The sequence below is a fragment of the Bradyrhizobium sp. HKCCYLRH3073 genome (assembly GCF_051167995.1).
In the GTDB taxonomy this organism is placed as follows: Bacteria; Pseudomonadota; Alphaproteobacteria; order Rhizobiales; family Xanthobacteraceae; genus Bradyrhizobium.
The window spans coordinates 1-109,745 of sequence record NZ_JBNPUD010000015.1 but is presented as its reverse complement, the minus strand read 5'-3'; the positions used below and the strand labels follow the sequence as shown (position 1 = coordinate 109,745).

At 65.9% G+C, this 109,745-nt stretch carries 112 protein-coding genes, 1 tRNA gene, 1 other RNA gene, 2 pseudogenes and 1 riboswitch (1 of these 117 running past the window's edge); of the genes and pseudogenes, 63 read left to right on the top strand and 53 right to left on the bottom strand.

The features are described 5' to 3' along the window. Nucleotides 1-56, bottom strand: a transfer-messenger RNA (tmRNA) gene (gene ssrA / locus ACQR1X_RS27745); it reaches 299 nt to the left of the window's first position. 94 nt (nucleotides 57-150) lie between these two features. On the opposite strand from ssrA, the gene ACQR1X_RS27740 reads away from it, so the two are divergent. The 12 genes from ACQR1X_RS27740 to ACQR1X_RS27685 all read left to right on the top strand — a co-directional run bounded on the left by ACQR1X_RS27740 (nucleotide 151) and on the right by ACQR1X_RS27685 (nucleotide 11,038). Beyond that, nucleotides 151-747 carry a chromate transporter gene (locus ACQR1X_RS27740; protein WP_434894624.1) on the top strand — a complete coding sequence of 199 codons (597 nt, stop codon included), beginning with the start codon at nucleotides 151-153 and terminating at the stop codon, nucleotides 745-747. After that, entirely contained in the window at nucleotides 744-1,277 is a 534-nt protein-coding gene (locus ACQR1X_RS27735) for a chromate transporter (protein ID WP_315805596.1), read from the top strand. Before ACQR1X_RS27740 ends, ACQR1X_RS27735 begins: the two co-directional genes overlap by 4 nt. A 96-nt stretch (nucleotides 1,278-1,373) precedes the next feature. Further along, on the top strand, nucleotides 1,374-2,153 hold the full coding sequence (locus ACQR1X_RS27730; protein WP_315805549.1) for a tripartite tricarboxylate transporter TctB family protein: 780 nt from the start codon (nucleotides 1,374-1,376) through the stop codon (nucleotides 2,151-2,153). A gap of 7 nt (nucleotides 2,154-2,160) precedes the next feature. Then, nucleotides 2,161-3,675 (top strand): tripartite tricarboxylate transporter permease, encoded by a 1,515-nt coding sequence (locus ACQR1X_RS27725; RefSeq protein WP_315805550.1) that lies wholly within the window; start codon nucleotides 2,161-2,163, stop codon nucleotides 3,673-3,675. Nucleotides 3,676-3,944: 269 nt separating this feature from the next. Continuing rightward, nucleotides 3,945-4,739, top strand: coding sequence for a thymidylate synthase (locus ACQR1X_RS27720; protein WP_316183603.1), 795 nt, complete (start codon nucleotides 3,945-3,947; stop codon nucleotides 4,737-4,739). A 3-nt stretch (nucleotides 4,740-4,742) separates the two neighbouring features. Continuing rightward, on the top strand, nucleotides 4,743-5,228 hold the full coding sequence (locus tag ACQR1X_RS27715; protein WP_315805552.1) for a GNAT family N-acetyltransferase: 486 nt from the start codon (nucleotides 4,743-4,745) through the stop codon (nucleotides 5,226-5,228). Then, a complete protein-coding gene (locus ACQR1X_RS27710) occupies nucleotides 5,225-5,737 on the top strand; it encodes a dihydrofolate reductase (protein WP_315805553.1) in 513 nt (170 codons plus the stop codon). Before ACQR1X_RS27715 ends, ACQR1X_RS27710 begins: the two co-directional genes overlap by 4 nt. Nucleotides 5,738-5,987: 250 nt before the next feature. Then, on the top strand, nucleotides 5,988-7,115 hold the full coding sequence (gene hflK / locus ACQR1X_RS27705) for an FtsH protease activity modulator HflK (RefSeq protein WP_315805554.1): 1,128 nt from the start codon (nucleotides 5,988-5,990) through the stop codon (nucleotides 7,113-7,115). Further along, on the top strand, nucleotides 7,112-8,053 hold the full coding sequence (hflC, locus tag ACQR1X_RS27700; RefSeq protein ID WP_316183602.1) for a protease modulator HflC: 942 nt from the start codon (nucleotides 7,112-7,114) through the stop codon (nucleotides 8,051-8,053). The genes hflK and hflC overlap by 4 nt, the downstream gene beginning before the upstream one ends. Nucleotides 8,054-8,173: 120 nt before the next feature. Further along, on the top strand, nucleotides 8,174-8,380 hold the full coding sequence (locus ACQR1X_RS27695; RefSeq protein ID WP_315713359.1) for a DUF2065 domain-containing protein: 207 nt from the start codon (nucleotides 8,174-8,176) through the stop codon (nucleotides 8,378-8,380). Between the two features lie 230 nt (nucleotides 8,381-8,610). After that, the gene (locus ACQR1X_RS27690; protein ID WP_316183601.1) at nucleotides 8,611-10,113 is read left to right on the top strand and encodes a Do family serine endopeptidase; all 1,503 of its coding nucleotides are present in this window, start codon (nucleotides 8,611-8,613) and stop codon (nucleotides 10,111-10,113) included. Between the two features lie 646 nt (nucleotides 10,114-10,759). After that, the gene (locus tag ACQR1X_RS27685) at nucleotides 10,760-11,038 is read left to right on the top strand and encodes a hypothetical protein (RefSeq protein ID WP_434900023.1); all 279 of its coding nucleotides are present in this window, start codon (nucleotides 10,760-10,762) and stop codon (nucleotides 11,036-11,038) included. 280 nt (nucleotides 11,039-11,318) lie between these two features. On the opposite strand, the gene arsH is transcribed toward ACQR1X_RS27685, so the two are convergent. The 7 genes from arsH to ACQR1X_RS27650 form a co-directional block, all read right to left on the bottom strand. Beyond that, nucleotides 11,319-12,020: an arsenical resistance protein ArsH gene (arsH, locus tag ACQR1X_RS27680; protein ID WP_316183577.1), complete on the bottom strand. Its 702-nt coding sequence runs from the start codon at nucleotides 12,018-12,020 to the stop codon at nucleotides 11,319-11,321. 76 nt (nucleotides 12,021-12,096) lie between these two features. Beyond that, entirely contained in the window at nucleotides 12,097-12,609 is a 513-nt protein-coding gene (locus tag ACQR1X_RS27675; protein WP_316183573.1) for a GlcG/HbpS family heme-binding protein, read from the bottom strand. Next, nucleotides 12,594-12,830, bottom strand: a complete 237-nt coding sequence (locus tag ACQR1X_RS27670) for a thioredoxin family protein (protein ID WP_316183572.1) — start codon at nucleotides 12,828-12,830, stop codon at nucleotides 12,594-12,596. The genes ACQR1X_RS27675 and ACQR1X_RS27670 overlap by 16 nt, the downstream gene beginning before the upstream one ends. A gap of 16 nt (nucleotides 12,831-12,846) precedes the next feature. Further along, nucleotides 12,847-13,899: a permease gene (locus ACQR1X_RS27665; RefSeq protein WP_316183571.1), complete on the bottom strand. Its 1,053-nt coding sequence runs from the start codon at nucleotides 13,897-13,899 to the stop codon at nucleotides 12,847-12,849. Then, on the bottom strand, nucleotides 13,896-14,192 hold the full coding sequence (locus tag ACQR1X_RS27660; protein ID WP_316183570.1) for an ArsR/SmtB family transcription factor: 297 nt from the start codon (nucleotides 14,190-14,192) through the stop codon (nucleotides 13,896-13,898). Before ACQR1X_RS27660 ends, ACQR1X_RS27665 begins: the two co-directional genes overlap by 4 nt. Nucleotides 14,193-14,359: 167 nt before the next feature. Further along, a complete protein-coding gene (locus tag ACQR1X_RS27655) occupies nucleotides 14,360-14,890 on the bottom strand; it encodes a GNAT family N-acetyltransferase (protein WP_315805561.1) in 531 nt (176 codons plus the stop codon). 28 nt (nucleotides 14,891-14,918) lie between these two features. Further along, a complete protein-coding gene (locus tag ACQR1X_RS27650; RefSeq protein WP_315805562.1) occupies nucleotides 14,919-15,848 on the bottom strand; it encodes a LysR substrate-binding domain-containing protein in 930 nt (309 codons plus the stop codon). Between the two features lie 89 nt (nucleotides 15,849-15,937). On the opposite strand from ACQR1X_RS27650, the gene ACQR1X_RS27645 reads away from it, so the two are divergent. Next, nucleotides 15,938-17,359: an MFS transporter gene (locus ACQR1X_RS27645; protein ID WP_316183569.1), complete on the top strand. Its 1,422-nt coding sequence runs from the start codon at nucleotides 15,938-15,940 to the stop codon at nucleotides 17,357-17,359. Between the two features lie 20 nt (nucleotides 17,360-17,379). Here ACQR1X_RS27645 and ACQR1X_RS27640 read toward each other — a convergent pair whose 3' ends face one another. Continuing rightward, nucleotides 17,380-17,649: a hypothetical protein gene (locus tag ACQR1X_RS27640; protein WP_316217063.1), complete on the bottom strand. Its 270-nt coding sequence runs from the start codon at nucleotides 17,647-17,649 to the stop codon at nucleotides 17,380-17,382. 14 nt (nucleotides 17,650-17,663) lie between these two features. Between ACQR1X_RS27640 and ACQR1X_RS27635 the strand changes: the two genes are divergently transcribed. After that, entirely contained in the window at nucleotides 17,664-17,825 is a 162-nt protein-coding gene (locus tag ACQR1X_RS27635; protein ID WP_434883266.1) for a hypothetical protein, read from the top strand. A gap of 463 nt (nucleotides 17,826-18,288) precedes the next feature. Here the strand turns inward: ACQR1X_RS27635 and serB are convergent, their stop codons facing one another. Continuing rightward, entirely contained in the window at nucleotides 18,289-19,179 is an 891-nt protein-coding gene (gene serB / locus ACQR1X_RS27630; RefSeq protein ID WP_316239576.1) for a phosphoserine phosphatase SerB, read from the bottom strand. 3 nt (nucleotides 19,180-19,182) lie between these two features. On the opposite strand from serB, the gene miaA reads away from it, so the two are divergent. The 7 genes from miaA to ilvC all read left to right on the top strand — a co-directional run bounded on the left by miaA (nucleotide 19,183) and on the right by ilvC (nucleotide 26,979). Next, nucleotides 19,183-20,100, top strand: coding sequence for a tRNA (adenosine(37)-N6)-dimethylallyltransferase MiaA (gene miaA / locus ACQR1X_RS27625; RefSeq protein WP_316239577.1), 918 nt, complete (start codon nucleotides 19,183-19,185; stop codon nucleotides 20,098-20,100). Between the two features lie 443 nt (nucleotides 20,101-20,543). Further along, nucleotides 20,544-22,313 (top strand): acetolactate synthase 3 large subunit, encoded by a 1,770-nt coding sequence (locus tag ACQR1X_RS27620; RefSeq protein ID WP_316183566.1) that lies wholly within the window; start codon nucleotides 20,544-20,546, stop codon nucleotides 22,311-22,313. 266 nt (nucleotides 22,314-22,579) lie between these two features. Continuing rightward, a complete protein-coding gene (locus ACQR1X_RS27615; RefSeq protein ID WP_434900022.1) occupies nucleotides 22,580-23,563 on the top strand; it encodes a threonine dehydratase in 984 nt (327 codons plus the stop codon). 136 nt (nucleotides 23,564-23,699) lie between these two features. Then, entirely contained in the window at nucleotides 23,700-24,242 is a 543-nt protein-coding gene (gene ilvN, locus ACQR1X_RS27610; protein ID WP_315805569.1) for an acetolactate synthase small subunit, read from the top strand. A gap of 3 nt (nucleotides 24,243-24,245) precedes the next feature. Beyond that, a complete protein-coding gene (locus ACQR1X_RS27605) occupies nucleotides 24,246-24,935 on the top strand; it encodes a class I SAM-dependent methyltransferase (RefSeq protein ID WP_434839276.1) in 690 nt (229 codons plus the stop codon). Nucleotides 24,936-25,206: 271 nt separating this feature from the next. Beyond that, a complete protein-coding gene (locus ACQR1X_RS27600; protein WP_315805571.1) occupies nucleotides 25,207-25,809 on the top strand; it encodes a LysE family translocator in 603 nt (200 codons plus the stop codon). A 150-nt stretch (nucleotides 25,810-25,959) separates the two neighbouring features. Further along, entirely contained in the window at nucleotides 25,960-26,979 is a 1,020-nt protein-coding gene (gene ilvC / locus ACQR1X_RS27595; RefSeq protein WP_315713342.1) for a ketol-acid reductoisomerase, read from the top strand. A gap of 79 nt (nucleotides 26,980-27,058) precedes the next feature. Here the strand turns inward: ilvC and ACQR1X_RS27590 are convergent, their stop codons facing one another. The 3 genes from ACQR1X_RS27590 to ACQR1X_RS27580 all read right to left on the bottom strand — a co-directional run bounded on the left by ACQR1X_RS27590 (nucleotide 27,059) and on the right by ACQR1X_RS27580 (nucleotide 31,421). Continuing rightward, the gene (locus ACQR1X_RS27590; protein ID WP_434900021.1) at nucleotides 27,059-27,637 is read right to left on the bottom strand and encodes a hypothetical protein; all 579 of its coding nucleotides are present in this window, start codon (nucleotides 27,635-27,637) and stop codon (nucleotides 27,059-27,061) included. Between the two features lie 75 nt (nucleotides 27,638-27,712). Further along, nucleotides 27,713-29,788, bottom strand: coding sequence for a TonB-dependent receptor domain-containing protein (locus ACQR1X_RS27585; RefSeq protein WP_434880283.1), 2,076 nt, complete (start codon nucleotides 29,786-29,788; stop codon nucleotides 27,713-27,715). Nucleotides 29,789-29,884: 96 nt separating this feature from the next. Continuing rightward, nucleotides 29,885-30,102, bottom strand: a riboswitch (cobalamin riboswitch). Between the two features lie 206 nt (nucleotides 30,103-30,308). Continuing rightward, complete coding sequence (locus ACQR1X_RS27580) at nucleotides 30,309-31,421, bottom strand: DUF2336 domain-containing protein (protein WP_434900020.1); 1,113 nt, start codon at nucleotides 31,419-31,421, stop codon at nucleotides 30,309-30,311. Nucleotides 31,422-31,963: 542 nt separating this feature from the next. Between ACQR1X_RS27580 and ACQR1X_RS27575 the strand changes: the two genes are divergently transcribed. Beyond that, a complete protein-coding gene (locus ACQR1X_RS27575) occupies nucleotides 31,964-32,821 on the top strand; it encodes an SDR family NAD(P)-dependent oxidoreductase (protein WP_315805575.1) in 858 nt (285 codons plus the stop codon). Beyond that, entirely contained in the window at nucleotides 32,821-33,114 is a 294-nt protein-coding gene (locus tag ACQR1X_RS27570) for a hypothetical protein (protein WP_315805576.1), read from the top strand. Before ACQR1X_RS27575 ends, ACQR1X_RS27570 begins: the two co-directional genes overlap by 1 nt. Before the next feature lie 31 nt (nucleotides 33,115-33,145). On the opposite strand, the gene ACQR1X_RS27565 is transcribed toward ACQR1X_RS27570, so the two are convergent. Both ACQR1X_RS27565 and ACQR1X_RS27560 read right to left on the bottom strand, forming a co-directional pair. After that, the gene (locus ACQR1X_RS27565; protein ID WP_315805577.1) at nucleotides 33,146-33,787 is read right to left on the bottom strand and encodes a response regulator transcription factor; all 642 of its coding nucleotides are present in this window, start codon (nucleotides 33,785-33,787) and stop codon (nucleotides 33,146-33,148) included. Next, nucleotides 33,784-35,199 (bottom strand): HAMP domain-containing sensor histidine kinase, encoded by a 1,416-nt coding sequence (locus tag ACQR1X_RS27560; protein ID WP_434900039.1) that lies wholly within the window; start codon nucleotides 35,197-35,199, stop codon nucleotides 33,784-33,786. Before ACQR1X_RS27560 ends, ACQR1X_RS27565 begins: the two co-directional genes overlap by 4 nt. Nucleotides 35,200-35,388: 189 nt before the next feature. Here ACQR1X_RS27560 and ACQR1X_RS27555 point away from each other — a divergent pair, with 189 nt between their 5' ends. Together ACQR1X_RS27555 and ACQR1X_RS27550 are read left to right on the top strand one after the other, a co-directional pair. Beyond that, nucleotides 35,389-36,321: a DUF2380 domain-containing protein gene (locus ACQR1X_RS27555; RefSeq protein ID WP_434900019.1), complete on the top strand. Its 933-nt coding sequence runs from the start codon at nucleotides 35,389-35,391 to the stop codon at nucleotides 36,319-36,321. Nucleotides 36,322-36,520: 199 nt separating this feature from the next. Then, nucleotides 36,521-38,230 (top strand): sulfatase-like hydrolase/transferase, encoded by a 1,710-nt coding sequence (locus tag ACQR1X_RS27550; protein ID WP_434900018.1) that lies wholly within the window; start codon nucleotides 36,521-36,523, stop codon nucleotides 38,228-38,230. A 45-nt stretch (nucleotides 38,231-38,275) separates the two neighbouring features. Here the strand turns inward: ACQR1X_RS27550 and ACQR1X_RS27545 are convergent, their stop codons facing one another. From ACQR1X_RS27545 to ACQR1X_RS27530, 4 genes are all read right to left on the bottom strand, one after another. After that, nucleotides 38,276-39,499, bottom strand: a complete 1,224-nt coding sequence (locus ACQR1X_RS27545) for an ABC transporter substrate-binding protein (protein WP_434900017.1) — start codon at nucleotides 39,497-39,499, stop codon at nucleotides 38,276-38,278. A gap of 32 nt (nucleotides 39,500-39,531) precedes the next feature. After that, nucleotides 39,532-40,518: a Bug family tripartite tricarboxylate transporter substrate binding protein gene (locus ACQR1X_RS27540; protein WP_315805581.1), complete on the bottom strand. Its 987-nt coding sequence runs from the start codon at nucleotides 40,516-40,518 to the stop codon at nucleotides 39,532-39,534. 86 nt (nucleotides 40,519-40,604) lie between these two features. Beyond that, entirely contained in the window at nucleotides 40,605-41,801 is a 1,197-nt protein-coding gene (locus ACQR1X_RS27535; protein WP_434900016.1) for a CaiB/BaiF CoA transferase family protein, read from the bottom strand. Nucleotides 41,802-41,818: 17 nt separating this feature from the next. Beyond that, nucleotides 41,819-42,706, bottom strand: a complete 888-nt coding sequence (locus ACQR1X_RS27530; RefSeq protein ID WP_434900015.1) for an IclR family transcriptional regulator — start codon at nucleotides 42,704-42,706, stop codon at nucleotides 41,819-41,821. A gap of 186 nt (nucleotides 42,707-42,892) precedes the next feature. Here ACQR1X_RS27530 and ACQR1X_RS27525 point away from each other — a divergent pair, with 186 nt between their 5' ends. Beyond that, complete coding sequence (locus ACQR1X_RS27525; RefSeq protein ID WP_316183553.1) at nucleotides 42,893-43,288, top strand: rhodanese-like domain-containing protein; 396 nt, start codon at nucleotides 42,893-42,895, stop codon at nucleotides 43,286-43,288. A gap of 2 nt (nucleotides 43,289-43,290) precedes the next feature. Here ACQR1X_RS27525 and ACQR1X_RS27520 read toward each other — a convergent pair whose 3' ends face one another. The 6 genes from ACQR1X_RS27520 to ACQR1X_RS27495 form a co-directional block, all read right to left on the bottom strand. After that, entirely contained in the window at nucleotides 43,291-44,520 is a 1,230-nt protein-coding gene (locus ACQR1X_RS27520) for an MFS transporter (RefSeq protein WP_434880274.1), read from the bottom strand. Next, on the bottom strand, nucleotides 44,517-44,846 hold the full coding sequence (locus tag ACQR1X_RS27515) for a hypothetical protein (protein WP_315805586.1): 330 nt from the start codon (nucleotides 44,844-44,846) through the stop codon (nucleotides 44,517-44,519). The genes ACQR1X_RS27520 and ACQR1X_RS27515 overlap by 4 nt, the downstream gene beginning before the upstream one ends. Then, nucleotides 44,843-45,451, bottom strand: a complete 609-nt coding sequence (locus ACQR1X_RS27510; protein ID WP_434900014.1) for an isochorismatase family protein — start codon at nucleotides 45,449-45,451, stop codon at nucleotides 44,843-44,845. Before ACQR1X_RS27510 ends, ACQR1X_RS27515 begins: the two co-directional genes overlap by 4 nt. A gap of 50 nt (nucleotides 45,452-45,501) precedes the next feature. Next, nucleotides 45,502-45,957, bottom strand: coding sequence for a MarR family winged helix-turn-helix transcriptional regulator (locus ACQR1X_RS27505; RefSeq protein WP_316239592.1), 456 nt, complete (start codon nucleotides 45,955-45,957; stop codon nucleotides 45,502-45,504). 212 nt (nucleotides 45,958-46,169) lie between these two features. Continuing rightward, nucleotides 46,170-47,726, bottom strand: a complete 1,557-nt coding sequence (locus ACQR1X_RS27500; protein ID WP_434900013.1) for a glycine betaine ABC transporter substrate-binding protein — start codon at nucleotides 47,724-47,726, stop codon at nucleotides 46,170-46,172. Then, nucleotides 47,723-48,517, bottom strand: a complete 795-nt coding sequence (locus tag ACQR1X_RS27495) for an ATP-binding cassette domain-containing protein (RefSeq protein ID WP_315805590.1) — start codon at nucleotides 48,515-48,517, stop codon at nucleotides 47,723-47,725. The genes ACQR1X_RS27500 and ACQR1X_RS27495 overlap by 4 nt, the downstream gene beginning before the upstream one ends. A gap of 154 nt (nucleotides 48,518-48,671) precedes the next feature. On the opposite strand from ACQR1X_RS27495, the gene ACQR1X_RS27490 reads away from it, so the two are divergent. The 5 genes from ACQR1X_RS27490 to ACQR1X_RS27470 all read left to right on the top strand — a co-directional run bounded on the left by ACQR1X_RS27490 (nucleotide 48,672) and on the right by ACQR1X_RS27470 (nucleotide 53,351). Next, nucleotides 48,672-49,478: an ABC transporter ATP-binding protein gene (locus ACQR1X_RS27490; protein WP_315805599.1), complete on the top strand. Its 807-nt coding sequence runs from the start codon at nucleotides 48,672-48,674 to the stop codon at nucleotides 49,476-49,478. Nucleotides 49,479-49,693: 215 nt separating this feature from the next. Next, nucleotides 49,694-50,479, top strand: a complete 786-nt coding sequence (locus tag ACQR1X_RS27485) for an ABC transporter permease (protein WP_315805591.1) — start codon at nucleotides 49,694-49,696, stop codon at nucleotides 50,477-50,479. Nucleotides 50,480-50,700: 221 nt separating this feature from the next. After that, a complete protein-coding gene (locus tag ACQR1X_RS27480) occupies nucleotides 50,701-51,714 on the top strand; it encodes an ABC transporter substrate-binding protein (RefSeq protein WP_434874778.1) in 1,014 nt (337 codons plus the stop codon). A 3-nt stretch (nucleotides 51,715-51,717) separates the two neighbouring features. Beyond that, the gene (locus tag ACQR1X_RS27475) at nucleotides 51,718-52,434 is read left to right on the top strand and encodes an NUDIX hydrolase (protein WP_434900012.1); all 717 of its coding nucleotides are present in this window, start codon (nucleotides 51,718-51,720) and stop codon (nucleotides 52,432-52,434) included. Beyond that, nucleotides 52,431-53,351 carry a polyphosphate kinase 2 family protein gene (locus ACQR1X_RS27470; RefSeq protein ID WP_315805594.1) on the top strand — a complete coding sequence of 307 codons (921 nt, stop codon included), beginning with the start codon at nucleotides 52,431-52,433 and terminating at the stop codon, nucleotides 53,349-53,351. The genes ACQR1X_RS27475 and ACQR1X_RS27470 overlap by 4 nt, the downstream gene beginning before the upstream one ends. A 283-nt stretch (nucleotides 53,352-53,634) precedes the next feature. Here the strand turns inward: ACQR1X_RS27470 and ACQR1X_RS27465 are convergent, their stop codons facing one another. Together ACQR1X_RS27465 and ACQR1X_RS27460 are read right to left on the bottom strand one after the other, a co-directional pair. After that, entirely contained in the window at nucleotides 53,635-56,385 is a 2,751-nt protein-coding gene (locus tag ACQR1X_RS27465) for an EAL domain-containing protein (protein WP_316179847.1), read from the bottom strand. A 152-nt stretch (nucleotides 56,386-56,537) separates the two neighbouring features. After that, a complete protein-coding gene (locus ACQR1X_RS27460; RefSeq protein WP_434874869.1) occupies nucleotides 56,538-57,788 on the bottom strand; it encodes a FecR family protein in 1,251 nt (416 codons plus the stop codon). A gap of 127 nt (nucleotides 57,789-57,915) precedes the next feature. Here ACQR1X_RS27460 and ACQR1X_RS27455 point away from each other — a divergent pair, with 127 nt between their 5' ends. Then, complete coding sequence (locus tag ACQR1X_RS27455) at nucleotides 57,916-59,712, top strand: ShlB/FhaC/HecB family hemolysin secretion/activation protein (protein ID WP_434900011.1); 1,797 nt, start codon at nucleotides 57,916-57,918, stop codon at nucleotides 59,710-59,712. A 137-nt stretch (nucleotides 59,713-59,849) separates the two neighbouring features. On the opposite strand, the gene ACQR1X_RS27450 is transcribed toward ACQR1X_RS27455, so the two are convergent. Both ACQR1X_RS27450 and ACQR1X_RS27445 read right to left on the bottom strand, forming a co-directional pair. Next, nucleotides 59,850-60,032: a hypothetical protein gene (locus ACQR1X_RS27450; RefSeq protein WP_434900010.1), complete on the bottom strand. Its 183-nt coding sequence runs from the start codon at nucleotides 60,030-60,032 to the stop codon at nucleotides 59,850-59,852. A gap of 273 nt (nucleotides 60,033-60,305) precedes the next feature. Continuing rightward, nucleotides 60,306-61,553, bottom strand: a complete 1,248-nt coding sequence (locus tag ACQR1X_RS27445; RefSeq protein WP_434900009.1) for a multidrug effflux MFS transporter — start codon at nucleotides 61,551-61,553, stop codon at nucleotides 60,306-60,308. A gap of 205 nt (nucleotides 61,554-61,758) precedes the next feature. Between ACQR1X_RS27445 and ACQR1X_RS27440 the strand changes: the two genes are divergently transcribed. The 3 genes from ACQR1X_RS27440 to ACQR1X_RS27430 all read left to right on the top strand — a co-directional run bounded on the left by ACQR1X_RS27440 (nucleotide 61,759) and on the right by ACQR1X_RS27430 (nucleotide 63,246). Then, complete coding sequence (locus ACQR1X_RS27440; RefSeq protein ID WP_434900008.1) at nucleotides 61,759-62,079, top strand: hypothetical protein; 321 nt, start codon at nucleotides 61,759-61,761, stop codon at nucleotides 62,077-62,079. A gap of 1 nt (nucleotide 62,080) precedes the next feature. After that, entirely contained in the window at nucleotides 62,081-62,716 is a 636-nt protein-coding gene (locus ACQR1X_RS27435; protein ID WP_434900007.1) for a CAP domain-containing protein, read from the top strand. A gap of 170 nt (nucleotides 62,717-62,886) precedes the next feature. Then, a complete protein-coding gene (locus ACQR1X_RS27430) occupies nucleotides 62,887-63,246 on the top strand; it encodes a hypothetical protein (RefSeq protein ID WP_315803780.1) in 360 nt (119 codons plus the stop codon). 64 nt (nucleotides 63,247-63,310) lie between these two features. On the opposite strand, the gene ACQR1X_RS27425 is transcribed toward ACQR1X_RS27430, so the two are convergent. Beyond that, complete coding sequence (locus ACQR1X_RS27425) at nucleotides 63,311-64,036, bottom strand: Crp/Fnr family transcriptional regulator (protein ID WP_434848117.1); 726 nt, start codon at nucleotides 64,034-64,036, stop codon at nucleotides 63,311-63,313. A 122-nt stretch (nucleotides 64,037-64,158) separates the two neighbouring features. On the opposite strand from ACQR1X_RS27425, the gene ACQR1X_RS27420 reads away from it, so the two are divergent. Beyond that, nucleotides 64,159-64,395: a hypothetical protein gene (locus ACQR1X_RS27420; RefSeq protein ID WP_315803778.1), complete on the top strand. Its 237-nt coding sequence runs from the start codon at nucleotides 64,159-64,161 to the stop codon at nucleotides 64,393-64,395. 6 nt (nucleotides 64,396-64,401) lie between these two features. Here the strand turns inward: ACQR1X_RS27420 and ACQR1X_RS27415 are convergent, their stop codons facing one another. Next, complete coding sequence (locus tag ACQR1X_RS27415; protein ID WP_434900006.1) at nucleotides 64,402-64,989, bottom strand: TetR/AcrR family transcriptional regulator; 588 nt, start codon at nucleotides 64,987-64,989, stop codon at nucleotides 64,402-64,404. 199 nt (nucleotides 64,990-65,188) lie between these two features. On the opposite strand from ACQR1X_RS27415, the gene ACQR1X_RS27410 reads away from it, so the two are divergent. Beyond that, the gene (locus ACQR1X_RS27410; RefSeq protein WP_315803776.1) at nucleotides 65,189-65,479 is read left to right on the top strand and encodes a hypothetical protein; all 291 of its coding nucleotides are present in this window, start codon (nucleotides 65,189-65,191) and stop codon (nucleotides 65,477-65,479) included. A gap of 127 nt (nucleotides 65,480-65,606) precedes the next feature. Continuing rightward, entirely contained in the window at nucleotides 65,607-66,170 is a 564-nt protein-coding gene (locus ACQR1X_RS27405) for an HXXEE domain-containing protein (RefSeq protein ID WP_434900005.1), read from the top strand. 89 nt (nucleotides 66,171-66,259) lie between these two features. On the opposite strand, the gene ACQR1X_RS27400 is transcribed toward ACQR1X_RS27405, so the two are convergent. From ACQR1X_RS27400 to ACQR1X_RS27365, 8 genes and pseudogenes are all read right to left on the bottom strand, one after another. Further along, nucleotides 66,260-66,571, bottom strand: coding sequence for a hypothetical protein (locus tag ACQR1X_RS27400; RefSeq protein WP_434900004.1), 312 nt, complete (start codon nucleotides 66,569-66,571; stop codon nucleotides 66,260-66,262). 99 nt (nucleotides 66,572-66,670) lie between these two features. Next, nucleotides 66,671-67,270, bottom strand: coding sequence for a hypothetical protein (locus ACQR1X_RS27395; protein ID WP_434900003.1), 600 nt, complete (start codon nucleotides 67,268-67,270; stop codon nucleotides 66,671-66,673). A gap of 215 nt (nucleotides 67,271-67,485) precedes the next feature. Then, nucleotides 67,486-68,937 carry a sensor histidine kinase gene (locus ACQR1X_RS27390; RefSeq protein ID WP_434900002.1) on the bottom strand — a complete coding sequence of 484 codons (1,452 nt, stop codon included), beginning with the start codon at nucleotides 68,935-68,937 and terminating at the stop codon, nucleotides 67,486-67,488. Nucleotides 68,938-69,172: 235 nt separating this feature from the next. Further along, nucleotides 69,173-70,732, bottom strand: coding sequence for a serine hydrolase domain-containing protein (locus tag ACQR1X_RS27385; RefSeq protein ID WP_434900001.1), 1,560 nt, complete (start codon nucleotides 70,730-70,732; stop codon nucleotides 69,173-69,175). A gap of 117 nt (nucleotides 70,733-70,849) precedes the next feature. Then, nucleotides 70,850-71,144, bottom strand: a pseudogene (locus ACQR1X_RS27380) (type II toxin-antitoxin system RelE/ParE family toxin). Next, nucleotides 71,141-71,386, bottom strand: a complete 246-nt coding sequence (locus ACQR1X_RS27375; protein WP_315803771.1) for a CopG family ribbon-helix-helix protein — start codon at nucleotides 71,384-71,386, stop codon at nucleotides 71,141-71,143. The pseudogene ACQR1X_RS27380 and the gene ACQR1X_RS27375 overlap by 4 nt, the downstream one beginning before the upstream one ends. 98 nt (nucleotides 71,387-71,484) lie before the next feature. Next, entirely contained in the window at nucleotides 71,485-72,216 is a 732-nt protein-coding gene (locus ACQR1X_RS27370) for an alpha/beta fold hydrolase (protein WP_434900000.1), read from the bottom strand. Nucleotides 72,217-72,645: 429 nt separating this feature from the next. Next, a complete protein-coding gene (locus ACQR1X_RS27365) occupies nucleotides 72,646-73,620 on the bottom strand; it encodes an IS110 family transposase (RefSeq protein WP_316239658.1) in 975 nt (324 codons plus the stop codon). A gap of 903 nt (nucleotides 73,621-74,523) precedes the next feature. Here ACQR1X_RS27365 and ACQR1X_RS27360 point away from each other — a divergent pair. The 8 genes from ACQR1X_RS27360 to ACQR1X_RS27325 all read left to right on the top strand — a co-directional run bounded on the left by ACQR1X_RS27360 (nucleotide 74,524) and on the right by ACQR1X_RS27325 (nucleotide 82,078). Further along, on the top strand, nucleotides 74,524-74,649 hold the full coding sequence (locus ACQR1X_RS27360; RefSeq protein ID WP_315803769.1) for a hypothetical protein: 126 nt from the start codon (nucleotides 74,524-74,526) through the stop codon (nucleotides 74,647-74,649). A gap of 127 nt (nucleotides 74,650-74,776) precedes the next feature. Next, nucleotides 74,777-76,351 carry a 2-isopropylmalate synthase gene (locus ACQR1X_RS27355; RefSeq protein WP_316179867.1) on the top strand — a complete coding sequence of 525 codons (1,575 nt, stop codon included), beginning with the start codon at nucleotides 74,777-74,779 and terminating at the stop codon, nucleotides 76,349-76,351. 289 nt (nucleotides 76,352-76,640) lie between these two features. After that, on the top strand, nucleotides 76,641-77,657 hold the full coding sequence (locus ACQR1X_RS27350) for a TRAP transporter substrate-binding protein (protein ID WP_315803767.1): 1,017 nt from the start codon (nucleotides 76,641-76,643) through the stop codon (nucleotides 77,655-77,657). 121 nt (nucleotides 77,658-77,778) lie between these two features. Continuing rightward, nucleotides 77,779-78,345: a TRAP transporter small permease gene (locus ACQR1X_RS27345; RefSeq protein WP_315752772.1), complete on the top strand. Its 567-nt coding sequence runs from the start codon at nucleotides 77,779-77,781 to the stop codon at nucleotides 78,343-78,345. Continuing rightward, on the top strand, nucleotides 78,342-79,667 hold the full coding sequence (locus ACQR1X_RS27340; protein WP_315756319.1) for a TRAP transporter large permease: 1,326 nt from the start codon (nucleotides 78,342-78,344) through the stop codon (nucleotides 79,665-79,667). The genes ACQR1X_RS27345 and ACQR1X_RS27340 overlap by 4 nt, the downstream gene beginning before the upstream one ends. Nucleotides 79,668-79,816: 149 nt before the next feature. Next, nucleotides 79,817-80,416, top strand: coding sequence for a Spy/CpxP family protein refolding chaperone (locus tag ACQR1X_RS27335; protein ID WP_316217029.1), 600 nt, complete (start codon nucleotides 79,817-79,819; stop codon nucleotides 80,414-80,416). 165 nt (nucleotides 80,417-80,581) lie between these two features. Continuing rightward, a tRNA-Lys gene (locus ACQR1X_RS27330) sits at nucleotides 80,582-80,657 on the top strand. Between the two features lie 542 nt (nucleotides 80,658-81,199). Then, on the top strand, nucleotides 81,200-82,078 hold the full coding sequence (locus ACQR1X_RS27325) for a glycosyltransferase (protein WP_434872660.1): 879 nt from the start codon (nucleotides 81,200-81,202) through the stop codon (nucleotides 82,076-82,078). Between the two features lie 158 nt (nucleotides 82,079-82,236). Here ACQR1X_RS27325 and ACQR1X_RS27320 read toward each other — a convergent pair whose 3' ends face one another. Together ACQR1X_RS27320 and ACQR1X_RS27315 are read right to left on the bottom strand one after the other, a co-directional pair. After that, the gene (locus ACQR1X_RS27320; protein ID WP_434872659.1) at nucleotides 82,237-83,562 is read right to left on the bottom strand and encodes an ATP-binding protein; all 1,326 of its coding nucleotides are present in this window, start codon (nucleotides 83,560-83,562) and stop codon (nucleotides 82,237-82,239) included. Beyond that, entirely contained in the window at nucleotides 83,559-84,221 is a 663-nt protein-coding gene (locus ACQR1X_RS27315) for a response regulator (RefSeq protein WP_434899999.1), read from the bottom strand. Before ACQR1X_RS27315 ends, ACQR1X_RS27320 begins: the two co-directional genes overlap by 4 nt. 168 nt (nucleotides 84,222-84,389) lie before the next feature. Between ACQR1X_RS27315 and ACQR1X_RS27310 the strand changes: the two genes are divergently transcribed. The 4 genes from ACQR1X_RS27310 (at nucleotide 84,390) to ACQR1X_RS27295 (ending at nucleotide 88,712) form a co-directional block, all read left to right on the top strand. Then, nucleotides 84,390-84,794 (top strand): PepSY domain-containing protein, encoded by a 405-nt coding sequence (locus tag ACQR1X_RS27310; RefSeq protein ID WP_434899998.1) that lies wholly within the window; start codon nucleotides 84,390-84,392, stop codon nucleotides 84,792-84,794. A gap of 238 nt (nucleotides 84,795-85,032) precedes the next feature. After that, the gene (locus ACQR1X_RS27305) at nucleotides 85,033-85,503 is read left to right on the top strand and encodes a DUF2271 domain-containing protein (RefSeq protein WP_434899997.1); all 471 of its coding nucleotides are present in this window, start codon (nucleotides 85,033-85,035) and stop codon (nucleotides 85,501-85,503) included. Between the two features lie 16 nt (nucleotides 85,504-85,519). After that, complete coding sequence (locus ACQR1X_RS27300; protein WP_434899996.1) at nucleotides 85,520-87,724, top strand: PepSY domain-containing protein; 2,205 nt, start codon at nucleotides 85,520-85,522, stop codon at nucleotides 87,722-87,724. After that, nucleotides 87,705-88,712, top strand: a complete 1,008-nt coding sequence (locus tag ACQR1X_RS27295; protein WP_434899995.1) for an FAD:protein FMN transferase — start codon at nucleotides 87,705-87,707, stop codon at nucleotides 88,710-88,712. The genes ACQR1X_RS27300 and ACQR1X_RS27295 overlap by 20 nt, the downstream gene beginning before the upstream one ends. 159 nt (nucleotides 88,713-88,871) lie before the next feature. Here ACQR1X_RS27295 and ACQR1X_RS27290 read toward each other — a convergent pair whose 3' ends face one another. The 10 genes from ACQR1X_RS27290 to ACQR1X_RS27245 all read right to left on the bottom strand — a co-directional run bounded on the left by ACQR1X_RS27290 (nucleotide 88,872) and on the right by ACQR1X_RS27245 (nucleotide 96,536). Further along, nucleotides 88,872-89,723 (bottom strand): F0F1 ATP synthase subunit gamma, encoded by an 852-nt coding sequence (locus ACQR1X_RS27290; protein WP_316179881.1) that lies wholly within the window; start codon nucleotides 89,721-89,723, stop codon nucleotides 88,872-88,874. Nucleotides 89,724-89,726: 3 nt separating this feature from the next. Further along, nucleotides 89,727-91,259 (bottom strand): F0F1 ATP synthase subunit alpha, encoded by a 1,533-nt coding sequence (locus ACQR1X_RS27285; protein ID WP_434899994.1) that lies wholly within the window; start codon nucleotides 91,257-91,259, stop codon nucleotides 89,727-89,729. Further along, complete coding sequence (locus ACQR1X_RS27280; RefSeq protein WP_315803756.1) at nucleotides 91,256-91,972, bottom strand: ATP synthase F0 subunit B; 717 nt, start codon at nucleotides 91,970-91,972, stop codon at nucleotides 91,256-91,258. The genes ACQR1X_RS27285 and ACQR1X_RS27280 overlap by 4 nt, the downstream gene beginning before the upstream one ends. A gap of 27 nt (nucleotides 91,973-91,999) precedes the next feature. Then, nucleotides 92,000-92,245 carry a F0F1 ATP synthase subunit C gene (locus ACQR1X_RS27275; RefSeq protein ID WP_315803755.1) on the bottom strand — a complete coding sequence of 82 codons (246 nt, stop codon included), beginning with the start codon at nucleotides 92,243-92,245 and terminating at the stop codon, nucleotides 92,000-92,002. Next, a complete protein-coding gene (locus ACQR1X_RS27270; RefSeq protein WP_434900038.1) occupies nucleotides 92,242-92,928 on the bottom strand; it encodes a F0F1 ATP synthase subunit A in 687 nt (228 codons plus the stop codon). The genes ACQR1X_RS27275 and ACQR1X_RS27270 overlap by 4 nt, the downstream gene beginning before the upstream one ends. After that, on the bottom strand, nucleotides 92,928-93,218 hold the full coding sequence (locus tag ACQR1X_RS27265; protein WP_315803753.1) for an N-ATPase subunit AtpR: 291 nt from the start codon (nucleotides 93,216-93,218) through the stop codon (nucleotides 92,928-92,930). The genes ACQR1X_RS27270 and ACQR1X_RS27265 overlap by 1 nt, the downstream gene beginning before the upstream one ends. Next, on the bottom strand, nucleotides 93,215-93,511 hold the full coding sequence (locus tag ACQR1X_RS27260; RefSeq protein WP_316217026.1) for an AtpZ/AtpI family protein: 297 nt from the start codon (nucleotides 93,509-93,511) through the stop codon (nucleotides 93,215-93,217). Before ACQR1X_RS27260 ends, ACQR1X_RS27265 begins: the two co-directional genes overlap by 4 nt. Beyond that, nucleotides 93,511-93,933: a F0F1 ATP synthase subunit epsilon gene (locus tag ACQR1X_RS27255; protein ID WP_316179884.1), complete on the bottom strand. Its 423-nt coding sequence runs from the start codon at nucleotides 93,931-93,933 to the stop codon at nucleotides 93,511-93,513. Before ACQR1X_RS27255 ends, ACQR1X_RS27260 begins: the two co-directional genes overlap by 1 nt. Further along, nucleotides 93,930-95,357 carry a F0F1 ATP synthase subunit beta gene (gene atpD / locus ACQR1X_RS27250; RefSeq protein ID WP_434899993.1) on the bottom strand — a complete coding sequence of 476 codons (1,428 nt, stop codon included), beginning with the start codon at nucleotides 95,355-95,357 and terminating at the stop codon, nucleotides 93,930-93,932. The genes ACQR1X_RS27255 and atpD overlap by 4 nt, the downstream gene beginning before the upstream one ends. A 255-nt stretch (nucleotides 95,358-95,612) precedes the next feature. Beyond that, the gene (locus tag ACQR1X_RS27245) at nucleotides 95,613-96,536 is read right to left on the bottom strand and encodes a LysR substrate-binding domain-containing protein (protein ID WP_316179886.1); all 924 of its coding nucleotides are present in this window, start codon (nucleotides 96,534-96,536) and stop codon (nucleotides 95,613-95,615) included. Between the two features lie 221 nt (nucleotides 96,537-96,757). Between ACQR1X_RS27245 and ACQR1X_RS27240 the strand changes: the two genes are divergently transcribed. The 13 genes from ACQR1X_RS27240 to ACQR1X_RS27180 all read left to right on the top strand — a co-directional run bounded on the left by ACQR1X_RS27240 (nucleotide 96,758) and on the right by ACQR1X_RS27180 (nucleotide 108,430). Beyond that, on the top strand, nucleotides 96,758-97,789 hold the full coding sequence (locus ACQR1X_RS27240; protein WP_434894362.1) for an ABC transporter substrate-binding protein: 1,032 nt from the start codon (nucleotides 96,758-96,760) through the stop codon (nucleotides 97,787-97,789). 117 nt (nucleotides 97,790-97,906) lie between these two features. Then, on the top strand, nucleotides 97,907-98,950 hold the full coding sequence (locus ACQR1X_RS27235; protein WP_434899992.1) for an ABC transporter ATP-binding protein: 1,044 nt from the start codon (nucleotides 97,907-97,909) through the stop codon (nucleotides 98,948-98,950). After that, nucleotides 98,947-99,828 carry an ABC transporter permease gene (locus ACQR1X_RS27230; RefSeq protein WP_434891874.1) on the top strand — a complete coding sequence of 294 codons (882 nt, stop codon included), beginning with the start codon at nucleotides 98,947-98,949 and terminating at the stop codon, nucleotides 99,826-99,828. The genes ACQR1X_RS27235 and ACQR1X_RS27230 overlap by 4 nt, the downstream gene beginning before the upstream one ends. Next, the gene (locus ACQR1X_RS27225) at nucleotides 99,825-100,634 is read left to right on the top strand and encodes an ABC transporter permease (protein WP_315803746.1); all 810 of its coding nucleotides are present in this window, start codon (nucleotides 99,825-99,827) and stop codon (nucleotides 100,632-100,634) included. The genes ACQR1X_RS27230 and ACQR1X_RS27225 overlap by 4 nt, the downstream gene beginning before the upstream one ends. Before the next feature lie 8 nt (nucleotides 100,635-100,642). Then, nucleotides 100,643-101,782: an NAD(P)/FAD-dependent oxidoreductase gene (locus ACQR1X_RS27220; protein ID WP_315803745.1), complete on the top strand. Its 1,140-nt coding sequence runs from the start codon at nucleotides 100,643-100,645 to the stop codon at nucleotides 101,780-101,782. Nucleotides 101,783-101,815: 33 nt separating this feature from the next. Next, complete coding sequence (locus ACQR1X_RS27215; RefSeq protein ID WP_315803744.1) at nucleotides 101,816-102,112, top strand: (2Fe-2S)-binding protein; 297 nt, start codon at nucleotides 101,816-101,818, stop codon at nucleotides 102,110-102,112. Beyond that, a complete protein-coding gene (locus tag ACQR1X_RS27210) occupies nucleotides 102,109-103,515 on the top strand; it encodes an FAD-dependent oxidoreductase (protein WP_434899991.1) in 1,407 nt (468 codons plus the stop codon). The genes ACQR1X_RS27215 and ACQR1X_RS27210 overlap by 4 nt, the downstream gene beginning before the upstream one ends. Next, on the top strand, nucleotides 103,512-104,645 hold the full coding sequence (locus ACQR1X_RS27205; RefSeq protein ID WP_434899990.1) for an NAD(P)/FAD-dependent oxidoreductase: 1,134 nt from the start codon (nucleotides 103,512-103,514) through the stop codon (nucleotides 104,643-104,645). The genes ACQR1X_RS27210 and ACQR1X_RS27205 overlap by 4 nt, the downstream gene beginning before the upstream one ends. Nucleotides 104,646-104,652: 7 nt before the next feature. After that, complete coding sequence (locus ACQR1X_RS27200) at nucleotides 104,653-105,000, top strand: RidA family protein (RefSeq protein WP_434837931.1); 348 nt, start codon at nucleotides 104,653-104,655, stop codon at nucleotides 104,998-105,000. A gap of 126 nt (nucleotides 105,001-105,126) precedes the next feature. Further along, nucleotides 105,127-106,518, top strand: a complete 1,392-nt coding sequence (locus tag ACQR1X_RS27195; protein WP_434899989.1) for a M20/M25/M40 family metallo-hydrolase — start codon at nucleotides 105,127-105,129, stop codon at nucleotides 106,516-106,518. A 347-nt stretch (nucleotides 106,519-106,865) separates the two neighbouring features. Further along, entirely contained in the window at nucleotides 106,866-107,048 is a 183-nt protein-coding gene (locus tag ACQR1X_RS27190) for a hypothetical protein (RefSeq protein ID WP_434899988.1), read from the top strand. 375 nt (nucleotides 107,049-107,423) lie between these two features. Further along, the gene (locus ACQR1X_RS27185; RefSeq protein WP_410051426.1) at nucleotides 107,424-107,669 is read left to right on the top strand and encodes a fumarylacetoacetate hydrolase family protein; all 246 of its coding nucleotides are present in this window, start codon (nucleotides 107,424-107,426) and stop codon (nucleotides 107,667-107,669) included. Continuing rightward, entirely contained in the window at nucleotides 107,654-108,430 is a 777-nt protein-coding gene (locus tag ACQR1X_RS27180; protein WP_434899987.1) for a cyclase family protein, read from the top strand. The genes ACQR1X_RS27185 and ACQR1X_RS27180 overlap by 16 nt, the downstream gene beginning before the upstream one ends. A 20-nt stretch (nucleotides 108,431-108,450) precedes the next feature. On the opposite strand, the gene ACQR1X_RS27175 is transcribed toward ACQR1X_RS27180, so the two are convergent. Beyond that, complete coding sequence (locus ACQR1X_RS27175; protein WP_316239549.1) at nucleotides 108,451-109,062, bottom strand: SOUL family heme-binding protein; 612 nt, start codon at nucleotides 109,060-109,062, stop codon at nucleotides 108,451-108,453. 498 nt (nucleotides 109,063-109,560) lie between these two features. Next, nucleotides 109,561-109,745: pseudogene (locus ACQR1X_RS27170) on the bottom strand (hypothetical protein); the annotation flags it as partial.

Below are 109,745 nucleotides of genomic sequence, written 5' to 3'. Positions count from 1 at the left end.
ATAGCCGGCAAGCCGGCCTCCCCTATATAGGCCGCCGGCCGGCGGATGCACAGGGCCGAAACGCCGCGGCGCGCGACAAAAATGTGGGCGGCTGCCGGGAACCTCTGGTTCGACCTTGGCAGCCTGGTTTTCGTCCTCCTACAGTGCGGCATGCCTCCCGAAGTTGCGCAGGTTGCCTCTCCCGCGACCGACATCGCCAGACACCCGCCCAGCCTCCGCACGCTCTTCTTCGCATTCGCGAAAATGTCGTTGTCGGGCTTCGGCGGCGTGCTGGTGTTCGCGCGGCGTGCGATCGTCGATGAGCATCGCTGGATGACGGCGGAGGAGTTCAACGCGACCTTCGCGCTCTGTCATTTCCTGCCCGGACCGAACATCGTGAATTTCTCCGTGGTGTTCGGCGCGCGATTGCGCGGTGTCGCGGGCGGAATCGCTGCGTTTGCCGGCCTGCTCGGACCCCCGATGCTGCTGATCACCTCTCTCGGCGCCATTTACGGTCATTTTGGACAAGCCGACACGTGGCGACGGGCGCTTGCAGGCGTGTCCTGCGTGGCCGTTGGCCTGCTGGCGTCGGTGGTGTTTCGCATGATCTCGCCGCTCCTCAAGAAAAGCGACGTGGCGGGCGTTGTCGTCGTCGCTGGCGTGTTCGTGGCGATCGGGCTGGCGCGCCTGCCGCTTCAGGAGGTTCTGCTGGTGGCCGTGCCGCTCAGCCTTGCCGTCACCTATGCCAAGACGCGGTGGGCACGATGAGCGGGGACGACAATCCGTTGTTCCAGCTGTTCTGGACCTTTGCGTTGATCTCGCTGTTTGCGGTTGGCGGCGCCGTGGCGGCGATTCCCGAACTGCAACGTGTTGCAGTCGAGGCCCGCCACTGGATGACGGACAAACAGTTCGCCGACCTGTTCGCACTGTCGCAATTGTCGCCCGGGCCCAACGTTCTGATCGTCACGCTGATCGGCTATTCGGTCGCAGGCGTGGCAGGTGCGGCGGTCGCGACGATCGCGATGTGCGGTCCCACCGCCGTGCTCTCCTATTTCGTCAGCCGCTGGCTCTCGAATGCGCGGGATGCGCGCTGGCCCGCCATGCTGCAGGCGGCGCTGGTGCCGCTGTCGATCGGCTTGATGGCGGCGAGCGCATGGATTCTCGGTCAGGCTTCCGACCAGACGTGGCGGGCGTTCGCGCTGACGGTCCTTGCCGCACTCGTTGCATCTATGACGCGACTCAATCCGCTCTGGCTGCTCGCCGCAGGCGGCTGCCTTGGTTTCGCTGGCCTTCTCTAGGGAAAGCCGCTAGCAAAACAGAAGCGCGACCGGTTTGCTCCGGGCCGCCGAACGAAAACAGTGCCGGCCATCAAGGCCGATCGGGGAGGGCGAGGCATGGCCGAGACCACGGGCCAATTGTCGGGCGAAACGGCGGGCATGCCGGCCGCCCGCAGCGTGACCGCCGCATCGATCATTCTGGTCCTTGCCTTCGCGCCACAGATCATCGAGCTGCTGATTGCCTTGGCCGGTCTTGTCGGTCCACTATCCGGACGCGGTCCGCTACAGGTCATTGCGGCCCATGCGTCGGCCTTGTCGATGGCGATCCCGAGCCTGGCGCAGCAATATGCCGCAAGCGGCAAGACCTCGCTGTCTTCCGATGTTCTGCTGGCTCTCATCTACACCTATCCGCTGATCGCGGTCGCAGTGTTCACATTCATGGTCCGTCCGCGCGCGGCGCAGGACTATTTCGGCGGCGTCGTGCTGATGGCGATCGCGCTGTTCGCGTTGTGGGCCTCCAGCGATCTGCAGGGCATGCGCGGCTTCTCGTTCGGTGCCGGAACTGCGCCGCGGATGTTCGGTCTGCTGCTGCTAGGGCTCGGAGCCGCCGTGGCCGTGATCGGCGTCGTGAGTGAAGGCGCGCAGCTTGCGACCTATCACTGGCGCGGACCGCTGTTCGTCTCGCTCGCGATCCTGACCTTCGCCGTCTCCATTCGCCCGCTCGGACTCTTGATCACGGGGCTTGCAAGCTTCCTGATCGCGGCGATCGGCAGCCCGGAGACGCGCTGGCGCGAGGCCCTGATCGTCGGCATCTGCCTGACCGGCGGCTGCGCGCTGCTGTTCCCCTACGTGCTGGGGTTGCCGATGCCGCTGTTGCCGCGTTTCCTTTTGCAGTGAGGGCGTGATGGATCTGTTTGCAAATCTCGCCCACGGTTTCGTCGTCGCGTTGTCGCCAATCAATCTGCTGATGTGCCTGATCGGCGCGCTGGTCGGCACGCTGGTCGGGGTTCTCCCGGGCATCGGGACCATCGCCACGGTGGCGATGTTGCTGCCGATCACCTTCGGCCTGCCGCCGGTCGGCGCGCTGATCATGCTGGCCGGTATCTATTACGGCGCGCAGTATGGCGGCTCGACCACGTCGATCCTGGTCAACATTCCCGGCGAGGCGACGTCGGTGGTGACCGCGCTCGACGGCTTCCAGATGGCGAAGCAGGGCCGTGCCGGTCCGGCGCTGGCGATCGCCGCGATCGGCTCGTTCTTCGCCGGCTGCGTTGCCACCGTGCTGATTGCGATCCTCGGCGCGCCGTTGACCAAGCTCGCGCTGGCGTTCGGCCCGGCCGAGTATTTCTCGCTGATGGTGCTGGGCCTGATCTTCGCGGTCGTGCTTGCGAAGGGCTCGGTGCTGAAGGCGATCGCGATGATCGTGCTCGGCCTGCTGCTGTCGATGGTCGGCTCGGACATCGAGACCGGTGTTTCGCGCATGGCCTTCAACATTCCCGAACTCGCCGACGGCCTCGGCTTCGCCACCGTCGCGATGGGCGTGTTCGGCTTCGCCGAGATCATCCGCAATCTCGATGCCGGCGCGGAGATGGACCGCGACCTCGTGCAGAAGAAGATCACCGGCCTGATGCCGACCAGGAAGGATCTGAAAGACTCCACGCCGGCGATCCTGCGCGGCACGCTGCTCGGTTCGATCCTCGGCATCCTGCCGGGCGGAGGTGCGGTGATCGCCTCGTTCGCGGCCTATACGCTGGAGAAGAAACTCGCGCGAGATCCGTCGCGGTTCGGTCGCGGTGCGATCGAGGGCGTCGCGGCGCCGGAGAGCGCCAACAACGCGGCGGCGCAGACCTCCTTCATTCCGCTGCTGACGCTCGGCATTCCGCCGAATGCGGTGATGGCGCTGATGGTCGGCGCGATGACCATCCACGGCATCGTGCCGGGCCCCCAGGTGATGCAGAAGCAGCCTGATCTGGTCTGGGGCATGATCGCCTCGATGTGGATCGGCAATCTCATGCTGATCATCATCAACCTGCCGCTGGTCGGCATCTGGGTGCGGCTCTTGCGCGTGCCATACCGGCTGATGTTCCCGTCAATCGTGATCTTCTGCGCGATCGGCATCTATTCGGTGAACAACGCGCCGGTCGACGTGGTCCTGGCGGGCGCGTTCGGCCTCGTCGGCTACTGGCTGATCAAGCATGATTTCGAGCCGGCGCCGCTGCTGCTCGGCATGGTGCTGGGCCCGCTGATGGAGGAGAACCTGCGCCGGGCGCTGCTGATCTCGCGCGGCGACTGGTCGGTGTTCCTGACGCGGCCGCTGTCGGCCGTGCTGCTCGCGATCGCGGCGGGGCTGCTCGTGCTGGCGGTGCTGCCGACGCTGCGCCGCAAGCGCGATGAGGTCTTCGTGGAAAGCGAAGGCTGACCAGCGTCGGCGGACCGGACGCCGGAGGCGCTCGGGACCCTGGTCAAAGGCGAGATCGTCAAATGGTCCGCGGTCCTCAAGCCGGCGAGCTGGTACGGAACGGCCATGGATCGGGAGGAGGGCGGAACGTGCGGTCCCGCCCTTGTCAATTGCGGCTGCGGCCGACATTTTTCGGGGTATAATTGGCGACCGGGCCGAGTCGAGGCTAGGGCCGGGCGATCCCTGCCGTTACATTCGCCGCCTTCCGCGAAAGGCCGCCAGCGCGCACCATGCACCAGTATCACGACCTGCTCGAACGCATCCTGTCCGACGGCGCCGAGAAGCACGACCGCACCGGCACCGGCACGCTGTCGGTGTTCGGCCACCAGATGCGCTTCAACCTTGCGGCCGGCTTTCCGCTGGTGACCACCAAGCGGCTGCCGCTGAAGGCGATCGTGCATGAGCTCTTGTGGTTCCTCAAGGGCGACACGAACATCAAATATCTGCACGATCACGGCGTGACGATCTGGGACGAGTGGGCCGATGGCAATGGCGATCTCGGCCCCGTCTACGGCTATCAGTGGCGCTCGTGGCCGACGCCGGACGGCGGCCATATCGACCAGATCGGAGGCGTGATCGACATGATCAGGCGCAATCCGGATTCGCGCCGGCTGATCGTGACGGCCTGGAACCCGGCCGACGTCGAAAAGATGGCGCTGCCGCCGTGCCACTGCCTGTTCCAGTTCTATGTCGTGAACGGCAAATTGTCGTGCCAGCTCTACCAGCGCTCGGCCGACGTCTTTCTCGGCGTGCCCTTCAACATCGCATCCTATGCGCTGCTGACGATGATGGTGGCGCAGGTGACGGATTTGAAGCCCGGTGAATTCGTGCACTCCTTCGGCGACGTGCATCTCTATTCCAATCACATCGAGCAGGCCCGCCTGCAGCTCACCCGTGCGCCCCGTCCGCTGCCGACCATGACGCTCAATCCGGACGTCAAGGACATCTTCGGCTTCCACTACGAGGACTTCGCGCTCGCCGGCTACGATCCGCATCCGCATATCAAGGCCGAGGTCGCGGTCTGACGCATGCCGGTTTCGATCCGTAGCGCCGGGCCTGACGACATCGGAAGCGTATTCGCGCTGATCCGGGAGCTCGCCGACTACGAGAAGCTCTCGCACGAGGTCGGCGCGAGCGAGGCTGACATCGCCGCCGCGCTGTTCTGCGAGCATCCGACGCTGTTCTGCGATCTCGCCGAATGGAACGGCGCGGTGGCGGGCTTCGCGGTCTGGTTCGTCAACTTCTCGACGTTTGCCGGCAAGCCAGGGATCTATCTCGAAGACCTGTTCGTGCGGCCGGCGTTTCGCCGCAACGGCATCGGCCAGGCCTTGCTCGGCCATCTCGCGCGCACCTGCATCGAAAAGGGCTGGGCGCGGCTGCAATGGTCGGTGCTCGACTGGAATGCTCCTTCCATCACTTTCTACAAATCGCTCGGCGCCGAGCTCATGGACGAGTGGACGCTGTGCAAGGTGACCGGCGAGGCTCTGGCTCAGCTGGCGGAGAGGGCGCCGTGATCGAGATCGTGCTGATCGTCGCAGTCGCCGACAACGGCATCATCGGCGCCGCCGGTGCGATCCCGTGGCGGCAGAAGAGCGACATGCAGCGCTTCAAGGCGATGACCATGGGGCGCCCGATCGTGATGGGCCGCAAGACCTTCATCTCGTTTCCGCGCCGGCCGCTGCCGGGCCGCACCAACATCGTCGTCACCCGCAATGCCGAGTTTCGCGCTGATGGCGCGATCGTGACCCATACCGTCGATGAAGCGCTCGTCATCGCGCGTGGTGATGCGCTGCGGCGTTCAGCCGCGGAGATCGCGGTCATCGGAGGCACCGAGCTCTTTGCTGCAACGATGCCGATCGCCGACCGGCTGGAGATCACCGAGGTGCATGCGAGCCCGCCTGGCGATACCGTGTTTCCGGCGATCGACCCGGCCCGATGGGAGGAGGTGGCGCGGCAGCGCCATGCCTCGGGGCCTGACGATCAGGCCGAATTCTCCTACGTCACCTATCGCCGGCGGCGGTGAGCGTTTCGCCGGCGGGATCTGTGCGACGGCCCGTCCAAGACCATCCGTTAATGATGAAGTCGCGCAGTTTGGCCGCGTGGCGGAGCTGAGGCCGCGGCAAACCGGCGCTTCCGGCCCTGTTTACATTGACAAAACCCGGTTCGGGCTTAGCTGGAGCGCTACGTTGTAAGGGGCGGGGCCGTCCCTTATAACCCGGCGACCGTCGGGGCCGGCGTTGGTGTACACTCAGCCTCTCGGAGGAGATCGATCGATGGCGTGGAAGAATCAGGGCGGAGGCCCGTGGGGTCAGGGTCCGAAGGGGCCCTGGGGCTCGGGACCGCAACCGGTCGGTCCAAGGCCGCCCGACCTGGAAGATCTTCTGCGGCGCGGCCAGGACCGGCTGCAGCAGTTCGTGCCGGGCGGCGGCTTCGGCACCGCGGGCGTGCTCCTGATCGTGCTCGGCGCCATCATCATCTGGCTCGCCTCCGGCATCTACCGCGTGCAGTCCGAGGAGCTCGGCGTCGTGCTGCGCTTCGGCAAATATGTCCGCGATGAGCAGCCGGGCCTGCGCTATCACCTGCCTTATCCGATCGAGACCGTGCTGCTGCCCAAGGCGCTGCGCGTCAACTCGATCTCGATCGGCATCACCGCCAACGATGATCCCGGCCGGCGCGGCCGCAGCGGTCGCGATGTCCCCGAGGAAAGCCTGATGCTGACCGGCGACGAGAACATCGTCGACGTCGACGTCACCGTGCTCTGGCGCATCAAGCCGAAGGGCGCGGCCGACTTCCTGTTCAACATCCAGAACCCCGAGGGCACCGTGAAGGCGGTGGCCGAGAGCGCGATGCGCGAGGTGATCGGCCGCTCCAACATCCAGCCGATCCTCACCGGCGCCCGCACCGTGATCGAGCAGAACGTGCAGGAGCTGATGCAGAAGACGCTCGACAATTACGGCTCCGGCATCCAGATCACCCAGGTGCAGATGCAGAAGGTCGATCCGCCGGCCCAGGTGATCGAGGCGTTCCGCGACGTCCAGGCGGCGCGTGCCGACCTCGAGCGTCTCCAGAACGAAGCCCAGACCTACGCCAACAAGGTGGTGCCGGATGCGCGCGGTCGTGCCGCGCAGATCCTGCAGGTCGCCGAAGGCTACAAGGAGCAGGCGATCGCCGAGGCCAAGGGCCAGAGCGCGCGCTTCCTCAAGGTCTATGACGAGTACAAGAAGGCGCCCGACGTGACCCGCGAACGGATCTATCTCGAGACCATGGAGCGCGTGCTCGGTGGCTCGGAGAAGCTCGTGCTCGACTCTGGCGCCACCGGCGGCCCTGTGCCGCTGCTGCCGCTCGGCGATCTCTTGCCGCGCCGTCCGGCGCCGGCCGCTCAGCAGGGAGGCGTCCGATGAGGTCCCCCGTTGCAGGCATCGTCGCGCTCGTCGCCGTGCTCGTGCTCGTCGTCATCGGCTACAGCTCGCTGTTCACCGTGAACCAGACCGAGCAGGCGCTGGTGGTGCGGTTCGGCAAGCCGGTCGACGTCGTCACCGAGCCCGGCCTGAACTTCAAGGCACCGTTCATCGACAACGTGATCTCGATCGACAAGCGCATCCTCGACCTCGAGAACCCCTCGCAGGAGGTGATCGCGTTCGACCAGAAGCGGCTCGTGGTCGACGCCTTCGCGCGCTACAAGATCAAGAACGCGCTGCAGTTCTACCAGAGCGTCGGCTCGATCCAGACCGCCAACGTCCAGCTCGGCACGCTGCTGAACGCCGCGCTGCGCCGCGTGCTCGGCGAGGTCACCTTCACGCAAGTCGTGCGCGACGAGCGCGAGGCGCTGATGCGCAAGATCCGCGATCAGCTCGACAAGGAGGCCGACGCCTATGGCATCCAGGTGGTGGACGTCCGCATCCGCCGCGCCGACCTGCCGGAGGCCAACAGCCAGGCGGTGTACAACCGGATGAAGACCGAGCGGCAGCGTGAGGCCGAGGAGTTCCGGGCGCTCGGCGGCCAGAAGGCCCAGGAGATCAGGTCCAAGGCCGATCGCGAGGCGACCGTGATCGTCGCCGAGGCCAACTCGCAGGCGGAGCAGACCCGCGGCGCCGGCGATGCCGAACGCAACCGGCTGTTCGCCGAGGCCTACAGCAAGGACCGCGACTTCTTCGCCTTCTACCGCTCGATGACGGCGTATGAGAACGGCCTCAAGTCCGGCGACACCCGCTTCCTGCTGCGGCCCGATTCGGAGTTCTTCCGCTACTTCGCGAACCCCTCGGGGAAGCCGGCGGGGGAGACGCCGTCCACCGCCAGTAGCTCGACCGCGGCGGCCGCGGTGCCGGCGCCCAAGCCCTGATGCATCGGCCCCGATGACCAGGGCGGTTGATCCGGGTGAATAAGAGTTGACATGGACGGGGCGAAGCCGTTGCTTCGCCCCGTTACATATCAAGAAGATCGAACGGGAGGTCCGGGTCCGATGAGGTCCATTGCGTTTTCCGATTTCCTCATCGGATTAGGTATCCTGTTCGTGCTCGAAGGCCTGTTGTTCGCGGCCAGTCCGGAGTGGATGCGGCGGGCCATGAAGACCGCCATGACCACGCCCGACAACGTGCTGCGCGCGGTCGGCATCGGCTCGGCGGTGGCCGGTCTGGTCCTGATCTGGGTGATCCGGCGGCCGATCTGAGGTGTGCATCGCCGTCTGCCTGCGCGCCGCCGCACAGGAACGAGGTCCGGCCGCGGCAATGACCGTCAACCGCCCGGCCAACGCCATTGTGAGGCGATGGCTGCGCCATTTTGCCGTATTAGGTCGCCCTCAATGATGAATCTGCGGTCCGATCCGGCGTGCTTGCGTCCTCCGCCGGTTCCGGCGCACTGTAACGGTTGAATTTGCCGACTTTTCTGGAGATCCGCCCGATGACCGCGACCCCTGCTTTCAGCCGTCGACTGCGCCCGATCCTGACCGCGGCGGTTCTTGCCGCGGGCTGGGCGCTCGCGCCGGTCCCGGCCTCGGCGCGGGGGCCGGAGGGGATCGCCGATGTCGCCGAAAAGGTGATCGACGCCGTCGTCAACATCTCGACCTCGCAGACCGTCGAGCCCAAGGGCGGCTCGTCCGAGAACCGCAACGCCAATCCGCAGGTGCCGCCGGGATCGCCGTTCGAGGAGTTCTTCGACGATTTCTTCAAGAACCGCCGCGGCGGTCCGGGCGGCCGGGGTGGGGCCGACAACTCGCCGCGCCGCACCAACTCGCTGGGCTCCGGCTTCATCGTCGACGAGTCCGGGGTCGTGGTCACCAACAATCACGTCATCGCCGATGCCGACGAGATCAACGTGATCATGAACGACGGCACCAAGATCAAGGCTGAGCTGGTCGGCGTCGACAAGAAGACCGACCTTGCGGTGCTCAAGTTCAAGCCGCCGCGGCCGCTGACGGTGGTCAAGTTCGGCGATTCCGACAAGCTGCGGCTGGGCGACTGGGTGGTCGCGATCGGCAACCCGTTCAGCCTCGGCGGCACCGTGACCGCCGGCATCGTCTCGGCCAAGAACCGCGACATCTCGTCGGGCCCCTATGACAGCTACATCCAGACCGACGCCGCCATCAACCGCGGCAATTCCGGCGGCCCGCTGTTCAACCTCGATGGCGAGGTCATCGGCGTCAACACGCTGATCATCTCGCCGTCGGGCGGCTCGATCGGCATCGGCTTCGCGGTGCCCTCGAAGACCGTGGCCGGCGTCGTCGACCAGTTGCGCCAGTTCGGTGAGCTGCGCCGCGGCTGGCTCGGCGTGCGTATCCAGGGCGTCACCGATGAGATCGCCGAGAGCCTCAACATCAAGCCGGCGCGCGGCGCGCTGGTCGCCGGCGTCGACGACAAGGGCCCGGCGAAGCCCGCCGGGATCGAGCCGGGCGACGTCGTCGTCAAGTTCGACGGCCACGACATCAAGGAGCCGAAGGACCTGTCGCGCATCGTCGCCGACACCGCCGTCGGCAAGGAGGTCGACGTCATCGTCATCCGCAAGGGCCAGGAGCAGACGCTCAAGGTCAAGCTCGGCCGGCTCGAGGACAACGAGAAGGTGCAGCAGGCGGCGATCAAGAAGGACGAGCCGGCCGAGAAGCCGGTGACCCAGAAGGCGCTCGGGCTCGATCTTGCCGCGCTGTCGAAGGACCTGCGTACCCGCTACAAGATCAAGGACAGCGTCAAGGGCGTCGTCGTCACCGGCGTCGACCAATCCTCCGACGCCGCCGAGAAGCGGCTGTCGGCCGGCGACGTCATCGTCGAGGTCGCCCAGGAGGCGGTGACCTCGGGCGCCGACATCAAGAAGCGCGTCGACCAGCTCAAGAAGGACGGCAAGAAGTCGGTTCTGCTGCTGGTGTCGAACGCCGACGGCGAGCTGCGGTTCGTGGCGTTGAGCTTGCAGTAGGGGCTTCAGGCGGTCGTAACTATTAGCCTTCTGCGCGCTTTGAGATGCGAAGATGAGCGCAATGCAAGTGAATGCGCCCTCTCCCCTTGTGGGAGAGGGCATGTAGGAAAGAGCGGCAGGCTCGGTTGGGTGAGGGGTATCTCTCCAAGAGTTTCACTCGCGGAGAGATACCCCTCACCCAACCGCATGCTGTGATGGGCCGTACATGCCCTCTCCCACAAGGGGAGAGGGCGCTGTATCTGACGGCGCGCTGATGGTTGCTGAGTTGGTAGTTCGTAGGTAGTAGGTAGGGTGGGTCAAGGCGCGCCCCCGCTGCCCGCCTCATGCGCGGATCGATTTCGCGCCGTGCCCACCATGGCCGTCAGTATTCGTGGATGGCCGGTCGGCGCGCGACCGCCCTCGGGCGGCCGCTTTGCTTACCCTACGCAGCTCCACACTCCCTTGTCGTCCCGGCCTTGAGCAGGGACCCGCAACCCCAGGCAGCGGTTTGGGACAGGCTGGTCATTGGCATTTTGCCCATCACCTCTGCTGCGGCGTATCGATCCCGGATCGGTGCCGCGCTTTCGCGCGTCGCGGCCTGTCGGGCACGAGGGCGGCGGGTGGGGGCGGATTCACGGTTCAAACAGCTGAGTTGGGCACAGCGAGCATGTCCGAGGGACATGCCATCGCAATCTCGCGGCACATCATGCCCGAGGCCTGCGATCAGTTCGTCCCTCTCGAAATGCAGAGGGCGCAGGGAATGCCGGGTGAAGGCCTCACCCATGGCCCGCCTGCGAAAAAAATGCAGGCGGCAGGTACCACAGGTGGTGCCGAACACTCCGGCATTCCCTGCGCGACGGTCTTCACGCTTATACGCAGTCTCCCTGGTGCGCCGGGCTTGTTGGCCACCATCACCACGCGGCACATCAGCGCCATCGCGGCTTGATACCAGCGTCGGGGTATCAGGACGCTGCGATTTCACGTCCGCAGCAAAGCCGTTCGTCGGCGTGCCCGAAGACACGCTGCGGCTTCACCGCGGCCATCGCATCCCCACCTCGCGTGTCGTGACGATCGCGCGCAACGCCCCTCCGCAGTGAGGCGGGATGCGGGGAGATAATCATGATTTCAGATAAAGCGCAAGAAGATTATTTTTTTCAGAAGCTCCTGCAACGCCTCCGCCGGCCGGCGACGACGTTCCGGGCAGGGTGGAGCGCGCGGCCGGAGCCTCACAGCGATCGCTGGTTGACCCGCGTCGACAGCGCCTCGGCATTCTCCTTGCGCTCGGAATAGCGGTCGACCAGATACTCAGCCCGGTCGCGCGTCAGCAGCGTGAACTTGACGAGCTCTTCCATCACGTCGACGACGCGATCGTAATAGGGCGACGGCTTCATGCGGTCGGCGTCGTCGAACTCCGCGAAGGCCTTCGGCACCGAGGACTGGTTCGGAATGGTGATGAGGCGCATCCAGCGGCCGAGCACTCGCAGCTGATTGACGGCGTTGAACGACTGCGAGCCGCCGCTGACCTGCATCACGGCCAACGTCTTGCCCTGCGTCGGCCGGACGGCCCCGAGCGACAGTGGGATCCAGTCGATCTGGGTCTTCATCACGCCGGTCATCGCGCCGTGCCGCTCGGGCGAGCACCACACCATGCCTTCGCACCAGGTCACGAGATCGCGCAGCTCGCGGACCTTCGGATGATCCGGCTCGGCGTCGTCGACCAGCGGCAGTCCGCGCGGATCAAAGGTGCGTGTCTCCGCGCCATAGCGCGCGAGGACGCGCGCCGCTTCCTCCGTGAGGAGGCGGCTGAACGAGCGTTGCCGGAGCGATCCGTACAGCAGCAGGATGCGTGGAGGGTGGGAGGAGAGCTCAGGCTCCAGCAGCTTGGCGCGGTCGATCGGATGGAAGGAGGCTTCGTCCAATTGGGGCATGGTGTCAGACAATTCGAGCATCCTCCGGAATTGGCGAGCAGTGGCCGCTCTCGTTCGTGGCTCGCCCTCCAGGCGCTCAGAATGCGATGTCCGCGGCGACCGCTTCGATGCCGGCCTTCGCGCAGATGTCGTCGTTGTCGCCTCCGGGCGCGCCGGATACGCCGATCGCTCCGACCTGCTGGCCAGCGGCCTCTATTGGCATGCCGCCGCCGACCATGACAACGCCGGGAACGTTGACGATGGCCCGCTCCGCGGCGTCCGGTCGAGCCAGCCGGGCTGCGAGCGTGCTCGTCGCCTCGCGCCAGCTCGCCGCCGTCCGCGCCTTGCCCGTCGCGGCCTCCAGCGTATGCCAGCCAGCGAAACGGTCGCGCAGGGTGACCAGCGCAAGCCCCGACGGATCGCTCACGGTCACGGCGGCCTGCCAGCCGCGTTTGCGGCACTCGGCGAGCGCCGCCTGTGCCGCCTTGAGCGCCGTGTCCGGCGCGATGATCCGCCGCGTCCACGTGGGCTCATCGGCGCGCGCAACGACAACCGGGCCGAGCAGGAGGACGGCTGCGAGCAGCAGACGCAACATCACGTCGACAGCCATTTCGCCATGTCCTCTGGTTTCGGCAGGCCGCCCGCATGGACGACCTTGCCGTCGATCACCACGCCCGGCGTCGAGGCGATGCCGAACCTGGCGATGTCGGCGAAGTCCGTGATCTTTTCCAGCTCGATCTCGATGCCGAGCTTGCTTGCTTCCGCGGAGACCATTGCTGCGGTCTGAACACATCGCTTGCAGCCGGAGCCGAGGATCTTGACGTTCTTCATGGGGCTTGTCCTTTCATCAGAACAGGGCGTTGAAGAGATAGCCGACGGCGACGATGCCGGCGGCGACGACGCCCGCGAAGACGGCGATCAGCCGGAGCGTCAGCACCTTGCGCAGAATGAGCATCTCGGGAAACGAAAGCGCGATGACGCTCATCATGAAGGCGAGCACCGTTCCCAGCGCCGCGCCCTTGCCGAGCAGCGCCTCGACGATCGGAATGATGCCCGCAGCATTGGCGTACATCGGCACGCCGATCAGCACCACGGCCGGCACGGACCACCATTGGTCCTTGCCCATGATCGAGGCGAGCAGGTCGTTCGGGACATAGCCGTGAATGAATGCGCCCGCCGCGATGCCCACGATGATCCAGGCCCAGACGCGGCCGACGATGTCGCGCACCGCCTCGATTCCGGCCCGGATGCGATCGGCCACGTTCTGTGAATCCGGCTGCAGATCCGCCTGTCCGGCGCGCACGTTGCGAACCCATTCCTCGAGCCAGCCTTCGAGACGCAGGCGCCCGATGATCCATCCCGCCACGATCGCGACCGCCAGGCCGAAGGCCAGATAGATCGCGGCGATCTTCCAGCCGACCAGTGCGAACAGCAGGCCGAGCGCGACCTCGTTCACCATTGGCGCCGCGATGAGGAACGAGAAGGTCACGCCGAGCGGGACACCAGCGGAGACGAAGCCGACGAAGAGCGGCACCGCCGAGCACGAGCAGAAGGGAGTGAATACGCCGAGGATTGCAGCCGCGACATTGCCGAGGCCCTCGCGCCTGCCGGCGAGCAATGCGCGAGTTCGCTCGGCTGAAAAGAAGCTGCGCACGACGCCCATGCCGAACACGACCAGCGTCATCAGCATCAGGACCTTGGGCGCGTCGAACACGAAGAACCGCGCGGCTTCTTCCAGATGGCTGTCGCGGGGCACCGGCAGCGACGACACCAGCCATGCCGAGAACGCTTCCAGCTGCCAGTAGACCGCAAACCACATCGCGACCGCAGCGGCCGTCGCGACGATCCAGATCACAGCCGATGCCGACCCGTCAGGATAGGTTGAAGTTTCGGTTTTCATGCTGCGTTCCTGTTCGGCTCAGGCATGGCCGCCATGACGGCGTTGACGATGGCGCGGCGATCGGGCGTCAGGTCAGGGTTCAGCCGATACCGGACCCACTGGGCGTCACGCCGGTCAACGACGAGACCGACGGCCTTGAGGGCGGACATGTGCCGGCTCATGCGCGATGCGCTGGCTCGGAGCTGCCGCATGAGCTCGCAGACGCAATGCTCGCCGCCATCCCACAGGATGCGCAGGGCTGCGAGGCGGGTCGGCTCGGCCAGAGCGGCGAGCAGCGCGACGGGATCGGACATGGCGGCGATATATGCGTATTTTCGTATTTGCGCAATAGCGCATATGATATCCTTTGTCTTGGCACGCCGCTGCCGGCGATGACAATTCCCGGACCCGTCGGGGGGATGATGCAAACTGGGCTCAGCGGCTTGCGGGCTGTATGTCTGCGCGCACCGGCGATGCCGGATCAGGCGAGCTGAGTGATGTCAGGCCAATGCACGCGCAGGACGGTCTTTCCGTCAGCCGCGGGAATGCTGGAGGGCTTGGTGTCGACGATGCGGCCGCCAAGCCGCCTGTAGAACCGGAGGCCGGCGACATTGGCCTCGAAGACCCAGAGGTGCAATCCAGAGTGTGACGCGCCTGCCGAAAGCAGGCGAGCCGCGCCGCGAAGCAGCCGCTCTCCAAGCCCCGAGCCTCTGGTCTCGGCCGCGACGTGAAGATTGTCGACCAGATGTCCCCACACCGGGTCGGCGTCGCGATAGCAGCAGATGAAGCCGCGCATCAACCCGGCCGGGTCGCGTGCGACGTTGACGAGTTGATCCACGGCCGGCGTGCCGAGCCGCTGCGTCCAGACCGCGCGCCGGTCGGCGTCGATGGCGCTGCTGAGAAACTCCGGCGCGAGGATGTTGGCATAGGCGTCGCGCCAGCTCGCCGCATGGAGCGCCGCGACGGCCGGCGCGTCTTCGCTGGTCGCGGCGCGGATGATGATGTCACTCAAGAAATCTTCTCCATATCCTGTCTACGCATCACTCACTATCGGAGAGCAGCGCTGCTTCGCTCGCGAGCCAGTTCGTGAAAAACCGGACGCGCGTATCGCTGCTGAGCACGGCCGGCCAGCGCACGACATGCACCTTGCTGGACGGCACGTCCCATTCGGCCGAAACGACGCGCGTCAGGCGGCGCTCGGCCAGTGCGTCATGCACGAGCAGCGATCGTCCCAGCGCCACGCCGGCGCCCTCGATCGCTGCGGCGAGCGCCAGGCTGATCGTATCGACCCGAATGCCGACGGGAGCCTCCGCGCCGAGGCCGAGCCTCTCGAACCATGCGGGCCATGACCATTCAGCGCCGTCGTCGCGGCCGGCGCGCCCCTTGTGAATGATGGGGTAGTTCGCGAGATTGCGGACATCGTGCAAGGCGCGGCCGCGCGGCAACAGGCGCGGCATGGCGACCGGAAAGACGCGCTCTCTGAACAGCAGCCGTTGCGTCGAGCTCGCGCGCGCCGCAGCCTTCGGCAACCACAGCACCTGGAGATCGACATCAGCTGCGCGCGCCTGAGCCTCGCTCTCGGCGACGACGAGTTCGACGCCGACATCGCCGTGTCTGGACAGAAAGCCGGGCAACCGACGCACCAGCCAGTAGTGCGACAAGGCTGCGCTCACGCCGACCTTCAACACCGCGGGCTGCGCGGCGGCGCGGTAGCGCGCGCGCAGCAGCGCCATCTCGTCGAGCAGACCAACGATCTCCGTGAGCAGCGAGGTGCCGGCCGTCGTCGGCGACAGTCCGGTCCCGCTGCGGTGGTTGAACAGCTTGGCGCCGAGATAGGTCTCGAGCTTGCGCAGCCGGTGGCTGACAGCACTCTGCGTTAGCCCGAGCTCCGTCGCTGCCAAGGTCATGCTGCGGTGGCGGGCGGTGGCCTCGAAGGCAACGAGACCGTCGAATGGCGGAAGAGATCGCATTGGCCAAGTATGAACGAGATTCATGCTGACGTGAATGGGTGCGCCGGCCATATCTTTGGCCCGTCCCTCCCCATGACGAAGGCCGCCAAATGCCGACAGCCCGTTCCACGTCATCGTCGGCCGACGTCGCAACGGCGCCGTCCATGTGGCCGGCGCTCGCCCTGAGCCTGGCGGCTTTCCTCACCAATTTCGATGTGACCGCCGTGGTGGTGGCCTTGCCCACCATCGCGGACGAGCTTGGGCTTGGGATCGCCGGCCAGGCCTGGATGATGGACGGCTACAGCCTCGCCTTCACGGCGGCGCTTCTGGTCGCGGGCGCTCTCGCCGACAGTCTGGGCCGTCGCCGAGCGATGCTCGGCGGCAACCTCGTTTTTGCCGCCGCATCGGTCGTGTGCGCGCTGTCGGCCGACGGCCTGACCCTCGGGCTCGCGCGGGTGTTGCAGGGACTGGGCGCGGCTTTCGTGATGACCGGCGGCATTGCGCTGATTGCCGCTCTCTATCCGCAGGCCGCCTCGCGCACGCGCGTGTTGGGGGGGCTCGGCGTCGTCTCGGGCGTTGCGATGGCGGTCGGACCGAGCATCGGCGGCGGCATTTCCGCGTGGATCGGTTGGCGCTGGATCTTCGCCGCCAATCTGCCGGCGTGCCTGCTGGCGGCCTGGAGCATTCCCCGGCTCGTTCCCGAAATGCGCAGTTCGGCGCGGCGTCCGCTCGATTATCTCGGGATGGGTCTTCTTAGCGCGGCGCTCTGCATGCTGATTGCAACCCTGCTGCACGGTCACGGCGGACCGGAACTGATCCTGGGGGTCGTGCTGGCGGCGCTTTTTGGGGCGACCTTCCTCTGGCAGCAGCGGCGCCGCACGCAGCCGATCTTCGATCCAGCGATCTTCCTCAACCGCGCGATGGTTGCCGTCGCGCTGCTGTTGAATGCCGTATCGCTCGGCTACTGGGCCGTGCTGGTCTTCCTGCCGGGTTTTCTCCGCGCGACGTTCGGCTGGACTGCCTCCGAATGCGGGTTTGCGATGCTCGCGGCGACGTTGCCGATGCTGGTCTTGCCGCCGCTCGGTGCAAGACTGGTCGTCCGGTGGGGATGGCGGCGGCACTTCACGGTCGCGCTGGCTATCATCGCCCTGGGCAATCTTGTCTTCGTCGGCGCGCTGGCCATGCCCGATCCGGCGCTCCGGTCGTGGCTCGTGCACATCGCAATGGCCGTGATCGGAAGCGGAGCCGCGCTGGCCCATCCGCAATTGTCGGGGGCCGTGGTTGCGCTGGTCCCGGCCGATCAGGCTGGGATGGCCGCGGCTGTGACGGTCGTCATGCGCCAAGCCGGCTTTGCGATCGGCATCGCGGTGCTCGGCGCGGTGTTGGGGAGATCAGGCGAAGTACCGAACTACGCGTGGGTATTCTGGGTCGCTGCGCCGGTCTGCGCGGCGGCGAGCGCATCGGCACTCCTGCTGCTGCCCTCGGCCACGGTCGCGCCGACCTGCGGGGAGAAGCAGCAGCAAGTTGCCTGATGGCGGAGACGGCCTGTCGATCAGTTGCGAACGCTGCCGACGGTCGCCGGCACGGCGAGAGCGGCGCTGCGACGATGCTGGGTGAGCACAGAGAGCTGGACCGGGGTGGCGGTGCTGTCCGCATTGATCGCAACGGTCTGCTGCGCGGCGGATGCACCGACGACGGAGAGCTGGTGCGGGGTGGCCGGCAGCGCGCCGACTTCGTAGCTCGGCAGCTCGCCGGCAACAGCCGCGCCGCTCAGCAGCGCGAGGGCAAGAAGAGAGCCGGGAATGATGTGCTTGATGGTCATCGGGAGGTCCTTCTGTGACGATGATCGATTGCATCACCTGCAATCGCTTTCGCTTCCTTGGACACTCCCTAGCGTTGTCAGCTTTATATGCGCTGCAGCATGATTTGACAATTCATGGATTGGTGATGCGGTTAAAATGGCAGTTCGCGTCCCGCCTTGATGCGGAAGGCGAATGATCTGATTTGCGATCTGAAATGAGATTGGAATGGAGTTGCGTGCGAGTGCGCTGGATTGAAACAAAATCCTGATGATGCGCTGATCGAGGGCCGATGAAGGCAGGGCTTTGGTAACGGCTTTGCTTGGGCGGCGATTCGCACAGGGGCAATGCGATTGCGATCGTCGAGCGTTCGCAAAACCTTGATTAAATGTCACCACAGCAGGCTGCGCGGGTCATCACCGCATTGTCACCCTCGCTTTGTGACACGGACGTGGACCGGTGAACATGTCACGGTCGTTGCGAGGACCGAAGCGACGACGCAATCCATAGCCTTGCGTCGGACTCTGGATTGCTTCGGTGCCCTCGCAATGACGGCATGGCGGCTGCCCATCAACGCGTCCTCTCTCACAACAAGGGGAGAGGGCGCTGTATTGCGCAAAGGCTCGCGCGGCTACTTGGCCTGCCGCGCGGCCGCAGTCTCGTCAGTCCACGAACTGATCGCGGGTGTAGCCCTGCGCGTAGAGCAAAGCGGTGAGGTCGCCGTGGTCGATGCGGGCCGAGGCGGCGGCCGAGACCGCGGGCTTGGCGTGATAGGCGACGCCGAGGCCGGCGGCCTCGATCATGCCGAGGTCGTTGGCGCCGTCGCCGACCGCGAGCGTGTCGATCGCGTCGAGATCGAACGCTTCGCGCAGCTCGATCAGGGTGGCGAGCTTGGCGTCGCGGCCGATGATCGGCTCGCGCACCTCGCCGGTGAGCTTGCCGCCGTCGACGACGAGCTCGTTGGCGCGGTTCTCCTGGAAGCCGATCTTGGCCGCGATGGCGCTGGTGAACAGCGTGAAGCCGCCGGAGATCAGGCAGGTATAGGCGCCGTTGGCGCGCATGGTCATCACCAGATGACGGCCGCCCGGCGTCAGCTTGATGCGCTTGGTCAGGACTTCGTCGACGACGCTCACCGGCAGGTCCTTCAGCAATGCGACGCGTTCGCGCAACGCCGGCTCGAACGCGATCTCGCCGCGCATGGCGCGCTCGGTGATGGCGGCGACGCGCGGCTTCAGCCCGGCGAAGTCGGCGAGCTCGTCGATACATTCCTGGCCGATCATGGTCGAGTCCATGTCGGCGAGAAAAAGCTTCTTGCGCCGGACCGCTTCCGCCTGCACGACGATGTCGATCGGCATGTCGCCGCGCAGGTCGCGCAGGCGCGCCTCGAGCTTGTGGACCTCGCCGTCATGGGCGAACGGGATGTCGATCGCGACCTCGTCGAACAGCCAGCGCGGCGTGCCCGGCGACGGCAGCACGGCCAGGAAGGCCTCCACGATCGTGGTATCAAGCGCGGGATCGGCGGGATTGCAGATGAAGGTGGCGACGAGAGACATCAGGTGACTTTGCCAGGGATCAACAAAGCGGTGCTTATCGCAGGGCCGACCGCCAGCGGCAAGTCGGCGCTGGCGATGGAACTTGCGCAAAAAGCGGGCGGGGTCGTCATCAATACCGATTCCATGCAGGTCTACGGCGATCTGAGGGTGCTGACGGCAAGGCCGACCTGCGACGAGGAGGCCGCCGTGCCGCACCGGCTCTACGGCCATGTTGATGCCAGCGTGAACTACTCGGCCGGCCATTTTGTCCGGGATGCCGCCGAGATCCTGGGCGAGGTGCAGCGGGCCGGGCGGCTGCCGATCTTCATCGGCGGCACCGGCTTGTATTTCAAGGCGCTGACATCAGGGCTGTCCGCGGTGCCGCCCGTGCCGGATGAGGTGCGCGACGCGGTGCGCCTCAGGCTCGATCGCGACGGCGTCGAGGCCTTGCATGCCGAGCTGGCGCGACGCGATCCGGCGGCGGCCGCGCGGCTGAACGTCCGCGACCGCACCCGCGTGGCCCGCGCGCTGGAGGTGATCGAGGCCACCGGTCGGCCATTGGCCGACTGGCACGCGGAGACGACGCCACCGCTGCTGCCGGCGGGCAGCTATCGGGCGCTGTTCATCGCTCCCGAGCGCGAGGCGCTGTATCAGCGGATCGACGCGCGGTTCGATCTGATGCTGGACCGCGGCGCGTTGCAGGAGGTCGAGCGGCTGGCGGCACGCGGCCTCGATCCGCTGCTGCCGGCGATGAAGGCCCACGGCGTGCCGGCGTTGATGCGCTATATCAGAGGGGAGATCACGCGGGAGCAGGCGGCCACCATCGGCAAGGCCGACACCCGCCATTACGCCAAGCGGCAGTTCACCTGGTTCCGGCACCAGTTGCCGGAGTTCGAGTGGATGAGCCCCGAGGCGGCGCGGGCGTGGGTGGCATCCCTCTGATCGTCATCGCGAGGAGCGCAGCGACGAAGCGATCCCGAGTTGTCGAGTGGGGCCCCTGGATTGCTTCGCTTCGCTCGCAATGACGGCGTGATGGCCAAATTACCGCTCGCCGAACGGAAAATTCCGCGTTAACATCCATAAATCGCGCAGCAGAGCCGGCTTTGCCTTGACATCGAGGCAACCATAGCTATGTTTCGCGCAACCTTTGGGAAGCTTGCTCGGCATCATGCGCAACTTTATTGCCCTCCTTATCGTAGTCGTACCCAGGCGCATCGCCGGGGATGGCTAGCGGCCATCCATGATCCGAGCGGTGCGCAGGGCCTTCCAGGGCCCTTTTTTATTGCCCGAAGCGACCCGACCACGCTGAACCAACAGAAAACCAGCCGACCGAACCGACCGACCAAAACGACAAGCCGCTGAGACCCAGCGATCCGGAGCCCACCATGACCGACAAGAGCCACGATCCGAACCAGATGACCGGCGCCGCGATGATCGTGCGCGCGCTCATCGACCACGGCGTGCAGCACCTCTTCGGCTATCCTGGCGGCGCGGTGCTTCCGATCTATGACGAGATTTTCCAGCAGAGCGAGGTCCAGCACATCCTGGTCCGCCACGAGCAGGGCGCCGGCCACGCCGCCGAAGGCTATGCGCGCTCGACCGGGAAGCCCGGCGTCGTGCTGGTGACCTCGGGCCCGGGCGCCACCAACATGGTGACGCCGCTGGCCGATGCGCTGATGGATTCGATCCCGCTGGTCTGCATCACCGGGCAGGTGCCGACGCACCTGATCGGCAACGATGCGTTCCAGGAATGCGACACGGTCGGCATCACCCGGCCCTGCACCAAGCACAATTGGCTGGTCCGCGACGTCAACGACCTCGCCAAGGTGCTGCACGAGGCGTTCTACGTCGCCACCACGGGCCGTCCCGGCCCGGTCGTGGTCGACGTGCCGAAGGACGTGCAGTTCGCGACCGGCACCTATCATCCGCCGCGCAAGTCGGACGTCCACGTGTCCTATTCGCCGCGCGTCAAGGGCGACGCGATGCAGATCCGCAAGGCCGTGGCGCTGCTGGCCTCGGCCAAGCGGCCGGTGATCTATTCAGGCGGCGGCGTCGTCAATTCCGGGCCCGACGCCTCGAAGCTGCTGCGCGAGCTGGTCGAGGTCACGGGCTTCCCGATCACCTCGACCCTGATGGGGCTCGGCGCCTATCCGGCCTCGGGCAAGAATTGGCTGGGCATGCTCGGCATGCACGGCACCTACGAGGCCAACATGGCGATGCATGATTGCGACGTCATGCTGTGCGTCGGCGCGCGCTTCGATGACCGCATCACCGGGCGCACCGATGCGTTCTCGCCCGGCTCGAAGAAGATCCACATCGACATCGATCCGTCCTCGATCAACAAGAACATCCGCGTCGACGTGCCGATCATCGGCGATTGCGGCGATGTGCTCGCCGACATCCTGCAGGTGTTCAGGGCCGAGGCGAAGAAGCCGGACATCAAGTCGTGGTGGCAGGAGATCGCCGTCTGGCGCGCGCGCAACTCGCTGGCCTACAAGCCGAACCGCGACGTGATCATGCCGCAATATGCGATCCAGCGGCTGTTCGAGCTGACGCGCGGGCGCGATACCTACATCACGACCGAGGTCGGCCAGCACCAGATGTGGGCGGCGCAGTTCTACGGCTTCGAGGAGCCGCACCGCTGGATGACCTCGGGCGGCCTCGGCACCATGGGCTACGGCCTGCCGGCGGCGATCGGCGTGCAGGTGGCGCATCCCGACAGCCTGGTCATCGACATCGGCGGCGACGCCTCGGTGCAGATGACGATGCAGGAGATGTCGACGGCCGTGCAGTACGAGCTGCCGGTCAAGATCTTCATCCTCAACAACCAGTACATGGGCATGGTGCGGCAGTGGCAGCAGCTGCTGCACGGCAACCGCCTGTCGCATTCCTACTCGGAGGCGCTGCCGGACTTCGTCAAGCTCGCCGAAGCCTATGGCGGCGTTGGTCTGCAGGTCAGCAAGCCCGGCGACCTCGACGGCGCGATCAAGGAGATGATCTCGGTCAAGAAGCCGGTGCTGTTCGACTGCCGCGTCGCCGCGCTCGAAAACTGTTTCCCGATGATCCCCTCGGGTAAGGCGCACAACGAGATGATCCTGCCGGCCGAGGCATCCGATCCGGCCGCGGCGTTCGCGGGTGGCAAGGCGCTGGTGTGAGTTCGGCAGGAGTGATGGTGCGGTGATGGCACGCGCGTTCGGCAGTCTGGCTCTCAACCTCTCCCCGCTTGCGGGGGCGCGACGAGCTTCGCTCGCGCTGAGAGGTCGGATCGCATCGCCAGATGCGATCCGGGTGAGGGGGGACAGGTCTCACCACGCGCACGTCCCGTGCGTCTGCCCCTCACCCCGACCCTCTCCCCGTAAGAACGGGGAGAGGGAGCGCAGCGGCGCCTGGAGCTGTCCGCTTCTGACAAATGAGCAATTCCATGTTCACGCTCGCTGAGCTCGAAGCCGCCCACGCCATCGTCGCCGCCGCGGTGCCGGCGACGCCCGCGCATGCGTGGCCGTTGCTGGCGCAGCGGCTGGGGACGCACGTCGTCGTCAAGCACGAGAACCACACCCCAGCCGGGGCCTTCAAGGTGCGCGGCGGGCTGGTCTATGTCGACAGCCTCAAGCGCACGCAGCCCGATGTCCGCGGCCTGATCACCGCGACCCGCGGCAATCATGGCCAGAGCATCGCCTTCGCCGGCCGTCGCAACGGGCTGCCGGTGACGATCTACGTGCCCCAGGGCAACTCGGTCGAGAAGAACCGCGCGATGGCGGCGTTCGGCGCCGAGCTGATCGAGCATGGCAGCGACTTCCAGGAAGCGCGCGAGGAAGCCGGGCGCCACGCCGCGCGCGACGGCCTGCACATGGTGCCGTCGTTTCATCGCGATCTCGTGCGCGGCGTCGCGACCTACGCGCTGGAGCTATTGCGCAGCGTCCCCGATCTCGACGTGCTCTACGTCTCGATCGGCCAGGGCTCCGGAATCTGCGGCTGCATCCTGGCGCGCGATCTCCTGGGCTTGAAGACCGAGATCGTCGGCGTGCAGTCGACCGAGGCGCCGTCCTACGCGCTGTCGTTCGCTGCGCGCACGGTGGTGACCACCAACAGCGCCGACACCCACGCCGATGGTCTCGCCACGCGCAGCCCGGATGCGGATGCGCTCGCGATCATCCTGAAAGGCGCCTCGCGGATCGTGCAGGTCAGCGACGCCGAGATCGCCGAGGCCGTGCGCATCCTGTGGACCGACACCCATAATCTCGCCGAAGGCGCTGGTGCGGCGTCGCTCGCAGCCGCCTTGCAGGAAAAGGGCAGGCTGGCCGGCAAGCGCGTCGGTCTGGTGCTGACCGGCGGCAACATCGATCTCGATTTGTTCAGGCGCTGGGTGATGCCCGCGGCCACGCATGCCGAATCGGGGGCCGCATGAGGAGCTCGCAACTCGCCACAAACACAGCCGTCATGCCCGGGCTTGACCCGGGCATCCACGAACCGCGCGCTCGACGCTCGACGTGGATGGCCGGGACAGGCCCGGCCATGACGGTTGAACTAGCACGGGGACACCAATGAACCAGCCAGCCTCCGCCTATTTCATCGAAGACCGCCACGATCCGAACGAAACGCACACGCTTGCCGTGCTGGTGCAGAACGAGCCCGGCGTGCTGGCGCGGGTCATCGGCCTGTTCTCGGGGCGCGGCTACAACATCGAGAGCCTCACCGTCTCCGAGACCGAGAGCCAGAAGCACCTGTCGCGCATCACCATCGTCACGACCGGCACGCCGATGGTGATCCAGCAGATCAAGCATCAGCTCGACCGCATGATCCCGGTCTATCGCGTCGTCGACATGACGCTGACGAAACGCGCGATCGAGCGCGAGCTGGCGATGGTCAAGGTGCGCGGCATCGGCGAGCCGCGCGTCGAGGCGCTGCGGCTGGCGGATGCGTTCCGCGCCCGCGTGATCGACGCCACGACCGAGAGCTTCGTGTTCGAGATCACAGGCAACACCGACAAGATCACGCAATTCATCGATCTGATGCGTCCGCTGGGCCTGGTGGAAGTCGCCAGGACCGGCATTGCGGCGATCGGGCGGGGACCGGAAGGGATGTGAGCCATGCTGGCGCGCGACTGGTACTACAACGAACGCAACCGGATCGGTCTCGATCATGCCGTGGCCTCGATCTACGGTTCGGGCGACGATGCCGACGAGCGTGCGCGCGCCGCGTTGAAGATGCTCGGTGTCAAGCCGGGCTGGCGGGTGGCCGACATCGGCTGCGGCAATGGCGTGCTGGCGACGGAAGCGGCGCTGATGGGGGCCGTGGTGGACGCCATCGACATCTCGCCGGCGATGCTGGCGCTGACCAAGATCTACACCCGCGACCGCCGTACCGCGGTGCGGATGCATTCGGCGGGGCTGCTGTCGTTCGCCTATGAGGCTGCCACCTATGACCTGATCGCCAGCGAGTTCACGCTGCATCACCTGCCAGACTTCTGGAAGGCGGTGGCGCTGGCGCGGATCTTCGCGGCGCTGAAGCCGGGCGCGCAGTTCTTCCTGCGCGACATCGTCTATGTCTCCATGCCCGACGGCGCGGAGCGCTCGGTTGAGCAATGGGCGGATTTCAACATCAAGAACCACGACCTCGCCCGCGACAGCGTCATCACCCACATGCGCGACGAGAACTCCACCTTCGCCTGGGTGATGGAGCGCATGCTGGCCGAGGTCGGCTTCGTCACGATCTCCGCCGATTACCACGCCCCGATGCACGCGACCTACGTGCTGCAGAAGCCGGCGGGGCAGGGGTAGCTATGAGCGGCAGATTCGTGAGTCTCACTTTCGCGCAGGCGACGGTGCGCTCCCTCTCCCCGTTCTTACGGGGAGAGGGTCGGGGTGAGGGGCAGCCGCACGGGGAGCGTTCGCCGTTAGACCTGTACCCCCTCACCCGGATTGCATCTGGCGATGCAATCCGACCTCTCCCCGCAAGCGGGGCGAGGTTGCACTGCCCGCGCCGCGACAGGCGCGGCCGCCATGCGCAGGTGACCGCAAGTCAGTGCTTGCTTGCGGCGAGAACGTCCTGATGTCCCAGCAGCTCCTCATCGCCTTCGTCACCTTCGCCTTCGTGATGGCGTTCACGCCGGGTCCGAACAACATCATGCTGCTGTCGTCGGGCGTGACCCATGGCTTCCGCCGCACGGTGCCGCACATGATGGGCGTCAGCTTCGGCTTCGCCTTCATGGTCGGCGCGGTCGGCTTCGGGCTGGCCACGGTGTTCATCCGCTACCCGGTCCTGCAAGACGTTCTGAAATATCTAGGCGCGGCCTATCTGATCTACCTGGCGGTTGCGATCGCCTTGTCCGGATCGACCAAGCCTGAGGACACCACGCCGCGCGGCCCGATGTCGTTCTGGGGCGCGGCGCTTTTCCAGTGGGTCAACGCCAAGGGCTGGGTGATGGTGATCAGCACCATCACCGCCTATGCCGCGATTGCCAGCTTTCCGGCCAATGTCGGGCTGCAGGTCGCGATCAGCTTCGTGATGGCGATCGGCTCGACCATCACCTGGACCCTGTTCGGCACCGCACTGCGGCCGCTGCTGAGCTCCGACCGTGCGGTCCGCGCCTTCAACATCCTGATGGCCGCGCTGCTGCTCGCCTCGCTCTATCCCGTCTTCATGGACGCATGAAGGACGCCGCCGCCATGCGAGATCGGGGTTTCCAACGGGACCCAAAATGCTCTAGACACGGGCCGGATTTCGTCCGGGCGCAGCCGCCCGTGCCTCACCCAAGCGTCTGACTTTTCAGCCAATTCCGGCCATCTCAAAGAGGAAACGACAATGCGTGTCTACTACGATCGCGACGCCGATCTGAACCTGATCAAGGGCAAGAAGGTCGTCATCGTCGGCTATGGCAGCCAGGGCCACGCCCACGCGCTCAACCTGAAGGATTCCGGCGTCAAGGACGTCGCGATCGCGCTGCGCAAGGGCTCGGCCTCGGCCAAGAAGGCCGAAGGCGCCGGCTTCAAGGTGATGGAAGTCGCCGAGGCCGCCAAGTGGGCCGACCTGGTGATGATGCTGACCCCCGACGAGCTGCAGGGCGACATCTATCGCGAGCACCTGCACGACAACATGAAGCAGGGCGCCGCGCTGGTGTTCGCGCACGGCCTCAACGTGCACTTCAATCTGCTCGACCCGCGCGCCGATCTCGACGTGCTGATGATCGCGCCGAAGGGCCCCGGCCACACCGTCCGCTCGGAGTACCAGCGCGGCGGCGGCGTGCCCTGCCTGATCGCGATCGCCAAGGATTCCTCGGGCAACGCCCATGACCTCGGCCTGTCCTATGCGTCGGCGATCGGCGGCGGCCGCGCCGGCATCATCGAGACCACCTTCAAGGAAGAGTGCGAGACCGACCTGTTCGGCGAGCAGGCGGTGTTGTGCGGCGGCCTGGTCGAGCTGATCAAGGCCGGCTACGAGACGCTGACCGAGGCCGGCTACGCGCCGGAGATGGCCTATTTCGAGTGCCTCCACGAGGTCAAGCTGATCGTCGACCTGATCTATGAAGGCGGGATCGCCAACATGAACTACTCGATCTCCAACACCGCCGAGTACGGCGAGTACGTCACCGGCCCGCGCATCATCACGCCGGAGACCAAGGCCGAGATGAAGCGCGTGCTCGACGACATCCAGTCCGGCCGCTTCGCGCGCGACTGGATGCTGGAGAACAAGGTCAACCAGACCTCGTTCAAGGCGACCCGCGCCAAGCTTGCCCAGCACCCGATCGAGGAAGTCGGTGCCCGCCTGCGCGACATGATGCCCTGGATCAAGAAGGGCGCGCTGGTCGACAAGAGCAAGAACTGAGCTTGCGACGACGATCGGATATGAGAACGGCGGGCCGAGGCCCGCCGTTTTTGTTTGGTGGCTAGGAGATGGTCGCCGGTCAGGAGGCCGCGCGGCGCGAGACCAGTGGGGTCAGCAGGCGGACGATCTCACTGACCGCGACGAGGCCGACCAGCCAGGCGGCGCTGGTCAGGCCGAGGCGGGCGACGATCGGGAGCGCGAAGCTTGCGGCCCCGCCGAGTGCGGGCGTGGCGGCCAGCAGCACCAACTCATAGGCGGCGTAGGCACTGAGGAGCGCGACGGCAAACGCGGCCGGCGCTGGTCCCGTGCGCAAGGCCGCCAGCGCCATGCGGGCTATGACGGTGGCGCTGAGCGCCGCGACGCCGATCATGGCGCCCCAGGCCAGCGTGTTGGCATCGACCGGATAGTGCAGCGCGCCGAAGCCGACGCCCTGGTTGACCAGCCAGGCGCCGAGCATCACCGGCAGCGCCATGCGCAGCGGCAGCATGGCGGCGGCGATCACGGCGAAGGCCGCAAACGGCGTCGCGCAGGCGAACACGAAGCTCGCCAGCGCGCAGGCCGCTGTCAGCAGCGCGAAGCAGAACGCAGCGGCATGCCGTTGCGGAACGGGCGCGAGGCGAGCCCCGGAACCAGATCGGGCGAGAACGTCGAGAGTCATGGAACATCTCCTTCTATTGCGATTGTAGTCCATTTCGGCAGCTTCTGTCAGCCGCCGGGAGGTTGGTCGGCAGCGTCACTGCACACCGGAGCTCGCCACCCGGAGGCCGCCGAACACGCCGAAGCCCGGCGCGAGGAATCCGGTCGGGTTCTGGTAGTGACGGTTGAACAGGTTATCGATCCGGCCGAACAGCTTGACCTGGTTGGACAGCGCGTAGTCGCTGCGCAGGTTGACGACCGTATAGCCGGGCGCGACCAGGCCGGTGGTCATGCCGTCGCGGCTGACATCGAGCCAGTCGCTGATCCTCAGCACGGTGGCCGACAGGCGCAGCGCATCGATCGGCTGCCAGGTCGCGGTGGCGCTCCATTTTTCCTTCGGCCGCCGCAATAGCTGCTGGCCGGTGGCCGCATCGACCGCGCGGGTGAAGGTGTAGTCTGCACGCAGCGAGATCCGGTCGGTGAGATCAGCCGTCACGAAGCTCTCGGTGCCTTCGGTGGTCGCGAGGCCGACATTGGCGTAGGAGGTGAAGGTCGCGTTGAAATTGATCAGGTTGGTGATGCTGTTGTGGAAGTAGGTCGCGCCGAAGCGGATGCGATCCGAAAACAGCGGCTGTTCGAAGCCGGCGTCGTAGCCGGTGCTCTGCTCCGGCTTCAGGTTGGGATTGGCGAAGAAGTTGAAGGCCGGAAAATCCTGGTGCAGCTGGCTCAAGGTCGGCGCCTTGAAGCCGGTGCCGTAGCTCGCCTTCAGCTTGGTCCCGGTGACCGGCAGGATCACCGCCGGCGCGATCCGGAAGGTGCCATGGCCGCCGAATTGCTCGTTGACGTCGTTGCGCAGGCTCGCCACCACGAACCAGCGTTTGGCGAACTCCGTCTGCAACTCGATGAAGCCGGCCTTGTTGCCGTTCTCGGCGGAAAGATCAGTTGTTTTCAGCCGCTCGGTCTGCTGCTCCAGCCCGACGACGAGATTGTTGTGCGGCGCCAGTTCGGTCACCGCGTGCCAGTCATATTTGATGCGTTCCCCCGTGGCGACCGCGGCCACGGGATTGCCGGCCGTCAGATCCGACGACCAGTTGTTCACGTAGTTGACGCCGAAATAGTTCCTGATGCGGCCGCCGAGCAGCGACCACACGGCTTCCTCGCGCGTCGCCAGCTGGTGGACCGTGTGGTTGCTCCTGATAGCATCGGGAGCGCTCGGAAAGCCGCTGTCGCCGGTGAACAGCAGCGTGGCGTCGGCGTATCGAATCACCGAGTTCAACGTCCAGGCCTCGTTGAGATCGACGCCGAGCTTGGACGAGGCGGTCACGTTGTCGTAGGCGTTGCCGATCGCCTTCTGCCCGGCCGGGAGCAGCTGCCACGGCGTCACCGGCACGTCGCCGGCGTGCAGGTGCGCGACATTGACCGCGTAGTTGACATTACTATGTGAGCCGCTGACGCCGGCCGACTGGTTGAAGGTCTTGAACGACCCGCTCTCGACCGAGGCGGTCGCCCGCGCCGGGCCGTCGCCCTTGCGCGTGATCACCGAGATCACGCCGCCGATCGCATCGGAGCCGTACAGCCCGCTCTGCGGCCCGCGCAGCACCTCGAGCTGCTGGATGTCGGCGGCGAGCAGATGCGCGAAATCGAACGCACCGTTGCTGTTGGTGACGTCGCCGACGTCGATGCCGTCGATGATGAGCTTGGTGTGGTTGGCATTGGTGCCGCGCATGAAGACGTTGGTCTGGCCGCCCGGGCCGCCGGCCTGCACGACGTTCAATCCGGGGACGGTGCTCAGGATGTCCGGCACCGTGCGGGCCTGCTGCGCGGCGATGTCCTTGTCGGTCACCACCGTGATCGCATTCGCGACGTTGGCGACCGGCGTCACGATGCCGGCCGGGCTGACCGCGACGGGCGGGCTGGCCGGCGATTCCGGCTTTGCCGCCGGCATCTGTTGATGCGCGGCGTTGCCGGCTCTGCGGGGGATGGCCGGTTTCGGAGCGATCGGCCGGTGCGGCGGGTCGACCTCGACCGGCGGCAGCAGATCGGGCGAGGCGGATTGCTGCGCCGTTGCGGGGGAGGGACCGAGCAGCGCGAACGACGAGAGGAGGCATAACGACGACAGAAGGGCGCGACGGCGCCTGGCATGGGGAACGGGAGACACGAGTGACCTCGGCATGACGTCAGTGGCACGTCACCGCGAACGAGGTCTCATGCACGCCTTTGCAGGCCTGCCTGAAAACGATGCCAATAACGCCCCGACCGGCATCCTCGCGTGTGACCACGGCTGACGGCAGGTCTCCTGGCTCGCGGGTCGTCACCTCCACGTCGCCTTCCCGGGACCGAGATTTCCCAGTGGCCTCTGACGCGAGATTCGCCGCTTACAGTTGCGGGGGCAGCTGCGGCCTTCGGTCACGTCCCTTGCGAGACGTCTCCGGCACCGCATTCCCTATTGAGCCCCGGTCGAGGGGCACCGTCGCCGTCACCGTAGGAGTGCGGGCGCACCAAAGTCAATCCGGCGCCCGGCGATCTCCTGGCGATAACGCGCTGGAGTGGATTGCGTGTGGCGAACTCTCTCGGCCGCCGCGTTCGGCGTGAGATACCCGGCGCCCGCGACGCCCCACAGCTGTCGTTCGCAGGGACGACAGCGGGATGTGAGGCGCGAATCAATTCCGGCACGGATCGCTTGCGAGCGCCGCTTACTTCTCGACCTTGTTGTGCACCATCCAGAACCTCAGCGTGCGCTGGGCGGTGTCGAGGGACAGGCGGGAATAGTCGCGCTCGGCGAGCTTCAGCGTCTCGGTGTCGATGGCGTGCTTGATGGGGCGGTGGGTGAGAATCTTCGCGACCACCGACCAGGCCAGCCCGGCGGCGCGGCAAGGGATCAGCACGATGTCGGTGCGCGGGCCTTCCATCACCTTGGCGATCATCTCGGTCGGGACGTTGTTGAGCAGGCCGAGCGCGGCTGACACCTCGCCGAAGCGGCGGGTCTCGGCGAAGAAGGCGATGGCGGCATCGTTGAGCTCGTTCAGCCCCTTCATGCGCTTGACGGCCTCTTCGGCCAGCGTGAAGTCGCGCCCGACCAGGCCGCCGTCGCTGCGCGCAACGTCGGCGATCGCCTTGAGGATCTTCTTGATCTCCTGCTGCAGCGCCGGCGGCGCCGAGGCCATCAGCTTGGCGCGCACGGCTTCGGTCGCGCGGCGCAGCAGGTCGCGCAGATGCTTGGTGGGCAGGTCGACGCGCAGCCCGATGATCTCGGACAATTCGTCGTCGTCCTCGGCATGCGCCATCATCCCGGAATAGCCGGTCTCGGAGAAGCGCGCGGTCTGGTTGTTGGCGAGTTTGCGGATCACCCGGCGCTCGCCGCGGTCGACGATGATGTCGGTCACCGCCTCGGTCAGATGCGGGCGGCTGGAGATCGCCATCAGGTGATCCTGGCCCTTGGTCGCCGCGACCTCCACCAGCGTATGCTCGGTGAGCCGGCTCGAGTGCATCAGCACGTTCTCGGCCACCGAGATTTCGTCGTCGCGGGCGAGCTGCTGGATCAATTCGACGGGCGCATAGTCGACCGGCGCGAGATGCTTGCTGAGCTCGGCCCGCGCGCGGGTCTCGACCCGCGAGACCAGCATGCACAGCACGTTGTCGAACACCTTGATCTGGTCCTCGCTGAGGCGTTCGCCGTCATGCAGGAACAGGTTGGTGACCTGGCGCAGCGTGTTGACGCGCTTCGCCGAGGAGCCGCTGCGGACGGCCTCTTCGAGTTCGGTGATGATGGAGTTTTCTGAAAGCGGAAGCTGTTCTGGCTGTGACACGATCGCGCCCGTTGGTCCGGATTGCCGGAGCGACAGCAACGCGTGTGGGATCCGCTGCAAGGCTTTCGGCCGGGGCAGTTTTCGGCACGGGCGATAACAATGCGTTAGGGGCGGAGGGCGTAGTACTCCGGGGAAACACGGATACGGAAAATTAAGACGATACGCATAGAGGGGAAGACGGGTCGGAGCCCGGCGTTTCGGAGATTCGCCGGACAATCGATGGAATGAGGTGCGATCACCTCCTTGTAGACCCGGCGAAGACAGGCGAGCGAGGCGGAAAGGTTAACGATCTCATAAGGTCACAAACCTTCCTTCATCCAGTTTGGTCGCTGCCCTCGATCTCACGTCAGCTCTCATCCTCTCAAGCATTGAAACTTAAATCCCATTCTTGCCGCGGCCGTTTTGCCGACGCGCCGTGCGTTGCGTGCCGTATTCCGTTGTTCCGGGGCAGGCTCGGCGGGTGATGACCTCACGCGAAAAATCAGCGCCAGCATCTTGCCGCATCCCGTGCGATAATCGCCGCGCAAATCGTTGAGGTCCCCATGAAATCCGTCGTCATCACCGGCGCATCCACCGGCATCGGGTTCGCCTGTTCGAAGCACCTGCTCGCGCGCGGCTTTCGCGTGTTCGGCAGCGTTCGCAAGCAGGCCGATGCAGACCGTCTGCGCAGCGAGCTCGGCGCCAACTTCACGCCGCTGCTGTTCGACGTGACCGACGAGGCGGCGGTGAAGGCGGCCGCGGAGGAGGTGCGGGCGGCTCTCGCCGGCGAGGCGCTCGCCGGCCTGGTCAACAATGCCGGCATCGCCGTCGCGGGGCCGGTGACGGAGCTGCCGATCGCGCAGTTCCGCCATCAGATGGAGGTCAACGTCATCGGCCCGGTGATCGCGACCCAGGCGTTCGCGCCGCTGCTCGGAGCGGATCCCGCCATGAAAGGGGAGCGAGGCCGGATCGTGATGGTCAGCTCGGTGGCCGGGCGCAATGGCAACCCGCTGTTGGCGCCGTATTCGACCTCAAAGCATGCGATCGAAGGGCTGTCCGAGAGCCTGCGCCGTGAGCTGATGCTGTTCGGCATCGACGTGATCGTCATCGCGCCGGGCGCGGTGAAGACGCCGATCTGGGCCAAGGCCGACGAGGTCGACCTGTCGCCGTATCAGGCCTCGCCGTTCTTCCCGGCGTTGCAGAAGATCCGCGCCTTCATGCTGAATCTCGGCAAGTCCGGGCTGCCGGCCGAGACCATCGCCGCGCGGGTGGCCGACGCCTTGACCTTGCCGGCGCCCAAGGTGCGCTACGAGATCGCGCCCGACGCCATGAGGCAATGGATCGTGCGGGTGCTTCCGAAACGGACCGTCGATCGCATCATCGCCAAGCGGCTCGGCCTGATGCCCGCGACCAGGCCCTGATGCCGGCGATGACGACCATCGGCAAGACCCAGGCGGAGCTGACCCGCCTGGTCGAGGAGGACCTTCGCGCGCAGCCGGGCTGCGAGACCGCGCGCGTGCCGGCGGTTCATGCGCTCGACGTGCGCAGCGGCCGCAACTGGGAGATCCCGCACGTCGTTCTCGGCGACAGCCTGATCAGCGACGTCGACCGCGCCGTGATGAGCGTGCAGCGCCGGCTCGGGCGCGCGTTTCACCTGATCGACGATCCGGTCACGGCGTCGGACGCGGCAGCAACGCCGCAGGGCGACTCCTGAGCTTTCTCGCGGGGATGTAAGCCCCGCCGGCTCAGCTCAGCAGGCCCTGCCGCAGCGCCAGCCGCACCAGCTCGATGTCGGTGGCGACGCCGAGCTTGTCCTTGATCAGCGAGTGCAGGTTGGCAACCGTCTTCGGGCTGAGATGCAGCGCGGACGCGATCTCGTCCGTCGTCCGTTCGGCCAGCAGCATCTGCATCACCTCGAACTCGCGCGCGGACAGCACGTCGGCGGCGGCGCGCTCGCCGGAGAGGCGGCTGAGCGCGAGCTCGTGATCGATGTCGGGGCTGATCGCGATGCGGCCTGCCAGCACGTCCATGACGGCGCGCACGAGAGCCTCCGGCGGGCTGCTCTTGGTGACATAGCCGCGGGCGCCGGCGCGGATCGCCTGCACCGCGAAGCCGGCATTCTCATGCATGGTGAACACGAGGATGCGCGCGCCGCGATCCCATTGCCGGATGCGGCGGATGCCCTCGATGCCGCCGACGCCCGGCATCGTCAGGTCCATGATGACGAGATCGGGCCTGACCTCCTTGAACAGCCGGTAGGCTTCGGCGCCATCGGCGGCTTCGGCGACCACGCGCAGCCCCGGCTGCTTCTGCAGCATCGACCTGTAGCCCTCGCGGACCACGGCATGGTCGTCGACCAGCAGGATGGTGCCGGCGGGCGTCGTCATGCCGCGTAGGCCGTTTCCGGCTGCGCAGGCGAGAGGCCGGGCAGGGCCGGGAGCGGAATCTCGACGCGGAGGCGCGCGCCGCCGGACGTGGCCGCAAAACTCATCTGGCCCCCCATGGAGGCGACGCGCTCGCGCATGCCGAGCAGGCCCATGCCCGGCTTGTCGGGCGCATCGCCGGCAGGACCATCATCTTCGACGGTGAGCACGGTCGTGCTCTCGGGCGCCGACTGGGCCGGCCCGTCCTGAAGCGTCAACTGCAATCGCACGCGCGTCGCGCCGGCGTGCTTGACGGCGTTGGTGAGCGCCTCCTGCGCGATGCGGTAGACGTTGCTGGCGACGATGCCGGGCAGCCGGTCGACGTCGCCCGACAGGCTGATCTCGAACACGGTGCGGCCGTGCTGCCGCCGGTTCCAGCCGGCCACGAGGCCTTCGAGGCTGCCGGCGAGGCCGAGCTCGTCGACATCAGGCGGACGTAGCCGCATCAGCGCGCCGCGCAACTGCTCCATCATGTCGCTCGCGGTGCGCGCGATGCCGTCGCATTCGCCGACCAGAGCGGGGCAATCCTGCGCCGCGCTGTGACGGATCGACGCTGCGAGCGCCCGGATCGCCGCCAGCGACTGGCCGAATTCGTCATGCAGCTCGCGGGCGAGGTGGCGGCGTTCGTCGTCTTCCAGGGCAATCAGGCGCCGGGTCAATTCGCCGCGCTGCACCAGCGCCGTCTCCAGCCCCTCGGCGAGCTGATTGAAGGCATCGCGGATCGCCGAGAGCTCGGCGAGGTCGAACGGTGGCAGCCGCGCCGACAGATCGTTGGCGGCGATCCGCTCCAGCCCGGCGCGGATCAGCCGGGTCGGGCGCAGCGCGCGGGCCAGTGCGGCGTAGGCCAGCACGCACAGCAGCAGCAGCGCCGTCCCGAGTACCGGCAGCAGCCGGCCGAGCTCGCGCCAGGCGTCCGCGGTCATGACGCCGGCATCGATCCAGACGACCGCATCGCCGGTCCTCTCGCCGCGAAACCTGACTGGCCGTGCCGCTTCCCGGCCCGGATCGAACAGCCGCCGATACGGCATCGCGAAGGCGCGGGGCGGATCGTCCGCCTGCGCGTCCGCGCCGCCGCAGATCCGCTGCACGATCACGCCGTCGACGCCGCGATAGGCGATGCACAGCCCCGGTCCCATCGCCGCGGCCGCGACCGCGTCGAGATCGGGAAAGCCGGCCGGCGGGCTGTTGACCCAATGCATCTTGCTCTGCTGCAGTTGCAGCGTCCGGGCCGTGATCTCGGCGATCCGCGCGTTGCGCGCATGCACCGAGCGGTCGGTGTCGAACAGCACATAGGCGCAGATCGCCGCGAAGCAGAGCGCCGAGACCGCCGCGATGCGCAGCGTCAGGCGGTATTTGAGGTCGTAGCGGCTCCACATCTTCGGCGCGTCCATGGCAGCCCAGCCCGCCGGCATTTAACGGCAGAACCGCCCGGGCCAAAAGCGCCGCGGCCCGGTGGACAATGCGGTCGTGAAATTTTCCCGTGCCTCGCCGGGATCCTCGCCGCTGCAGTCATGCCGCGCCGGCATCTAGCTTCGGAGCGCCAGACATCGTTGCAGGGGAATCTCATGTCGAACCGCCGCCTCGTCCGTTGCCTCGTTTTCGCGCTTGCTCTCGCGGCCGGCCCGGTCCGCGCCGCCTCTGGTGATGTCCCGGCCGTGCTGGTCGATGATTTCAGCTATCTCGACACGTCCGGCGAGCCGGTCGATCAGACCGCAGCGCATCAGCGGCGGCTGGATGCGTTCATCGCCGCGCTCCGCCGCGATGTCGCCGCGGATGCGCGGCTGCGTCCGGTCAGCCCGTCCTGCGCTCCGTCCTGTCCGACCGATGCGTCGCCGGAGGCGCGGCTGCAGATGGCGGCGGCGGCCGGCGCCACCGTCGTGGTCACCGGTGGTGTCCAGAAGCTCTCGACCCTGGTGCAGTGGGCGCGGGCGTCGGCCATCGACGTCACGTCCCGTCGGGTGCTGTTCGACAAGGTCTTCACGTTCCGTGGTGACTCGGACGAGGCCTGGCAGCGCGCCGAGATGTTCGTCTCGCGCCAGGTTCGCGACGCGCTGGCGCCGCCGGAGCCGATCCGGCTGGCGCTCTTGCCATTCGAGCTCGACGACACCAGCGCAGGCGCTGCGCTCGGCGCGACGGAGTCCGACCAGAAGGGGCTGCAGGAGGCGACCGACGCGGTGCGGCAGCTGCTGGCGCAGTCCGGGCGCTACCGCCTCGTGGACGCCGCCGGCGAGATCAAGCCGGGGCAGCCGGTGCGTGAGTGCGACGATTGCGAGGCGCGAGTGGCGCGCGCGGTCGGCGCCCAGCAGTCGCTGCTCGGCATCGTCAGGCGGATCGGCCGCACCGAATACATCATCGGTTTTCGCGTCCGCCAGGCCGACAGTGGCACACTCGTCGTCGCCGGCGACAGCGGGCTGCGCCTCGGCGCCAATTATTCCTGGAGTCGCGGCGCGGTGCGTCTGGTGCGCGAGCGGCTGCTCGAGACCGGCTCGGAGCGCTGATCGCGGCCCGGCCATCGCTCCGGTCCCGGAGCTGTCGCCGGGAGCTGCGCCGGTCCGCCATGCCGGACGATCGGCGCGCGGCTCCGTGCAAATCCGGGCTGTTGTGATTTGTGACGATTTCATTACGGTCGAATGACAGGATCGGCTTCCTTGATCTGTCGGCATGCGCCGGCGAAGGGCGCCTGCTTTCGACCGGCTGATGTCACTGACCCCGAACGACCAACCGATCACCACGCTCGCCGCGGCGAGCGCAACACGCTCTGCCACCGTCCGGCTGTCCGCCGTCGCCGCGCCGCATGTGGCAGCGCTCGCTCTGATGCTGCACACCGAGACCGATTTCGGCTCGCGGCTCGGCTTCGTGCTGGCCTGGGGCATCCTGAACGGCTTCTGGCTGGTGCTGCTGCGGCGGCCTGCGGTGTCGGCCGCGCTGGCGCTGACCATGGTCGTGGTGCTGGTGCTGCTGTCGCAGCTCAAGCACGCTGTGGTCCAGATGACCGCGAACTTCGTCGACGTGATGCTGATCGATCACGACAGCGCGGCATTCCTGTTCACGATCTTTCCGAATCTCAAGCTGTCGGTGCTGGTGGCCGTCGCGGTCGTGTTGCCGCTGTTGGGGCTGCTGTGGTGGGCCGACCCGTTCCGGATCGCGCGGCTGCCGGCGCTCGCCGGCAAGCTCGCCTGCCTCGCGGCGCTGACGCTGTATTCGCTCAACTGGCGCGACGAGGCCTGGCGCGGCTACTATGACGACGGCTATCTGTCGAAATTCGCGCGCTCCGGCGTCACGGCGGTGTCCGACTTCCTCGCCAACGGCTTCATGGAATCCGACGCCACGGCTGATCGAAGTCTGGCTGCCTTCGTCCCGGATTCCTGTCATCCGGCCGCGCGCCGGCCGAACATCGTGCTGATCCACGACGAATCCAGTTTCGACATCCGCTCGGCTGAGGGCATCAAGGTGCCCGATGGCTATGGCAGCCACTTCAAGTCGTTCGACGGCAAGGCGCGGCAGTTCATGGCCGAGAGCAATGGCGGCCCGAGCTGGTTCACCGAGTACAACGTGCTCGCCGGCCTGTCGTCGCGCTCGTTCGGCCGTTTCGCCTATTTCGTGACGCGGATTGCGTCCGGCCGGGTCGAGCGCGGCCTGCCGCTGGCGCTGCGCAATTGCGGCTACGACACGGTGTCGCTCTATCCCGCGCAGGGCGCCTTCATGAGCGCGCGCAGCTTTCAGACCACTGTCGGTGTCGATCGTTTCCTCGACGCGCGCGATCTCGGCGCCAAGGGCGTCGAGCCCGACGGCTTCTTCTACGATGCCGCGCTCGATGTGATGCAGCACCGGCCGCGCGGCAAGCCGCTGTTCATGTTCGTCTATCTCGCCGCCAACCATTTCCCGTGGGAGACGACGTTCCGGCCTGATTTGACGCCGTCCTGGCGTGCGCCCGGCAATCTGCCTTCGATCGACGAATATCTGCGCCGGCAGATGATGAGCGCGGCGGACTATCAGCGCTTTCTCGCCAGCCTGAAGAAGAGGTTCGGCGACCAGCCGTTCCTGATCGTCCGCTATGGCGACCACCAGCCGGAGTTCTCGCCGCACATTCTCGATCCCAAGCTTGACGAGGCCGGCATCGGCGAGAAGCTCGAAAGCTACGACCCGCGCTATTATCGGACGTATTACGCGATCGACGCCGTCAATTTCGAGCCGCGCCAGAGCGCGGTCGTGATGGACCGGATCGACGCCGCCTATCTGCCGCTGGTCACGCTCGATGCCGCCGGAATTCCGCTCGATCCGTCCTTCGCCGAGCAGAAGGAGATCATGCTCCGCTGCAAGGGCGTGTTCTACGCCTGCGGCGACGGCGCCGAGGCGCGCCGCTTCAACCGCATGCTGATCGACGCCGAGCTGATCCGCGGGCTGTGACCGGCCGACGCCAAGGTCGGCCGATCAGGGGCGCAGCCGCCGCTGCTAATCCGCGGCCGCGTCGGTGACGATGCCGCCGATGTTCTGCCAGTGGGCGCCGTCGAACTGGATCATCTGCAACTGCTTGTTGACGCGATAATCGGTCGGCGAGGTCGTGATGCTGATGCCCGGCAGCAGCATGCCGAGCTCGACATGGTCGAGATGGGTGGCCTGCTTCAGCACGTTCTCCCGCGTCAGCTCGTCGCCGCACTGCTTCAGCACCTGGACCAGGAGCTCGGCGGTGATGTAGCCATAGACGTTGAAGTTCGAGCCCTTGTCGCCGTCGGGATAGTATTTCTCCATGAAGGCGAGATAGCGCTGCACGCCGGGGTCGTTCTTGAAGCCCTCCTCGAGCGGATCCTTGACGTAGCCGACGCTGATCAGACCCTTGGCATTCTCGAGCCCGGCGGGCTTCAGGGTGGCGCCCAGCGAATTGGCGTTGATGTCGACGATGTGGACCGGCTTCCAGCCGAGCTCGGCGACCTTCTTGATCGCCTGCGCCGCCTGCTTGGGCGTCGAGGCGCTGAACAGCAGGTCGGCGCCGGCGTCCTTCAGCTTCAGGATGTGCGAATCGATCGTCGGCTCGGTGATCTCGTACGACGATTCGGCCACGATCATCTTGGCGGCCTTGTCGCCCAGCCCGGCCTTGAGGCCGGCGAGATAGTCGCGGCCGAGATCGTCGTTCTGGTAGAGCACGCCGATCTTGGCGTCGGGATGGGTCTTGAGAATGTACTGGCCGTAGATGCGGCCTTCGACGACGTAGCTCGGATTGAAGCCCATCGTCCAGGGAAAGTTCTTGGGATCGGTGAAGCGCGAGGCGCCGGTGGCCGCGAACAGTTGCGGCACCTTCTTCGCGTTGAGATATTTCTGCACGGCGACGTTCGGCGCGGTGCCGATGATCTGGAACGTCAAGAGCACCTCGTCGCTCTCGACCAGCTTGCGCACCTGCTCGACCGTCTTCGGCGGCGAATAGGCGTCGTCATACTGGATCAGGTTGATCTTGCGGCCGTTCACGCCGCCCTGGTCGTTGACCATCTTCATATAGGCGGCCTGCGCCTTGCCGATGGTGGCATAGGCCGAGGCCGGGCCGCTCAGCGGCACGGTCTGGCCGACCTTGATCTCGCTGTCGCTGGCGCCGGTGTCGTACTTCTTCTCCGCAGCAAGCGCCGGCGCGGTCGCTGCCAGCGACAGCAGAGCAAGCGCGGCCAGCGCAGTGGTCCCATTCCTCATCACATCCACTCCCTGGTTATTTTTTGTGAAACTCATTCGGCCTTGATGGCGGCGTCGCGGATGACCGCGCTCCATTTTTTGGTTTCGTCGGCGATGAACTGGCCGAACGCCGTGGGGTCGCGCGGCTGCACGTCGAGCCCTTGTGCGAACAGCTTCTGCTTCACCTCGGGAGCGGCGAGATCGGCGATGATCTCGCGCGACAGCCGGTCGACGATGGCTTGCGGCGTCGCGCCCGGCGCCATGAAGCCGTACCAGCCCGACGCGACCACGTTCGGCAGGCCCTGCTCGCGCAGCGTCGGCGCCTGCGGATAGATCGCGCTCGGCTCGGTGGCGGCGACGCCGAGCACGCGAAACTGGCCGGCCTGGATATAGGGCAGCGCCGTGCTGATCGCGGTCAGCGTCGCGTCGACGCGGCCGGCGAGCAGCTCGGTGTAGGCCATCGAGTCACCGCGGAAGGGAATGTTGAGGCCGGTCACCTTGGCGTCGCGGAACAGCAGCTCGGCGGCGAGATGCGGCTGCGAGCCGGCGCCCGGCGAGGCGAAGGTCAGGCCTTCGGGCTTGGACTTGCCGTAGGCGATCAGCTCGGCCAGCGTCTTGTACGGCGCGTTGGCGCTGATCATCAGGAAGATCGGCGCGACGACGGTGCCGGCGACGGGGCGCAGATCCTTGATCGGGTCGTAGGTCAGCTTGCCGAACAGCGCTTCGGCGGTGACGTAGGGCGCAGCGGCGTAGAGCAGGGTGTAGCCGTCGGGTGCGGCGCGGGCGACGACGTCGTTGGCGATGCGGCTGCCGGCGCCCGGCTTGTTCTCGATGATGAACTGCTGGCCGAGGTGATGTTCGAACTCCGTCGCCAGAAGGCGCAGCGAGATGTCGCTGGCGCCGCCGGCGCCATAGGGACAGATCAGCCGCACCATGCGGGTCGGCCACTCGCCCTCGGCGCGTGCGGGATGGCTGCGGCCCAGGGCCAGCGCGGCCCCGGCACCGAGCAGGCCACGGCGCGTCATCGTCAATGGTCTCATCGCGCATCTCCCTGTCTGCTGCATCCCTTGTCCGGGCTGCTCCGGCGCGTTCTTCGCTGCGCCTGGTCGTATCTGTTCGCGCCGCGTCAGATCACCTTCCTGCGCGCGAGATCGTCCATCTCCTGGTCTGACAGTCCAAGCCAGCCCTGGTAGATCTCGAGGTTGTCCTGGCCGACGTCGCCTGCGGCATGGCGCAGCGTCGCCGGATCGTTGCCAAAGCGCGGTACGACGTTCGACATTGCCACCGAGCCGAAATCGCGGTCGGGCACGCGCGTGATCATCTCGCGCGCGATCGCCTGCGGATCGGCTGCGATCTGGTCGATCGCGTAGATCGGCGCGATCGTTCCCTTGGCCGCGGTGAAGCGGGCGACGACATCATCGAGGTCATGCGCCGCGCACCAGGCGGCGAAGATCGCATTGAGTTCGGCCGCATGCTTCACCCGCGAGGCGTTGTCGGCGAAGCGCGGATCGTCGATCAGGTCGGGACGATCGATGGCGCGGCAATTGGCGGCGTAGAGCGCGTTGGTGGAGCCGGCCAAGGTGACCCAGCGATCGTCGCGGGTGCGGTAGACCGCGGCCGGCGCCGAGTAGCCGTTGGCGTTGCCGATCCGGCTGCGGCTGAAGCCGAGCTGATCGTGCTCCACCGGCAGCACATCGAGCAGGCGGAAGACAGCCTCGGTCAGCGCGAGGTCGATTTCCTCGCCCGGCGCGTCGGGGTCGCGCGCCCGCTTCCACAACGCCGCGAGGACGCCAATCGCGCCGAACGCGCCGCCGATGGCGTCGCCGATCGGATAGCCTGGATGGGTCGGCTCTCCATCAGCCTCGCCGGTGATGTAGGTGAGGCCGCCCATCGCCTCGAAGATGCGGGCAAAGCCCGGACGGTCCTTGTACGGCCCGTCCTGCCCGAACGCGGTGGCGCGCAGGATGACGAGGCGCGGCTGGATCGACCACAGCACCTCTTTCGTTAGCCCCCAGCGATCGAGCGTGCCCGGGCGGAAGTTCTCGATCAACACGTCGAAGCGCGGCAGCAGCCGCTTGAACAGCGCGAGCCCGTCGGGCGTGCGCAGGTCGAGCGTCGCAAAGCTCTTGTTGCGGTTGGCGGTCTTCCACCACAGCGGCTTGCCGTCCTTGAACGGCGGAAAGGTGCGGACACCGTCGCCTTGGCCCGGCATCTCGATCTTCAGGACGTCGGCGCCGTAATCGGCGAGCAGCGTGGCCGCGAACGGCGCCGCGATGATCGTGGCGATGTCGAGAACGCGCAAACCCTGGAGTGGCCCGGCCATGTCGTGATGCACCTGTCTCAGCCGGCTTCAGCCGCAAGCGCCGGCTCCGGCGCGCGCCTGATGATCTCGGGCTCGGCTTCGTTGATGAGCGCCCGGATGCTGGCGGCGAGCGCCGTGATGCGCGGGCCGATCTCGGCCTCGAGCTGGCCCGGCTGCAGCCGGAAGGCGGGTATGCCGCAATTGATCGCGAAGGCGCGGCCGGAGCTGGCCGCGTAATGCAGCGGCGCGGCCACGGCGTGAATCGCCGGCATGTATTCGCCGATGCAGGTGCAGAACCCGCGATCGGCACATTGCGTGATGCCGCCGAAATAGAGTGCGGAAAAATCGCTCCATTGCTCGGCGTCGCCGGCGGCGAGCTGCGCGTCGAAACGCGAGGCCGCGCCTGGCGGCAGGATCGACGACGCGGCGCGCCCCATCGCGGTCGCGACCACCGAGATCGGCATGCCGATGTCGGGAACATGCGGGCCGACGTCGCCGGAGCGCGCGGTCTCGACATAGACCACGGCGCTGCCGTCGAGCAGGCCGATCGACACGGTGCCGCGGACGCTCGCGGCGAGATCCTGCATCAGCGGCCGCGCGATCTGCCGGAACGGCATGTCGGCGAGCAGCGGATGCGCCATCCGCAACGCGCGGATGCCGAGGCGATACTTCGCGAGCGCCTGATCGAACGAGAGGTAGCCGAGCTCGGTGAGGGTGTGGGTCAGCCGGGCCACGGTCGGCCGCGGAATTCCGGTCCGGACCGAGATGTCCATGTTGCCGAGCACCGCCGATCCGGTCCCGAACGCCTCCAGCACGAACAGGCCCTTGGCCAGGGTTGTGGCAAAGGCGGCATCGCTGGCGCTGTCCGCGAGCATCGTTTCGACGGCGCGGTCGCGGCTGATCGGGAGGGGGCGGGAAACGGACATGGTTGAAGAATGACCGATGACACCCGTGGAGTCCATATGCTTGTTATTTTCGGCTATGAGCGTCCACTATGTGGACAAAGCGGCTGCAGTTTCCTTTGCTGCGCCCCGCGCCTGTCCCCTGATCGAGGGTTGTGAACCGGCCGGCGGACCGCTACCGCTGTCTCGTCAACGTCCGGGAGGAAATCGATGTCGACCTCAGTCAAGCAGATGCTGGAAGCCGCCAACGCCGCGGTGCCGAAAATCGCGCCGGCCGAGGCGCAGGCGATGATCGCCAAGGGCAATACGCTCGTCCTCGACGTGCGCGATGCGCCAGAGGTCGAGAAGAGCGGCAAGATCGAAGGCGCGCATCACGTCTCGCGCGGCATGCTCGAATTCCGCGCCGATCCGGACTCGCCCTATCACGACAAGAATTTCAGCAAGGACAAGAGCGTCATTCTGTATTGCGCCTCCGGCGGCCGCTCGGCGCTGGCAGGGAAGACGCTGAAGGACCTCGGCTACGACAAGGTCTTCAATGTCGGCGCGTTCAAGGATTGGGCCGAGAGCGGCGGCGCGGTCGAGAAGCCGATCGAGCCGGGGATGTGAGATCACGTTCGATGCGGCGTTCGCATCACTGCGATGGCAACGAGCGCGGCAGCGAGACCTGACGCCGCGCCGACGCCGAGCGCCCAGCGCGGGCCGAGGCTGTCGGCCACCCAGCCCACGATCGGTGCGCCGATTGGCGTGCCGCCGAGTGCGACGCCGACGCGCAGCGCCATCACCCGGCCGCGCATGGAGGGCTCGGTCGCAAGTTGCATCAGGCTGTTGGTGGTGTTGGTGAACATGAGCGCCGCGACGCCGATGACGACGAGCGCGGCGCCGAACAGCCAGATGGTCGGGGCGAGCGCGGCCAGCGTGCAGCCTAGTCCGAACAGGCCGCTGCCTGCGAGCAGCGCGCCAAATCTCGGCCTGTGCCGGCTGGCGTTGAACAGGGCGCCGGCAACCGTGCCGACGGCCATGACCGAGGACAGCAGGCCGTAGCCGCGTGCATCGCTGTGAAAGACCTTGATCGCCATCGTCGAGACGAAGATCTGGAAATTGAGCCCAAACGTTCCGATCAGTGCGAGCATGATCAAGGTGGCCCGGAGCTCCGGGTGGGACCATGCGTAGTGAAAGCCGGCGGTGACGCTCGCCAGGACGTTTCCCTTGGCGTGCTGCGCCCGCGGGTTCGGACGCAGATCGGCGATGCGGAGCAGGTTCAACGACGCCAGCACGGCCATGAACGACGCGCCGTTGATCAGGAAGGCCCAGCCGGTGCCGAACGCGGCGATCACCATGCCGGCGATTGCCGGGCCGATCATCCGCGCGGCGTTGAACGATGTCGAGTTGAGCGCGATCGCGTTGGGCAAATCGTCGTTCCCGACCAACTCGGCGACGAACGTCTGGCGCACCGGAGCGTCGAAGGCTGCCGCGCAGCCGAACAGGAATGCGAACACGTCGACTTGCCAGAGCTGGACGACGCCGGTCACGGTGAGAAGGCCGAGGATGAGCGCGAACGCTCCCATCGTCGCCTGGGTGGCGATCAGGACCCGTCGCTGATTGAAATGGTCGGCCACGTAGCCGGTCAGAGGTAACAGCAGGAGCTGCGGCCCGTACTGCAGCGCCATCACCGTGCCGACGGCGGACGCGTTATGCGAGGTGAGCTGGATCAGCACCAGCCAAGTCTGAGCGGTGCGTTGCATCCAGGTGCCGATATTGGAGACGAGCGCGCCGGCCGCCCAGACCCGGTAGTTGAACTTGTGCAGCGACCGGAACATGCCCGGCGCCTTGCCCGTCATGATCGCTTCCGCAGATCGCCACCATGGAGCGCGCCGAAGTGTCGCGCGAGCATCAGGCCGATGGCGAGCGAGCCGAGGCCGAGAGCCACGACATCGCTTGTGTTTCTCAGTTCGAAATCGCCGACGCGGCAGACGAGCAGATAGCCGACGGCGACGTTGAACAGGCCCCAGAGCACGTTCACCGTCGACGAGGAGAGGCCGCGTCCCGAAGGTTTCGCGAACGGGCTCTGGAACGGCTGACCCATCAGGCCGGCGACGACATGCGGAACGGCGTTGGCCAGGAAGGCGCCGCCGAAGAAATAGGAAAAGAGATCAAGCCAGGTCATGTCAGGGGGGTCCTCGCGTCGAGCAGTCGGATGATGTCCGCAGACGTGCCGGTTTCGCCCAGTCGCGGAAAGACATGGGTGAGGCTGTACTGGTGCGCCTCGGGGCGCGTGTCGGTCATGGCGTCGACGGCGAGCGTGACGTTGAAGCCCTGCTCATACGCCACGGCGAGCGTGACGTTGAAGCCCTGCTCATACGCTTGCCGCGCCGTGGACTCGACGCCGGTGCCGGTGGCCACACCGGCAACGACCACCTGCGTCACGTCGCGCGCCTTCAATCGTGTCTCCAGATCGGTGCTGGCGAAGGCGCCCCAGGTCCGCTTGGTCACCACGATGTCGTGCGGTTGCCGGTTCAGCTCGGGGATGAGATCGGCCCAGTCCGCAGGGAACGGCGCGGTGAGACGTGGCGGCCGCTCGGTCCGTCCCGGGGCGGTGCCGGCGACATTGACCAGCACGACCGGAAGCCTGAGCGCGCGGAAACGTTCCGCCAAGGCGGAAGCGCGAGCGATGACCTCGCCGATCGGATGCAGCAAGGATGCGCCGACGATGCCTTTCTGCAGATCGACAACGATGAGCGCGGTATTCAGATCGAGCTGCGTGAGCGCCATTGATGATCTCCTCTTGCACGCGGCGCGCGTTTGCGCGCGGCCGTCACGCGTCAGTCGTCGACCAGGCGCCTGAGCAGCACGATGGCTGAAGCGAGTTGCTGCTGCTCCGCTGGCGAGAGCCGCGCCGCGATGGTGCGCGACAGCCAGTCCTGCCGCGCGGCGCGTCCTTCGTCGATCCGGACACGGCATGCCTCTGTCAGCGAAAGGATGGTCTGCCGGCCGTCCCCCGGGTCCGGCGATCCGCGCACCAGGCCGGCGCTTTCCAGCGCTGCAATGATTGGCCCCATCGATTGCGGCCGCATCCCCTCGATCCGCGCGAGATGCGAGGCCGTCGTGGGCCCGTCTTTTTCGAGGCGAAGCAGCACCGATACCTGAGACGGCGGCAGATCGCCCGCGTCAGCCTGCTCGCGCAGCCGGCGCTTCAGCTTGCCGGCGACCGCCCGCAGCTCGCCAGCCAGGGCATGGGCAGCGGGCGGGGGGACCTTCCGGGGTGACTGTCGGCTCATGCCGCAAGGCTATGGCAGGTCAGTTATGAAGTCAATCTTATAAGTTTAACTGATGATATGCAGGGTCCCCGGGGCGTTGTGGCTCGAACACGTTCGCTCGCTCTGCAAGAGCCCTTATCGGGCTCGCGCGCGAGAGATGATTGCGATCGAATTGGCCGGACAAGCAGTCGTAACGTCGGGAGCGATCAGGCAGAACTCGGAAAGCGGATGATCTACTTCCCGATCTTCGCCCACAGCCAGCGCGCCACCGCCTGCGGCGAGGACTCCGCGTCACTGCCGGAGGCGCGCAGATTGGCCTGCTGCATCGTCGCGATGTCGATGCGGCCGAGCAGCGGTCGTAACGCATCCTGCAACGCGCGGTCCTCGGCACGCTTCGGCGACAGCAGCAGGATCGCGTCGTAAGGCGGGATCGCCTGCTTGGGGTCGTCGAGCACGACGAGATCGTATTTCGCGATCAGGCCGTCGCTGGTGTAGCCGGCGATCACGTCGACCTCGCCGGAGGCGGCCGCGGCATACATGAAGTCGGGCTGCATCTGGCGCTGGGCGCGGAAGGCGAGGCCATACGCGTCGCGCAAAGCCGCCCATTCCGGGCGCGAGAAGAACTCGTAGTCGCCGGCGATCGACATGTCGCTGGTGTGACGCGCGAGGTCGGCGATCGAGCGGATGCCGAGCGCCTCGGCCGTCTTGCGCGGCATCACCAGCGCGTAGGCGTTCTCGAAGCCGAGCTCGCCGAGCAGGCTCACCTTGTCCTTGGCGAGATCCTGCTTCAGCGTATCGAGCAGCGCGGCGCGCGGCAACGGCTCCTTGCGGTGAAACTGGTTGGCCCACAGCGTGCCGGAATAGTCGACATAGGCGTCGATGTCGCCGTTTTTCAGCGCCTCATAGATCACGCTGGAGCCAAGCCCGGCGCGTGTCGTCGCCGAGAGGCCGGATGCCTGCAGCCGCTCGCTGATCAAGGCCGACAGCACATATTGCTCGGTAAAGGTCTTGGCGCCGATCACGTAGCGTGCCGAGCCGCCGGCCAGCGAGGGCAGGAGACTGGCGCCGACCATGAGCGCGATGGTTGCGGTGCCAAGCCCGACACGGGCACGGCTGCGCCTGCGCAGGCCATGCTCGATCAGCGCCAGCAACTGATCGATGGCAAGCGCCAGCACGGCGGCGGCGACGCAGCCGAACACGACCAGCACCCAGTTCTGGGTCTGCAGCCCGGCAAAGATGTAGTTGCCGAGCGAGGTCTGGCCGATCGGCGTCGACAAGGTCGCGGTGCCGATCACCCACACCGCAGCGGTGCGGATGCCGGCCATGATCACCGGCAGCGCCAGCGGCAGCTCCACCATCGTGAGCGCCTGGCGCTCGGTCATGCCGACGCCTTTGGCGGCCTCGATCAGGCTTGCGTCGACGCCGTTCAGCCCGGTGATGGTGTTGCGCAGCACCGGCAGCATCGAATACAGCGCCAGCGCCAGCACCGCGGGCAGGAAGCCGAAGGCCGAGAACGAGAGCCCGAACCAGCGCAAGGTGAGTGCCGTCAGCGCCAGCAGCAGCGGATAGAACAGCGCCAGCAGCGCCAGTCCCGGCACCGTCTGCACCACGCTTGCCGCGCCGAGCAGCAGATTGCGCAGGGCAGGGCGATTGCGCGCGAGCAGCGCCAGTGGAAAGCTCACGGCAAGGCCGAGCGCCAGCGCGGCGAGGCTCACGCGCAGATGGCTGCCGAGATAGTCAGGGAGATGCGACAGCGCCTCGGTGAAGCGTGGATCGGACAGGGCGCTCATGCTGCGCCGCTTTCGGGCAGCAGCGCGGCCAGCCGCGCCGCCTGCCGGCGCGGCGTCGTCATCAGCTCCGTCACGTAGGGTTCGCGGCTGGCCGCGAGCTCGGCCGGCGTGCCGATCTCGATTAGGCGTCCGCCGCGCATCACCGCGATGCGGTCGGCGAGCAGCAGGGCCTCGGTGATGTCGTGCGTGATCATGATCGTGGTCAGCGCGAACTGCTCGTGCAGGGCGCGGTAGTCGCTGCCGAGCGCATCACGCGTCAGCGGATCGAGCGCGCCGAACGGCTCGTCCATCAGCACGATCTTCGGCCGCGCCGCGAGCGCGCGGGCGACGCCGACGCGCTGGCGCTGGCCGCCGGAGAGCTCGTGCGGCAGCCGGTCGCGATGGGCCTTGCGGTCGAGCCGCACGAGGTCGAGCAGCTCGCCGACGCGCGTGGCGATCTCGGCCGGCGGGGTCCCCAGCAGCCTGGGGGTGATGCCGATGTTGGCGGCAACCGTCATGTGCGGAAACAGCGCCCCGTTCTGGAACACGGTGCCAATGCGGCGACGCAGGCTGACAGGATCGAGGCCGGCGATATCCTCACCGGCAATCCGGATCGCGCCGCCGTCCAGCTCGATCAGGCGGTTGGTCAGCCGCAGCAGCGTGGTCTTGCCCGAGCCGGAGCCGCCCACGATCGCCAGGAACTCACCCTCGGCGACCTCCATCGATACGCCGTCGACCGCGGTCACGGTGACCGACGGACCAGGAAAGCTCTTGCGGACGTTGGCGTAGACGATGAACGGCGTGCGCGGCATGCGGCCTTGCGGAACGGTTGGCCGAGGTGTTGGCGGAGGTGTTGGCCTTGGGCTCAGTCAGATGACCTAGCACGTCCGGGCCGCGCGTTGAACTTCGCCGCGCAAGCGGCTAAGCCGTCCCGGCCATTCTCCGGGGAGGAACTTGGACGTGACGATGCCCACGGCCGCCGCGGTCGCGCTGGAGCGAACGACGGTGGCATTCCGTCTCGCCGGCGGACGCACCTACACCGCCGTCGAGACGGCGGATCTGGCCGTCGCCGACGGCGAGTTCGTCGCCATCGTCGGGCCGACCGGCTGCGGCAAATCCACCCTTCTCAACGTGGCGGCGGGACTGCTGAAGCCGGCCGCCGGCCAGGTGCGCATCTTCGGCCAGCCGCTGGCCGGCCTCAATCGCGACGCCGGCTATCTGTTCCAGGCCGATGCGTTGTTCCCATGGAAGACCGCGCTGGAGAACGTCGCGATCGGGCTCGAGGTCGCGGGCTCGCCGTCGAAGGATGCGGCCGCCAAGGCGCAGCAATGGCTGACCTCGGTCGGCCTCGGCGCCTTCGGCAACCGCTATCCGCACATGCTGTCTGGCGGCCAGCGCAAGCGCGTCGGGCTCGCCCAGGTGCTGATCCGCAATCCCCGCATCATCCTGATGGACGAGCCGTTCGGGCCGCTCGACGCGCAGACCCGGCAGATCATGGGCAATTTGCTGCTCGATCTCTGGAATGCCGACCGCAAGGCGGTGCTGTTCGTCACTCACGATCTGGAGGAGGCGATCGCGCTCGCCGACCGCGTCGTCATCATGTCGGCCGGCCCCGCCTCGCGCATCATCGGCGACTGGCGCGTGACCCTGCCGCGTCCGCGCGACATCTTCGAGGTGCGCATGAAGCACGAGTTCCACGAGCTGCATCGCGAGATCTGGCAGACGCTGAAGTCCGAGGTCGAGAAGACCTACAAGCAGGCGGAGGCGGTGTGATGGGGGCGGCAATGAGCTTCGTGGGAGCCCCGCTGTTTCGGCGCGTGCAGTGTGCTCCCTCCCCCCTTGTGGGGGAGGGTCGGGGAGGGGGGTACCCCGGAAAGACTGGTGGTTGGGGGACCCCCCTCCCCAGCCCTCCCCCACAAGGGGGGAGGGAGCGCAGCGGCGCAAGTGGCGTCGGCCGTGGACCCCTCACGCAGCGCGAGGCGGCCTGAATGTCGCGTCTTGGTTTGCTCGCGCTGCAGCTGCTGGTCGCCATCGTCGCGATTGCGCTGTGGCAGTTCTTCGCCACCGTGCCGGTGTTCGGGCGCATCTGGCTTCCGCCATTCTTCTTCTCCAATCCGGTCGACGTATCAGCGCAGGTCGTCAAATGGTTCTCGACCGGCGCGATCTGGAAGCACCTCGCGATCACCCTGTGGGAATCGATCCTGGCGTTCGCGATCGGCTCGCTCGGCGGCGTCCTGGTCGGCTTCTGGTTCGCGCGCAAGCCGCTGGTGGCCGCCGTGTTCGATCCCTACGTCAAGATGGCCAATGCGCTGCCGCGCGTGGTGCTGGCGCCGATCTTCACGCTGTGGCTGGGCTTGGGGATCTGGTCCAAGGTCGCGCTCGGCGTGACGCTCGTCTTCTTCATCGTGTTCTTCAACGTCTATCAGGGCGTGAAGGAGGTCTCGACCGTGGTGCGCGACAATGCCCGCATGCTCGGCATGAGCGAGCGGCAGTTGATGCGCCACGTCTATTGGCCGTCGGCGCTGTCCTGGATGTTCTCGTCGCTGCACACCTCGGTGGGCTTCGCCGTCGTCGGCGCTGTCGTCGGCGAATATCTCGGCTCGGCCGCCGGCCTCGGCTATCTGATCCAGCAGGCCGAAGGCATCTTCGACGTCGCCGGCGTGTTCGCCGGCATGTTCGTGCTGTCGGCGTTCGTCATCCTGATCGACATCTGCGTCACGCTGGTGGAGCGGCGGCTCCTGGTGTGGCGGCCTGATGCGGCGGATGGGCGGTGAGGGGCGCGGTGCTCCCACATCCTCCGCCGTCGTCCCGGCGAACGCCGGGACCCATACCGCGTGATATCGCGGTTGGAAAAGACGGGTCGTCCCGTGTGCCCCAAACCACTCCCTGGGGTTATGGGTCCCGGCGTTCGCCGGGACGACGGCGGTGGGTGGCGCAGCCTTCTAAAGCCACATCAACACGCCTAATCTGACCAACGACAGAACGGAGGAAACACATGAACAAGATGTTGAGCCGGGTCACCGGCGCGCTGCTGGCGCTGACGCTTAGCACCGGTCTCGCCAGCGCGGCCACCAAGGTCACCATCGCAATCGGCGGCGGTGCCTGCCTGTGCTATCTGCCGACCGTGCTGGCCAAGCAGCTCGGCGAATACGAGAAGGCCGGGCTCGACGTCGAGCTGGTCGATCTCAAGGGCGGCTCGGATGCGCTGAAGGCGGTGCTCGGCGGCAGCGCCGACGTCGTCTCCGGCTATTTCGATCACTGCGTCAATCTCGCGGCCAAGAAGCAGGAGATGCAGTCCTTCGTCGTCTACGACCGCTATCCCGGCCTGGTGCTGGTGGTCGCGCCGTCGCACAACAAGGAGATCAGCTCGATCAAGGATCTCGCCGGCAAGAAGGTCGGCGTCAGCGCGCCGGGCTCCTCGACCGACTTCTTCCTGAAGTACATGCTGAAGAAGAACGGCCTCGATCCGTCGGGTACCGCCGTGATCGGCGTCGGCCTCGGCGCGACCGCGGTGGCGGCGATGGAGCAGGGCCAGATCGACGCGGCCGTGATGCTCGATCCCTCGGTCACCGTGCTGCAGGGCAAGCATCCTGACCTCAAGATCCTCAGCGATACCCGCACCCAGCACGACACGCTGGAGGTGTTCGGCGGCGAATATCCCGGCGGCGCGCTGTACTCGACGGCGGCCTGGATCGCCGGCCATGACAAGGAGGCGCAGGCGCTGACCAACGCCATCGTGGCGACGCTGGGCTGGATCCATTCGCATACGCCGGAGGAGATCATGGCGAAGATGCCGGAGGAGCTGGTCGGCAAGGACAAGGCGCTGTATCTCGCGGCGCTCAAGAACACCATCCCGATGTACTCCCAGACCGGCAAGATGGATCCGAAGGGCGCCGACGCCGTGCTCGCCGTGTTCTCGACCGGCTCGCCCGACGTCGCCAAGGCCAATGTCGACGTCAGCAAGACCTTCACCAACAAGTTCGTCGAGCAGGCGAAGGGGGCGAAATAGCGGATGACGGACGTCGTCATCCAGCGCGTCACCACGCTCGACCTCAAGGTCGAGCCGTGGGACTGGCCGTTCGCGAACCAGCGCCGCGACGACATCGCGGCGCATTTCGCCGAATGCCAGCGCGCGAGGCCCGGCCTGTGGAACGGCCGTGTGCTGCTCGGGCGCAATCCGCGCATCGCGGATGGACGTTTTTCGGCGAGCTATTTCGAGACCGATTTCGCGAGCCTGCTGGCGTGGCGCGACTGGGGCTTTCCGGATCGCACCGCCTTCAACGGCTTCGGCATGGGCGCGCTTCGGTCCGCGGACGGCGCCTTCGTGCTCGGCGAGATGGGCGCGCATACCGCCAATGCCGGCCGGCTGTACTTTCCCGCCGGCACGCCGGATCTCGACGACGTCAGCGACGGCGTGCTCGATCTCGCCGCCAACGTCGCGCGCGAGGTCGAGGAGGAGACGGGACTCGCGCCATCGGACTATCAGGCTGCGGCGCATTGGGACTGTGTCGTGACCGGCGCGTCGATCGCGCTGATGCGCGTGCTCGACGCCTCTGACATGGGCGAGGCTCTGCAGCGCCGCATCGAGGCCAACCTCGCGGCCCAGGACGAGCCGGAACTCTGCTTGATACGGCTGGTTCGAAGCAGGAATGATCTGACTGCGGCGATGCCGCGCTTCGTGACCGCCTTCCTCGAAACGCAATTCAGCCCCGGAGAGCCGTCCTCATGAGCAAGAAACCGCGCACGCTGGCCGATGAGCTCGATGGTTTCATCTCGCCGTTCCGGATCGATGGCGGGCACAAGTTTCATCTCAAGTCGCACAAGACCAAGGTCAAGGGCGGCCTCGCCAAGGAAGAGGGCGAGGCGATCATCGAGCAGAACCGCCAGCGGCTCGCCGACTTCCAGGAGAAGCTCTACGCGCAGGACCGCTGGTCGGTGCTGGTGCTGCTGCAGGGCATGGACGCCTCCGGCAAGGACAGCGCGATCAAGAGCATCTTCGAGGGCGTCAATCCGCAGGGCTGCGAGGTCACCTCGTTCAAGCAGCCGACCTCCAAGGAGCTCGACCACGACTTCATGTGGCGCAGCGCCATCGCGCTGCCCGAGCGCGGCCGCATCGGCATCTTCAACCGCTCCTACTACGAGGAGTGCCTGGTCACGCGCGTGCATCCGGAGATCCTGAAAGCCGAGAAGCTGCCGCCGAGGCTCGTCACCAAGAACATCTGGCACGAGCGCTTCGAGGACATCTCCGCGTTCGAGCGCTACCTCACGCGCAACGGCACCGTGATCCTGAAGTTCTTCCTCAACATCTCCAAGGAGGAGCAGCGCGAGCGTTTTCTCGACCGGCTGGAGGAGCCGGCGAAGAACTGGAAGTTCTCGATGGGCGACGTCACCGAGCGCGCGAGGTGGAATCGCTACCAGGCGGTCTATCAGGACATCGTGCGCCACACCTCGACGCCCTATGCGCCGTGGCATGTCGTTCCGGCCGACCACAAATGGTTCGCCCGTGTCGTCATCGGCTCGACCATCGTCGCCGCGCTGGATGGCCTGGACCTGCATTTTCCGCGCGTCGACGCCGGCTCGCGCGAGGAGTTCAAGGCGGTGCGCAAGGCGCTCGAGAGCGAAGGCAAGGGCGGCAAGAAGGGCTGAGCGCGAAGCGCTCATCGCACTCTCTCGTTCGTCCGTGGCACCCGCTAGTCAGCTCGTCATGCCCGGGCTTGACCCGGGCATCCATCCCTTCAACGGAAAGCCGTTCAAGGAGCTGGATGGCCGGGTCAAGCCCGGCCATGACGGATCAGTGAGTCAGGCGCTCGCATGGGCCCAACCTTGAACTGGGCGCCCGGACATAACGGTGGATTAGTGCTCGACACGCGAGAGATGCGAGCGTGAACACGCATGGCCCATCCGCTCGCATCAATCCCGCCATCTCACCTCACGCCGCGCCGGCTTGGCGTGTGTCCTCGTGCACCTGCAGGAACCGCTGCGTGAAATCCGCTGCCGGCATCGGCTTGCCGAAGTGATAGCCTTGTCCCTGCTCGCAGCCGAGCCGCAGCAGGAACTCGGCCGTCGCCGCGTTCTCGATGCCCTCGGCGATCACCGACAGGCCGAGCTGCTTGCTCAGGCTGACCGTCGAGCCGACGATGGCCGCGTCGTCGGCCTGGGTCAGCACGTCGCGCACGAAGGAACGGTCGATCTTCAGACCGTCGAGCGGGAATTTCTTCAGATAGCTCAGGCTTGCATAGCCGGTGCCGAAATCGTCGAACACCAGGCTGACGCCGAGTGCCTGCAGCCGGTTGAACGTCTGCAGCACGCCGGGTTCGTCGTGCAGCAGGATGTCCTCGGTGACTTCGAGCTCGAGCAGGCGCGGCGACAGGCCGGTCGAGGTGAGCAGCTTGCTGACGAAGGCCGCGAGGTCGCCGGACTGGAACTGGGACGGCGAGAGGTTGACGCCGACGCGAATGTCGTGGCCGGCGAGCTGCCAGTCCCGCGCCTGCCGGCAGGCGGTGGCCATGACCCAGGTCGCAACCGCCTCGGAAAGATGCGAGGTGTTGACGACCGGAATGAAATCACCGGGAGGCACGAGGCCGCGGGTCGGGTGACGCCAACGGATCAGCGCCTCGGCGCCGATCACGCGGCCGTCCAACAGCTCCACCTGCGGCTGGTAGAACAGCTCGAATTCGTTCCGCTCGACGGCGAGCGCAAGCTCCGCCTCCAGCGTCAATCTCTGCTCGAGCTCGTGGCGGATGGCGCTCTCGAACAGCACATGGCTGCCCCGCCGGTCCGTCTTGGCGCGACAGAGGGCAAGGTGGGCATTGCTGAGCAGCTCGTCTGCCGAGTGCCCGCCCTCGGGATGCACCGCGACGCCGAGGGTGACCTTGACGCGCTGCTGGCGCGTGCCCGCGTCCAGCGGCGCCTCGAACAAATGCGACAGATGATCGGCGAGCTCGGCCACGGTGCCGCCGATGGCGGAGCAGGGAATGGCGACGGCGAACTCGTCGCCGCTGAGCCGGGCGACGCGGCCCATGCTGCCGATCTCGGTGCGGAGCCGCTCGGCCGCCGCGCGCAAGACGCTGTCGCCAAAGGCGTGGCCGAGCATGTCGTTGATGCGCTGGAAGGCATCGAGCCCGATCACCAGCAGCGCCACGCGGTCGGACGCGGCATCCGCGGTCGCGATCATGGCGGCGAGCTCGCTCTGCAGCGTGTTGCGGTTGATCAGCACGGTCAGCGTGTCGTGCTCGGCGAGGTAGCGGATGCGCTCGGCCTCGCGCTTGCGCGCCGAGATGTCGCGCAGGATCACGCCATATTGCAGGCCGTCGGCACCCTGCCAGGCGGAGAAGCTCGCCTCGACCGGAAACACCTCGCCGTCCTTGCGCCGGCCGTCGAACTCGATGGTGGATCCGCCGGGCATCAACGTCGCCGGCAGCGCCGCCTCCTGCTGCGGAAACAGGTCATGGGTGTCGCTGCCGTCGGCGCGCAGACGCGCGAAGGGCTGGCCGATGATCTCGCCGGCACCGTAGCCGAAGATCGCGACCGCGCCCGGATTCCACACCGTGATGCGCCGGTCGCGGTCGGTACAGACCAGCCCGTCGCCGATCGACATCGCGATCCGCTCGAAACGGCTCTCGGCGACGTGCCGCAGCAGGCCGCGGAAGTCGATCTCGTCGAGGGCCGTGGCCGCGAGATAGGCGACCAGCGCGATCTGCAGCATCGAGGTGTCGAGCACCAGGGCGTAGCGGTCGTGCAGCAGCAGCGCCACGGCCTCGATCAGGACGCTGATCATGGCGATCAGCAGCGCGCGCCGCGCCGCCGAGAGGTGCCGCCAGCTCGCCAGCATGATGATGACGATCAGCAGCAGGCCGCCCAGGGTGGCCGCCGTCGACGTCGAGAGCAGGGTGCGGTGCTGAATGATCGATTCGGCCGCCAGCGCCTGCAGCATGACGCCGGGCAGGACGCGGCCGTTCGGCACGCTGTAATAGTCGCCGAGCTCGATCGCGGTGGCGCCGACGATCACCCGCTTGTCCTTGATCCGGGCCAGCGCCGCCGCGTCGCCACGGAGGACGTCGACATACGACACCCGCGGCAGCGACGACAGATCGATGCCGTAGTCGACCAGGAAGGAGCTGTCCTTGACCGCATCGCTGCCGGCGAGGAACGCGCCCATGGATTGCAGGAAGGTTTTGCCCCCGCCGGTCTCGCAATATTCGCCGAAAGCATAGCTTCTGACGCGGCCATCGCGCGCCACCTCGATATTCACGAAGGCCGACCATGCGAGCTGCTCGAATTGCGGCAGCGGCCGGTTGAGGTGAACGGCGGTGTCCTTCCCGGCCGCATCGAGCTGCCTGAAGGCCGGCAACACGACCGAGCTCTTGGCATTCTGCAGCGCGGTCAGGAACGCCTGATCGCCGGCCGCGTCGGACGGTGTGCTGAAATCCACGTCGAAGGCGACGTCGCGGACGCCGGCGCGCTGCAACTGCTCGAGCAGGCGCGCATGCTGGGTCCGTGGCCACGGCCAGACGCCGATGGCTTCGATCGAGCGCGGGTCGATCGCGACCACCGCGATCTCGCCGCTGGCGGGGCGGTTGTCGAGGCGAAAGCGCAGATCGACGAGGGCGTTGCTCAACAGCTCGTGGCCGCCCGACAGGCCGACCGTCAGCAGCGCAACGACGACCAGAATATGCGGCATGAACCGCCTGAACGTCCCGTCTCTCGAATGACTGCGTGCCACGTCGATCCCAATCTCATCCCGCTCCGCGCACAGAGCCATCAGGATCCCTGCTGGCCTGCGCTCCCCCCATGAGCACGCATGACGTCGGCGTGACGCTCGATGGCGGATCCTCAGTTCTTGTTGTGACCGTAAGCGTAGGCATTGCCGTTGCCATGGTTGCCGCTATTGCCGTGACCGCTGTTTCCGCTGTTGCCGCTGTTGCCGTTGCCGCTGTTGCCGTTGCCGCCGTTGCCGTTGTTGCCCTGGCCGTTGTTGCCGTTGCCACTTCCGCCATTGTTGCTGCCGCGGCTGCCACCGTTGCCGTTGCCATTGCCGGCGTCGCCATTGCCGGCCGCATTGGCGCTGGCGGATCCGCTCGGCGAACCGATCGCCGCGGTGACGGCGGCCGCGATTGAGGAATCTCCCGACGAGCCGTTCGCGGTCGCCGAGTTGCTCGTCGAATTGCCGCTGTTGCCGCGCGCATCATTCCAGGCGGTGCTTCGTCCTGCACCTGCGGCCGGCGTATGGGCGCCATGGGCGAGGCCGCGCGTCGCCTTCTGGATGTTCAAATTGACCTCGCCGATCGATGACGAGATCCGCACCACGCCGGGCTTCGCGCCGCCGAATCCGGTCGCAGAATGCTGCTGCGCGGCGACCGTGGTGCTCGGGCGCGCGGCCGGGCCGTTGGCGTTCAGCGCGTGGATCACGCTGCCCTTGGCCTCGCGCGGCGCCTGCAGGCCGTCGCGCGGCACCGGAACACGATCGATCGTGGAGGCGCGCGGGCGGCCCTGCTCGATCGGGCTGAAGCTGCCGGCGCCGGACAGGCTGAGGCCGGAGCGGCCGGTCGCAAAGGCGGTGGCGGCCTGACCCGGCATCACCTGGGCGATCTGGCCGGTCTTGAAGTCCGACACCTGCACCTGGCCGCGGCTGACCTCGACCTTGGTGCTGCGGCCGGAGATCGTGACGCTGAACTGCGTGCCCTTGACGACGGCGGCGAGATAGGGCGTCTCGACCTCGAAATGCTGGACGTTGCGCTTCTCGACGTCGAGCAGGATCGAGCCGGCGCGCTGCAGGATGGTGGTCGCCATGCCGTCCCTGGCCGCGGTGGGCAGGCCGACCTCGGAGTTCGGCGCGATCACGATCGTCTCGGCGCCGCGGGTCAGGCGGACGCGGCCGGTCGGCCCGGTGCGGATCGTATCGCCGGGCTTGAGCGGATCCTCGCGGCCGAGCGACACCTGCGCTGCGCCCTGGGTGGTGACCCAGACCTCACCGGACGACTTGCTCACCAGCCACGGCTCACCGTCGGCCGCGAATGCGGCCGGCGTTGCCCCGAAAAGGCACGCGGCGATCAGTCCCGGGATCAGGAAGCGCTTGGATGACATGGCACGAACTCGCGTCGTTGGCAGCTTTTGAAACTAATCGAAATGTTTCAAGAGACCCTTAGGAGTTGCAGCCGCGTTTCCCTCACGCATTTACGCTTCGTTGACCTTAACAAACTAGAAACGAGGCATGCGCGCTGGTTGTGTCGACGGAACTGGGAGGACTGCGGGTTGGCGCGACGTCGCGGCCGGACCGCACGGCTCGCGACGGCTGCATCGAGCCGCGATCGCCGCCGGCATTTCCCTGTCCGCGTTGCTGTTTGCAGCAACGGTTCACGCGCAGCAGGTCAGCCAGCCGGGCTTCGACCCGCGGCAGACCGAGCGCTATTTCGACGAGCAGCAGTCGCGGTTGACGCAGCCGCCGCCGCGGCCGCGTGCGCCGCAATTCGCGCCTCAGGGCGGCGGCGATCGCAAGCCCTTGTTCACCATGCGCGGCGTCACGCTGACGGGGTCGTCCGCGCTGCCTGCCGAGCAGCTCGCCGCCAGCTATCAGCCCTATCTCGGCAAGCCGGTGTCGCAGGCCGACCTCGCGGCGATCGCGACCGCCATCAGCGATCAGTACCGCGCCGCCGGATATCATCTCAGCCGTGCGATCATACCGCCGCAGGACATCCGCGATGGCCGGGTGCGGATCCAGATCATCGAAGGCAGCATCACCGAGGTGACCTTGAAGGGCGCCGGCGCGGAAGAGTTCGGCATCAGGCCGATGCTCGCCCCCGTGCTGGCCGAGCAGCCGTCCAGGCTGGAGACGCTGGAGCGGCAGTTGCTGCTGATCAACGGCCGCGGCGGCGTCCGTCTGGTCGATTCCGCGCTGGAGGAGATCGGCGGCACCACCGGCCGGTTCCGCCTGGTGATCGAGCTGCAGACCTGGCACGTCTACGGCTTCGCCGGGATCGACAATCTCGGCTCGTCGACCGTCGGCCCGTGGCAGAGCTACGCCACGGCCGCCTTCAACTCCTATCTGCTGCCGGGCGACACGCTCACCGCCAACCTGTCGACGACGCCGGGAGATCCGCGCCAGCTCGCGTTCGGCCGGCTGTCCTATGAGGTGCCGGTCGGCACCGACGGTGCCTATGTCGGCGCCTCGGCGCTGTACAGCGAGGTGCGGCCGGGCGACCGGAGACGGCTGTTCAACGACAACACGGTGACTGAGACGCTCGAGCTGCGCGGCGGCCTCGTGCCGATCCAGTCGCAGCGCGCCTCGCTGAAGCTCAATCTCGCGGCCGCCTTCAGCGACGTGACCGAGCGCGACCTGTTCGGCATCTGGTATCGCGATCGCATCCGGACGCTGACCTTCACCGCCGACTACCGCTGGAAGGATGATCTCGGCGGCGACAGCTACCTGACGGCGGCGTACCGGCAGGGCCTGAACGCGTTCGGGGCGACGCCGCTCGACGATCCCCTTGCGTCGCGCGCGGGCGCCTCGCCGAGCTTCTCGGTCTTCAGCGGCTGGTTCGCGCGCTATCAGACATTGTCCGAGGCGTGGTCGCTGAAGCTCGCGGCCGCCGGCCAGCTCGCTTCGGGTCCGCTGTACAATTCGCAGCAGTTCTATCTCGGCGGCCTCGCCTATGGCCGCGGCTATGGCAGCGCCGAGATCAGCGGCGACAACGGCGTCGCCGGCACGTTCGAGGTCCGCTTCGAGCAGAAGCCGAACTGGCAATATCTCACGAGCTACCAGCTCTACGGCTTCTTCGATGCCGGGCTCGCCTGGAACGACGGCTTCCGGCCGTCGGACGGCGTGGCGCTGACCTCGGCGGGAGCCGGGATCCGCTTCACCTTCCCGAACGACTGGCGCGCCGACCTCGGCGTCGCCGCGCCGCTCAGCTACCGTGCCCCCGACAACACGACGCGCAGCGCGCGCCTGCTTCTGACGCTGTCGAGCGTGCTCAAGCTGTGCCCGCAGCGCGGGCAGGGCCCCTGCATCTGAGAACTGGCGGGATCGGTGCGGCGGCGGATGTCTGCTTCTCCCATTGGGCGAGGACGGACTGCATCAGACGCAATCGATGATGCGTTCATCGTGACTAGCCGCCTCCGGGGTACCGCGCCGTTGGGGTTTGTGAGGTCTCAGATGAGGCCGAAGGTGATCGCGATCAGGAAGAACACGATCAGCCCGACGCTGACCAGCTTGAAGATGTAAGCGGCCTCAACATCGCGCCCAAACCACTCAAAGTCTGGCCGCCATAGGACGGTTGCGACGAACCCCAGAACGAGGGTCGTGATCAGCAGGATCACGTAGACGGTGTCCATTGATTGAGCCTTCACTCGCGGACACCGAATGTCCCATCAGCATTCTGGTGATGTCCCGGAGGTCTTCACGCACAGTATCGGCATGCCAAGTTACCAACCTTGGCAGAAGAAGTTGTGTGTAGCAAATGCAACGCAGTCTGCCCGTGCGACCGATCAAAATCTCCGTGCCGAAGGACGCGGCCCATCAACCGGAGCTACGCACCGACCTCTCCCGATGGAGCGAGGCGAAATGAGAGCGTGGCTGACCGCTCGGATCAGCCAAGTGCCTCAGATCTAGACCGGCTTGCCATGGCCGTGGAACAGCCGGCCCTTCTCGGTGATCAGGACGATGACGAGCGCGCTCGACGTGCAGGCCAGGAAGCCCGCCGCGAACGGCAGCGCGCTGCCGTCGAAGGCCTGGCCGACGACGGCGCCCGCGGCCATGCCGAGCAGGGTCGTGATCGAGCCGTAGAGCGAGGACGCCGTGCCGGCATTGGCCCGCTGCGGCTCCATCGCCAGCGCGGTGAAGTTCGCGAACATCAGGCCGAACGTGAACATCATGCCCGCCGACAGCAGCATGAACAGCCACAGCGGCAGCATGCCGAGAACCGCCGCGCTGAAACAGGCCAGCGCGATGACGACGCTGCCGACCAGCGCGCCATGCGAGATCATGCGCATGCCGAGCCGGCCCACGAGGCGGGCGTTGAGGAAGCCGGCCACCGCAATGGTCACCGCAATCGCCGCGAAGGCGAGCGGGAAGTAGTGGCCGAGATGATAGACGCCGGTGAACAATTGCTGCGAGGACAGCACATAGCCGAGCACGGCGCCGAAGATGCCGCTCGCGGCGAGCGCATAGCCCAGTGTCTGGCGGTTGGTGAGGGTGTTGCGGAAGGCCGCGATGATCTCCTTGACCGAGAACGGCTTGCGCTCGCTCTCGGGCAGCGTCTCGGGCAGCCGCATCGCGGTCCACAGCAAGGTGACGATGCCGTACAAGGTCAGCACCACGAAGATGCCGCGCCACTGCGTCAGCAGCATCACGGCCTGGCCGAACGACGGTGCGATCACGGGAATGGCGATGAACACCATCATCGCCAGCGAGACCACGCTCGCCATGCGGCGGCCGGCATAGCAGTCGCGCACGATCGAGGTCGCGATCACGCGCGTCGCCGCGGTGCCGAGGCCTTCCAGCGCGCGCGCCAGCAGCAGCGTCTCGAAGGTCGGGGCGGCGATCGCGAGCAGGCTGGCGACGGCGTACAGCACCATGCCGCCGATCAGCACCGGGCGCCGGCCGAAGCTGTCGGACAGCGGGCCGATCACGAACTGGCCGAGACCGAAGCCGATGACGAACGCCGACAGCACCGTCTGCAGCCGGTTGGCGACGTCGATATGGAACGAGGCGCCGATGTTCGGCAGCGCCGGCAGCATCATGTCCATCGCCAGCGGATTGAGCGCCATGATCGCCGCGACCACGATGACGAATTCGGTGAAGCCCATCGGCCGGTGGCGGACGATCTCGATGGTGTCGGCACTGGTATCAGCCAAGGCGCGGGCCTTCCAAGGTGTTGGGAATGCGGGAGAGAGTACCGATAGATATCGGGTTTGCTGCGTCGCACAAGGTGTGTTTCGGAATGGCTGCTCACCGGCGCCGGCGTTGGCGTGATTGTGACTGCCCGTGAGTCGCTGAAAATTGCGCCGGCGGCGCCGCGATGGTAACGGCCGTGTGATCGACGTCCGGATCCAGGCCCGCATGAAGACCTACAAGATCGTCGTCCATGTCCCGGAAGCGGCGGGTGACGCCGTGCGCCACGCGATGGGCGAGGCGGGCGCCGGCCGCATCGGCAACTATGATCATTGTTCGTTTACCTCGAAGGGCACCGGCCGGTTTCGCTCGCTCGCCGGCGCCAACCCGGCGATCGGCGCGGTCGGCCGGCTCGAGACGGTCGAGGAGGAGCGCATCGAGGCCGTGTGCGCCGGGGACAGGCTGAGGTCCGTGATCCAGGCGATCCGCAGTGCGCATCCCTATGAGGAGCCGACGATCGACGTCTATGCGCTCGAGAGGGTGGACTAGCATGCCGATGCTTCATCTCATGCTGCGCGGCTTCCGCACTCTCCTGATCGCGGCGCTGTTCGCCACGACCGCAGCGTCCGCGGTGCGGGCCGGCGACGCCGCGCCGGCCGATCAGATCTCGGCGTTCCGACTCGCCCATGGCGAAGGCCGCGTGACGCGCGACGCGACGCTCGACCGCATCGCGATGGAGCAGGCGCGCGCGATGGCCGACAAGGACGACCTCAGCCACGAGGTGCTCGCTCCCTTCACCCGGCGTGTCGCGCCGTCGAAGGCCGGCCGCGCCGCCGAGAACATCGCCTACGGCTATGACAATTTCGACAAGACGCTGGGGCAGTGGATCAACTCGGCGGGCCACCGCAAGAACCTGCTGCTGCCGAAGGCGACCAAGGTCGGCATCGCCAGCGCAAGGAATGCCAGCGGCAAGCGCACCTATTGGGCGATGGTGATCGCGGGCGACTACGACACCGAGAAGCCGAAGGGCGCTCCGAAGAGCAAGGGCAAGGCCGTGGTCGCGCAGACGGCGACACGATCCGGGAAGGGCGACGCCAGGCCGGTGACGCGCTGGGGCGCCAAGCCGCCGGCATCCTCCGGCAAGGACTGCCACCTCAGCATCAAGGTGATCGGTCTCTGCATCTGAGCGCAGTGACCTGCGGCCATGGCTGAACGCGACGCCCGCCGCGCGATCACGCCGTTGTGCGAGGGAGGCTTGTTGCCGAGGCGAGTTTCGTCGGATATGCAAGCAATGGTTGTCTTTTTGGGCAGCCAGTATCGTGAAGATTTTTCATCTCATTTTGAACGGAGACCATCATGGCAGTCATTGAGCAGACCTCGGCCACCACCAGCACCAATCCGCAGACCGTCTCGGCGACCTACCAATGGTCGCTCACGTCCTACGAGGAGCAGGGCAATCTGTGGCTCAAGTGGAGCACGAACGCGCCGTTCCGCGCGCAGCAGGGGCAGATCTCCGTCTACAGCGGCAGCAGCTTCCCTTCCGATCCTCAGAAGGACCGCAAGGCCTGGTCGTGGGACAACGAGCACGGCGGCGGCTCGGGATGGGATACGGGCTTGCGCTACGGCTCCGACTGGCATTGCGCCTGGATCGCCGAGAAGAGCCCGAACGGGCCCTACGCCTACGCGGTCAAGCTGATCACCAAGGTCGCCGCCTGACCTGAGGCGGCGCGAGAGGTGGGCTCGACGAGCCCACGTACTTCGCCGCGCTGAGACCTGTGCCTCAGCGCGGCTGCTTCTTCAGGTGCAGATAGCCGGGATCGAACTCGCCGATCGCGCATAGCCGCGTCCAGTCGTGCACCGTCAGCATGCCGCTGCGGAAATCGACCGCGCGGCTGGCGCGCAGCTCGAGCAGCGTGCGGTTGACCGTCGCGATCGCCATGCCCAGCGCCTCGCCGAGCTGCACCAGGCTCACCGGCAGCTGCAACTGATCGTCCCGGACGTGTCCGAGCGCGCGGGCGCGATAGAACAGTTCGCAGAACATGTGCGCCATGCGCGCCGGCTTGCTCCGCGCGCTGTTGTTGGTGATGGCCTCGCGGAAGATCGACGCATCGATCAGCGTCTCGCGCCAGATCGCAAAGCCGAGCGTCGGCCGCCGGCTGATCGCGCGGGTCAGCTCCTTGTGCGCAATGCTCGCCACCACCGCCGGCCCGATCGCGCAGACGGCGTGATCCATGCGGTCGAGGAAGATCGCCTGGGCGTCGGGCCAGTCACCCGGCATGTGAAAGGAGAGATACTGCCGCTGGCCGCCGGACAGCAGGTGATAGCGCGCCACCCATCCGGAGATCACGACGACGGAACGGTCCGGCTCGTCGCCCTGGCGGATGAGGTCCTCCTGATCGGCAAGCTCGCGCAAAGCGAAGCTGAAATGCCGGATCTCGGCGATGTCCTCGCCGGACAGCTTCGAATGCTCCCTGAGCTTCTCGGTGACGATCCGGTCCGCATCCATGAAAATCGTACCGTCCGGGCGCTGTTTTGTATCAAATGAGACGACGGAGCCGGCGTGACCGACTAAGGTCGCCTTCAGCAGATGCGGTCGAAGTTGCCGGTCGCCGCATCGGGAGAACAGCCGTGCCCCACATCGCGTTCCTCTCCCGGCTCCGCCAATTGTTCGGTGGCACGGGGCCGCATATCGAAACCATCGCAGCTGCCCTCGCCGACGGCCGCATCAAGCAGCCGGCGCATCCGATGTCGGATCAGGAGCTGTCGCGCGCGATCCGCGAGTTCCAGAGCCGGCCGGCCTCGGAGGAGGCCTTGAGGAAGCTCGCGGAGCGGCTGGCGGCCGCGAAGCCCGACCGCCCCTCGTGACGGCTCTCATGACGATCTGGCGGGATCCGGCTCCAGCAGGAACAGCATCAGCCGCACCAGTTCGTCCTCGAGCTCGCGCGTGCCGACGAGGCGATGCTCGCGCATGAGGGCAGCCCGGATCGGGCCCAGCGCAGCGCGGACCAGGATGAAGCGCCGCGCGGCCGGCATCGCCTCGCTCCGCAATCCCACCGTCTGGATCAGCCGTTCGGTCATGCGGTCCACCATCTCGTGCAGCGCCTTCTGCAGCTCCGCGTCATTGCCCAGCAGGCCGAGCAGATAGCGCCGCACACGGTGACGGCCGGCGAACGGGGCGAAGCCCTGGCGCACCGCTGCGCGCACGATCGCCTCGCGTGCAAGCCCGCGATGCGCCTCCAGCGCCTCCCCGAACTCCGCCTCCTGGCGAGCGAACTCGCGCAGCACCAGCGCACGTAACAGTGAGGTCTTGTCCCTGAAATAGCTGTAGAGCGTGCCGATCGAGAAGCCCGCGCGCTCGGCGATGGCGTTCGTGCTCAGGCCCTTGCCGCCGCCGCTCTGCAGAAGTTGAGCGGTTGCCTCGAAGATCACGTCGAGGGTCTGCCGCGTGCGCTTCTGCACCGGGGTTTTTCGAAGTATTTCAGGAGCTTGCTGCACGGTCTGGACCTCGGCTGGCGGACGGGCGAAATCGAGTAGGCGTTGCTGCCGGCTCGGGTTAGATCAGAGCCCGCATGCAGGCGGCCGGACAATGAGTGGATGTGCTCCGGACCGGGCCTGCTTGCGCCGGGCTGAACCTCATTTGAACGAAGGACTGATTGCCATGCTGCGCGTCGCATTCCCGTTTGTCACATTCATCGCCGTCTCCCAATGTCTTCTGTCGCAGGCCGCGCTGGCCGGCAACCGCGCCGCCGCCGACAGCTGTGCCGCCAAGCTGTCGCCGGTGGCGAAGCAGATCTACGACGCGTCTGCGCCGGCCATCGGCCCGGACAGCGTCGTCAAGGACGTCATCGTCGAGCGTGTCAGGCCGCTGGTGATGGCCGGAAGGTTCGATCGCGACACTGCCCGCGCCAACGCCACGCCGGCCGGCGAATGCCTGGTGCTGCTGAAGTAGGTCGCGCCGCGCCCCGCAAGGTTTGGAGGCTGCGATGGGACATCAGGCCGCAGCCTCCCGGAGCAGGCGGCGTCGCTCCGGGGCAACCCGGCTTGGCAAGTTCAGCCGACTCGCGCATCACTAGGTGATGCTGGAGCTTCTCACCCGTCACTGGGTTGCCGGCGCCGTGTTCATGGCCGCGGCGCTGCTGGCGTTGGTGCCGCTGCTGGCGGCGGACTGGCCGCTCGCGCTGCTGCTGATCTTCCTGCATTCGCCGGGCTACATGATCCACCAGGTCGAGGAGCACACCGGCGACCGCTTCCGCAGCTTCGTCAACACCGTGATGTTCGGCGGCCGCGAGGCGCTGACCACCGGCGACGTGCTTTGGGTCAATTGCGGCGCGGTCTGGGGCATCGACCTGATTGCGCTCTACGTCGCCTGGATCGCCGGCCCGGCCTGGGCGCTGGTCGCGCCCTATCTGATGCTCGTCAACGCGCTCGGCCATATCGGCCCGGCGCTGCGTTTTCGCGGCTACAATCCTGGCCTCGTCACCGGCATCGTCCTGTTCATTCCGCTCGGCCTCGTCACCGTGCTGACGATCCCGGCCACGGCGGCGCAGCATGCCCTCGGCTTCGGCCTGTCGCTGCTGCTGCATATCGTCATCGCGGCGAATGCGATCCGGCGCGCATCGCACGCCCGCGCGGTGGCCTGACGGCGTCAATCGGTGCATAGCCGACGGCGCTCCACCCGCTCGGGGATGAAGCGCCGTCGGTCGACATTTCGGGACCAAGCGCCGGATTCTCAGCGCTTCGGAGTGATCGTGCCGGAATGCGGGCTCATGGTGCCCGTGGTGCCGGAGTCGGTGCCATCGCTCATGCCCATGCCTCCGCCGGTGCGGCCGCCCGTCGCATTGCTGCCGGTGCCGACGGTGCCGCGGCCCATGTTGCTACCGGTGGTGCCCGTGTCGGTCGAATGGCCCATGCCGGGGCTGGTGGCGGTGCCCGAGCCGCCGGTGCCGGTGTTGGCGCCGGCGCCGCTGCTGCTCTGTGCGAGGGCCAGTGAGCTGGTCAGCGCGAACGCGGCGGCGAGTGCGAGCGTGGTCGTGGTCTTCATGACGTATACCTTTCTTGGCTTGCGAGTGACGCCAACGGGCCGTTGATGCCGCCGTTCCTGTCGGAATGCTCGCGAGGCCGTGTCGCCTGGCCGCAGCGCTCAGCCGCGGCCTCTGTTGTCGTTGTGGTCCTGGAACTGCTCGGTCTCGACCCAGCGCCCGTCCTGGCCGCGCTCGCGCGAGCTCTCGGCCTTGTCGCGGTTCGACAGCACCATGTTCTCGCCAACCAGGTCCTCCTGCAGATCGGTCATCGCGCCCGAACCGTCGCCCTTGGCCTTGATGCGCGGCGCCGGCGCACCGTCGGCGTTGCTCGGCTTGACATCGGGGCCGCGGGAACGCTCCTGATCACGCTCGATCTCGCGGGCGAGCTGATCGGAATCAGGATTGTCCGGCTTGCGCTCGAATAGGCGCAGCTGCTGCTCATGCGTCTTGCGGCCCTGGAGCTCCCGGTGCCGCGGCGGCTGGTCGCGATCGTTTTGCGGCGGGCCGCGGCGGCGATTCATCACCTCGGCCTTGTCGATGCCGCCTTGCGCATTGGTGTCGTTCTCCACGTCGCCTTCGATGGTGTTGGCGCCTTCCAGCTGCTCGAGATCGTCGAGGCTCGCCTGCGCCATGGTGACGCCCTTGGAGCCGCCGATCAGCGGGTTGCGCACGAGGTCGACATTGGTCGGGCGCGGCAGCTTCGGATGCTTGTTGCTCATCGCTTGGCTTCTCCCTGTGCAGAAACGATCGTTCCCGTCCTTGGCTCCGGGAAAGGGGGCGGCTTCGTCATCCGCGGCTCCCTGGTGCAGGAGCTGGACCAACGTGCCGGGCACAGGGCGGTTCTCATCCGCTCGTACGATCGCTCGTTCGTGACGGCGGCAGAGCGGTGCGACGGTTCCTTGCCTGATCGCCGCGATGCGCGCGTCCGCCTCGCCTATTGCGCTGCTGCGAGCTCCAGCTCGGCCGGCTTGCCCGGCCCGATCAGCGGAATGTCCAGCGTGATGCGCGTGCCCTGCTGCGGCCGGCTGTCGAGCTCGATGCGGCCGCCGAGCGTGGATGCCACGAGGTTGAAGGCGATGTGCAGGCCGAGGCCGGCATTGCCCTTCTCGCGGCGCGTGGTGAAGAACGGGTCGAACACCCGGCCGCGCACCTGGTCGCGCATGCCGACGCCCTGATCGGCGCAGACGATGCGCACCGACTCATCGCTGGGCTGTGCGACCTCCACGGTGAAGACGCCGCTGCTGTCGCCAGGATAGGCATGCGTCGCCGCATTGAAGGCGAGGATGCTGATGACCTGCCCGAGTGCGCCGGGATAGCTGGTGAGCACGATGCCCTCCGGGCAGGACAGCACGACCGTCAGTCCCTGGCGCACCAGCAGCGGGCGGAGCTTGGCGACGTGATCGGTCATCCAGCTTTGCAACTCGACGGTCTGCAGCGCCTCGTTGGCCTGGTCGACGGCGACCTGCTTGAAGCTGTGGACCATCTCGGAGGCACGATGCAGGCTCTGCGTCGTCAGGTGCAGACCCTGCTGCAGCCGCGCGACGCCCCGCGCCAGATCCGAGCGCCGCACCGGGCCGCCGCCAAGCATGCGCGTGATCGCCTGGACGTCGCCTTCCATCGCCGTCGACGTGGTCAGCGCCAGCCCAAGCGGCGTGCTGACCTCATGGCCGACGCCGGCGACGAGCTGGCCAAGCGAGGCCAGCTTCTCTGCCTGCACGAGATGGGCCTGCGTGGCATGCAGATCGCGCAGCGAGGTCTCGGAGCGCTCCTTCTCCCGCTGCAGTGCCTCGGCAGTGCGGAACTGCTTGCGCGCCTGGTACTCCCGCGCCCCGACCGCATAGAGCGAGAGCAGGCAGGCATTGCCGACCAGCGAATGATCGATGAAGCGCAGGCCCGGCGGCAGCGGCTCCGTCGCGAGACTCTCGGCGACCGCCAGCGCGCTCCAGCTCGTCGCGCAGAAGATCGCGTAGGAGCCGGTACGCAGCGGCAGCATGGTGGACACGAACAGGATGACGATGATCATGCCGGCCGCGGAGTAGGTGAAGCCCGACGGCAGCACCCAGTAGATCGTCGGCAGCACGCAGCCGGGGATCACGCAATAGACCAGATGGATCGGCTCCGCCCATCGGCGCGCCGGCGTCGACAGCAGCGCCGTCAGCGGCAGCAGCACCAGCACGGCGGTGCCGCCGCGGATCGCGAGCGTCGTTGGCACGATCTCGGGATAGAGCACGAAGTCCCACAAGGTGTAGCCGGCAAAGGTGAGCGCACCGAGCAGCATCGCGATCTGCGTCCAGGCGGTATTGCCATGAACAAATTGATCAACGAAGCGCCGCTCCTCGACGGCATCCTCGAAACGCAGCCCCAGCCGCTCCAGCAATCCCAACATTATGCCACCGCAATCGAAAAACGATCCCCCACCGCAGGACGAGCCGCGGCGGGAGGGCAGACATACACGAGATGGGCTGCTCGCGAAAACGACGGGAGATCGCAGCCGTGGCCTGCGGCACGCGGAAGGTTATTAGAACTGTTCCAAACTGTTTCCGGCCCGGTCTGGCGGTCCGTCAGCACCAAGGCATCCGGACTCCGCTGCTATCAGGAGTTTGGCGGAGCCGATCGGGGACTCATGGCGCCGCCTGACCTTCGATCGCCAGATCCTTGCCATAGCGGCCTTTGGTTCTGAACATCACCTTGTCGCCATCGAAGGTGAGCCGCCAGTTGCGCTCCTCGCCCTGGCCGATGAACTGCACGTCGATCGCGAAGGTCGTCGGATCGACCCAGTTGCCCTTCATGGCGCGGTAGACGTAGGGCTGCCAGGGGTGAGGTTGCGCAGTCGCTCGATAGAGGCCGTCGAGGCCGATCGGGCTCTGCAGATGAACTGTTCCCCCGTTGCGGTCTCGCGACGGGATGTCCCAGGTGACCTGCGGCTCGGGTCCGGTGAGGCTGAGGGTGATTGTGTTGATGCCGAGCGGGCCGGGCGGAAATGTGTAGGTCCTGCCCGAGATCGTCGCCGCGATATCCGGGACACTGCCGACCGTGCCTCGCGTCTCCGTCCCGGCCTCGCTGATGGCGGCCGCCAGGGCCTCCTTGGCTCCATCAGCGGCGGGCAGGGCCTCATTCGATTTCACCGTGGCCAGGATCTCATTCGCAAGCTTGCGGAACGGACAGAAATTGCGCGCGGTCATCACGGCCACGATGTCAGGGTCCGGCAGCACCATGATGACCTGGCAGTGATAGCCGACGGCCATGAAGACGTTCCGCTCCGGCAGGGCCCAGAACTGATCGGCATAGCGGAGCCCCGGATCGAACGTCGCGTTCATGCTGACGGTGGCGTGGTTGACGGCTTCGATCCAGTCGAGGGGCAGCAATTGCTGCTCGCCCCAGCGGCCACGGCGCAGATAGAGGTAGCCGATCTTCGCCATGTCGCGCGGCTTCAGCGCGAGCCCGAATCCGCCGCCGGAAATCCCCTTGGAATCCTTGAACCAGGCGTGCTCGGTGATGCCAAGCGGCGCGAACAGTCGTTCCCGGGCAAAATCCTCCGCGCTCTTGCCGGTGAGCTTGGTGACGATGGCGGAGAGCAGATGCGAGTTGCCGCTGTTGTAGTAGAACGTCTCGCCCGGCGCATGCGCCATCGGACGGTCGAGAACATACTGCACCCAGTCGGGGCTTCGTCCCATCTCGTACAGCGACGTCTCGGCGCCGCCGTTGTAGCCCTCGTCCCAGTCCAGGCCGGAGGTCATGTTGAGCAGATGCTGCACGGTGAGCGCCTGCTTGCGCGCGTCGACGTTGTCGATCCTGCGATCCTTGAAGAAGTCGAGCACCGGATGATCGAGGCTGTCGAGCACGCCATCCTTGAGCAGCATCGCGATCAACGTGGCGACGACCGCCTTGGTCGAGGAGTTGATGATGTGCAGCTCGTCGTCCTTGTAGGGCGCGTAGGACGCATCGAGCACGACGCGGCCGTGGCGTGTGACCAGCAGGCTGTCGAACCTCATGGTCTTGCCGGCGGCGACGAGCTTCGTCAGCGCCGCGGAGTCCATGCCTTCTTCCTCGGGCGAGGCGGTCGCCCAGCCGGGCTGGGGGAAGCCGGAGAGGCTGGTGTCCTCCGCCGAGGCCGTGTCGGCGAAGAGACCAGCAAACAAGGCCGCCGCGACCAACAAGACGTCAATCCTGAGACGCACCATGCCGAACGTCCTCTGTTGAACATAGCGATGATACGGTATCAGAAGACCCCAATCCATCAAAGATTGTGTGACAATCATATTGCGCGCGGCAGCACCGGCGTATTGCCGGTGACAGGGTCAGAACCCGTCCGGCCATCTCTGAGCCGAGTGCATCACGGTCAGAATCTCGATGCCGGCCGTCGTCGGGCGATAGGGCACGATGTAGAGGATATCTGTGAGCACGAGCTCACGGGTGCCGGCCACGCGGCCGGGGCGTCCGATGTCGGGGCTCTCAGCAAGGGATTCGACCCGCAAAAATGATGCGCGCAACGACGCGGGCGGCAGCTGCGGGATTGTCTTCGGCAATGTACGAGCCGATCTCATCGAGGCGCCGCAGCGTTCTTCTTGTCCATCGGATGGGACGTTGGCTCATCCTCGTCCGGCTGGCTTCACGTATTTGGCGATGACCTTCGCCACTTCGGCGTCGCTGGCGAAGTCTCCTTGCTCAGCTTCGGCCAGACCCGCCTCGATCTCGGCAAGTTGCCAGGCTTGCCGGTGCACGAATTCCTCAATGGCACCCGCAGCGACTTCGGAGCGCGGACGGCCGAGCCTCTCGGCGAGTTCGTCGAGCTTTGCAGACGTCGCATCTGAGACGCGGACAGTGAAGGCAGCCATGGGATTTGTCTCTCGGTTGGCGCGGGTTGTGTGTGAGACCAACCGTCCGGTCAACGGCCTCCGTCAAGGATCGTCGGATCGTCCGAGCGTTTTCGCGCTCACGCCCAATGCGCCCGCAGCGCCGCCGCGATGCTCTGTGGCCGCTCGACGATGCTCCAGTGCCCGGCGTCCTGCTCGACGTGCAAGGACGCGCCGTGGTGTTGTGCGAAGCGGCTGAGCGTGTCGAGCGGCACGTAAGGGTCTTGCGTGCCTGAGATCACGAGGCCGCGTCGCGGAAGCTGCGCCAGCCGCGCGATCCAGTCGCCACTGAAGCAAAGCCCGTTCGCCGAGCGATACAGCGCGAGGATCGCGCGCTTCATCGGCGACTGCCAGGCCGCGGCTTCACGTGCGGCGAGGTCGGCCGGCAGTCCGCTCTGGCGGAACATCCGCTCCATCGCCCGCTGCGCTGACAGCGCCATGAAGATCTCGCCGAGAACGGGCATGTTCCAGATGTGCGCGATCCGATGGCCGCGATAGGCGGCATCGAGCACGCCGCCGACGACAGCCCAGCTCCGCACCAGCTCAGGCCGCAGCGACGCCGCGCGCAGCACCAGCAGCGCGCCCCAATCATGCCCGACCAGGTCGAGCGGCCCGACCGCCGCATGCTGCGCCTCCATCAGCGCGACCAGCCAGTCGGCGTAGGCGTCCTTGGTGCATGTGAACCCGGCCGGGGCTTCGCCGCCGAAGCCGGGCAGGCAGGGGACGGCAACGGTCTCCCCGAGCGCCGCGATCAGCGGCCCCCAAATCACCGGCGTGTCAGGGACGCCGTGGAGGAAGATGCGGTTGGTCATGACCTCAATGTATCACGGGCGCGATCTTCGTATTCCGCGAAATTTTTTCTTTCCTTTTTTCAGAAATCATGCTTATCTCCGGCCATCCCGCCTCATCGGAGAGGGGCGTACGCGTCGTCACGATACGTGGAGTGCGGGGAGCGATGGCCGTGAGGCGCCGGTGGACGACTGGCGGTTTGCGGACGGCGAAGTCGTGTGGTCCTGGCGCCCCGAAGCTGGCGTCAAGCCGGCGGCGTTCATGACGAGCGCGCCGGTGACGGGGGCAATCAAGCCGGTCCCCGGGGAGCAACTGTCTTTTTTGTAGACCGGTGATCGGCCGGCCTCAAGGCTGGCGCGAAGGCGCGCCACCGCCTTCGGCGGCTGACGGCCTTGACCCCGTCCGCTCGCCGGTCTGTTGGCTTGGCGTGCGCTCGGGCGGAGCCCGAGCGGCTATGAGGCGCTCGACCCGTTCACAACGTGGAGCGCCGGATTCCACTTTTGGCGGCGTTTGACCATGACGTTGAGAATGCAGATCAGCTTGCGCATGCAGGCGGTCAGCGCGACCTTCTTCAACTTACCTTGGGCGAGCAGGCGCTCATAGAAGGCCTTCAGGACTGGATTGCACCGCGTCGCGGCGCCCACGCAGGCCATGTAGAATGTGTTGCGAGTTCTGCGGCGTCCGCCCTTGACGTGCCGATCCCCGCGACGCCGGCCACTGTCATCATCGTACGGCGCAACACCCAGCAGCGCCGCGACGGCTTTGTCGCTGGTCTGGCCGAGCTCCGGCATGGTTGCTATCAGCGTAGCACACGTCGTGCGGCCGATGCCCGGAACGCTTTCGATGATCTCGGCGAGCTCCGCAAAATGCGGCGTGCTTTCGATCAGGGCGGAGATCTCTGCCTCGAGCTCGGCCAGCTCGGCGCTGATCGCCTTGGCGATGCGCGTATGCAGACGCTGTACTTCTACAGGCAATTTATGCTCGCCCTGGTTCTTCAGTCTGACCAGCATATCTTTCGTCGCTTGGCGCACATTGACCATCTGCTGAAGCTTCTCTCGGGCGGCATCGTAGGCTTGCACCGCAGCTTCGTTGAAGGTCTCGGCGAACCAGGCGATCGTGTCCGCATCGATACTGTCGTTCTTGGCCAGGCGCCCGGCCGATTGAGCGAAGCTCCGCACCCGCTTTGGATCGACGATACGAACGTCGATCTTGGCGGCTCGCACCAGTTTGGCCCACTCCCGCTCGTAGCCGCCGCTGGCCTCCATCACGACCTTGGTGACGCCGTGCCGGCGCAGCCACGCCACGAAGTCGCGCTGGCCTTCCTTCGTCCTTTCAAACATCTGCTTGGACCCGGGCGCTCGGGTACAAGCATCGACCTTATCCTTGGCGACATCGACACCCGCGACAACGAGATCATTCTGTGCCATCATCCAGCTCCCTTCCTTGCAAGGTACGGGCTCGAAGCCCGTGCAACTGTTCGGGTTGAAGGAAGACACCGGACCTGTCCCACGCTCCCCGACAGGCTCTAGGGCCTTTGAGCACGATCGGGCTCAGATCCAGCGACGGGCGGTTGGTCAGAACCGCCCGTTCGCACATTCTGGCAGGTTTCGAACACACAAGAGCGCGAAGTAAGCCGTAAAGCCGTTGCGCAGGGAAGGCCGGGTTGTCCTGGCCGAGCCTGTGGTTCCTGCCCCGTGCACTTCTTTCCGCACGGGGGCCGCGGGTGTCGGCAGACGCCCGGCCTTCCCTGCACCCTCGAATTGCAGAGGGTTTGATGTCGAGGATCAACCCGGGCGCGGACGTGCTGCGGGGATGATGAGGTGCGTGCTGATGCAGATGCCGACACCGCCAACCACACCCTCACTGTCATCCCGAACAAGCGCGCGGCACGCGCGCGCCGATCCGGGATCCATAACCCCAGGGGAGATCTGCGAGGCGCGATGGCCGCTTCATCCCATCCAGCCACACCCGTCACGGCGTATGGATCCCGGGTCGGCGGCCACCAACGCTTCGCGCTGGCGGCCTTGCCCGGGATGACACCGTTTGTGTGGTGGGCCGGTGCTGGCCGATCGGGACCCCTGCAGATGCCGACACCGCCAAACATGCCCTCGAGGTCGGCCCGGACGAGTGTGCGGCAGACGCGCGCAGATGGATCCATAACCACACGGAGATTCGCGACGCAGACGCCGCAATACGTCACCCCTTCTGACCCTTATTCGGCGTTGCGACGCCCTCCCATTCCCGGTAAAAGCACCGTCGAGGGCACCCCGGCAACGAACCATCAATGGTTTTGCCGCACCATTTTCGTGTCTTCGCAAAAGGGTTTGGCAATGCTGATTCGCAGCGCAGAGATCGAGGCCATCGCCGGGGCAGACGCCCGGTCGATCGCGCTCGCCCCGCTGCCGGCTCGCGGCCTGACCGGCGCGCTCGAGCTTCTGCTTCTTAGCTGCCCCTGAGGGCCGGCTGGGCGGGATGCGCCTGGGCACTCAGGGGGCTGCTTCGACACCGAAACACCCTTCAGCGCCCAATGTTCAGAGATCCTGACCGACAAGCGCACCACCCGACAAAATTCGAGGAAAGCCAATGTCCAATCCCGTTCAGTCCGACAAGGACCGCGTCGTCATTTTCGACACCACCCTGCGCGACGGCGAGCAGTGCCCCGGCGCCACCATGACGTTCGAGGAGAAGCTCAACATCGCGGCGATGCTGGACGACATGGGTGTCGACATCATCGAGGCCGGCTTCCCGATCGCCTCCGACGGCGACTTCGAGGCCGTCAACGAGATCGCGAAGCGCTCGAAGAACGCGGTGATCTGCGGCCTGTCGCGCGCCGGCGCCAAGGACATCGACCGCTGCGCCGAGGCGATCCGCCCGGCCAAGCGCGGCCGCATCCACACCTTCCTGTCCACCTCGCCCGTGCACATGAAGTACAAGCTGCAGATGGACCCGCAGCAGGTGTTCGAGCTGGTCGTCTCCTCGGTGACGCGCGCGCGCAACCACACCGACGACGTCGAGTGGTCGTCCGAGGACGGCACCCGCACCGAGTTCGACTTCCTGTGCCGCTGCGTCGAGGCCGCGATCAAGGCCGGCGCCACCACCATCAACATCCCGGACACCGTCGGCTACGCCGTGCCGGAAGAGTATTACGACCTGTTCAAGCGTGTGCGCGAGAGCGTGCCGAACTCCGACAAGGCGGTGTTCTCGGTCCACTGCCATAACGATCTGGGCATGGCGGTCGCCAACTCGATGGCCGGCGTGCGCGCCGGCGCCCGCCAGATCGAATGCACCATCAACGGCATCGGCGAGCGCGCCGGCAACGCGGCCCTGGAAGAGGTCGTGATGGCGATGCGCGTGCGCAACGACAAGCTGCCGTTCTGGAACAAGATCGACACCACGCAGCTGACCCACGCCTCGAAGGTGGTGTCGGCCGCGACCTCGTTCCCGGTGCAGTACAACAAGGCCATCGTCGGCCGCAACGCGTTCGCGCATGAGAGCGGCATCCATCAGGACGGCATGCTGAAGAACGCGCAGACCTACGAGATCATGCTGCCGGAGACGGTCGGCGTGAAGCAGACCTCGCTGGTGATGGGCAAGCATTCCGGCCGCCATGCCTTCGTCCACAAGCTGGAGGAGATGGGCCACAAGCTGTCGAGCAACCAGGTCGAGGACGCCTTCGTCCGCTTCAAGGCGCTGGCCGACCGCAAGAAGCAGATCTATGACGAGGACATCGAGGCGCTGATCGACGAGGGCATGGTGAGCGCCCATGACCGCATCAAGCTGCTGTCGCTGTCGGTGATCGCCGGCACCCGCGGTCCGCAGCGCGCCACCATGAAGCTCGACGTCGACGGCGTGACCAAGATCGAGGAGAGCGAAGGCAACGGGCCGGTCGATGCCGTGTTCAACTGCATCAAGTCGCTGGTGCCGCACGAGGCCAAGCTGGACTTGTACCAGGTCCATGCCGTGACCGAGGGCACCGACGCGCAGGCCGAGGTCTCGGTGCGGCTGTCGCAGGACGGCCGCTCGATGACCGCGCGCGCGGCGGATCCGGATACGCTGGTGGCCTCGGCCAAGGCCTATCTGGGGGCGCTCAACAAGCTGGTCATGAAGCGCCAGCGCGACGTGGCGCAGGGGCAGGGCGCGACGGCGGCAGCGGGCTGATCGACAACGTCATTCCGGGGCAGCCGCGAGAGCGGCTGAACCCGGAATCCGGAGCTTGGTTTGCATCCTGCTCTGGCCATATCGAGGTTCCCCGATGCGCAAATTGCGCATCTGAGGTTGGCGCTTCGCGCCGCCCCGGACGACGCGAAGATGGTGCGTTGCAGCACGGGAATCCCCGGCTCTGCGGCTAACGGTCAATGGCATTCCGGCCGGCGACCCGCTAACAATGTCCCTGGCATACAAAGCGGGGGCATCATTGCAATGTCCCCCGAAACGTCGGGAGGACACCTTGCACTTCAAGTTTCGCCATGTGATCGCCACCGCCGCCTCGCTCGCGGTGCTCGCGCTGGCCGGCCCGGCCCTGGCCGCCGACAATCCGATCGTGATCAAGTTCAGCCATGTGGTGGCCTCGAACACCCCGAAGGGCCTCGCCGCCGACAAGTTCAAGGAGCTGGCCGAGAAGTACACCGACGGCAAGGTCAAGGTCGAAGTCTACCCGAACTCGCAGCTCTACAAGGACAAGGAAGAGCTCGAGGCGCTGCAGCTCGGCGCGGTGCAGATGCTGGCGCCGTCGAATTCCAAGTTCGGCCCGATCGGCATCAAGGAATTCGAGGTGTTCGATCTGCCCTACATCCTGCCCGACCTCGCCACCCTGCGGAAGGTGACCGATGGCCCGCTCGGCGCCAGGCTGCTGAAGCTGCTCGAGCCCAAGGGCATGATCGGGCTGGCCTACTGGGACAACGGCTTCAAGCAGATGAGCGCCAACAAGAAGCTCGTCGATCCCGCCGACTACAAGGGCCTGAAGTTCCGCATCCAGTCCTCGAAGGTGCTGGACGCGCAGTTCCGCACGCTCGGCGCGATCCCGCAGGTGATGGCGTTCTCGGAAGTCTACCAGGCGCTGCAGACCGGCGTCGTCGACGGCCAGGAGAATACGCCCTCGAACATTTATACCCAGAAGATGCACGAGGTGCAGAAGTACATCACGCTGACCAATCACGGCTACATCGGCTACGTCGTGGTCGTGAACAAGAAGTTCTGGGACGGCCTGCCGCCGGATATCCGTGCCGCCTGCGAGAAGGCGATGAAGGAAGCGACCGCCTACGGCAACAGCCAGTCGGCGAAGGAGAACGACGACGCGCTCGAGGAGATCCGCAAGTCCGGCAAGAGCGAGCTGGTCAAGCTGACGCCGGCCCAGGACGAGGCGATGCGCAAGGCGATGATGCCGGTGTACAAGGACGTCGCGGGGCGCGTCGGCCAGCCGCTGATCGACGAGTTCCTGAAGGAGACGCGCGGCTCGACCAACTGATGGCGTGAGGCGAGCGGTGCGCGGGCCATGGTCCGCGCACCGAGGGGGCGACGCACTCGGCGCGCAAGAAGGCAGACGGCGCAGCCAAGCGCCGCTGACGTTTGATTGTGGGGGAGGGGACTTGGGCTTTCTATTGCGCATCCTCGATCGGCTCGAGGAGATCCTGATCGCATTTCTGATCGCGGCGGCGACCTCGATCATCTTCGTGGCCGTGCTGCACCGCTATCTGGTCGGCGTGCCCTTCCTCTATCCCATCCTGTTTCCGATCGACCTGTCCTGGGCGCAGGAGCTCTGCATCTACATGTTCGTGTGGATGGCGAAGTTCGGCGCCGCCTATGGCGTGCGCACCGGCATCCATGTCGGCGTCGACGTTGTGGTGAACATGATGCGGCCGTCGCTGCGCAAGGTGACGATCCTGTTCGGCCTGCTGTGCGGCGCGCTGTTCACCTCCATCATCGGCACCATGGGCGCCAAGTTCGTCTACGGCCTGTCGCAGACCGACCAGGTGACGCCCGACATGGAGCTGCCGAGCTGGCTGGTCTATCTCTGCATCCCGCTCGGCTCCTATCTGATGTGCTTCCGCTTCCTGCAGGTGGCCTGGCACTATCTTCGCCATGACGAGCTGCCGCATCACGACCACGCCTATGTCGAAGGCGTCGACCCGACGGCGACGGAGGCGCTGCGATGAGCAGCCTCCTCATCTTCAGCCTGCTCATCTTCCTGATGCTGACGGGCATGCCGATCTCGATCGCGCTCGGCCTCACCGTGCTGTCGTTCGTGTTCTTCATGACCAACGTGCCGACCGAATCGGTCGCGCTGAAGCTGTTCACCGGCATCGACAATTTCGAGATCATGGCGATCCCGTTCTTCATCCTCGCCGGCAATTTCCTGACCCATGGCGGCGTCGCCCGAAGGATGATCAACTTCGCGACGTCGATGGTCGGGCACTGGTATGGCGGCCTCGGCCTAGCCGGCGTCGTGGCCTGTGCGCTGTTCGCCGCAGTCTCCGGCTCCTCGCCGGCGACCGTGATCGCGATCGGCTCGATCATGCTGCCGGCGATGGTCAAGCAGGGCTTTCCCAAGCGCTTCGGCGCCGGCGTCATCACGACCTCGGGCGCGCTCGGTATCCTGATCCCGCCGTCGATCGTGATGGTGGTCTATGCGGTCGCGACCGGCGGCAGCATCGCGCTCGATCCGGCCGGCCACCGCGTGTCCTCGGCCTCGGTCGGCCAGCTGTTCATCGCCGGCGTGATCCCCGGCCTGATGCTGGCGAGCCTGCTCGGCTTCACCACCTTCTACCGGGCCTGGAAGAACGACTACCCCCGGATGCCACGGGCAAGCTGGGCCGAGCGCTTCACGGCCTTCCGCAAGTGCGTGTGGGGTCTGCTGCTGATCGTGATCGTGCTCGGCGGCATCTACACCGGCAAGTTCACGCCGACTGAGGCCGCGGCCGTCAGCGCCGTCTATGCCTTCGTCATCGCGGTGTTCGTCTATCGCGATATGTCGCTGAAGGACGTGCCGAAGGTCTTGCTCGGCTCGGCCAACATGAGCGCGATGATCCTCTACATCATCACCAACGCCGTGCTGTTCTCGTTCCTGATGGCCAATGAGAACATCCCGCAACAGATCGCCAACTGGATGGCGGCGGCCGGCGTCAACTGGATCGTGTTCCTCCTGGTCGTCAACATCCTCCTGCTGCTCGCCGGCAACGTGATGGAGGCGACCTCGATCGTCCTGATCATGGCGCCGATCCTGTTCCCGGTGGCGGTCAAGCTCGGCATCCATCCGGTGCATCTGGGCATCCTGATGGTGGTCAACATGGAGGTCGGCATGTGCCACCCGCCCGTCGGGCTCAACCTCTACGTCGCCTCCGGCATCGCCAAGATGGGCATCACCGAGCTGACCATCGCCGTCATGCCCTGGCTGCTGACGATGCTGGGCTTCCTCGCGCTCGTCACCTACGTGCCGGAAATCTCGCTGTGGTTGCCGCGCATGCTGGGGATGCTTTGAGGCGCAGAAATGAAATGACACCGAATTGCAAAAACAGAAAGGTATTTGAAGCAATTACATCTTCGTAAGGTCGTACACTCTGTCCAAACTGTAAGTTGAAGGTGCGGAACGGCGGGCTCATGCTGATCCGACTTTCCAAGGAGGTTGGCATGAGAAGGTTCACCATCGCCGCTGTCGCCGTGCTCGCCATCGCCGGCTCGACCGCGGTCTACGCCCAGCGCGGCTGGTTTCATGATCACATGCATCATGCGCGCATGAATCCGGAAGATCGCGCCGCCATGCTGGATGCGCGCATCGCTTCCGTCCATGCCGGCCTGAAGCTGACGGCGGACCAGGAGAAATTGTGGCCGCCGGTCGAGAGCGCGGTGCGCGATCTCGCCAAGCTGCGGTTCGACCGCGCCAATGCGCGGATGACCGACGCAGCCCAGGACAAGGACATCGATCCCGTGGCGCGGCTGCGCGAGCGTGCCGATACGATGGCGGTCACCGCGGATGCGATGAAGAAGGTCGCCGACGCTGCCGACCCGCTCTACAAGACGCTCGACGACGGCCAGAAGCGCCGGCTGTCGATGCTCACCCGGCCGATGGGGCGCATGATGGGAACGGACGGTCCGCGCCATCACCGCTGGATGGAGCGCGGCGAGGGCGGCATGGAGGACGGTCCGCGCTTCGGCGGGCATCGCTTCGGCCCGGGACCGATGGGCCACATGGGCTGGTCCGAGGAGGAACGCGAGTCCGGACGGCTCTGAGCGCCGGTTAACGATCCTTCTGATTTCACTTGGGGAAAACCGCCGCCCGCCGGCGGTTTTTCTGCATCGAAAGTGACGAAAAATCGTCATGGATCGCTGGACATCCCGGAATCGCTTTGCTAAACGACCGGCTCTCGCGGAAGGCTTTCTCCGGATGCAAGATCCGGGCGCATAGCTCAGTTGGTAGAGCAGCTGACTCTTAATCAGCGGGTCCTAGGTTCGAGCCCTAGTGCGCCCACCAAGCCTTCCGAAGATGTATGGCCAATCTGCAAAGCCATTCCGACAAGCGGGTCAGCGGCTATTCCGACACGCCAGCTGCCTCTGTTTGCTCCTGCCGCCGCTTCTTCGACCCTGAGATCAACTGTTTGCGGGTCCGTTCTGGATAGGTCGGTAGCTGTCGACTTGAGCAGTGGCGGCCCGCGACACGCAGCTCGGCGTCTGTCAGATCGCGGATTGCGGTCGGGTCCCCGGGCGTGGTGTAACTCGGTAGAGCAAAGCCGTTCGCCCGCGCGCTCCCCTTCGCGTGCTCGCGGAGAAGGCCCCGGACACCGATCTTCTGCGCGAGTGATCGGCTTTGCTGCCCATCGCTTGATGGAGATGGAGGACGCCGGGCTGACCGGAGCGGCCAACGCCACGCCGGATGGTCGAGGCGCTGACGGCCGTTGTCCAGGAGGCCTGCGTACACGAGGGCGTTCGACCCGCTCGCGTTCACTTCGTCACATGTATGGCCCAACGCGTCCTGTCGGACGATATCGTTCGGCTCGCGCACGCCGGTGTACGCGGATGGTTGCGAGCCGTCGGCGCCGAGTGATCCTGAGCGGTACGACCTATCAGGAGCTGGCCGCCAACGTGGCCGAGGCCCAGGGGGTGCCGCTTGCCGCCCTGCATTACTTCCCCGTCAGGGCGAACAACCATATCCTGCCGATTCTGTTGCCCCCGAGTTTGGTCGAGTCCTTGTGGTCAGTCGCCGAGTGGTCGCACTGGCGCCTATTGAGGCCGGCCTATGATGAACAGCGCCGGGTTCTGCGGCTTCCGGACTCCAGAATTCGCGCCGTGCGCCGTATCGTCGAATCGGGCGCGCTGGAGATTCAAGCCTATGACAAGGTGTTTTTTCCCGGACTCGAGGCGCGATGGGACTGGGAGAGACCATTGGTCGGCACCATGACCTTGGAATCCGCCACCGACTTCGATGAGTCCGTGATTTCCTGGATCGGCGCCGGCCGCCCCCCAATCTACTTCGGGTTCGGCAGCATGCCGGTCGACAGACCGGCGGAGACCGTTGCGATGATCGCAAATGTTTGCCGCGAACTCAGCGAGCGTGCGCTGATCTGTTCGGGAGTCCTGCGGCTTGAAGGCACGGTCCCCACGCAGGACGTCATGATCGTGCCTGCGATCAATCACGCCGCTGTCCTGCCGCGCTGCCGGGCCATCGTTCACTATGGCGGCTCCGGCACCACGGCCGCGAGCGTTCGCTCCGGCGTCCCAACTCTTGTCCTCTGGATCGGCGCCGACCAGCCGGTATGGGCGACACGGATCAGACGCCTGGGTATCGGCACCTCGCGTCGTTTTTCGGCAACGACGCAAGCGACCCTTCGCCATGAACTGCGGACCGTTCTGGAGCCGGGATGCCCACTCGGGCGCGCGAGGTGGCCAATCAGATGACGCCGCCGAGCCGAAGCCTAGCGGCTACCGTAGCGCTTCTCGAAGAGCTGGTCGCCACGCGCGCATGATTCGCCCCCCGGCCTGCTAATTGGCCGCAATTGCCACGTCCCAATCTGCTCCCAATTTCTCGAAAAATCATCGACTGGCCGCCGATGAACTCACTGCGCGGAAAACCTCGCCTGGAAGCCGCCCTGCGCTCCAGGCAAAGGCGACGTCAGGACGAGCTCGGCACCAACTCCGGAGGCGATGGCTTTTGCGATGGCGAGGCCCAACCCCGAGCCGTCAGCATCGGTGCTGCCGCGCTCGAACGGACGAGACAAGCGTTCCAGCAACTCCGGCGGAACGGCTGTTCCCTCATTTGTAACGGTCAGCACGCCAGTGTTGGAAAGAGTTACAACGACTGGCGCGTGGGACGCTCCGTGCTTGAGGCCGTTCTCAATGAGATTGCGCGCTAGAATGGCAAAGGCATCCGTATCAATATCGAAGAGAACCGGCGTCGCAGGAATGTTGACAGCGAGTCGACCGGCCGCAGCCGGATCGCGCATCATCTCCCCGATGACCAGTTTCAGCACCGATGCGATGTCAGTCGTCTCCTTGCCCTGAAGCCGTCCACCCTCCGCCTTCGCGAGTTGCATCAACTTTTCAGACAGTTGCGAAAGCCGCCGCAGCGCCACCTCGATCTGCTGGGCCCGGGTTCGGGCTGCGGTGTCCCGGGTCTCGGCGATGAGCCGTTGCGTCTGCGCGAGCGCGGCAGCCACCGGCGTACGTAGTTCGTGCGCGGAATTGGCCGTGAAACTTCGCTCGGCTTCCAGGGCGCGCCGAAGCTTCTCCAGCAGGCCGTTCACGGCGTCGGCGATCGGCCCGATCTCGGAGGGCAGTCCCGCGGCTGGAACCGGAGACAGGTCGCCGGTGCCGCGCGCTTCAATGTCGCCTCGCAGGCGCCTGACCGGGGTCATCGAAACGCGCACGACGCCCCATACGGCGAGAAGACTGAGGGGAATGAGCAATCCCAGCGGCCAGGCAAGCCCGAGGAGCGCCTGGTTCGCGACCTCGCGACGATGTGTCAGCAGCTCCGCCACCGCGATCGTCATCGTGCCTCGCACTGCAGTGTCGAAGTAGATTCGATGGGTTGGGGTGTCGACAAACCCCATTCTGGAGAAAGGAGGAAAGATCGCGTCATCGGCACCGTGCGAGCGCAGCAGGACGGTGCCGCGGTCGTCGCGGACCACATAGGTGAAGTACTCGTCGTGCTGCCTGAGCGTGGCGATACGCTGAGACGTGCCGTCTGCCTCACGGCCGAGGATCTCGAGCACCGCAAGCGGAAGAATCCGCTGAGCCGTCTCCTCAAGCGCGCTATCGAATACCTCGTTCATTTCGTGACGCAGCCTTTGGCCGGTCACGACGGCTGCAACAATCCAAAGGAGCGCGACGCCAAGCCCGAGCCATAGCGATATCTGCCACTGCAGACTACGCGGGCCTTTCATGAGGCGATTCCCAGCCGATAGCCGAGACCTCGCACGGTCTCAATGACGGCGTGTCCGAGCTTCTTGCGAAGCCGGCTGACATGTACCTCGATGGTGTTGCTCTCGATCTCTTCGCCAAAGGAATAGAGCCGTTCCTCGAGCAGCGACTTGGACAAAACCTGTCGCGGACGCTGCAAGAAAGTCTCGAGCAGCACCCATTCCCGCGCCGTCAGGGCGATGTTCTTTCCTGCACGCGCAATCGACCGAGCGGCCAGATCGATCTGAATATCGCCAATTCGGATCAGCGGGTTCGGATTGCCGGCATAGCGGCGAGCGACGGCATTCAGCCGCGCCGTAAGCTCCGAAAGATCGAAGGGCTTGATCATGTAATCGTCTGCGCCGGCGTTGAGCCCTTCGATCCGGTCGGACAATTGATCGAGCGCCGTCAGGATGATGACCGGCGTCACGTCGCCCTTGGCGCGTCGATCGCGCAGCAGTCCGATACCGCGGCCGTCCGGCAGCATCAGATCCAGGAGCAAGAGGTCATAGGCCGCGGTGCCAAGATATTCCCTTGCCGCATCCAGGCGGGTCACCCAGTCCACGGAATGGCCATCCGAGACAATTTGGTCGCGTACTGCCGCCCCCAGAATCGTGTCGTCTTCGATCAGCAATATCCGCATCGGGTCATTCCGCCCATCCCGTCGACCTGTAAGCGATAATCATAGAGGAGATCCTGACGTTGACCTGAAGCAAAAGTCGCGGCGTCTTCAGGTCAACGTCAGGAAACCGGCTCAAGAAGAAGACGGGCAGGAGCCTTGAAGCGGGAGCAAGAGAACGTGAACAGGACAATGTTGATTGCCGCCATTCTGCTGGGGGCGCTGACGCCCGGCATGGCGCTGGCCGATGATGACGAGTGTAACGTGCCCATGGCGCAGTGGCAGCCGCGCGAAGCGGTCGAGCAGATGGCGAAGGCGCGCGGCTGGACCGTGCGCAGAATCAAGATCGACGATGGATGCTATGAGATCAGGGGACAGGACGAAGCCGGTCGCGCCATCGAGGCAAAGGTTGATCCTGCATCTCTGGCTGTGATCCGCGTGAAGCAAAAGCGCGGAGAGCACGACAAGGATCATGATCAAGGTGACCGAGAGCGGCGAGGCGATCAGTCGGGACCAGGACGAGCAGCCGCGCCTGCGGCGCCGCGCGGCAACGGACTTATTCAGGGCGGCGCGGCTCCCAAGGTCCAGGTTCAATAACGGTCCGGAAGCCGCGAGCATCCTGGGACGCAAAAGGCCGGCCTGACTGACGGACGTCGCCTGAATCGAGTGAACGCGACATCGCGTTCAAGCGCGCCCCGCCTCGTGCGGGGCGTTTTCTTTTGGGGAGAGCGCCAACCTGACGACGACCTGAAGCAGAATCGGATCGACCTTCAGGAGCACGTCAGCCGCGCCATTCAGTCAGGGCGCGATAGAAGCGCCACTGTCGGAGACAAAAATGAAATCGATGATTGCCGCCCTTGCCGTGACCACCGCGCTGACCGCCCCCGGGCTGGCCATGGCGCGACCTGTCACGTTGACCACGACGCTTAATAACTACGGCGGGAACGGCGCGTATTTGGCGCTTTACGTCACCGACGCGACCGGAGCTTACAAAGGCACGCTGTGGATGGCTGGCTCCAAGTCCAAATATTACAGCCATCTCAGCGGCTGGGAGCGCAGTTCTCGTGGAAACCTTGCCGATATCAACGGCATCACCGGCGCAAGCGTCGGAGCCGGCCGTATGCTGAAGATCACGCTCGATCTTGCGGATGCGCTCTTCGATGCGGGCTACAAGCTGCATATCGACGCCGCCGCCGAGGACATGCGCGACAGCCCGTCCGAGGTGGTGGTTCCGCTGACATCCGCGGGCGCGGGCCGGCCGCTGGCAGGGCGCAGCTACATCCGCTCGTTCACTTACGACAAGTAGCCTTGGGATGGGTGTGATGCTGCGCTTGATTCATAGGGGCCTGGCCCTTGCCGTCGTCCTGCCGCTGATGGTGCTTGTCCTAAGCGGCGCCGTGCTGTCGGTGATCCCAGCTTGGGAAAGAGCTGGGGCGATATCGCCAGACAGCATGAGCGTCGCCGACCTCGCCGGCCGGATCGCCCACAGATATCCTGGCGTCGAGCAGATCAAGCGACTGACCTCCGGAAAAATCATCGCCTTCTACTCCGGACCAGCCGGCCCGGCCGCGAGCGTGGTGAATCCTTCCAGCGGCGAGCCGGTTTCGGACTACGTGCGCTCCCCGTTCGAGCGCTGGATGACAAGCCTGCACCGCTCGTTCTTTCTGAGCGATGGCGGACGCATGGCCGCAGGCGCGAGCGCATTCGCGATGCTTGTCCTGACGCTGTCCGGTCTGCAGATGACGGTCCGGCGCATGGGAGGGTGGCGGCATGTTCTCGGCCGCTCCCGTGGCGGCGGCATGCAACGCCTGCATACCGATCTCGGTCGGCTGGCGGCCGTCGGGCTCGTGCTGTCGGCGATGACGGCGCTTTATCTGTCGCTCACGACGTTCGGACTGATCCCGGACGGCACGGCGCAGCTGTCCGCATTCCCGAGCGTGACAAGCAGCGGCCCGGCTCTTCCGGTCGAGCAAATCGAGGCTTTGCGTGGCATCGATCTTTCTCAACTGCGTGAATTGACGTTTCCCAACGCCGCGAATCCGAACGATCTCTTCCATCTGGTCACCGCTGCAGGCGAGGGCTACGTCGACCCGGCCAGCGGAGAGATGCTGGGCTGGCAGGACAATTCGGTCGCCCGGCAGATCTACGAATTCATCTACATGCTACATACCGGGCAAGGGCTCTGGTGGCTTGGGTTGCTGCTCGGCGTCAGTGCCCTCGGTGTGCCGGTGCTCGGGTTGAGCGGAGCCGTGGTGTGGTCGAGCAGGAAGCACGCTCACGCTCCCATCAGCGACAACGTTCCTGCCAAAGATGCCGACACCGTGATCCTGGTCGGCAGTGAAAGCGGCAGCACATGGGGCTTCGCCTGCACGCTGCATGCCGCGCTGACGTCCAACGGGCACAGGGTTCACGTCGCTCCAATGGACAGCTTGTTGCGATCCTATCCGTCGACCCAGCGCATGTTCGTGCTGACGGCAACCTATGGCGACGGCGCAGCGCCGGCGACAGCCGGCGCATTCCTCAAACGCCTCGACGCGATCACCGCGCCACCGCCTTTTCCGGTCGCAGTCCTCGGCTTCGGTGATCGGCAATTCCCGCAATTCTGTCAATTCGCCCGCGACGTCGAGGCGGCCCTGGCGCGTAAAGGCTCGCGATCGTTGATGCCGCTGGACACGATCGACCGCCAGTCTGCGCAAGAGTTTGCGCGGTGGGGCAAGGCCCTGTCGGATGTCATGGGTGAGGACCTTGTGCTGATCCATGTGCCGGAGCGGCCGCGGACGCATATGCTAACGCTCATCGAACGCATCGATTACGGCGCGGAGGTGCAGGCGCCCACCTGCGTGCTGCGCTTCGCGCTGCCAGGACGTGGCATGTTCGCGCGCCTCATGGGGCATGGCTGGCCGCGCTTCGCCGCAGGCGACCTGATCGCGGTTCTGCCGCCGGACTGCAACTTGCCGCGCTACTATTCGTTGGCAAGTTCGACCCGTGATGGCTTCGTCGAGATCTGCGTCCGCAAGCATCCGGGCGGACTTTGCTCTGGTCTGCTTCACGGCCTTCAGCCGGGCGACAAGATCGAGGCCTTCGTGAAGGCAAATCCCGCTTTCCGTCCGGCACATGGACGAAAGCCGGTGATCCTGATCGGCGCTGGCACCGGCATAGGTCCGCTGGCAGGATTTGTTCGTGCCAACGGCGGGTGCCAGCCGATGCATCTGTATTTCGGCGGGCGCGATCCAGCCTCTGACTTTCTCTATGAGCGCGAAATCGATGACTGGCTCGGTGAGAAACGATTGACGAGCCTCACCACTGCCTTCTCGCGCGTGAAGGGCGGCGGCTATGTGCAGGATCGCCTGCGCGGTGACGCGGATCGCCTGCGCGCGCTCATCACCAACGGAGCACAGATCATGGTCTGTGGCGGGCGCGACATGGCAGCGGACGTCATGCAGGCGGTGGCGGACGTATTGGCGCCCCTGGGTCTGACGCCTGTCGCACTCAAAGCCCAAGGGAGGTATGTTGAAGATGTCTACTGACCTGCACCGTCATGTATTGAGCGGCGCCACCATGGGAACGCGCTGGTCGGCGCTGCTCTATGCACCGCCGTCGACCAATCTTGCCGCGCTGGAAACCGCATTGGCTCACGCCGTCGATTGCGTCGACCATCAGATGTCCACATGGAAGCCGGACAGCGACCTGATGCGTTTCAATGCAGCGTCGCCGGGCACCTGGGAATCCTTGCCGATTGAACTCATGCGGGTCTTGGAGCGGGGAGTTGCAATCGGACGCGCCTCGGACGGAGCCTTTGACGTCGGGCTCGGAACTCTCGTCAATGCCTGGGGTTTCGGACCTCCCTGTTCGGCGCCAGACGCGCAAGCGCTTCGCGCGGCTCTTCGCGAGCGGCTGCCACCAACCCACACTGTTCTTGAACTGGATGTGCCGGAACGAAGGGCGCGCAAGCACAGCCACTTCGCCCTCGATCTTTCGGGTATCGCCAAGGGTTTCGCCGTGGACGAGATGATGCGCGTGGTCGAGTGCTTCGGCGTCTCCAACGCGCTGCTCGGTCTCGATGGAGAGTTGAAAGGGCGAGGCGCCAAGGCAGACGGATCCTCGTGGCGAGTAGCGGTGGAAGCGCCTGACTACGAACTGCGCGGTCCGCTCGGCGTGATCGAATTGCGTGATGCGGCGGTCGCGACCTCGGGCGACTATCGGCGCTGGGTCGATATCGGGCGAAAGCGCCTCTCTCACGCGATGGACCGATCGCGCGGCGGCCCGGTAGACAATGGAATTGCGTCGGTTTCAGTCGGTGCCGCCAGCTGCATGGATGCCGATGCTTGGGCCACTGCGCTCATGGTTCTCGGTCCGGAGCGAGGCAAGGCCCTGGCGCTGAAGCAAGGCCTCGATGCGCTGCTGATCCAGCGGCAAAACGAGACGTTCTCAGAGATTCCTGTCGGTCCCTTGTTCCATGAGCCTCGGGGCGCGCGGCCGGAAATGAGCCGGCACGAACGAGTGCCGGCTTTCTGAAACGGCCGGACGGTGGCGCCGATGTCCCGCCACAAGGATCTCCCGGTGCGCATGGTGGCCATTGCGGGCGAGAGCTCAGGCCGGCCGCCATCTCCACGATGCCAAAGGGGGCCGTTTGATCGCGGGGCCAGTTGTCCCTTTCAAAATGCGTCGTTCATTTCAGCGATCCGCCAGGGCCTCGGCTCCGGCGGCGAGCTCGACGATCTCATTTGTTATCTCTTCCTGCCGGAGCTGCTGCTCACGCTGTCCAAGCGTGACGAGGCGGGTCCCGATGTTGTGCCGGGCTGCCGTCATCGTCATCATGCGTGCCTGGTTTTCGGCTTCATAGGAATGCATGGCTGCCTCGCAAAGCCGGGCATAGACATACTCGGCCGTGAGTCGTTCGAGCAATTCCCGCGGCTCGAGTGTTGTCAACGGCGGCAGAGTCTCGGAGTCACTGGCAAAGCGCGCAAGATCAAGTGGAAGCAGCGAGTAGCGTTCAATCTGGACGCCGACGCCGGAGATTGATCGCGGCACGATCATTTGAACGGTTGATGGCGTACCGCTTGCGATCTGCGCGTACAAGGCGTCGGCGATGTTGTTCGCAAGTGAAGGAACAGCATCCACGTGGCTGGCCATCGGAGTCGACCAGGACGGGTTCAACCCACGCTCGCGGGCGATGACAAGGCCACGCGTTCCAATCAGGAATGTGGTTGCGTTTGCGAGATCGCCCCCTGCAGCGTTCAAAACACGTTCGCTGAATGCGCCGGCGAAGCCCTGTTCCGCACAAAAGAGGATCACGCCGGTTGTCGCTCTTCTTCTTTCCGGCAGATGTCGAAAATCTGCCGGCAGCAGCGTCAGGGCCTGTCCGATGGCCCGGGAAACGACAGCGCTGTAGGAATCGATGCCGTCAAGGAGGGAGCGTGCTCGCTGCGCGCGCGACGCGGCGATGCCGCGCAAGGCAGTGACCACGGCCTCCAGTTGGCGGACGTTCTGGATTTGGACCGAGATCTCAGCGAGCCGTTCCACCATCATTCAGATCCGATCGGCGCGCGGTCGGGCACACTTGGCGGCAAGCCCCGTGAGCGCCGCTGTCATGGCTGCTCTCTGCGGGTCATCGAGTTCGCCTGTCCGCTCGATGGCCGCCACGGCCTCCTTTGCCTCCTTGTCGATCCAGGACGAGAGTTCGGTGCGAAACTTTGCGATGTCGTCCAACGCCACGCGGTCAAGAATGCCGGTCTGCAGCGCCGTGACGAGCGCGACCTCGTCCGCCAAACGAACCGGCGAATATTGTGGCTGGGCCAGGATGCTCCGGATGTGTCGCCCGCGAGCGATCTTGTCCTTGACTTGGGTGTCGGTCACTCCGCCAAAGCGCGTGAACATTTCCAGTTCCAGAAATTGCGCGTAGTCGAGGCGCAGAGCGTGCGCGGCTTCGCGCAAGGCTGGAGCCTGAGTCTTTCCACCCACTCGGCTGACGCTTGTGCCGACATCGACGGCCGGCTTGTGACCTTCGTGGAAAAGACGCGCATCGAGAACGATCTGGCCGTCGGTAATCGATATCAGGTTGGTCGGAATGTAGGCGCTGAGATTCCCGCCATCGAGTTCAGCGATGGGCAGCGCGGTCAGCGAACCTCCCCCGGCCGCCTTGGAAAGCTTTGCCGCCCGCTCCAGCAGCCTGGCATGAACATAGAAGACGTCGCCGGGGTAGGCCTCGCGACCGGGCGGTTGGCGCGTCAGCAAGGCGATTTCCCGATGGGTGGCCGCATGTTTCGTCAGATCGTCGATGGCCACCAGCGCATGCTGGCCACGGTCGCGGAAGTATTCGGCGATGGTGAAAGCGGCGAAAGGGGCGATCCATTGCAGGCCGGGCGAAGCGGAAGCGCCGGCAACGACGAAAATGCATCGCTCGGGAGCGCCGTGTGCCTGTATCGCCTGTATCGCCCGCTTCACGGTCGACGACTTCTGACCGATAGCGACGTAGACACAAACGATGTCGCTGAACTTCTGATTGATGATGCAGTCGATCGCTATTGCCGTCTTGCCGATTGCGCGATCGCCGATAATGAGCTCGCGCTGGCCGCGTCCGAGCGCGAACATCGAATCCAGCACAAGAATTCCGGTCTGCAGGGGCTCGCTGACAAGGTCGCGATCGATGATCGACGGTGCCGGCCGTTCGATCGGCTCATATGCGCCCGACTCGATCGGTGCTCCGCCGTCCAGAGGACGCCCCAGCGGATCGATCGTCCGGCCGAGCAGAGAAGGTCCGACGGGGACGCGGACCACTTCGCCGCTGCCGTGCACCTGATGGCCCGCCTTGAGGCCTGTGGGGTCGTCGAGCAGGACGCATCCCAGCAGATCGCGGTCGAGCGTGGTGGCGTAGCCGACCTGTCCGTGCTCGAAGCGTACGAGCTCATCAAGACGCACATCGGGCAGGCCTGACACCAATGCGATCCCATCGGCAACGGATTCCACGCAGCCAATCTGCTCGGTTACCGGTGCAAGCGTCGCAGCATCAACGCGCGCCTCGGCTTCCCGTAGCCAGCTGTCGAGAGGGGCGATGGCCGTCATCGGTCCAGCTCTCTTCGAATGATCTCGAGGTCGGCCTGCCAGTTGTTGCGCACGACGATATTCCGGCCTCTGATTTCGAAACCAGCGATGAGCCTGGAATCGCACGAGAGACGTATCGGTGGCTCACTGCCGAACGCTGCGTGGATCGTCTCCCGCAAGCTGGCCGCCTGCTCGTCATCCAGTTTCGCCGCTGCGACGACGTCGAGCGGGTGAGCCGGATCCGATCCCGCAAGGCGATTGCGCGAGTCCACCGTCAGCCGGCCCAGTTCAGCACCAAGACCATCGAGAAAAGCGGAGAATGCAGCGCTTGCTGGAAGCCGTTCTAGTAGTCGGCGTGCAATCCGCACCGAGAGCTCGCTCGCTCGATCGAGCACAGCGTGCTGCATGGCGATGCGCTCTTTTTCGATCGCGACTGCCGCATCCTTTCGGTGCTGATCGAGCTCGCTCGACAGTTGGGCGAGCGCGGACGCTTTCTCCGCCTCCGCGTCCTTGCGGGCCTGTGCGAGCAAGCGATCGCGCTGCGCGTCGATCCCGGCGCGGAGTGTCGTTGCTTCGGCGCGAAGGTCCCCGGCCTCCTTTCGAGCCGCGTCGGCGTCCGCAAGGAGCTTAGCCGCCTCTTCTCGCCGTTTCGCTACGAGATCGGCGACCGGACGAAAGAAGAACCGGCCCAGGATCCAGATGAGGATGAGGACATTGACGGTCTGGAGCGCCAACGTCCACCAGTCGATATGCATATCGGCCTAATGGATGAAGGGGTTGGCGAACAACACGAGCAGCGCGATGACGAGACAGTAGATTGCCATGGTTTCGATCATGGCAAGACCGACGAAGAGGGTGCGCGAGATCGTCCCCGCCGCCTCGGGCTGCCGGGCGATGGCATCCATTGCTGCGGCGACCGCGCGACCTTCGCCAAGTGCCGGCCCAATCGCTCCAAAAGAGACCGCCATGGCCGCTGCAAAGATGCTGACAATCTCGATCCAGTTCATGATGACTTCCCTTTCGTGGGAGCGCGTCCCTCGTTCAACGCGCTGCCGATGAATACCATGGCGAGAACGGTGAAAATGTATGCCTGAACCGCGCCGGTCAGGAGATCGAGCGCCATGAGCGGAATAGGCACGAGTAGACCGGCAAGGGACAGAACAATGCCGACGACAAAAACACCGCTCATCACGTTTCCGAACAGGCGCACGATCAGCGAAAACGTTCGCGTGAACGTTTCGACGATGTTCAGGGGAACCATGATGAAGGTGGGCTCGGCGAAGGTCTTGAGATATCCGACCAGCCCCCGTGCCCGAACACCGAAGTAGAAGATGGCGACGAACACGATGAGCCCCAGCGCCGCATCTGTTTCAATGTGCGCAGTTGGCGGCTCGACACCGGGGATCAGCGAGCACCAATTTGCCGCCAGAATGAAGAGAAAGAGCGTACCGATCATCGGGACATATGGCGCCGGCGCCACGCGCATGGTCTCGTGGACTTGATTTTCGATGACGTCGACAACCGTCTCGACGATCGCCTGGGCAGTGGTGGGCCGCAGCGAGAGCGAGCGCGTGGCGAGCCAGCCACCCACGCCGAGGATGGCCATGAGCCCCCAGGTCACGACGACGGGCTCGGTGACTGCGACTGGCCCAATCGTGAACACGACCTTTGCGGTCAGGGGTGAACCGATCATCGTCGCGTCTCCGGCCGAAGAAGTCCGTTTCGCGCGGTCAGGAGGCCGAGGGTCCCGGCAAGGAGGGGCATCGCTCCAAACGATTTGGTGACGAGCACCATGGCTCCACCTGTCGCAGCGAAACGAAGCAATTGCAGTCCGAGCGAAGAGAATGGCTGGCCACCGATGAGGAAGCGTACGTTCCATCGCAAGGAGGCGAAATGCAGCAGCCCCAGCAGGCCACCAGCACCAATCCAGCCAGCTGCCTCAGCAATGAAGAGATAGTCGTGCATGACGGCATGGCTCATTGCTGATGCATCCATCGCCAGGCCGACCAGCAGCCGGCCGCCACCCCGAGCAAAAGGAGCGGCGCGCTCCAGAAGATGCCTGTCCCGAGCCAACGGTCGATCCAGCGGCCGACGAACAGGCCAATCAGCGCAGGTGCGACGATGATCCAGCCGAGCACGCCGATCTGGCCGACAAATCGCACCACCGATGAGTCGCCATCGCTACGCCAAGACTCCCATCGCGCGCGTCGGTCGCGGACCGCCTTGGTCAATCCATCAGGAGTGGGATCGCCGTTCGGCTTCGAACCGACCATCACGAGCCGCCCTCCATCAAACTGCGCTTGTCGGGACGCAGGTAGTGGACGATCTGCCGGATGGCCTTCATCTGCAGTTGGAGATTCTCCGTTCGGGACGCGCGCTCGGTTTCGCTTCGTTTGCGAAATTCATCGAGCACGATCACTTCAAGGCGATCGAGATCGTCGCCGGCAATCGCCTCGCGTGTGGCGATGGCGATCTCGGCGCCGCCGGTCACGGAAAGCACGCCCCGCCGCACCGCACAGTAGCGTAGGCGCCTGTCGGCGCCTTGCCAACTGACCACCGAGATGTTCAGAGCAGTAAGAAGGTCGGCATGACCTGCGAGAATTCCAAAGCTGCCGCTGTCGTCCTCGGCGCGAACGCTCGAAACGTTTGCTTCGTCGATCACGATTGCAGTCGGTGTGGTGATCAGGAGCCTCATCTCGCCGGCTCCTCGGACTTTTCCTGAGGCTGCCTGGCCCTCGCGTCGTCGATGCCGCCGATCATATAGAACGAGCTCTCTGTCCAATGATCGCAGTCACCGCCAAGGATCGCCTGACAGCCCTTGAGCGTCTCTGCCAGCGGAACCGAGCGGCCAGGCACACCCGTAAACGCCTCGGTCACGGAAAACGGTTGAGTGAGAAAACGCTGCAGGCGTCGGGCACGTGCAACAGCCAGCCGGTCCTGAGCGCTGAGCTCTTCGATTCCGAGCAGCGAGATGATGTCCTGAAGTTCTCGATAGTGTGCAATCGTCTCGCGCACCTCTTCGGCGATCCGATAGTGCTCGTCGCCAACCACAGTCGGATCAAGCAGGATGGAGGACGAGTTCAAGGGATCGACGGCGGGATACATGCCCTCGGCGGCCATCGTTCTCGACAGCACGATCATGCTGTCGAGATGACTTGAGATCGCGGTCACCGCCGGATCGGTGAAGTCGTCGGCCGGAACGTAGACCGCTTCGATGGCGGTCACCGAGACGCCCGAAACCGAGGCGATGCGTTCGTGCAACGCGGCGACTTCCGTGGCAAGGGTCGGCTGATAACCGACGCGCGACGGCAAGCGCCCGAGCAGGCCGGACACCTCGCTCCCGGCCTGCACGAACCGGAACACGTTGTCCATGAGAAGCAGAACGTTCTGACGCTTCGTGTCGCGGAAGTATTCGGCGATCGTCAGCGCCGTCAGCCCGACACGCCAGCGGGCACCCGGCGGCTCATTCATCTGGCCGTAAACCAGCACGCTGCGATCGAGCACCCCGGATCGGCGCATTTCCAACAGCAGCTCATGCCCCTCGCGGGAGCGCTCGCCGATCCCGGCAAACACGGAAATGCCCTGGTAACTCTGAACCATGGCGTGGATCAATTCCATCACCACCACGGTCTTGCCGACGCCGGCGCCGCCAAACATTGCGGCTTTACCACCCTGCGGAAGCGGCGCCAGAAGATCGATGACCTTGATGCCCGTTTCGAAGATCGCCGTGGCCGGGCTCCGTTCGCCGAGTGGCGGTGCGGAATTGTGAATCGGCGCGCGCGCCAGATCGTCGGGCAATGCGGGGCCGTTGTCCCGCGTGCGCCCGGTCACGTCGAGCAGGCGCCCGAGCACTGCGTCGCCGACGGGAACGCTGATCGGTCCACCTGTCGATTGCACCCGCGCACCCCGTTTCAGACCGGCAGTTGCCTGTAAGGCGACGCCGCGCACCGTCGTCTCGTCCAGGTGGGCCTGAACCTCAACGATCAGGATTTCGGGCAGGTCCCAATCCACCAGAAGCGCGTCGCCTAGCTTGGGGAGCTCGGCGGCGGGGAACTCCACGTCAACCACGGCGCCGCGGACCGCGAGTACCCGGCCTTCTGATTGTATAGAAAGCGCCATGGTGATCCGTCGGAAAATGTCAGTCTTGCACGTTGCTACCGCGCTGACGGCTCTCAGCCTTGATCAGAATCAACGAGCAACTCCCCCTTTCTTGGGCACACATGATCTTGATCGAACTGCGTCGAACAACGTCAGGGCGTACAACTAGAAGCATCATGACAGAGCTGACGAAGATTCCGATGCAATCAAATCCTGCCGTCAAACCGGCAGAACTCTCGATCACAATCCGCGGGTCCTAGGTTCGCCCACCAGGCCTCACCCGGTTTCTCCAGGGATCGACGACCGGCCGAGCTCTTCCAGGGCCTGTCGCACCGACTGGACAAGGTCCAGCGCCACCGGCGAGGGGCTGCGCTGCGGCGGAAACACCGCGGCAAATTCGAAGTCGATGCGCGGCGCGAAGGGCCGCATCACCACGCCACGGCCGTCGAATTCGCGCGCGGTGAACGGATCGCAAATCGAGACGCCCAGTCCCGACGACACCATCCCGCACATGATTTCAGACAAGGTCGTCTCGACCCGCAGCACGCGCCTGACATCCTCGCGATGGAAGATCTGATCGATCAGATGCCGGCTGGTGGAGCCAGACGACAGCGAGATGAAGGTCTCCCCATCGAAGTCGCGCGGCACCAAGATCGTCTTCGCGCAAAGCCGGTGGCCTGCCGGGAGAACGGCGACGCGCGGCAGCGCCGGCAGCTTGATGCTCGGCAGCCCGGCATGGGCGATCGGCACCTCGGCAAAGCCGACGTCGCATTGCGCGTTCAGCACCCAGTCGATCACGATCGGCGAGATCACGCCGAAGAAGGCGAGGTTGAGGTTCGGGCGTTCCTGCAGGAAGTGGCCTGCGAGCCGCGGCAGATAGCCATTGGCAAGCGCGGGGAGCGCGGCAATGCGCAGCGTCCCGGTGCGCCGGCCACGGATCTCCTCAGCGGCCGCGGTGATGCGATCGAGCCCGACGAAGGAGCGCTCGACCTCCATGTAGAGCGCCGTCGCTGCCGCGGTCGGCACCAGGCCGGTGCCGCGCCGCTCGAACAGCTCCATCTTGAGCAGCGCCTGCAGGTCGCGCAGCAGACGGCTGACCGCCGGCTGCGTCACCGCCATCAGCTTGGCCGCCTCGGTGACGCTGCCGCTCAGCATCATCGCCCGGAAGGCCTCGACCTGCCGCGAGTTGATCCGCGCCATACGTCCTTACATCCATAACATTCGCGTATGAATAGGGTGCCATTATTCATTGGACGATCAAAGCCTCTGCTGCGATCTTTTTTGGCAGGGTGAGGGAAGGCTCGTTTTTTAGGCTCTTCAGCTCCGGGTTTCCTGGATCTGCGGATGCCATCGGGCAAGCCGATCTCCCTGGGGCGGTTTTTTTATACCGTCTCGTATCCAAGATGATGGAGATCGGTCCAATGAAGCACCCTAAACTCCTGATGGCGGTCAGCGTCGCCGTCCTGGCCTCGGCCTCGCAGGTCTGGGCTCAGCAGAAGACGCTCTATGTCGCCGGTTATGGCGGCTCGTTCGAGAAGACGATCCGCGAGGAGGTGATCCCGCCGTTCGAGCAGGCCAACGGCGTCAAGGTCGAATACGTCGCCGGCAACTCCACCGACACCCTCGCCAAGCTGCAGGCGCAGAAGGGCAACCAGCAGATCGACGTCGCGATCGTCGATGACGGCCCGATGTACCAGGCGATCCAGCTCGGCTTCTGCGACAAGGTCACCGGACTGCCCGGCGATCTGCTGGAGGTCGCGCGCTTCAAGGATGACAAGGCGGTCGCCATCGGCCTCGTCGCCACCGGCCTGATGTACAACAAGAAGGTGTTTGCCGAGAAAGGCTGGGCCGCGCCGACCTCGTGGAACGATCTCAAGGATCCGAAATACAAGCAACTGCTCGTCATTCCGCCGATCAACAACACCTACGGCCTCAACGTGCTTCTGATGCTGGCGAAGATGAACGGCGGCAGCGAGAGCAATGTCGATGCCGGTTTCAAGATCTTCAAGAATGACATCAATCCCAACGTATTGGCCTACGAGCCGTCGCCCGGCAAGATGACCGAGCTGTTCCAATCGGGGCAGGCGGTCATCGCGGTGTGGGGCAGCGGTCGCGTGCAGAGCTTCGCCAACACCGGCTTTCCGGTCGATTTCGTCTATCCGAAGGAAGGTGCCGTGAGCCTGCTGACGACGGCGTGTCCGATCGCCAAGCCGTCGGTCTCGCCGCTGGCGTCGAGCTTCATCAAGCTGCTGCTCGATCCGAAGATCCAGCTCACGATGCTGAAGGAATATGGCTACGGCCCGGTCGTGAAATCCGTCGTGGTCCCCGAGGGCGTGGGCGCGATGGCGCCGATCGGCGAACGCGCCGCCAAGGTCTATGCGCCCGATTGGAGCGTGGTCAACGAGAAGCGCGAGGAATGGACCAAGCGCTGGAATCGCGAGGTCGAGCGCTAACCGGTTGCTTGTTGCTAGCCTCTCTCGTTGACGGCGGTGTTCTCCCTTCCCCTAAAGGGGAAGGGAGGTGCACCGTGCGCGGAGCGCCAGTATTCCTCGCCCATCTGGATCCAAAGCATGTCCCTCCTCGAACTCGACCGCGTCGGCAAGTCCTTCGGCCCCAACACGGCCGTCGAAGAGTTCAGCCTCGGCGTCGCCAAGGGCGAGTTCATCTCGTTCCTCGGCCCCTCCGGCTGCGGCAAGACCACCACGTTGCAGATGATCGCGGGCTTCCTCGATCCCTCACATGGTGCGATCCGCCTCGAGGGCAGGGATCTCGTCGCGGTGCCACCGGCGAAGCGCGGCCTCGGCATCGTGTTCCAGAGCTACGCGCTGTTTCCTCACATGACCGCCGCCGAGAACGTCGCGTTCGGTCTGGAGATGCGCAAAGTCGCGCGCAAGGAACGCGAGGAGCGCGTACGATCGGCGCTCGCGCTGGTCGGCCTTGCCGGCTATGAGGACCGTCATCCTCGCCGCATGTCCGGCGGCCAGCAGCAGCGCGTTGCGCTCGCGCGTGCGCTGGTGATCCGGCCGAGCCTGCTGCTGCTCGATGAGCCCCTGTCCAATCTCGATGCGCGCCTGCGCGAGGACATGCAGATCGAGCTGCGCCAGATCCAGCGCGACCTCGGCACTACGACCATCCTCGTCACCCATGATCAGATCGAGGCGATGTCGCTGTCCGACCGCATCGTGGTGATGAGCAAGGGCAGGATCGAGCAGATCGGCACGCCGCAGCAGGTCTACGAGCAGCCGGCCTCGGTCTTCGTCGCGCAGTTTCTCGGCAAGACCAACGAGTTTGCCGCGACTGTGGATTGCGCCTTCGGGCAGGCCAGGCTGGTCGCGGGATCGTGGAGCGCGCCGGCGCCGGCCGGCGTGGCCGGCTCCGTCGCCGTCAGCGTCCGGCCCGAGCGCATCAATTTCGGCGACGCCGGTCTTGCGGGGCGCATCACGAGCCGCATCTTCCAGGGCAATCACTGGCTGTTCCAATGCGACACCGAATGCGGGCCGGCGATCGTGATCCGCCAGAATGACGGCCTGCCGCAGCCGGAGCAGGGCGCCGCGGTGCATCTCGTCTGGCAGGTCTCGGACATGAGCCTGCGCGCCGCGAAGGCCGCAGCATGAGCGCGACCATCGCGTCCAACCCGTCGGAGACGCGCGCCGGCCTGTCGCTGGCGCTGCCGGCCTTGATGCTGTTCCTGGGCGTCGTCGTGATCCCGCTGGCGATGACCGTGATGCTGTCGTTCCACGATTGGGGCCAGTACAAGGGCATCGAGCCGGTGTTCATCCTGAAGAACTGGCGCGAGATCGTGGACGATCCCTACTACGCGGAGATGTTCTGGCGCACCTTCCGCGTCGCGGTGCTGGCGACCTCGATCACGGCGGTGTTCGGCGTGCCGGAGGCCTACATCCTCAACCGCATGCAGGGGCCGTGGAAGGGCCTCTTCCTGCTGGTGATCATCGGCCCGCTGCTGATCTCGGTCGTCGCGCGCACCCTCGGCTGGGCACTCCTGTTCGGCGGCAACAACGGGCTTGCCAACAAGCTGCTGATGACGCTCGGCCTGATCGGGTCACCCATCAGGTTCATGTTCACCGAGACCGGCATGGTGATCGCGCTGGCGCATGCGATGATGCCGTTCATGGTGCTCGCGGTATGGACCGCGCTGCAGCGGCTCGATCCGCAGGTCGAGAACGCGGCGCTGTCGCTGGGTGCAAGCTCGCTGACGGTGGTCCGCCGCATCGTGCTGCCGCAGATCATGCCGGGCGTGCTGTCGGGCGCCATCATCGTATTCTCACTGTCCGCCAGCGCGTTTGCGACGCCGGCGATCATCGGCGGCCGCAGGCTCAAGGTCGCGGCGACGCTCGCCTATGACGAGTTCCTCAATACGCTGAACTGGCCGCTCGGCGCCGCGGTTGCCGTGCTGCTGCTGATCGCGCTCGTCCTGATCGTCGTCGGCTCCAACGCGCTGATCGAGCGCCGCTACCAGGAGGTGTTCCGATGAGCAGGAATGGCCCCCTGGCGCTGATCTTCCATGCCGTCTTCGTCGTCTTCATGGTGGCGCCGATCGTCGTCGTGTGCTGGGTCGCGTTCACGCCGGAAGGTTTCCTGTCGATCCCGATCACCAGCTTCTCGCTGCGCTGGTTCAGGGCGCTCGCCGACTATCCGGAATTCGTCCACGCCTTCGGCGTGAGCCTGTGGCTCGGCGCGCTGTCGTCGTGCGTGGCGCTCTTGTTCGCGGTGCCGGCGGCGCTGGCGATCAGCCGCTATCGCTTCCGCGGCCGTGACGCGCTGTCGGCGCTGTTCCTGTCACCCTTGATGATCCCGCACGTCGTGCTCGGCATCGCCTTCCTGCGCTTCTTCACCTCCGTCGGCATCGGCGGCACGTTCGTGGCGCTGGTGATCGCCCATGTCGTCGTGGTGTTTCCGTTCGCGCTGCGGCTGACGCTCGCGGCTGCCACCGGCATGGACCGGTCGATCGAGATGGCCGCGATCTCGCTCGGCGCCGACGGCTGGACCATGTTTCGCCGCGTCACCTTGCCCGCGATCCTGCCCGGCATCGTGAGCGGCTGGATGCTCGCCTTCATCCAGTCGTTCGACGATCTGACCATGACCGTGTTCCTGGCGACGCCCGGCACAGAGACCTTGCCGGTGCGCATGTTCCTCTACATCCAGGACAACATCGATCCGCTGGTGACGTCGGTGTCGGCAAGCGTCATCGCCGTCACCATGACCGTCCTGATCCTGCTCGATCGCTTCTACGGGCTCGACCGCGTGCTGACCGCCAAAGGCGGCGACGCCGGACGATAGGAGACCTTATGACGAAAGACTATGACGTCGCCGTCGTCGGCGGCGGCCTGCTCGGCTCTGCGATTGCCTGGGGATTGGGCCGGCTCGGCCAGCGCGTCGCGGTGCTCGACGAGGGCGATATCGCCAAGCGTGCCTCGCGCGCCAACTTCGCGCTGGTCTGGGTGCAGAGCAAGGGCCTGGGCATGCCGGCCTACACCGGCTGGACGGTGCGCGGCTCCAAGGCGTGGCCGAAGCTCGCCGAAGAGCTGAAGGCGCAGACCGGGCTCGACGTGGTGCTGCAGCAGAACGGCGGCTTTCATCTCACCCTCGGCGAGGCCGAGTACGCGCAGCGCACCCAGCTCGTCGCGCGCATGCACAACCAGGTCGGCGCCGCCGACTATCAGATGGAGATGCTGCCGGCGTCCGAGGTGAAGAAGATGCTGCCGCTGATCGGCCCGGAGGTCTCCGGCGGCAGCTTCTGTCCCTATGACGGTCATGTGAATTCGCTGCGCACCTTCCGCGCCCTGCACGCCGGCATGAGGCAGTTCGGCGTCGACTATCTGCCGGAGCGCGCGGTCGGTGCGATCGCGCGGGACGGCAATGAGTTCAGGCTGACGACGGCGCAAGGCGAGATCCGCGCGACCAAGGTCGTGCTCGCGGCAGGAAATGCCAACCAGACCCTGGCGCCGATGGTCGGGCTGTCCGCGCCGATGGGGCCGACGCGCGGCCAGATCGTCGTGACCGAGCGCACGATGCCGTTCCTGCCGCATCCGCTGACCACGATCCGCCAGACAGACGAGGGCACGGTGATGATCGGCGACAGCAAGGAGGACGAGCTCGACGACCGCGTGCAGAACTTTTCCGTCAACGCGGTCATGGCCGATCGCGCCCAGCGCACCTTCCCGCATCTGGCGCGCCTCAACGTCGTCAGAAGCTGGACCGGCATCCGCGTGATGCCGAAGGACGGCTTTCCGATCTACGAGCAGTCGGAGACCCACCCGGGCGCCTTCGTCGCCTGCTGCCATTCCGGCGTGACGCTCGCGGCGAACCACGCCTTCGACATCGCGCGCATGGTCAAGGACGGCGCGCTGGAGCCGGAGCTGGTCGGCGCGTTCACAGCCCGCCGCTTCGACAGCGAAGCGGGAGCGGGCGGCAGTGGCTACTACTGAGAGATGACGGCGCAGGGCGCCATGGAGACGATGATGTTCAAACGAACTGAGGGTGATGCGAGGGGATCGGTGACGATCCACGTCGAGGGCCAGCCGATTGCCGCGCGCGAGGGTGACTCCGTGTCGGCGGCGCTGCTCGCCTCCGGCCTCGACGTCCGGCGCGCCACTGCGGTGAGCGGCGCAAGGCGGCTGCCTTATTGCATGATGGGCGTGTGCTTCGACTGCCTCGTCACCATCGATGGCGTCGGCAACCGGCAAGGCTGTCTCGTGCCGGTCGCCGAGGGCATGCAGATCGAAATCCAGAAGGGCAAGCGGGAGATCGGCAAATGAGCGCGGCGCCGAAGCATGATGAATATGACGTCGTGGTGATCGGCGCCGGTCCTGCCGGGCTGGCCGCGACGGCCGCGACCGCCGGCGCCGGCCTGTCGACCTTGCTGCTCGACGAGAATGCGGGCCCGGGCGGGCAGGTCTGGCGCGCGATCCATGCGACGCCGGTGAAGCGCGAGGCGCTGCTCGGCACCGACTATTGGTCGGGCGCCGAGATCGCGAAAGCGGCGGAGACCAGCGGCGCCGAGATCATCCCTCGCGCCACGGTGTGGAGCCTCGACCGCAATCTCGAGCTCGGCGTTTCCATCGGCGGCGGTTCGGCCTTCATCAAGGCGAGGCGAGTCATCATCGCGACCGGGGCGCAGGAGCGGCCGTTCCCGATACAAGGCTGGACCCTGCCCGGTGTGATGACGGCCGGTGCCGCGCAGACGATGCTGAAATCGTCCGGGCTGGTGCCGGATGGTCCGACCGTGATCGCCGGGCAGGGGCCGCTGCTGTGGCTGCTCGCGGCGCAGATCCTGCGCCTCGGTGGCCGCATCGACCGCATTCTCGACACCACGCCGCGTGCCAACTACATCGCGGCGCTGCCGCATGCCTTCGCGTTCCTGACCTCGCCCTATTTCGGCAAGGGGCTTGCGATGATGCGTGAGGTGCGAGCCAAGGTGCGCATCACCAGCGGTGTGACCGAGCTCGTGGCAGAGGGCGATGGCGAGCTCTCGGCGGTCAGCTACGCCACGGCGGGCGGCAAGCGCGAGACGCTGGCGGCCGAGTTGCTGCTGCTGCATCAGGGCGTGGTCCCCAATGTGAATCTCGCGATGGCCGCCGGCGTGGAGCATCGCTGGAACGAGCTGCAACTGTGCTGGACTCCGGTGCTGGATGCCCTTGGCAACAGCTCCATTCCAGGCATCGCGATTGCCGGGGATGGCGCCGGCATCGGCGGCGCGCAGGCGGCGCTGTGGCGGGGCCGTATCGCGGCAGCAAGCGCCATCAAGGCGCTGCGGCCCCAGGCACAGGTTCTGGACCATTCAGCGCAGTTGAAACGTGCCGAGCGCGGTCGCGCCTTCCTCGACGTTCTATTCCAGCCGGCAAAGCAGTTCCGTATTCCTCAAGGCGACACCATCGTGTGCCGCTGCGAGGAGATCACCGCCAGAGATGTGCTCGACTCCGTCGCGATCGGCGCCACCGGACCGAACCAGCTCAAGGCCTATCGCCGCACCGGCATGGGGCCGTGCCAGGGCCGGCTGTGTGGCCTCACGGTCACCGAGCTGATGGCGCAGGCGCGCGGCAAGACCCCGCAGGAGATCGGCTACTACCGGCTGCGCGCGCCGGTGAAGCCGATCATGCTGTCCGAGCTGGCAGGCCTGCCGAAGACCGAAGAGGCGACCAAGGCCGTGGTGCGCGGATGACCGTGAAGACGGATGCCATCATCGTGGGTGGCGGCATCCACGGCTGCTCCACCGCGCTGCATCTGTGTCTCGCCGGGCTGAAGCCGGTGCTGATCGAGAAGGATTATGCCGGCCGCCACGCCTCCGGTGTCAACGCCGGCGGCGTGCGGCAGCTCGCGCGCGACGTCGCGGAGATTCCGCTGTCGATCCGCTCGATGGGCATCTGGGAGACCATCAGCGACCTCGTCGACGATGATTGCGGTTTCGAGAGTTTTGGCCAGGTGCTGGTCGCCGAGAACGATTCGGAGCTCGACGCCTGCCGCGTCCGCGTCGCCGATCTCAACGCACGCGGCTTCAGCCATGAGGAGCTGATCGACGGCTCGGAATTGCGTCGCCTCGTGCCGGCCGTGGCGGAGAGCTGTCCGGGCGGCGTTGTATCTCGCCGGGACGGCGCGGCGCAGCCCGCGCGCACCACGACGGCGTTCCGCCGCAAGGCTGAGCAGCTCGGCGCGCTCATTCGCGAGGGCGTGGCTGCGACGAACATCCGCAAGGACGGCAAGCTCTGGCATGTCGACGTCGGCGCGGAGAGCTTCGCCGCCCCGGTGCTGGTCAACGCCGCCGGCGCCTGGGCGGGACAGATCGCCGCGCAATTCGGCGAGCCGGTCCCAGTCGAGACCATCGCGCCGATGCTGATGATCACCTCGCCGGTGGCGCACTTCATCGATCCCGTCGTAATCCTGCGCGGCCGCAAGCTGTCGTTCAAGCAGTTCCCCAACGGCACGGTGCTGATCGGCGGTGGACACCTCGCCATCCCCGATCAGGACCGCAACGAGACCGTGCTCGACTGGCGCAAGCTGTCGGAGAGCGCGCGCACCGTCGCGGAGCTGTTCGCTGTCATGCGCAGCGCGACCATCGTGCGCGCCTGGGCCGGCATCGAGGCACGCATGCGCGACGACATTCCGGTGTTCGGGCCGAGCGCCGTTCACGACGGGCTGTATCACCAGTTCGGCTTCTCCGCGCACGGCTTCCAGCTCGGCCCCGGCGCCGGCGCCGTGATGGCCGAGCTGATCGCCCATGGCGGCACGCAGACGCGCATCGGCGGTCTCAGCATCGCGCGCTTTCAGACTTCCACTCTTTCATCAACGACATGAGGACATGATGACGATCACCCGCAAGATCCGCTCCGCCATTCATCACCGCATCGTCGAGGCCAACGGCTTCGTCTTCATCGGCGGCACCATCGCCGACGATACCTCGGTGTCGATGGGCGAGCAGACCCGCAACATCCTCGGCAAGATCGACGGCTTCCTGAAGGAGGCCGGCACCGACAAGACGCGCGTCGTCTCCGGCCAGATCTTCGTCACCGACCTGTCGAAGAAGAAGGAGATGGATGCGGCCTGGACCGCGTTCTTCGGTGACGACCTGCCGGTCCGCGCCACGGTCGGCGTCTCCGATCTCGGCGGCGGTGCGCTGATCGAGATCGTGGTCACGGCCGTCAAGGGTTGAGCATCGCGCCGCATCGAGCGGTCAATCGATCACGCGCGGGGCTCGTTCCGCGCGTGATTTGCTTTTCGGTTCAATTCGACCGAACATGAGCCGCTCCTTCCATTGCACGCGCCGAAAGCCGACATCATGAATGAAGAGCGTAGCCTGCCGCGTCCATCTGCTGGCCTGAAGGCGGTGTTCGCTCACATCGAGAATCAAAAGCAGGATTTCCTGGCTCGCGTGATGGACTATGTCCGGCATCCCTCGATCAGCGCTCACAATGTCGGCATCGCCGAGGTCGCCGCGCTGCTGGTGAGGATGCTGCGGAAGCTCGGGCTCGACGCCGAGACGGTGCCGACGGCAGGACATCCGATGGTGCTCGGACGCTGGCAGAAGAAGCCGGGCGCACCGACCGTGCTGCTCTACGGCCACTACGACGTGCAGCCACCGGATCCGCTGGAGCTGTGGCTGAGCCCGCCGTTCGAGCCGACCATTCGCGACGGCCGCATCTATGCGCGCGGCATCGGCGACAACAAGGGCCAGCATTTCGCGCAGCTCATGGCGATCGAATCCCATCTCCGAGTGCATGGCGAGCTGCCCTGCAATGTGATCTTTCTGCTCGAAGGCGAGGAGGAGATCGGCAGCCCGCGCATCGCCGATTTCGTCGCCGCCAACAGGGACCGGCTGAAAGCCGACTTCGTCGTCACCGCGGACGGGCCGATGCACCCTTCGGGGCGGCCGACCATGACCTATGGCGTGCGCGGCATGTGCTCGTTCGAGCTGCGCGCCAGGCACGCCAGCCGCGACGTGCATTCCGGCAATCTCGGCGGCATCGTGCCGAATCCGATCTGGACGTTGGTCCACCTGCTCGGGACGATGAAGAATGCCGCGGGCGAGATCACCATCGACGGTCTGCATGATGCGATCGTGCCGCCGAGCGAGCTGGACATTGCGGCCGTGAAACGCCTGCCGCTGGATCTCGATGCCGCCAAGGCGAGCCTCGGTCTCAGCCATCTCGATGCGCCGCCCGATCGCGGCTACTACGAACGCCTGATGTTCCATCCGACGCTGACCATCAACGGCTTGCACGGCGGCTATGGCGGACCGGGCAGCAAGACGGTGCTGCCCTGCGAGGCGTTCGTCAAATGCGACATCCGCCTGGTCGAGGCGATGACGCCGGACGACGTGCTGGCGAAGGTGGAGGCGCATGTGAAGCGCCACGCGCCGGAGGTGGAGTTCATCCGGCGCGGCGGCATGCTGCCGTCGCGCGTGCCGCTCGATTCGCCCTTTGGCGCGATCGTGCGTGATGCCATCGCGCTCGCCCAGGGCGTCACACCGCTCGAATTTCCGTGCACCGGCGGCAGTCTGCCGGACTACGTCTTCACCAAGATCCTCGGCGTTCCCGCCTTCGTCGTTCCCTATGCGAATGCCGACGAGGCCAATCACGCGCCGAACGAGAACATGACGATCGACTGCTTCTACAATGGCATCCGCACCGGTGCGGCACTGCTCGACCGTGTCGGCGCGCGCGAGCGTTGATGTCGGCGGAACGTCCATCACGATCCCGCGTGCAGTGCGGGAGGCGTCATCGCGCGGCCACGAACGGGTGGCAAGCACACGCTGGTCCGTCGCGTTGCGGGCGAATCGGCCGCACGCGGCGAGATCGCGCATGGATTAACGCAGTTGATATCGCCTAGTCTCGGAAGGGATTAGTAAACGCCGCTTCAGGGCTCGGAGCTGCCACATGCACGACCCCGTTGACCAGCCGAGTGATTCGGCAAGTTCCGCTTCGCCATGCGCGCGCGATCAGCGCAGCGCTCCGGAACACCCCGCCGCGGTTGCTGTGATCCAGCTCGACCACGCGCCCGCAATCGAACCTGAGCCCAATGTCGATCAGGCTGCACAAAGCCCTGGCGCTCTCGGTCGGAAACGGTCCGATGGCGCGCATCTTGTCACGCCGACGATGTGGCGCTGAGAAGGTTTCGTTCTTGGTGGCGATCGAACATGCGACGTCCGGCGACGAGTTCCTGAAGAACACCTTCGCCAACAACGCATTCGAGGAATTTTGAGATCGCCACCGACAAGTCGCTGCTTGCGCCGCGCCGAGGATGTCGAGGAGTCCGCGCGCCGCTCGAGCAGTCGCCGCAGCAGGAGCAACGGATGGCAGAGTGGGTCCACTCCAATGTCGGGAAGGTCACGGAATTCGTGCGTGCGGGAGCGTCAGGCGGCGTAGTCTAACGGTATCTCGGTCGGGATATGGAACCCGGCAGCGCGATGACAACCTCCGGTATCATCCGGATACCCACGACTCTCCTGATCTAGTAAGTAAAACCTAGCCCTTCTTGGGGCGTTTCCTCCCTGGACTTGGGCCGCCTGCACTTCTTGTGTCGGCGGCCTCTTTCTTTCAGGGGCTGGTCGGGTGCTCTGGCCCCGCAATCGGCCCCATGGGTGTTCCGTCCAGATCGTCCCAGCCGTTCAACAGTTTGAGCTGGCTCCGCAACGGCTCACCGCGGCCGCGCTCGGCCGGCATGCTGTTTTCGTTCGAGGAGCTGATCGCCTATACCAGCAAGGACGAGACCCTGATGCCCGGCGAGTTCATCGGCTCGGGCACGGTCGGCAATGGCTGCGGTTGCCGACGACGACAACCAATAATGACAATCAGAGAGGACCGTCCATGGCCCGCAAGCTGATCGACATCTCCGTGCCCTTGCAGAACGATGTGCCCGCCGATCCGCCCGGCAATCATCCGACCATCACCTATATCGACCATCAGCAGGGGCTGCCGCGCATGCTGCAGTTCTTCGACGGGCTGAAGGCCGAGGACCTGCCGGATGGGCAGGGCTGGGCGGTGGAGCAGGTGAATCTTTCGACCCACAACGGCACGCATCTCGATGCGCCCTGGCATTTTCATCCGACGATGAATCGCGGCGAGCGCGCCTGGACCATCGACGAGGTGCCCCTGGAGTGGTGCCTGCAGCCGGGCGTGAAGCTCGACTTCCGTCATTTCCCCGACGGCTATGTGGTGACCGCGAGGGATGTCGAGGATGAGCTCAAGCGCATCGGCCACACGCTGTCGCCGCTCGAGATCGTCGTCGTCAATACCTCGGCCGGCGCGCGCTTCGGACAGGCCAACTACGTCAGTTCCGGCTGCGGCATGGGCTATGAGGCGACCATGTATCTGCTCGAGCGCGGCGTGCGCCTGACCGGCACCGACGGCTGGAGCTGGGACGCGCCGTTCGTGTTCACTGCCCAGAAATATGCCGAAACCCACGATGCCGCCTTGATCTGGGAAGGCCACAAGGCCGGTCGCCACATCGGCTATTGCCACCTGGAGAAGCTGCACAATCTGGAGCAGCTGCCGTCGACGGGGTTCACCGTGTCGTGCTTCCCGGTCAAGATCGAGCGCGCCTCGGCCGGATGGACGCGGGCGGTGGCGATCATCGAGGGGTGAGGAGAGGCGATCGGGAAGAGCTAACAAATACACGCCAGCATCACCTCGTTCCGCCGCAGCATGGGCAAGGTCCAGGGCGGATTGTAGAAGGCGAGCAGCGGTGCGCCGGACACGGCCAGTCCCTTCCGTTGCGCGTAGTCGCGCAGCACGCGGGTTTTCTCGGCCAGGATGCCGTCGGAATAGGAGCCCGAGAAGGTCAACGCGACCATGCGCTGTGCCGGGACGGGCGTCAGCTTGATCCTGCGGTCGGCCGGCGGCGGCAGCGTTTCCAGCGACCAACTCGACGGCATCACGAAGCTGACGCTCCACCGGTCGCTGTTCCCGCCATCCGTCGGTGGTGTGCCGCTGGCCTGCTGCTGCACCGGCGCCGTCATCGCGATCTTCGCCTTCGCACGGTTGGCGCCGAAGATGTAGCCGGCGATGATGCGAAAGCCTTCCTCGATCGCCGGCCTGCGCGCGCCCTGCACCTCCGCCTGCGCGATGATCATCGGCGCATAGGCGCGGATCTCGAACTCGCCGTCGCGCTTCACCACGTCATACTTGGGATGTTCGACCCGGCTCATGATCGGCCCCGCGGCAATGGCGGCGCCGGCCAGGACGAGCACGAGGAGGCTGGTGAGCCCAATCAGCATTCGGCGCCTCCTTGGTGGTGTCGTTTCGGTCATGGCGGTTGCGCCGTCAGGTTTGAGTAACGAGGGAACGCGAGCAAAGGTTCGGCAGATCACGTGCCGGGTGCTTGCCTGCGGGCGATCCTTCGCGACCCCTGCCTGCGGATCCGGATCAGCGATATCTGGGATCACACGCGTTGTGGGGGAGCGCCCCGGGTGACGCTGCGCTCGTCCGTGCTGCGCCTGGGCTGCCGGCAATGCGTGCCCGTCGGGCGACTCGGACCCGGGCGCCGCCAAGAGCGCTGCCCGCAACGCCTCTCATGATCGAAGATCGCGTGTGCGCCCAAAACGAAAAATCGCCCGCGCGTTCAACACGATCACCTCTGTCCAGATCTCGGCGTAAAAATTTCCTTCTTTCGTTTTATCGGAATACATGCTCTCCTCCCTCTATCCCGTCCTCATGCTGAGGGGCGTACGCGTCGTCACGATACGTTGAGGCGGGGAGCGGTGGCCGCGAGCCTGTCAGGTGCTGTTGCGCTGGACGATTGGCAACTCGCGGACGTTCAAGCCGTGTGGTCCTGGCGCCCCGATGCTGGCGCCAAGCCTGATGCCGACCTGACGGGTTGCGCAGGTGACGGGGGCAAACAAGCCGGTCCCCGGGGAGCAACTGTCTTTTTTGTAGACCGGTGATCGGCCGGCCTCAAGGC

Bases quoted from the DNA above. Each gene is read 5' to 3' on its own strand.
- ACQR1X_RS27515 (WP_315805586.1), bottom strand. From the start codon at position 44,846: ATGACCTGGCTTGATCTCTTTTCCTATTTCTTCGGCGGCGCCTTCCTG.
- ACQR1X_RS27525 (WP_316183553.1), top strand. From the start codon at position 42,893: ATGTCGACCTCAGTCAAGCAGATGCTGGAAGCCGCCAACGCCGCGGTG.
- serB (WP_316239576.1), bottom strand. From the start codon at position 19,179: ATGTCTCTCGTCGCCACCTTCATCTGCAATCCCGCCGATCCCGCGCTT.
- ACQR1X_RS27220 (WP_315803745.1), top strand. From the start codon at position 100,643: ATGACGAAAGACTATGACGTCGCCGTCGTCGGCGGCGGCCTGCTCGGC.
- ACQR1X_RS27455 (WP_434900011.1), top strand. From the start codon at position 57,916: ATGCGCGCTGGTTGTGTCGACGGAACTGGGAGGACTGCGGGTTGGCGC.
- ACQR1X_RS27410 (WP_315803776.1), top strand. From the start codon at position 65,189: ATGCTGCGCGTCGCATTCCCGTTTGTCACATTCATCGCCGTCTCCCAA.
- ACQR1X_RS27615 (WP_434900022.1), top strand. From the start codon at position 22,580: ATGTTCACGCTCGCTGAGCTCGAAGCCGCCCACGCCATCGTCGCCGCC.
- ACQR1X_RS27675 (WP_316183573.1), bottom strand. From the start codon at position 12,609: ATGGCTGTCGACGTGATGTTGCGTCTGCTGCTCGCAGCCGTCCTCCTG.
- ACQR1X_RS27400 (WP_434900004.1), bottom strand. From the start codon at position 66,571: ATGAAGACCACGACCACGCTCGCACTCGCCGCCGCGTTCGCGCTGACC.
- ACQR1X_RS27335 (WP_316217029.1), top strand. From the start codon at position 79,817: ATGAGAAGGTTCACCATCGCCGCTGTCGCCGTGCTCGCCATCGCCGGC.
- ACQR1X_RS27300 (WP_434899996.1), top strand. From the start codon at position 85,520: ATGCTGCGCTTGATTCATAGGGGCCTGGCCCTTGCCGTCGTCCTGCCG.
- ACQR1X_RS27205 (WP_434899990.1), top strand. From the start codon at position 103,512: ATGACCGTGAAGACGGATGCCATCATCGTGGGTGGCGGCATCCACGGC.
- ACQR1X_RS27240 (WP_434894362.1), top strand. From the start codon at position 96,758: ATGAAGCACCCTAAACTCCTGATGGCGGTCAGCGTCGCCGTCCTGGCC.
- ACQR1X_RS27575 (WP_315805575.1), top strand. From the start codon at position 31,964: ATGAAATCCGTCGTCATCACCGGCGCATCCACCGGCATCGGGTTCGCC.
- ACQR1X_RS27355 (WP_316179867.1), top strand. From the start codon at position 74,777: ATGTCCAATCCCGTTCAGTCCGACAAGGACCGCGTCGTCATTTTCGAC.
- ACQR1X_RS27510 (WP_434900014.1), bottom strand. From the start codon at position 45,451: ATGGCGCTCACGCAGCTCGATCTGAATACCGCGCTCATCGTTGTCGAT.
- ACQR1X_RS27740 (WP_434894624.1), top strand. From the start codon at position 151: ATGCCTCCCGAAGTTGCGCAGGTTGCCTCTCCCGCGACCGACATCGCC.
- ACQR1X_RS27450 (WP_434900010.1), bottom strand. From the start codon at position 60,032: ATGGACACCGTCTACGTGATCCTGCTGATCACGACCCTCGTTCTGGGG.
- ACQR1X_RS27255 (WP_316179884.1), bottom strand. From the start codon at position 93,933: ATGAGGCTCCTGATCACCACACCGACTGCAATCGTGATCGACGAAGCA.
- ACQR1X_RS27585 (WP_434880283.1), bottom strand. From the start codon at position 29,788: ATGCCGAGGTCACTCGTGTCTCCCGTTCCCCATGCCAGGCGCCGTCGC.
- ACQR1X_RS27375 (WP_315803771.1), bottom strand. From the start codon at position 71,386: ATGGCTGCCTTCACTGTCCGCGTCTCAGATGCGACGTCTGCAAAGCTC.
- ACQR1X_RS27570 (WP_315805576.1), top strand. From the start codon at position 32,821: ATGCCGGCGATGACGACCATCGGCAAGACCCAGGCGGAGCTGACCCGC.
- ACQR1X_RS27200 (WP_434837931.1), top strand. From the start codon at position 104,653: ATGACGATCACCCGCAAGATCCGCTCCGCCATTCATCACCGCATCGTC.
- ACQR1X_RS27390 (WP_434900002.1), bottom strand. From the start codon at position 68,937: ATGTTGGGATTGCTGGAGCGGCTGGGGCTGCGTTTCGAGGATGCCGTC.
- ACQR1X_RS27325 (WP_434872660.1), top strand. From the start codon at position 81,200: ATGGTTGCGAGCCGTCGGCGCCGAGTGATCCTGAGCGGTACGACCTAT.
- ACQR1X_RS27620 (WP_316183566.1), top strand. From the start codon at position 20,544: ATGACCGACAAGAGCCACGATCCGAACCAGATGACCGGCGCCGCGATG.
- ACQR1X_RS27175 (WP_316239549.1), bottom strand. From the start codon at position 109,062: ATGCTGATTGGGCTCACCAGCCTCCTCGTGCTCGTCCTGGCCGGCGCC.
- atpD (WP_434899993.1), bottom strand. From the start codon at position 95,357: ATGGCGCTTTCTATACAATCAGAAGGCCGGGTACTCGCGGTCCGCGGC.
- ACQR1X_RS27530 (WP_434900015.1), bottom strand. From the start codon at position 42,706: ATGTCCGTTTCCCGCCCCCTCCCGATCAGCCGCGACCGCGCCGTCGAA.
- ACQR1X_RS27260 (WP_316217026.1), bottom strand. From the start codon at position 93,511: ATGGTCGGTTCGAAGCCGAACGGCGATCCCACTCCTGATGGATTGACC.
- ACQR1X_RS27295 (WP_434899995.1), top strand. From the start codon at position 87,705: ATGTTGAAGATGTCTACTGACCTGCACCGTCATGTATTGAGCGGCGCC.
- ACQR1X_RS27320 (WP_434872659.1), bottom strand. From the start codon at position 83,562: ATGAAAGGCCCGCGTAGTCTGCAGTGGCAGATATCGCTATGGCTCGGG.
- ACQR1X_RS27720 (WP_316183603.1), top strand. From the start codon at position 3,945: ATGCACCAGTATCACGACCTGCTCGAACGCATCCTGTCCGACGGCGCC.
- ACQR1X_RS27490 (WP_315805599.1), top strand. From the start codon at position 48,672: ATGCCCACGGCCGCCGCGGTCGCGCTGGAGCGAACGACGGTGGCATTC.
- ACQR1X_RS27360 (WP_315803769.1), top strand. From the start codon at position 74,524: ATGCTGATTCGCAGCGCAGAGATCGAGGCCATCGCCGGGGCAGACGCC.
- ACQR1X_RS27285 (WP_434899994.1), bottom strand. From the start codon at position 91,259: ATGACGGCCATCGCCCCTCTCGACAGCTGGCTACGGGAAGCCGAGGCG.
- ACQR1X_RS27645 (WP_316183569.1), top strand. From the start codon at position 15,938: ATGCCGACAGCCCGTTCCACGTCATCGTCGGCCGACGTCGCAACGGCG.
- ACQR1X_RS27395 (WP_434900003.1), bottom strand. From the start codon at position 67,270: ATGAGCAACAAGCATCCGAAGCTGCCGCGCCCGACCAATGTCGACCTC.
- ACQR1X_RS27730 (WP_315805549.1), top strand. From the start codon at position 1,374: ATGGCCGAGACCACGGGCCAATTGTCGGGCGAAACGGCGGGCATGCCG.
- ACQR1X_RS27555 (WP_434900019.1), top strand. From the start codon at position 35,389: ATGTCGAACCGCCGCCTCGTCCGTTGCCTCGTTTTCGCGCTTGCTCTC.
- ACQR1X_RS27405 (WP_434900005.1), top strand. From the start codon at position 65,607: ATGCTGGAGCTTCTCACCCGTCACTGGGTTGCCGGCGCCGTGTTCATG.
- ACQR1X_RS27465 (WP_316179847.1), bottom strand. From the start codon at position 56,385: ATGCCGCATATTCTGGTCGTCGTTGCGCTGCTGACGGTCGGCCTGTCG.
- ACQR1X_RS27640 (WP_316217063.1), bottom strand. From the start codon at position 17,649: ATGACCATCAAGCACATCATTCCCGGCTCTCTTCTTGCCCTCGCGCTG.
- ACQR1X_RS27440 (WP_434900008.1), top strand. From the start codon at position 61,759: ATGAAGACCTACAAGATCGTCGTCCATGTCCCGGAAGCGGCGGGTGAC.
- ACQR1X_RS27370 (WP_434900000.1), bottom strand. From the start codon at position 72,216: ATGACCAACCGCATCTTCCTCCACGGCGTCCCTGACACGCCGGTGATT.
- ACQR1X_RS27225 (WP_315803746.1), top strand. From the start codon at position 99,825: ATGAGCAGGAATGGCCCCCTGGCGCTGATCTTCCATGCCGTCTTCGTC.
- ACQR1X_RS27470 (WP_315805594.1), top strand. From the start codon at position 52,431: ATGAGCAAGAAACCGCGCACGCTGGCCGATGAGCTCGATGGTTTCATC.
- ACQR1X_RS27485 (WP_315805591.1), top strand. From the start codon at position 49,694: ATGTCGCGTCTTGGTTTGCTCGCGCTGCAGCTGCTGGTCGCCATCGTC.
- ACQR1X_RS27565 (WP_315805577.1), bottom strand. From the start codon at position 33,787: ATGACGACGCCCGCCGGCACCATCCTGCTGGTCGACGACCATGCCGTG.
- ACQR1X_RS27665 (WP_316183571.1), bottom strand. From the start codon at position 13,899: ATGAAAACCGAAACTTCAACCTATCCTGACGGGTCGGCATCGGCTGTG.
- ACQR1X_RS27190 (WP_434899988.1), top strand. From the start codon at position 106,866: ATGTCGATCAGGCTGCACAAAGCCCTGGCGCTCTCGGTCGGAAACGGT.
- ACQR1X_RS27660 (WP_316183570.1), bottom strand. From the start codon at position 14,192: ATGTCCGATCCCGTCGCGCTGCTCGCCGCTCTGGCCGAGCCGACCCGC.
- ilvC (WP_315713342.1), top strand. From the start codon at position 25,960: ATGCGTGTCTACTACGATCGCGACGCCGATCTGAACCTGATCAAGGGC.
- ACQR1X_RS27365 (WP_316239658.1), bottom strand. From the start codon at position 73,620: ATGGCACAGAATGATCTCGTTGTCGCGGGTGTCGATGTCGCCAAGGAT.
- ACQR1X_RS27195 (WP_434899989.1), top strand. From the start codon at position 105,127: ATGAATGAAGAGCGTAGCCTGCCGCGTCCATCTGCTGGCCTGAAGGCG.
- ACQR1X_RS27460 (WP_434874869.1), bottom strand. From the start codon at position 57,788: ATGTCATCCAAGCGCTTCCTGATCCCGGGACTGATCGCCGCGTGCCTT.
- ACQR1X_RS27560 (WP_434900039.1), bottom strand. From the start codon at position 35,199: ATGTGGAGCCGCTACGACCTCAAATACCGCCTGACGCTGCGCATCGCG.
- ACQR1X_RS27215 (WP_315803744.1), top strand. From the start codon at position 101,816: ATGTTCAAACGAACTGAGGGTGATGCGAGGGGATCGGTGACGATCCAC.
- ACQR1X_RS27500 (WP_434900013.1), bottom strand. From the start codon at position 47,726: ATGAGCGCCCTGTCCGATCCACGCTTCACCGAGGCGCTGTCGCATCTC.
- ACQR1X_RS27230 (WP_434891874.1), top strand. From the start codon at position 98,947: ATGAGCGCGACCATCGCGTCCAACCCGTCGGAGACGCGCGCCGGCCTG.
- ACQR1X_RS27340 (WP_315756319.1), top strand. From the start codon at position 78,342: ATGAGCAGCCTCCTCATCTTCAGCCTGCTCATCTTCCTGATGCTGACG.
- hflC (WP_316183602.1), top strand. From the start codon at position 7,112: ATGAGGTCCCCCGTTGCAGGCATCGTCGCGCTCGTCGCCGTGCTCGTG.
- ACQR1X_RS27435 (WP_434900007.1), top strand. From the start codon at position 62,081: ATGCCGATGCTTCATCTCATGCTGCGCGGCTTCCGCACTCTCCTGATC.
- ACQR1X_RS27535 (WP_434900016.1), bottom strand. From the start codon at position 41,801: ATGGCCGGGCCACTCCAGGGTTTGCGCGTTCTCGACATCGCCACGATC.
- ACQR1X_RS27495 (WP_315805590.1), bottom strand. From the start codon at position 48,517: ATGCCGCGCACGCCGTTCATCGTCTACGCCAACGTCCGCAAGAGCTTT.
- ACQR1X_RS27670 (WP_316183572.1), bottom strand. From the start codon at position 12,830: ATGAAGAACGTCAAGATCCTCGGCTCCGGCTGCAAGCGATGTGTTCAG.
- ACQR1X_RS27725 (WP_315805550.1), top strand. From the start codon at position 2,161: ATGGATCTGTTTGCAAATCTCGCCCACGGTTTCGTCGTCGCGTTGTCG.
- ACQR1X_RS27590 (WP_434900021.1), bottom strand. From the start codon at position 27,637: ATGACTCTCGACGTTCTCGCCCGATCTGGTTCCGGGGCTCGCCTCGCG.
- ACQR1X_RS27600 (WP_315805571.1), top strand. From the start codon at position 25,207: ATGTCCCAGCAGCTCCTCATCGCCTTCGTCACCTTCGCCTTCGTGATG.
- ACQR1X_RS27385 (WP_434900001.1), bottom strand. From the start codon at position 70,732: ATGGTGCGTCTCAGGATTGACGTCTTGTTGGTCGCGGCGGCCTTGTTT.
- ACQR1X_RS27545 (WP_434900017.1), bottom strand. From the start codon at position 39,499: ATGAGGAATGGGACCACTGCGCTGGCCGCGCTTGCTCTGCTGTCGCTG.
- ilvN (WP_315805569.1), top strand. From the start codon at position 23,700: ATGAACCAGCCAGCCTCCGCCTATTTCATCGAAGACCGCCACGATCCG.
- ACQR1X_RS27690 (WP_316183601.1), top strand. From the start codon at position 8,611: ATGACCGCGACCCCTGCTTTCAGCCGTCGACTGCGCCCGATCCTGACC.
- ACQR1X_RS27425 (WP_434848117.1), bottom strand. From the start codon at position 64,036: ATGGATGCGGACCGGATCGTCACCGAGAAGCTCAGGGAGCATTCGAAG.
- ACQR1X_RS27475 (WP_434900012.1), top strand. From the start codon at position 51,718: ATGACGGACGTCGTCATCCAGCGCGTCACCACGCTCGACCTCAAGGTC.
- ACQR1X_RS27480 (WP_434874778.1), top strand. From the start codon at position 50,701: ATGAACAAGATGTTGAGCCGGGTCACCGGCGCGCTGCTGGCGCTGACG.
- hflK (WP_315805554.1), top strand. From the start codon at position 5,988: ATGGCGTGGAAGAATCAGGGCGGAGGCCCGTGGGGTCAGGGTCCGAAG.
- ACQR1X_RS27735 (WP_315805596.1), top strand. From the start codon at position 744: ATGAGCGGGGACGACAATCCGTTGTTCCAGCTGTTCTGGACCTTTGCG.
- ACQR1X_RS27185 (WP_410051426.1), top strand. From the start codon at position 107,424: ATGGGTGTTCCGTCCAGATCGTCCCAGCCGTTCAACAGTTTGAGCTGG.
- ACQR1X_RS27685 (WP_434900023.1), top strand. From the start codon at position 10,760: ATGTCCGAGGGACATGCCATCGCAATCTCGCGGCACATCATGCCCGAG.
- ACQR1X_RS27180 (WP_434899987.1), top strand. From the start codon at position 107,654: ATGGCCCGCAAGCTGATCGACATCTCCGTGCCCTTGCAGAACGATGTG.
- ACQR1X_RS27430 (WP_315803780.1), top strand. From the start codon at position 62,887: ATGGCAGTCATTGAGCAGACCTCGGCCACCACCAGCACCAATCCGCAG.
- ACQR1X_RS27245 (WP_316179886.1), bottom strand. From the start codon at position 96,536: ATGGCGCGGATCAACTCGCGGCAGGTCGAGGCCTTCCGGGCGATGATG.
- ACQR1X_RS27275 (WP_315803755.1), bottom strand. From the start codon at position 92,245: ATGAACTGGATCGAGATTGTCAGCATCTTTGCAGCGGCCATGGCGGTC.
- ACQR1X_RS27310 (WP_434899998.1), top strand. From the start codon at position 84,390: ATGTTGATTGCCGCCATTCTGCTGGGGGCGCTGACGCCCGGCATGGCG.
- ACQR1X_RS27305 (WP_434899997.1), top strand. From the start codon at position 85,033: ATGAAATCGATGATTGCCGCCCTTGCCGTGACCACCGCGCTGACCGCC.
- ACQR1X_RS27290 (WP_316179881.1), bottom strand. From the start codon at position 89,723: ATGGTGGAACGGCTCGCTGAGATCTCGGTCCAAATCCAGAACGTCCGC.
- ACQR1X_RS27235 (WP_434899992.1), top strand. From the start codon at position 97,907: ATGTCCCTCCTCGAACTCGACCGCGTCGGCAAGTCCTTCGGCCCCAAC.
- arsH (WP_316183577.1), bottom strand. From the start codon at position 12,020: ATGCCCCAATTGGACGAAGCCTCCTTCCATCCGATCGACCGCGCCAAG.
- ACQR1X_RS27605 (WP_434839276.1), top strand. From the start codon at position 24,246: ATGCTGGCGCGCGACTGGTACTACAACGAACGCAACCGGATCGGTCTC.
- ACQR1X_RS27550 (WP_434900018.1), top strand. From the start codon at position 36,521: ATGTCACTGACCCCGAACGACCAACCGATCACCACGCTCGCCGCGGCG.
- ACQR1X_RS27265 (WP_315803753.1), bottom strand. From the start codon at position 93,218: ATGAGCCATGCCGTCATGCACGACTATCTCTTCATTGCTGAGGCAGCT.
- ACQR1X_RS27540 (WP_315805581.1), bottom strand. From the start codon at position 40,518: ATGAGACCATTGACGATGACGCGCCGTGGCCTGCTCGGTGCCGGGGCC.
- ACQR1X_RS27520 (WP_434880274.1), bottom strand. From the start codon at position 44,520: ATGACGGGCAAGGCGCCGGGCATGTTCCGGTCGCTGCACAAGTTCAAC.
- ACQR1X_RS27315 (WP_434899999.1), bottom strand. From the start codon at position 84,221: ATGCGGATATTGCTGATCGAAGACGACACGATTCTGGGGGCGGCAGTA.
- ACQR1X_RS27695 (WP_315713359.1), top strand. From the start codon at position 8,174: ATGAGGTCCATTGCGTTTTCCGATTTCCTCATCGGATTAGGTATCCTG.
- ACQR1X_RS27650 (WP_315805562.1), bottom strand. From the start codon at position 15,848: ATGCGATCTCTTCCGCCATTCGACGGTCTCGTTGCCTTCGAGGCCACC.
- ACQR1X_RS27210 (WP_434899991.1), top strand. From the start codon at position 102,109: ATGAGCGCGGCGCCGAAGCATGATGAATATGACGTCGTGGTGATCGGC.
- ACQR1X_RS27505 (WP_316239592.1), bottom strand. From the start codon at position 45,957: ATGAGCCGACAGTCACCCCGGAAGGTCCCCCCGCCCGCTGCCCATGCC.
- ACQR1X_RS27715 (WP_315805552.1), top strand. From the start codon at position 4,743: ATGCCGGTTTCGATCCGTAGCGCCGGGCCTGACGACATCGGAAGCGTA.